General features: G+C 73.6%; 90 protein-coding genes and 3 pseudogenes. 26 read left to right on the plus strand and 67 right to left on the minus strand.

From position 1 onward, the window contains the following. Positions 1-166: 166 nt before the first annotated feature. The 3 genes from AC0B61_RS26885 to AC0B61_RS26895 all read right to left on the minus strand — a co-directional run bounded on the left by AC0B61_RS26885 (position 167) and on the right by AC0B61_RS26895 (position 2,082). Positions 167-970 carry a DUF3710 domain-containing protein gene (locus AC0B61_RS26885; RefSeq protein ID WP_471743423.1) on the minus strand — a complete coding sequence of 268 codons (804 nt, stop codon included), beginning with the start codon at positions 968-970 and terminating at the stop codon, positions 167-169. Between the two features lie 69 nt (positions 971-1,039). Next, positions 1,040-1,507 (minus strand): dUTP diphosphatase, encoded by a 468-nt coding sequence (dut, locus tag AC0B61_RS26890; RefSeq protein ID WP_030239204.1) that lies wholly within the window; start codon positions 1,505-1,507, stop codon positions 1,040-1,042. Next, positions 1,504-2,082, minus strand: a complete 579-nt coding sequence (locus AC0B61_RS26895) for a PaaI family thioesterase (protein ID WP_471743591.1) — start codon at positions 2,080-2,082, stop codon at positions 1,504-1,506. The genes dut and AC0B61_RS26895 overlap by 4 nt, the downstream gene beginning before the upstream one ends. Before the next feature lie 136 nt (positions 2,083-2,218). Between AC0B61_RS26895 and AC0B61_RS26900 the strand changes: the two genes are divergently transcribed. Then, a complete protein-coding gene (locus tag AC0B61_RS26900; RefSeq protein WP_471743425.1) occupies positions 2,219-2,668 on the plus strand; it encodes a DUF3093 domain-containing protein in 450 nt (149 codons plus the stop codon). Positions 2,669-2,938: 270 nt separating this feature from the next. On the opposite strand, the gene AC0B61_RS26905 is transcribed toward AC0B61_RS26900, so the two are convergent. From AC0B61_RS26905 to AC0B61_RS26920, 4 genes are all read right to left on the minus strand, one after another. After that, on the minus strand, positions 2,939-3,238 hold the full coding sequence (locus AC0B61_RS26905; protein WP_030057692.1) for a DUF4193 domain-containing protein: 300 nt from the start codon (positions 3,236-3,238) through the stop codon (positions 2,939-2,941). A gap of 473 nt (positions 3,239-3,711) precedes the next feature. Continuing rightward, positions 3,712-4,695 carry an acyl-ACP desaturase gene (locus tag AC0B61_RS26910; protein ID WP_471743427.1) on the minus strand — a complete coding sequence of 328 codons (984 nt, stop codon included), beginning with the start codon at positions 4,693-4,695 and terminating at the stop codon, positions 3,712-3,714. Positions 4,696-4,922: 227 nt separating this feature from the next. Then, positions 4,923-6,230 carry a sensor histidine kinase gene (locus AC0B61_RS26915; RefSeq protein ID WP_471743429.1) on the minus strand — a complete coding sequence of 436 codons (1,308 nt, stop codon included), beginning with the start codon at positions 6,228-6,230 and terminating at the stop codon, positions 4,923-4,925. 100 nt (positions 6,231-6,330) lie between these two features. Continuing rightward, positions 6,331-6,984 carry a response regulator transcription factor gene (locus tag AC0B61_RS26920; protein ID WP_359913230.1) on the minus strand — a complete coding sequence of 218 codons (654 nt, stop codon included), beginning with the start codon at positions 6,982-6,984 and terminating at the stop codon, positions 6,331-6,333. 444 nt (positions 6,985-7,428) lie between these two features. Between AC0B61_RS26920 and AC0B61_RS26925 the strand changes: the two genes are divergently transcribed. Next, positions 7,429-7,614 carry a hypothetical protein gene (locus AC0B61_RS26925; protein WP_030057688.1) on the plus strand — a complete coding sequence of 62 codons (186 nt, stop codon included), beginning with the start codon at positions 7,429-7,431 and terminating at the stop codon, positions 7,612-7,614. Positions 7,615-7,782: 168 nt separating this feature from the next. On the opposite strand, the gene AC0B61_RS26930 is transcribed toward AC0B61_RS26925, so the two are convergent. Continuing rightward, a complete protein-coding gene (locus AC0B61_RS26930) occupies positions 7,783-8,601 on the minus strand; it encodes an inositol monophosphatase family protein (protein WP_471743431.1) in 819 nt (272 codons plus the stop codon). A gap of 19 nt (positions 8,602-8,620) precedes the next feature. After that, positions 8,621-9,763 (minus strand): ferrochelatase, encoded by a 1,143-nt coding sequence (locus AC0B61_RS26935; protein ID WP_471743433.1) that lies wholly within the window; start codon positions 9,761-9,763, stop codon positions 8,621-8,623. 140 nt (positions 9,764-9,903) lie between these two features. Between AC0B61_RS26935 and AC0B61_RS26940 the strand changes: the two genes are divergently transcribed. Continuing rightward, a complete protein-coding gene (locus AC0B61_RS26940) occupies positions 9,904-11,172 on the plus strand; it encodes an MFS transporter (RefSeq protein ID WP_471743435.1) in 1,269 nt (422 codons plus the stop codon). Between the two features lie 102 nt (positions 11,173-11,274). Continuing rightward, on the plus strand, positions 11,275-12,597 hold the full coding sequence (locus tag AC0B61_RS26945; RefSeq protein WP_471743437.1) for a D-arabinono-1,4-lactone oxidase: 1,323 nt from the start codon (positions 11,275-11,277) through the stop codon (positions 12,595-12,597). A 16-nt stretch (positions 12,598-12,613) separates the two neighbouring features. Here AC0B61_RS26945 and AC0B61_RS26950 read toward each other — a convergent pair whose 3' ends face one another. Next, entirely contained in the window at positions 12,614-13,480 is an 867-nt protein-coding gene (locus AC0B61_RS26950; RefSeq protein ID WP_471743439.1) for a hypothetical protein, read from the minus strand. Between the two features lie 518 nt (positions 13,481-13,998). On the opposite strand from AC0B61_RS26950, the gene sepH reads away from it, so the two are divergent. Then, positions 13,999-15,075, plus strand: a complete 1,077-nt coding sequence (gene sepH, locus AC0B61_RS26955; protein ID WP_471743441.1) for a septation protein SepH — start codon at positions 13,999-14,001, stop codon at positions 15,073-15,075. A 109-nt stretch (positions 15,076-15,184) separates the two neighbouring features. Here the strand turns inward: sepH and AC0B61_RS26960 are convergent, their stop codons facing one another. Beyond that, positions 15,185-16,060, minus strand: coding sequence for a sulfurtransferase (locus tag AC0B61_RS26960; RefSeq protein ID WP_471743442.1), 876 nt, complete (start codon positions 16,058-16,060; stop codon positions 15,185-15,187). A gap of 165 nt (positions 16,061-16,225) precedes the next feature. Here AC0B61_RS26960 and AC0B61_RS26965 point away from each other — a divergent pair, with 165 nt between their 5' ends. Then, the gene (locus AC0B61_RS26965; RefSeq protein ID WP_471743593.1) at positions 16,226-16,969 is read left to right on the plus strand and encodes a VOC family protein; all 744 of its coding nucleotides are present in this window, start codon (positions 16,226-16,228) and stop codon (positions 16,967-16,969) included. A 22-nt stretch (positions 16,970-16,991) separates the two neighbouring features. Here AC0B61_RS26965 and AC0B61_RS26970 read toward each other — a convergent pair whose 3' ends face one another. The 4 genes from AC0B61_RS26970 to AC0B61_RS26985 form a co-directional block, all read right to left on the minus strand. Then, complete coding sequence (locus AC0B61_RS26970) at positions 16,992-17,648, minus strand: thymidine kinase (RefSeq protein ID WP_471743444.1); 657 nt, start codon at positions 17,646-17,648, stop codon at positions 16,992-16,994. Between the two features lie 61 nt (positions 17,649-17,709). After that, entirely contained in the window at positions 17,710-18,897 is a 1,188-nt protein-coding gene (locus AC0B61_RS26975; RefSeq protein WP_471743446.1) for an alkaline phosphatase family protein, read from the minus strand. Between the two features lie 31 nt (positions 18,898-18,928). Then, positions 18,929-19,525 carry a DUF5998 family protein gene (locus AC0B61_RS26980; protein WP_471743447.1) on the minus strand — a complete coding sequence of 199 codons (597 nt, stop codon included), beginning with the start codon at positions 19,523-19,525 and terminating at the stop codon, positions 18,929-18,931. Between the two features lie 91 nt (positions 19,526-19,616). Further along, positions 19,617-22,484: a bifunctional acetate--CoA ligase family protein/GNAT family N-acetyltransferase gene (locus AC0B61_RS26985; protein ID WP_471743449.1), complete on the minus strand. Its 2,868-nt coding sequence runs from the start codon at positions 22,482-22,484 to the stop codon at positions 19,617-19,619. Positions 22,485-22,715: 231 nt separating this feature from the next. Between AC0B61_RS26985 and AC0B61_RS26990 the strand changes: the two genes are divergently transcribed. After that, positions 22,716-22,997, plus strand: coding sequence for an HPr family phosphocarrier protein (locus tag AC0B61_RS26990; RefSeq protein WP_471743451.1), 282 nt, complete (start codon positions 22,716-22,718; stop codon positions 22,995-22,997). A gap of 117 nt (positions 22,998-23,114) precedes the next feature. Here AC0B61_RS26990 and AC0B61_RS26995 read toward each other — a convergent pair whose 3' ends face one another. The 3 genes from AC0B61_RS26995 to AC0B61_RS27005 form a co-directional block, all read right to left on the minus strand. Further along, positions 23,115-24,308, minus strand: coding sequence for an RtcB family protein (locus AC0B61_RS26995; RefSeq protein WP_471743453.1), 1,194 nt, complete (start codon positions 24,306-24,308; stop codon positions 23,115-23,117). Positions 24,309-24,624: 316 nt separating this feature from the next. Next, on the minus strand, positions 24,625-25,989 hold the full coding sequence (locus AC0B61_RS27000) for a M16 family metallopeptidase (RefSeq protein WP_471743595.1): 1,365 nt from the start codon (positions 25,987-25,989) through the stop codon (positions 24,625-24,627). 20 nt (positions 25,990-26,009) lie between these two features. After that, positions 26,010-27,392: a M16 family metallopeptidase gene (locus AC0B61_RS27005; protein ID WP_471743454.1), complete on the minus strand. Its 1,383-nt coding sequence runs from the start codon at positions 27,390-27,392 to the stop codon at positions 26,010-26,012. 275 nt (positions 27,393-27,667) lie between these two features. Here AC0B61_RS27005 and AC0B61_RS27010 point away from each other — a divergent pair, with 275 nt between their 5' ends. Both AC0B61_RS27010 and AC0B61_RS27015 read left to right on the plus strand, forming a co-directional pair. After that, positions 27,668-30,118 (plus strand): DNA gyrase/topoisomerase IV subunit A, encoded by a 2,451-nt coding sequence (locus tag AC0B61_RS27010; protein WP_471743456.1) that lies wholly within the window; start codon positions 27,668-27,670, stop codon positions 30,116-30,118. Positions 30,119-30,292: 174 nt separating this feature from the next. Further along, positions 30,293-31,195 carry a sucrase ferredoxin gene (locus AC0B61_RS27015; RefSeq protein ID WP_471743457.1) on the plus strand — a complete coding sequence of 301 codons (903 nt, stop codon included), beginning with the start codon at positions 30,293-30,295 and terminating at the stop codon, positions 31,193-31,195. A gap of 84 nt (positions 31,196-31,279) precedes the next feature. On the opposite strand, the gene AC0B61_RS27020 is transcribed toward AC0B61_RS27015, so the two are convergent. The 3 genes from AC0B61_RS27020 to AC0B61_RS27030 form a co-directional block, all read right to left on the minus strand. Then, positions 31,280-32,356: an ABC transporter substrate-binding protein gene (locus AC0B61_RS27020; RefSeq protein WP_471743459.1), complete on the minus strand. Its 1,077-nt coding sequence runs from the start codon at positions 32,354-32,356 to the stop codon at positions 31,280-31,282. A 145-nt stretch (positions 32,357-32,501) separates the two neighbouring features. After that, positions 32,502-33,371, minus strand: a complete 870-nt coding sequence (locus AC0B61_RS27025) for an ABC transporter permease (RefSeq protein WP_471743461.1) — start codon at positions 33,369-33,371, stop codon at positions 32,502-32,504. Further along, complete coding sequence (locus AC0B61_RS27030) at positions 33,361-34,185, minus strand: ABC transporter ATP-binding protein (RefSeq protein ID WP_471743463.1); 825 nt, start codon at positions 34,183-34,185, stop codon at positions 33,361-33,363. Before AC0B61_RS27030 ends, AC0B61_RS27025 begins: the two co-directional genes overlap by 11 nt. Before the next feature lie 355 nt (positions 34,186-34,540). Between AC0B61_RS27030 and AC0B61_RS27035 the strand changes: the two genes are divergently transcribed. Both AC0B61_RS27035 and AC0B61_RS27040 read left to right on the plus strand, forming a co-directional pair. Then, positions 34,541-36,136 (plus strand): ATP-binding protein, encoded by a 1,596-nt coding sequence (locus AC0B61_RS27035; protein ID WP_471743465.1) that lies wholly within the window; start codon positions 34,541-34,543, stop codon positions 36,134-36,136. Beyond that, positions 36,136-36,822: a response regulator gene (locus AC0B61_RS27040; protein WP_030239273.1), complete on the plus strand. Its 687-nt coding sequence runs from the start codon at positions 36,136-36,138 to the stop codon at positions 36,820-36,822. The genes AC0B61_RS27035 and AC0B61_RS27040 overlap by 1 nt, the downstream gene beginning before the upstream one ends. Before the next feature lie 192 nt (positions 36,823-37,014). On the opposite strand, the gene AC0B61_RS27045 is transcribed toward AC0B61_RS27040, so the two are convergent. From AC0B61_RS27045 to AC0B61_RS27070, 6 genes and pseudogenes are all read right to left on the minus strand, one after another. Then, positions 37,015-38,832 carry a solute symporter family protein gene (locus AC0B61_RS27045; protein ID WP_471743597.1) on the minus strand — a complete coding sequence of 606 codons (1,818 nt, stop codon included), beginning with the start codon at positions 38,830-38,832 and terminating at the stop codon, positions 37,015-37,017. A gap of 5 nt (positions 38,833-38,837) precedes the next feature. Then, entirely contained in the window at positions 38,838-39,434 is a 597-nt protein-coding gene (locus tag AC0B61_RS27050; protein WP_471743466.1) for a DUF485 domain-containing protein, read from the minus strand. 126 nt (positions 39,435-39,560) lie between these two features. Continuing rightward, a pseudogene (locus tag AC0B61_RS27055) lies at positions 39,561-40,254 on the minus strand (response regulator). After that, a pseudogene (locus AC0B61_RS27060) lies at positions 40,251-41,437 on the minus strand (sensor histidine kinase). The pseudogenes AC0B61_RS27055 and AC0B61_RS27060 overlap by 4 nt, the downstream one beginning before the upstream one ends. Before the next feature lie 45 nt (positions 41,438-41,482). After that, the gene (locus AC0B61_RS27065) at positions 41,483-41,968 is read right to left on the minus strand and encodes a DUF1453 domain-containing protein (RefSeq protein ID WP_471743468.1); all 486 of its coding nucleotides are present in this window, start codon (positions 41,966-41,968) and stop codon (positions 41,483-41,485) included. 156 nt (positions 41,969-42,124) lie between these two features. After that, the gene (locus AC0B61_RS27070) at positions 42,125-44,236 is read right to left on the minus strand and encodes a DNA gyrase/topoisomerase IV subunit B (protein ID WP_471743470.1); all 2,112 of its coding nucleotides are present in this window, start codon (positions 44,234-44,236) and stop codon (positions 42,125-42,127) included. A 540-nt stretch (positions 44,237-44,776) separates the two neighbouring features. On the opposite strand from AC0B61_RS27070, the gene AC0B61_RS27075 reads away from it, so the two are divergent. Then, positions 44,777-45,010: a DUF7455 domain-containing protein gene (locus tag AC0B61_RS27075; RefSeq protein WP_030239293.1), complete on the plus strand. Its 234-nt coding sequence runs from the start codon at positions 44,777-44,779 to the stop codon at positions 45,008-45,010. A 226-nt stretch (positions 45,011-45,236) separates the two neighbouring features. On the opposite strand, the gene AC0B61_RS27080 is transcribed toward AC0B61_RS27075, so the two are convergent. The 8 genes from AC0B61_RS27080 to AC0B61_RS27115 all read right to left on the minus strand — a co-directional run bounded on the left by AC0B61_RS27080 (position 45,237) and on the right by AC0B61_RS27115 (position 55,878). Continuing rightward, positions 45,237-46,037, minus strand: coding sequence for a S1 family peptidase (locus tag AC0B61_RS27080; protein WP_471743599.1), 801 nt, complete (start codon positions 46,035-46,037; stop codon positions 45,237-45,239). A 294-nt stretch (positions 46,038-46,331) separates the two neighbouring features. Next, positions 46,332-47,975 carry an RNA polymerase sigma factor gene (locus tag AC0B61_RS27085; protein WP_471743472.1) on the minus strand — a complete coding sequence of 548 codons (1,644 nt, stop codon included), beginning with the start codon at positions 47,973-47,975 and terminating at the stop codon, positions 46,332-46,334. 492 nt (positions 47,976-48,467) lie between these two features. After that, the gene (locus AC0B61_RS27090) at positions 48,468-49,400 is read right to left on the minus strand and encodes a FadR/GntR family transcriptional regulator (protein WP_471743474.1); all 933 of its coding nucleotides are present in this window, start codon (positions 49,398-49,400) and stop codon (positions 48,468-48,470) included. 139 nt (positions 49,401-49,539) lie between these two features. Beyond that, complete coding sequence (locus tag AC0B61_RS27095; RefSeq protein ID WP_471743475.1) at positions 49,540-50,442, minus strand: hypothetical protein; 903 nt, start codon at positions 50,440-50,442, stop codon at positions 49,540-49,542. 3 nt (positions 50,443-50,445) lie between these two features. Then, on the minus strand, positions 50,446-52,074 hold the full coding sequence (locus AC0B61_RS27100) for an ATP-binding cassette domain-containing protein (protein ID WP_471743476.1): 1,629 nt from the start codon (positions 52,072-52,074) through the stop codon (positions 50,446-50,448). Positions 52,075-52,367: 293 nt separating this feature from the next. Then, the gene (locus AC0B61_RS27105) at positions 52,368-52,646 is read right to left on the minus strand and encodes a hypothetical protein (protein WP_471743478.1); all 279 of its coding nucleotides are present in this window, start codon (positions 52,644-52,646) and stop codon (positions 52,368-52,370) included. 155 nt (positions 52,647-52,801) lie between these two features. Further along, positions 52,802-53,560, minus strand: coding sequence for an NUDIX hydrolase (locus AC0B61_RS27110; RefSeq protein ID WP_471743480.1), 759 nt, complete (start codon positions 53,558-53,560; stop codon positions 52,802-52,804). A gap of 206 nt (positions 53,561-53,766) precedes the next feature. After that, a complete protein-coding gene (locus AC0B61_RS27115) occupies positions 53,767-55,878 on the minus strand; it encodes an amylo-alpha-1,6-glucosidase (RefSeq protein ID WP_471743601.1) in 2,112 nt (703 codons plus the stop codon). Between the two features lie 744 nt (positions 55,879-56,622). On the opposite strand from AC0B61_RS27115, the gene AC0B61_RS27120 reads away from it, so the two are divergent. Then, the gene (locus tag AC0B61_RS27120) at positions 56,623-57,936 is read left to right on the plus strand and encodes an alpha/beta fold hydrolase (RefSeq protein WP_471743482.1); all 1,314 of its coding nucleotides are present in this window, start codon (positions 56,623-56,625) and stop codon (positions 57,934-57,936) included. A 28-nt stretch (positions 57,937-57,964) separates the two neighbouring features. Here AC0B61_RS27120 and AC0B61_RS27125 read toward each other — a convergent pair whose 3' ends face one another. Beyond that, positions 57,965-59,497, minus strand: a complete 1,533-nt coding sequence (locus tag AC0B61_RS27125; RefSeq protein ID WP_471743484.1) for a DUF4192 domain-containing protein — start codon at positions 59,495-59,497, stop codon at positions 57,965-57,967. Positions 59,498-59,726: 229 nt separating this feature from the next. Between AC0B61_RS27125 and AC0B61_RS27130 the strand changes: the two genes are divergently transcribed. Together AC0B61_RS27130 and AC0B61_RS27135 are read left to right on the plus strand one after the other, a co-directional pair. After that, positions 59,727-61,922 (plus strand): RecQ family ATP-dependent DNA helicase, encoded by a 2,196-nt coding sequence (locus tag AC0B61_RS27130; RefSeq protein WP_471743486.1) that lies wholly within the window; start codon positions 59,727-59,729, stop codon positions 61,920-61,922. Between the two features lie 379 nt (positions 61,923-62,301). Further along, positions 62,302-62,859: pseudogene (locus tag AC0B61_RS27135) on the plus strand (hypothetical protein); the annotation flags it as partial. A gap of 448 nt (positions 62,860-63,307) precedes the next feature. Here the strand turns inward: AC0B61_RS27135 and AC0B61_RS27140 are convergent. From AC0B61_RS27140 to AC0B61_RS27150, 3 genes are all read right to left on the minus strand, one after another. Continuing rightward, complete coding sequence (locus AC0B61_RS27140; RefSeq protein ID WP_471743488.1) at positions 63,308-63,988, minus strand: hypothetical protein; 681 nt, start codon at positions 63,986-63,988, stop codon at positions 63,308-63,310. A 101-nt stretch (positions 63,989-64,089) separates the two neighbouring features. Then, positions 64,090-64,788, minus strand: coding sequence for a ribonuclease HII (locus tag AC0B61_RS27145; protein WP_471743490.1), 699 nt, complete (start codon positions 64,786-64,788; stop codon positions 64,090-64,092). A 158-nt stretch (positions 64,789-64,946) separates the two neighbouring features. Continuing rightward, entirely contained in the window at positions 64,947-65,573 is a 627-nt protein-coding gene (locus tag AC0B61_RS27150) for a TetR/AcrR family transcriptional regulator (RefSeq protein ID WP_471743492.1), read from the minus strand. A 446-nt stretch (positions 65,574-66,019) separates the two neighbouring features. On the opposite strand from AC0B61_RS27150, the gene AC0B61_RS27155 reads away from it, so the two are divergent. Continuing rightward, complete coding sequence (locus tag AC0B61_RS27155; RefSeq protein WP_471743493.1) at positions 66,020-67,570, plus strand: MFS transporter; 1,551 nt, start codon at positions 66,020-66,022, stop codon at positions 67,568-67,570. A 166-nt stretch (positions 67,571-67,736) separates the two neighbouring features. Here the strand turns inward: AC0B61_RS27155 and AC0B61_RS27160 are convergent, their stop codons facing one another. The 14 genes from AC0B61_RS27160 to nrdR form a co-directional block, all read right to left on the minus strand. Further along, positions 67,737-69,470, minus strand: a complete 1,734-nt coding sequence (locus AC0B61_RS27160) for a DUF4153 domain-containing protein (protein WP_471743495.1) — start codon at positions 69,468-69,470, stop codon at positions 67,737-67,739. Positions 69,471-69,624: 154 nt separating this feature from the next. After that, complete coding sequence (locus tag AC0B61_RS27165; RefSeq protein WP_471743497.1) at positions 69,625-70,692, minus strand: carbohydrate ABC transporter permease; 1,068 nt, start codon at positions 70,690-70,692, stop codon at positions 69,625-69,627. After that, positions 70,689-71,726: a carbohydrate ABC transporter permease gene (locus AC0B61_RS27170; protein WP_471743499.1), complete on the minus strand. Its 1,038-nt coding sequence runs from the start codon at positions 71,724-71,726 to the stop codon at positions 70,689-70,691. Before AC0B61_RS27170 ends, AC0B61_RS27165 begins: the two co-directional genes overlap by 4 nt. A 112-nt stretch (positions 71,727-71,838) precedes the next feature. Beyond that, positions 71,839-73,221, minus strand: coding sequence for an ABC transporter substrate-binding protein (locus AC0B61_RS27175; RefSeq protein WP_471743500.1), 1,383 nt, complete (start codon positions 73,219-73,221; stop codon positions 71,839-71,841). A gap of 319 nt (positions 73,222-73,540) precedes the next feature. Then, positions 73,541-74,815 (minus strand): cytochrome P450 family protein, encoded by a 1,275-nt coding sequence (locus tag AC0B61_RS27180; RefSeq protein WP_471743502.1) that lies wholly within the window; start codon positions 74,813-74,815, stop codon positions 73,541-73,543. A 35-nt stretch (positions 74,816-74,850) separates the two neighbouring features. Further along, complete coding sequence (locus tag AC0B61_RS27185) at positions 74,851-76,095, minus strand: cytochrome P450 (RefSeq protein WP_471743504.1); 1,245 nt, start codon at positions 76,093-76,095, stop codon at positions 74,851-74,853. Next, positions 76,092-76,799, minus strand: coding sequence for a GTP-binding protein (locus AC0B61_RS27190; RefSeq protein ID WP_471743506.1), 708 nt, complete (start codon positions 76,797-76,799; stop codon positions 76,092-76,094). The genes AC0B61_RS27185 and AC0B61_RS27190 overlap by 4 nt, the downstream gene beginning before the upstream one ends. Beyond that, entirely contained in the window at positions 76,780-77,148 is a 369-nt protein-coding gene (locus tag AC0B61_RS27195; RefSeq protein WP_471743508.1) for a DUF742 domain-containing protein, read from the minus strand. Before AC0B61_RS27195 ends, AC0B61_RS27190 begins: the two co-directional genes overlap by 20 nt. Continuing rightward, a complete protein-coding gene (locus AC0B61_RS27200; protein ID WP_471743510.1) occupies positions 77,145-77,597 on the minus strand; it encodes a roadblock/LC7 domain-containing protein in 453 nt (150 codons plus the stop codon). The genes AC0B61_RS27195 and AC0B61_RS27200 overlap by 4 nt, the downstream gene beginning before the upstream one ends. Continuing rightward, positions 77,594-79,411, minus strand: coding sequence for a sensor histidine kinase (locus tag AC0B61_RS27205; protein ID WP_471743511.1), 1,818 nt, complete (start codon positions 79,409-79,411; stop codon positions 77,594-77,596). The genes AC0B61_RS27200 and AC0B61_RS27205 overlap by 4 nt, the downstream gene beginning before the upstream one ends. Before the next feature lie 335 nt (positions 79,412-79,746). Further along, positions 79,747-80,319, minus strand: a complete 573-nt coding sequence (locus tag AC0B61_RS27210; RefSeq protein ID WP_471743513.1) for a Clp protease N-terminal domain-containing protein — start codon at positions 80,317-80,319, stop codon at positions 79,747-79,749. 3 nt (positions 80,320-80,322) lie between these two features. Then, entirely contained in the window at positions 80,323-80,559 is a 237-nt protein-coding gene (locus tag AC0B61_RS27215) for an RNA polymerase subunit sigma-70 (protein ID WP_471743515.1), read from the minus strand. Positions 80,560-80,733: 174 nt separating this feature from the next. Further along, entirely contained in the window at positions 80,734-83,643 is a 2,910-nt protein-coding gene (locus tag AC0B61_RS27220; RefSeq protein ID WP_471743517.1) for a vitamin B12-dependent ribonucleotide reductase, read from the minus strand. Between the two features lie 209 nt (positions 83,644-83,852). Beyond that, positions 83,853-84,353, minus strand: a complete 501-nt coding sequence (nrdR, locus tag AC0B61_RS27225; RefSeq protein ID WP_471743519.1) for a transcriptional regulator NrdR — start codon at positions 84,351-84,353, stop codon at positions 83,853-83,855. A 529-nt stretch (positions 84,354-84,882) separates the two neighbouring features. Between nrdR and lexA the strand changes: the two genes are divergently transcribed. Next, positions 84,883-85,578, plus strand: a complete 696-nt coding sequence (gene lexA / locus AC0B61_RS27230) for a transcriptional repressor LexA (protein WP_471743603.1) — start codon at positions 84,883-84,885, stop codon at positions 85,576-85,578. A gap of 172 nt (positions 85,579-85,750) precedes the next feature. Here lexA and AC0B61_RS27235 read toward each other — a convergent pair whose 3' ends face one another. The 5 genes from AC0B61_RS27235 to AC0B61_RS27255 all read right to left on the minus strand — a co-directional run bounded on the left by AC0B61_RS27235 (position 85,751) and on the right by AC0B61_RS27255 (position 93,628). Continuing rightward, on the minus strand, positions 85,751-87,874 hold the full coding sequence (locus tag AC0B61_RS27235; protein WP_471743521.1) for an ATP-dependent DNA helicase: 2,124 nt from the start codon (positions 87,872-87,874) through the stop codon (positions 85,751-85,753). A 12-nt stretch (positions 87,875-87,886) separates the two neighbouring features. Continuing rightward, on the minus strand, positions 87,887-89,710 hold the full coding sequence (locus AC0B61_RS27240) for an IucA/IucC family protein (protein ID WP_471743523.1): 1,824 nt from the start codon (positions 89,708-89,710) through the stop codon (positions 87,887-87,889). Further along, positions 89,688-91,097: a lysine N(6)-hydroxylase/L-ornithine N(5)-oxygenase family protein gene (locus AC0B61_RS27245; protein WP_471743525.1), complete on the minus strand. Its 1,410-nt coding sequence runs from the start codon at positions 91,095-91,097 to the stop codon at positions 89,688-89,690. The genes AC0B61_RS27240 and AC0B61_RS27245 overlap by 23 nt, the downstream gene beginning before the upstream one ends. A gap of 105 nt (positions 91,098-91,202) precedes the next feature. Then, positions 91,203-91,922, minus strand: coding sequence for a GNAT family N-acetyltransferase (locus tag AC0B61_RS27250; protein ID WP_471743605.1), 720 nt, complete (start codon positions 91,920-91,922; stop codon positions 91,203-91,205). After that, complete coding sequence (locus AC0B61_RS27255) at positions 91,814-93,628, minus strand: IucA/IucC family protein (protein WP_471743526.1); 1,815 nt, start codon at positions 93,626-93,628, stop codon at positions 91,814-91,816. The genes AC0B61_RS27250 and AC0B61_RS27255 overlap by 109 nt, the downstream gene beginning before the upstream one ends. Before the next feature lie 445 nt (positions 93,629-94,073). On the opposite strand from AC0B61_RS27255, the gene AC0B61_RS27260 reads away from it, so the two are divergent. Then, positions 94,074-95,309: a trypsin-like serine peptidase gene (locus AC0B61_RS27260; protein ID WP_471743528.1), complete on the plus strand. Its 1,236-nt coding sequence runs from the start codon at positions 94,074-94,076 to the stop codon at positions 95,307-95,309. Positions 95,310-95,445: 136 nt separating this feature from the next. After that, positions 95,446-96,570 carry a trypsin-like serine peptidase gene (locus AC0B61_RS27265; protein WP_471743530.1) on the plus strand — a complete coding sequence of 375 codons (1,125 nt, stop codon included), beginning with the start codon at positions 95,446-95,448 and terminating at the stop codon, positions 96,568-96,570. A gap of 117 nt (positions 96,571-96,687) precedes the next feature. Here the strand turns inward: AC0B61_RS27265 and hflX are convergent, their stop codons facing one another. The 5 genes from hflX to miaA all read right to left on the minus strand — a co-directional run bounded on the left by hflX (position 96,688) and on the right by miaA (position 103,499). Beyond that, on the minus strand, positions 96,688-98,193 hold the full coding sequence (gene hflX / locus AC0B61_RS27270; RefSeq protein WP_471743532.1) for a GTPase HflX: 1,506 nt from the start codon (positions 98,191-98,193) through the stop codon (positions 96,688-96,690). Positions 98,194-98,508: 315 nt separating this feature from the next. Next, positions 98,509-100,692, minus strand: coding sequence for a RelA/SpoT family protein (locus tag AC0B61_RS27275; protein WP_471743534.1), 2,184 nt, complete (start codon positions 100,690-100,692; stop codon positions 98,509-98,511). Positions 100,693-100,857: 165 nt separating this feature from the next. Beyond that, positions 100,858-101,778, minus strand: coding sequence for a diaminopimelate epimerase (dapF, locus tag AC0B61_RS27280; RefSeq protein ID WP_471743535.1), 921 nt, complete (start codon positions 101,776-101,778; stop codon positions 100,858-100,860). A gap of 21 nt (positions 101,779-101,799) precedes the next feature. Next, on the minus strand, positions 101,800-102,312 hold the full coding sequence (locus AC0B61_RS27285) for a hypothetical protein (protein WP_471743537.1): 513 nt from the start codon (positions 102,310-102,312) through the stop codon (positions 101,800-101,802). A 227-nt stretch (positions 102,313-102,539) separates the two neighbouring features. Then, entirely contained in the window at positions 102,540-103,499 is a 960-nt protein-coding gene (gene miaA, locus AC0B61_RS27290) for a tRNA (adenosine(37)-N6)-dimethylallyltransferase MiaA (protein ID WP_471743538.1), read from the minus strand. Positions 103,500-103,694: 195 nt separating this feature from the next. On the opposite strand from miaA, the gene AC0B61_RS27295 reads away from it, so the two are divergent. Continuing rightward, complete coding sequence (locus tag AC0B61_RS27295) at positions 103,695-103,958, plus strand: antitoxin (RefSeq protein WP_471743540.1); 264 nt, start codon at positions 103,695-103,697, stop codon at positions 103,956-103,958. Positions 103,959-104,026: 68 nt separating this feature from the next. Here the strand turns inward: AC0B61_RS27295 and AC0B61_RS27300 are convergent, their stop codons facing one another. Further along, positions 104,027-104,725: a class III extradiol ring-cleavage dioxygenase family protein gene (locus AC0B61_RS27300; RefSeq protein ID WP_471743542.1), complete on the minus strand. Its 699-nt coding sequence runs from the start codon at positions 104,723-104,725 to the stop codon at positions 104,027-104,029. Positions 104,726-104,803: 78 nt separating this feature from the next. Further along, positions 104,804-106,342, minus strand: coding sequence for a tRNA (N6-isopentenyl adenosine(37)-C2)-methylthiotransferase MiaB (miaB, locus tag AC0B61_RS27305; RefSeq protein ID WP_471743543.1), 1,539 nt, complete (start codon positions 106,340-106,342; stop codon positions 104,804-104,806). A 95-nt stretch (positions 106,343-106,437) separates the two neighbouring features. Between miaB and AC0B61_RS27310 the strand changes: the two genes are divergently transcribed. After that, positions 106,438-107,457 (plus strand): TAXI family TRAP transporter solute-binding subunit, encoded by a 1,020-nt coding sequence (locus AC0B61_RS27310; protein ID WP_471743545.1) that lies wholly within the window; start codon positions 106,438-106,440, stop codon positions 107,455-107,457. A 75-nt stretch (positions 107,458-107,532) separates the two neighbouring features. Here AC0B61_RS27310 and AC0B61_RS27315 read toward each other — a convergent pair whose 3' ends face one another. Next, positions 107,533-108,957, minus strand: coding sequence for a sensor histidine kinase (locus AC0B61_RS27315; protein ID WP_471743547.1), 1,425 nt, complete (start codon positions 108,955-108,957; stop codon positions 107,533-107,535). Between the two features lie 6 nt (positions 108,958-108,963). Further along, complete coding sequence (locus AC0B61_RS27320) at positions 108,964-109,722, minus strand: response regulator transcription factor (protein ID WP_471743549.1); 759 nt, start codon at positions 109,720-109,722, stop codon at positions 108,964-108,966. Positions 109,723-110,122: 400 nt separating this feature from the next. Here AC0B61_RS27320 and AC0B61_RS27325 point away from each other — a divergent pair, with 400 nt between their 5' ends. The 5 genes from AC0B61_RS27325 to AC0B61_RS27345 all read left to right on the plus strand — a co-directional run bounded on the left by AC0B61_RS27325 (position 110,123) and on the right by AC0B61_RS27345 (position 115,334). Continuing rightward, entirely contained in the window at positions 110,123-110,896 is a 774-nt protein-coding gene (locus AC0B61_RS27325; RefSeq protein ID WP_471743551.1) for an amino acid ABC transporter ATP-binding protein, read from the plus strand. A 118-nt stretch (positions 110,897-111,014) separates the two neighbouring features. Next, positions 111,015-111,914, plus strand: coding sequence for a glutamate ABC transporter substrate-binding protein (locus tag AC0B61_RS27330; RefSeq protein WP_471743553.1), 900 nt, complete (start codon positions 111,015-111,017; stop codon positions 111,912-111,914). A 50-nt stretch (positions 111,915-111,964) separates the two neighbouring features. Further along, positions 111,965-112,615 (plus strand): amino acid ABC transporter permease, encoded by a 651-nt coding sequence (locus AC0B61_RS27335; protein ID WP_471743555.1) that lies wholly within the window; start codon positions 111,965-111,967, stop codon positions 112,613-112,615. Then, positions 112,612-113,472: an amino acid ABC transporter permease gene (locus AC0B61_RS27340; protein ID WP_471743557.1), complete on the plus strand. Its 861-nt coding sequence runs from the start codon at positions 112,612-112,614 to the stop codon at positions 113,470-113,472. Before AC0B61_RS27335 ends, AC0B61_RS27340 begins: the two co-directional genes overlap by 4 nt. 122 nt (positions 113,473-113,594) lie before the next feature. Further along, complete coding sequence (locus tag AC0B61_RS27345; protein WP_471743559.1) at positions 113,595-115,334, plus strand: FAD-dependent monooxygenase; 1,740 nt, start codon at positions 113,595-113,597, stop codon at positions 115,332-115,334. Positions 115,335-115,343: the final 9 nt, after the last annotated feature.

A 115,343-nucleotide genomic window follows, 5' to 3' on the forward strand; every position in this document is an offset into this window, starting at 1 on the left:
TCATTCATCGGATTTGCTTTCCGCTTTGCCGCCCCGGTCTCCCGCGGCGACTCCGGAACTGTACGGGGACGGGCCCGCCACATGCAAATCGCCCCCACCCGGGCTTCCGGGCGAGGGCGATCAGGGCCGACCAGCGCTGGTCGACGCCGCATCAGGCAGGGGTCGCTCAGCGGACCTCGGTGATCTCCGGGCCGCGCGCGAACGGGTCGATCGAGGCGCCGCCGAAGCGGTTGTCGCCCTCGCCGGCGTTGGCGGCTGCCCCGCCACCGTCGGCCACCATCTGGGCGTCCTCGGGGAGCTTCAGCACGATCGGGTCGCGCGGGGCCATCGGGGAGTCGCCGCGCACGACGACCGTCTGGCGGAAGACCTGCTCCAGGATCCCGGCCATCTCCGGCTGCACCGCCGCCTGGCCCGAGATCACACCGCGCAGGAACCAGCGCGGGCCGTCGCAGCCGACGAACCGCACCAGCTGGACACCCTGGGTGCCGTCCGGCAGCTGCACCGGGACCTGGGCGCGGAGGTGCCAGCCGAGCGGGCCCTCCTCCTCGTCGATGAGGCCGCCCTGCGCGGTGATGCCGTTGGCGATCTCCTCGCGGACCTCGCCCCAGATGCCCTCCGACTTCGGCGCCGCGAAGGCCTGGAGCTGGATGGCGCTGTTGCCGAGCACGAGGGTCGCGGCCACGATCGCGTCACCGGCGACCTCGACGCGCAGCTCCATGCCCTCGACGCCGGGGACCAGCAGACCCCCGAGGTCGACCCGTCCCTCCTCGGGGTTCTCCAGCTCGGAGTGGTCCCACGGACCGTCCGGCCGCGGGGCCGGCGGCAGGCCGACCTTGTCGGCCGGGTCCAGCTCGGTCACGTTCTCGCTCTCGGCGGAACCTTCGACGTCATCGGCCGTCTCGTCGGCGCTGATGGCGTCGTCGGCGAGCTGCTCGACAGCGTCCTCGCTCTTCTGGCGACGACGGAACACGGTCACTGTCCTTCCCGGTCCAAGACCGATGCGAATACCTGCTCGGCTTCCTGCGAGGCCGCGGGCATGCTAGACCGCGGCGTGGCCGCCGGTCGACCCGAACCCACCCTCGGCACGTGCCGACCCAGGCAGCTCCTCCACCTCGTGGAAGCGGGCCTTCTCGACCTGCTGGATCACCAGCTGGGCGATTCGGTCCCCTCGGCGGAAGCTGACCCCCTCGCGCGGGTCCAGATTGACGACGATCACCTTGATCTCTCCACGGTACCCGGCATCGACCGTCCCCGGGGCGTTCACGAGAGCAACTCCGCAACGAGCAGCCAGCCCGGACCGGGGGTGGACGAAGGCCGCGTAGCCGTCCGGGAGGGCGACGGCGATGCCGGTGGGCAGCACGGCCCGCTCGCCGGGTGCCAACTCGGCGTCCACGGTGGTGCGCAGATCGGCGCCGGCGTCCCCGGGCTGCGCGTAGGCGGGCAGCGGCAGCTCGGGGTCGATGCGCTTGATCAGGACGTCCAACTGCGGGCGGGGGGTGTCGCTCAAGGGTTCACCTCAAAGGCTCGTGCGCGCTTCATCAGATCCGGGTCGTCGAGGACCTTCCCGATGTCCTCGGGACGACCGTGCGTGGTGAAGTGTTCCAGCTTCACCTGGATGAAGAGCGCCTGAGCGCGTACGGCGACCGGCCCGTCCGGGCCGCCGATCCGCGCTTCGGCGGCGCTGTAGATCTTGCGGCCGTGCACGCCGGTGACCCAGGCGCGCAGGTGCAGCACCGAGTCGACGGGCACCGGGCAGAGGAAGTCGGTCTCCAGCCGGCCGGTCACGGCGGGGGCGTGCAGCAGCCAGTTGAGCGTGCCGAGGGTCTCGTCCATGGCGGTGGTCAGCACGCCGCCGTGGGCGAGGCCGGGGCCGCCCTGGTGGACGTCCCGGACGGTGAACTCGGCCGTCACGTCGAGGCCTTCGCCGGCGACCGCGTCGATCCGCAGGCCGCCGGGGTGCTGCGGGCCGCAGCCGAAGCAGTGCTCGTAGTGCGAGCCGAGCCGGGTGCCGGGGGCCGGCGCCTCGGGGGCGCGCGGCGGCAGGACGGCGTCCGGCGGCGGGGTGGTCGGGGTCGGCGGCATCGGGGGCGCCGGCCGGTCGGTGGGGGTGCGGGGGGCTGTCGTACCGGTCACGGCGCCCCACCCTACCCAGGGGTAGGTAGGCCGCCCGCGGGGGTGGCGTCCCGGGTCGGGCGTCAGGGCGCCCACAATGGGGGGCATGTACGACGAACGCCTCACGGTGCCGCGCTCCTGGTGGCTGCTCCCGGTCGCAGTGGGTCTCACGCTCGCGCTCATCCTGATCCGGGTCAGCGGCCCGGCCGCGCTGGTCGGTCTGGTGGTCGGCATCGCCGCCGGCGCGGTCGGGATCAGCAGCTACGGTTCGGCCCGGATCCGGGTGGTCCAGGGTTCGCTGGTGGCCGGTCCGGCCCGGATCCCGGTGGACGCGCTCGGTGCCGCGCAGGCGCTGAGCCCGGCCGAGGCGGCGGCCTGGCGCGGCCCGAAGGCCGATCCCCGCGCCTTCATGCTGCTGCGTAGCTACGTCCCGACGGCGCTGCGGATCGAGGTGACCGACCCGGCCGACCCGACGCCGTACCTCTACCTGTCGACCCGCTCGCCGATGAAGCTGGCGGAGGCGCTGGAGGAGGCCCGGCGCGGCGCCCGCGCCTGACGCGCCCCGGGCCGCGGAGGGCCCGGGCGGACGCGAGGACGAGGTCCGGAAAGAGGACCAGGTCCGGAAAACGGAGAGGGACGGTTCCGCTGTTGCGGGACCGTCCCTACGACTTCGTGCTGGCCGACACGTCGGCCGACTCCGTCCTACCGGGGCCGTCCCTCCGGACGGCTCCCGGAACTGCCGTCCGGCCCCGCTGCCCGGGGCCGGAAGGAGCGGTGTGCCGGTCCCGCGGGAGCCGCGGGCACCGGGTCCTGTCCGCCGCGGTGCTCAGGCGCCGCAGTCCCGGCAGATCGGGTTGCCGTTCTTCTCGCTGTAGAGCTGGCTGCGGTGGTGGACCAGGAAGCAGCTCATGCAGGTGAACTCATCGGCCTGCTTCGGCAGCACCCGAACGGCGAGCTCCTCGTTCGAGAGGTCGGCGCCGGGGAGCTCCATGCCCTCGGCGGCGTCGAACTCGTCGACGTCGACGGAGCCGCCGCCCTTGTCGTTCCGCCGAGCCTTGAGCTCCTCGATGCTGTCTTCGTTGAGCTCGTCGTCGGTCTTGCGTGGGGTGTCGTAGTCGGTTGCCATTTTTCGCTCTCCCCCTCCGGGTTTGTGCGGTGTGTGCGGTATCTCCAGCGCACGTAACGCATGGGGGGTCGGTCTTGTGCCCGACCCGAGGCGGAGATTTTGCCTTACTTCAAGCCTTGTTACTCAATCGACACTCAGCCGGGGCTCCATCGGGGTGATCCCGGTGGCTGTCGAAGGCCTCACGCTGGGCCATCTCCGGCCCTCGTCAGGCCCGCCGAACCGACCACGCACGGTGAGCAAGGGCGGCGCGGGTCGCCGCCGATTCCCTTGCCCACCAGGGATGCCGACCGCTCCGACCGGTCCGCCCGGGGGCGAAATCCGGTCACGGACGGCGATCGACACCTCCGACCGGGTGATCACTCTCCGAGGTTGCCCGACACCGTGGAGCGACACGGTGTGAGCTTGGTCACGTTCAGAATCTTCCGGGGCAAACTACGGAAAATCCACCCACTCCGACCGCCTGTCCGCCGACCCTACTCGGCGTTGCGTCGGGCCGCCCGGCGGGCCGCGAGGGCGGCCTGGCGCTCCTCGAACTTCCGCGCCTGCGAGTCCAGGCCGTCCAGGAAGACGCCGAGCTCGTTCTGCGCCATCAGCCCCTCCGGGCCGAGCCCGCCGATCTCCATCACCTTGAGCTTGCGCAGCACCGGCTGCAGCACGTCGTCGTGGTGGATGCGCAGGTTGTACACCCCGCCGATGGCGATCTGCGCGGCGGCGCGCTCGAAGCCGGGGATCCCGTGGCCGGGCATGCGGAAGTCGGTGACGACGTCGGCGATGGCGCGCATGGCCTGGTCGGGCGCGATCTCCAGGGCGGCCTTCAGCAGGTTCCGGTAGAAGACCATGTGCAGGTTCTCGTCGTTGGCGATCTTCGCCAGCAGCTGCTCGCACAGCGGCTCGCCCGCGGACTTGCCGGTGTTGCGGTGCGAGATGCGGGTGGCCAGCTCCTGGAAGGCCACGTACGCGACCGAGTGCAGCATGCTGTGCGCGTTGTCGGACTCGAAGCCCTCCGACATGTGGCTCATCCGGGCCCGCTCCAGCTCCACCGGGTCGACGGCCCGGGTGGCCAGCAGGTAGTCCCGAATGGCTATGCCGTGCCGCCCCTCCTCGGCCGTCCAGCGGTGCACCCAGGTGCCCCAGGCGCCCTCACGGCCGAACATGCTGGCGATCTCGTGGTGGTAGCTGGGGAGGTTGTCCTCGGTCAGCAGGTTCACGACCAGCGAGACCCGGCCCAGCGAGGTCACCTGCGACTGCTCGACCGACCAGGCCTCGCCGCCCAGCAGGCCGTCGAAGTCGCGGCCCTGGCTCCACGGGATGTACTCGTGCGGCATCCACTCCTTGGCGACGGCCAGGTGGCGGTTGAGCTCCTTCTCCACGACCTCCTCGAGGGCGAGGATCAGCCGTGTGTCGGTCCAGCCGCTCGATCCGAGCGAGGTGCTGCTCTGCACAGGGGCGATGGTCATGGTCTTGCTCCCGGGGTACGGCACGCGCGGGGGACGGGCGCGTTGGGCGGGCACACGTCGTACGGACCCCGTCGGCGAACGCTCCGACGGACTCACCTACGGTTGCGTAGGTTACGACACCGTAAGTTGCCCGGGGCGGAAAAGACAAGCCGCCCCCGCCAGGCCTTATGTCTTCTTGACAGGCCCGCCGGAGGCGGCTGGGAACGGTCGCCCACGGAACGGCGCGGTCAGCCCTGGGGCGAGGGGATGCGGACCCGCATGGTGAGGCCCCCGCCGGCCCGCGGGGTGGCCTCGACCGTGCCGCCGTGGGCGCGCACCACCGAGCGGACGATGGACAGCCCGAGACCGACCCCCTTGTCGCTGCGGGTGCGGTCGGCCCCCTTGACCCGGCGGAACGGCTCGAAGATGTGCTCCAGCTCGTAGCCGGGCACCACCGGGCCGGTGTTGGAGACCACCAGCTCGCCGCCGCCCGGGACCGCGGCGGTGGCCAGCTCCACCCAGCCGCCGGGAGTGTTGTACCGGACGGCGTTCTGCAGCAGGTTGAGCGCGAGCCGCTCCAGCAGCACACCGTTGCCCGCGACCACGGCCGGATCGAGCTTCGAGCGCAGCTCGACCTCGCGCTTGTCCGCCTCGGCCCGGGTCTGCTCCAGCGCCCGGGTGGCCACCTCGGACATCTCCACCGGGCGGCGGTCGGTCAGTTCGTTCTCGCTGCGGGCGAGCAGCAGCAGGCCCTCGACCAGCTGCTCGCTGCGCTCGTTGGTCGCCAGCAGGGTCCGGCCCAGCTGTTGCAGGTCGGCCGAGGCGGCCGGGTCGGAGAGCTGGACCTCCAGCAGCGTGCGGTTGATCGCCAGCGGGGTGCGCAGTTCGTGCGAGGCGTTGGCGACGAAGCGGCGCTGGGAGTCGAAGGAGCGGTCCAACCGGTCCAGCATGTCGTCGAAGGTGTCGGCGAGCTCCTTGAGCTCGTCGTCCGGCCCGTCCAGCTCGATCCGCCGGTGCAGGTCGGAGGAGGCCACGTCGCGGGCGGTGCGGGTGATCCGGCCGAGCGGGCGCAGCACCCGGCCCGCCATCGCGTAGCCGGCCGCGAAGGCGATCACGGCGAGGCAGACCAGCATGGTGAGCGACTTGCGCAGCAGGGTGTTGAGCGCGGAGTCGGAGCGCGCCAGGTAGTCGGCGGCCTGCAGGTCGTTGAACTGCGCGCTGTCCATCGCGGTACTGGTGCCGTTGGGGCCGCTGACCTGGACGAAGTTGCCGTTGAAGTTGAACTTGCGCGGCTGCAGGTACGAGACGGCGTCCTGGAAGAACACGTACATGAGCAGCAGCAGCACCACGCCGGCCATCAGGAACATCCCGCCGTAGAGCAGGGTGAGCCGCATCCGGATGGTGGGGCGGAAGGGCAGCCAGGCGAGTACGCCGTCACCGGGGACGTACCGTCCGCCCCGGTGGGCGCGCGGCGGGTGCAGGGGCTTGGGCGGTACGGCGCGCGGGCCGCCGGCGGGCGCGCCGGAGGGCCCGCCGGCCGGGGGCGGGGTGGTCATGATCGTCCTCTCGGGGCGTCCGCCGGGGCGGGCGCGGGGTGGTGGAATCCCGGGGTCGGGCCCCTCGTGCAGGGGGGATCCGCGGGGCGGATCCCGGTGGTCAGATCCGGTAGCCGGAGCCCGGTACGGTGACGATCACCGGCGGGTCGCCGAGCTTGCGGCGCAGTGTCATGACGGTGACGCGCACGACGTTGGTGAACGGGTCGGTGTGCTCGTCCCAGGCCTTCTCCAGGAGCTGCTCGGCGGAGACGACGGCGCCGCCGGCCCGCATCAGCACTTCCAGGACGGCGAACTCCTTGGGCGCGAGCTGGACGGTGCGGCCGTCGCGGATCACCTCGCGCCGGCCGGGGTCGACCGAGATGCCGGCCCGCTCCAGGACCGGAGGCAGCGGGACGGTCGCCCGACGGCCCAGCGCCCTTACCCGGGCGACGAGTTCGCTGAAGGCGAACGGCTTCGGCAGGTAGTCGTCCGCGCCGATCTCCAGGCCCTCGACCCGGTCGCTGATGTCGCCGGAAGCGGTCAGCATGATCACCCTGGTCGCCAGGCCCTGCTCGACCACCTTGCGGCAGACGTCGTCGCCGTGGACCAGCGGGAGGTCGCGGTCCAGGACCACGACGTCGTAGTCGTTGACCGCGATGCGCTGGAGCGCGGCCTCCCCGTCGTACACCACGTCGACGGCCATCGCCTCGCGGCGCAGGCCGGTCGCGACGGCCTCGGCAAGCAGCTGCTCGTCCTCGACGACGAGAACCCGCACGGTCGTTGTCCCTTCTCCAGGCCGGCCCCGGAAAGCGGACGCACGGCTCCGACGGTGCCCCCATCCTGCCTGGTCCTGCGGTAAAGCAGCGATAAGCTGCCCCACGGGCAGGGGGCCCGGACCCGTGACGGCGACCGTTCGCACCGGGAACACTCCGCTTGGACTGTGACACGGGCAACTTTCTTCCGCCGGGAGGTTTCCCGGCCTTCCCCGCGGGGAGGACAGCTGCACACCCGCGATCCGGCTATTGGTCGATCGCACCCACCCGCCGTGCGTTCATCCGCGCCGGCCCTGGGGTTCGGGACATCACCGGGAGCGGCCGAAGGCCGTCTCCGCGCCTGACCGGAGAGCCACCACCTGCCGGCCGGGGCGCTTTCACCGGCTGGACCACCTCGGGGCGGAGAGCGCACGACCGTGCACGTCCGACACAGTAAGGGGGCCCGTATGGACGCCTTCAAGGCCGGAATCCTGCAGCGCATAGCCAACGCGGAGCAGGATCTGCACCGCGCGATCGAGGCCGGGGACGAGTTCCTCGCCGAGGTGGAGCAGTCCGAACTGGACGACCTCCGCCGACTCGCCGCCGAGCACGGCGTCGACACGGTGCTGGAGCGCCACCGCACCGCCGCCTGACCCGTTCGGGACTTCCGACCCGTCGCCGGGACTCCGGCACCAGCGGCCCTGCGGGGGCCGTGCGAGACCCCAGGCCCTGGCATCCCCCGTATGCCAGGGCTCTTCGCATGCCCGGGGCCGGACGACTCCGGGCCTGCGGTCGTTCGCGGCCGGGCGGCCGCAGCGCCGTCAGTCCGCCCAGGCGCGCAACGCGGTCAGGCGTTCCTGCAGCGGCTCGTAGACGCCCGGGGCGGCGGCCACGGTGAGCTCGCCGTCCGGGCCGTGCCCGGGGCGGCCGCCGACCAGGGCGCCGGCCTCGGCGGCGATCAGGCAGCCGGCCGCGCGGTCCCAGGGGGCGAGGCCGCGCTCGTAGTAGCCGTCCAGCCGCCCGGCGGCGACGTCGCACAGGTCCACCGCGGCCGCCCCGCCCCGGCGGATGTCCCGCACCTCGGGCATCAGCGCCAGCAGCACCGCTGCCTGCCGCACCCGCACCGGCTGGACGTAGTTGAAGCCGGTGGCGATCAGTGCCTGGCCCCACGGCGGGGCGGGGCGGGCCGTGAGCGGCCGGCCGTTCAGCCGGGCGCCGCGGCCCAGGACGGCGTGGAACAGCTCGTCCCGGGCCGGGGCGTACACCACGCCGACGACCGCCCGGCCGTCCAGCTCGGCGGCCACGCTGACCGCCCAGGACGGCAGGCCGTACAGGTAGTTGACCGTGCCGTCGAGCGGATCCACCACCCAGCGCACCCCGCTGGTGCCGGGCCGCTCGGCGCCCTCCTCGCCGAGGTAGCCGTCCGTCGGGTGGCGGTCGGTGATCAGTTCCAGGACGAGCTTCTCGGAGGCCAGGTCCATCTCGGTGACCACGTCGACCGGGCTGCTCTTGGTGCCGGCGACGCCGAGGTCGGCGGGGCGGCCGTCGCGCAGCAGGGCGCCGGCCTGCCGGGCCGCGTCCAGGGCGACGTCCAGCAGGTCGTCGAGGAGCCCGTCGTCGGGCTGGGCGGGGGTGGGCACTGGTCTCTTCTCCTGGGGTTCAGCGCTCGGCGGCGGCCGGGCGCGGGGCGCGCGGGTTGGGGCAGCAGGCCACCGCGCACACGTCGTGGCTGGGGCCGAGCGTGCCGAGGGCGCAGCGGGTCACGCGCTCGCCGCGCTCGGTGGCGGCGCGTTCCAGGACCAGTTCTCGCACGGCGGCGGTGAACCGGGGGTCGGCGCCGACGGTGGCGGCACGGGCCACCGGCAGGCCGAGTTCGGCGGCCTTGGCGACGGCTTCGGTGTCGAGGTCGTACTTGACCTCCATGTGGTCGGAGACGAAGCCGATCGGGACCATCACCACGGCGGGCGCGCCCTCGGCGTGCCGGGCCTCCAGGTGGTCGCAGATGTCGGGTTCCAGCCACGGGGTGTGCGGGGCGCCGCTGCGGCTCTGGAACACCAGCTCCCAGGGCCGGTCGGCGACCCCGGTGCGCTCGGCGACGGCCGCGACGATCAGCCGGGCCACGTCCAGGTGCTGGGCGACGTAGGCGCCGCCCGGGGTGCCGCGGGCCGGGTCGTCCGGGGCGCCGGAGGCCTCGGCCATGGTGTCCGGGATGGAGTGGGTGGTGAACGCCAGCCGGGCGCCGGCCCGGACGGCCTCGGGCAGTTCGGCCAGTGCGGCGAGGGTGGCGTCGACCATCGGCTCGACGAAGCCGGGGTGGTTGTAGAAGTGCCGCAGCTTGTCGACCCGCAGGGCGGGGCCGCCCTCCGCGGCCAGGGCCGCCAGCGCGTCGGCGAGGTTCTCCCGGTACTGGCGGCAGCCCGAGTAGCCGGCGTAGGCGCTGGTGGCGAGCACGGCGATCCGGCGGTGGCCGTCGGCGGCCATCTCCCGCAAGGTGTCGACCAGGTAGGGCGCCCAGTTCCGGTTGCCCCAGTACACCGGCAGGTCCAGCCCGTGGTCGGCGAAGTCCTTGCGCAGCGCGGCGAGCAGTTCGCGGTTCTGCTCGTTGATCGGGCTTACCCCGCCGAACAGGAAGTAGTGCCTGCCCACTTCCTTCAGCCGCTCCTTGGGGATGCCGCGGCCGCGGGTGACGTTCTCCAGGAACGGGACGACGTCCTCGGGGCCCTCGGGCCCGCCGAAGGACAGGAGCAGCAGGGCGTCGTACGGGGCGGCGCCGGAGGGGGAGGGTTTGCGCGCGTCGGACATGGCACCGATCCTGCCACTGAGGGGTCGCGCACCGCCGCCGGGGCCGCGTCGGTGTCCGGAAAATAGCGTTTGCCAACCTACGTAAGCTGTGATGAGCAGCTTTGTTCCTTACCCCCCAACCTCCCCCGTCCGGAGCTCCCGTGCTGTCCAGCTACCGCCGGATATTCGCCTCCCCCGGCACTCTGGCCTTCTCCTCCACCGGCTTCGTCTCCCGCCTGCCGATCTCCATGACCGGTATCGGCATCGTGACGATGCTCTCCCAGCTGAGAGGCTCGTACGGTGTCGCGGGCCTGGTCTCGGCGACCCTGGCGGTCTCCGCCGCCGTCCTGGGCCCGCAGGTCTCCCGACTGGTGGACCGGCACGGGCAGCGCCGGATCATCGTCCCCGCCATGGCGCTCACCATCGCCGCCGTCGTCGGCCTGTTGCTCTGCGCCCGGCTGAAGGCCCCGGACTGGACGCTGTTCGTCTTCGCGGCGGGCATGGGCGTCATGCCGAGCACCGGCGCGATGGTCCGCGCCCGCTGGGCCCACCTCTACCGCGACGACTCCCCCAGGCTGCACACCGCCTACTCCTTCGAGGCCGTCGTCGACGAGGTCTGCTTCATCGTCGGCCCGATCCTCTCCATCGGCCTGGCCACCTCGGTCTTCCCCGAGGCCGGCGTCCTGCTCGCCGGGATCTTCCTCGCCGTCGGTGTGCTGCTGTTCGCCGCGCAGCGCTCCACCGAGCCGCCGATCCACCCGGCCGCCCGGCAGCAGGGCCGCTCGGTCATCCTCAACCGCGGCCTGCAGGTACTGATCCTGACCTTCGTGGCCACGGGTGCGATCTTCGGCTCGGTCGAGGTCGTCACGGTCGCCTTCTCCGAGGCCCAGGGCCACAAGTCGATCTCCAGCGTGGTCCTCGCCCTGTGGGCGCTCGGCTCCTGCCTGGCCGGCGTGGTCTACGGCGCGCTCAAGCTCACCGGCTCCCTGGCCACCCGCTTCTTCCTCGGCGTGGTGTTCATGGCCGTCAGCATGGTGCCGCTGCTGCTGGTCGCCCACGCGGTGCGCGGCATCGGCGGCCTGGTCGCGGTCGGCGGCGCGCTGCTGGTCGCCGGCATCGCCATCTCGCCCACCCTGATCTCCGCGATGGCCCTGGTCGAACGGCTCGTCCCGGCCGCCCAGCTGACCGAGGGCATGACCTGGACGACCACCGGCCTCGCCCTCGGCGTCGCGGTCGGCTCCTCCGCCGGCGGTTGGGTGGTCGACGCCTCCGGGGCCGCGGCCGGGTACTGGGTGCCGCTGGCCGCCGGCGTCCTCGGCGTGGTCGCCGCCCTCGCCGGGCTGCGCCGCCTGCACGCCGGACTCGCCTCCGAACAGCCCGCCGGGGAAGCCGCCGCAGGGGCCGGCCAGGCCGTAGACGTCGACCGGTGAACTGACTAATCTCGCCCTACCCGCGGCCCTACCCGCGGGTAGGGCGGCCGCGCCGCCCCGTCCCGCGCCGACCAGTTCGGCCCCGGAGCAGGAGGCAGCGCAATGCCGCAGGCCAGTACCGCGACCCGCACCCGGTGGACCAACTGGGCCGGCAACCAGAGCGCCCGGCCGGCCCGGGCCACCGCCCCCGGCACCGCGGAGGAGCTGGCCAAGGAGATCCTGCGCGCCGCCGAACAGGGCCGCACCGTCAAGGCCGTCGGCTCCGGCCACTCCTTCACCGCGATCGCCTCCCCCGGCGACGGCGTCCAGATCCGCCCGCACGCGCTCACCGCCGTCCGTGAGATCGACCGCGCGGCCGGCACCGTCACCGTCGAGTCCGGCCTCCCGCTGCACCGGCTCAACCGGGTCCTCGCCGCCGAGGGCCTCTCCCTCACCAACATGGGCGACATCGAGGTCCAGACCGTCGCCGGCGCCACCAGCACCGGCACCCACGGCACCGGCCGCGACTCCGGCTCGCTCGCCGCCCAGATCCGCGCCCTGGAGATCGTCCTCGCCGACGGCACCGTCCGGCGCTGCTCCCCCACCGAGGACGCCCGGCTCTTCCAGGGCGCCCGGCTCGGCCTCGGCGCCCTCGGCGTGATCACCGCACTCACCTTCGGCGTCGAACCGGCCTTCCTGCTCACCGCCCACGAGCAGCCGATGGCCTTCGACGAGGTGCTGGAGCGGCTGGACGACCTCACCGCCGTCAACGAGCACTTCGAGTTCTACTGGTTCCCGCACACCGACCGCTGCGCCACCAAGCGCAACAACCGCAGCCAGGGGCCGGCCGCCCCGCTGCCCCGGTTCAAGGAGTGGCTGGAGGACGACTTCCTCTCCAACACAGTCTGGGAGGGCGCCTGCCGGGTCGGCCGGCGCTTCCCCGGCTCCATCCCGTCGATCGCCGCGCTGGCCAGCCGCGCCTGGTCCGACCGCAGTTACACCGACACCGCGTACAAGGTGTTCACCAGCCCGCGCAAGGTCCGCTTCGTGGAGATGGAGTACGCGGTGCCCTGCGCCGCCGTCGCCGAGGTGCTGCGCGAACTGAAGGCCCTGATCGAGCGCTCCGACTGGAAGATCGGCTTCCCGGTCGAGGTGCGCTTCGCCCCCGCCGACGACCTCTGGCTCTCCACCGCCGCCGGCCGGGACAGCGCCTACATCGCCGTCCACCTCTACCGGGGCACCGCCGACCAGGGCTACTTCACCGGTGTCGAACGGCTGATGACCGCCCATCAGGGCCGCCCGCACTGGGGCAAGCTGCACACCCGCGACGCCGAGTACCTGGCCGGCGTCTACCCGCGCTTCGGCGACTTCACCGCACTGCGCGACGAGGTCGACCCGCAGCGCGTCTTCGGCAACGACTACCTGCGCCGGGTGCTCGGCGCCTAGGCCTGACTGCCCCGGTCTAACTGCCAGGGGCCTGGTGGGCGGGAGTCTCCGCGGGCGGCGGAGCCACCGTCGGCCGCGGAGACTCGTTCCCCGGGACGGGCTGTTGCGGCGTGGCCCCACCGGTGGGCGTCCCGCCGCCCGCCGACGGGGAGGCACCGGCGGACGGGGTCGCGCCCGGGCTCGGGCTCGCCGAGGGTGAGGCCGTCCCCGCGCCGGTGCTCGGTGCGGCGGCGGGCTCCCGGCTCGGCCGTGTCGTCGCCGGGGCCGAGCCCGGGGCGCCGCCGGACGGCGTGGCCTCCGGACCGCGCCCGCCGCCCGGCCCCTGCCGCTCCGGCGGGGCGTCCTGCGGCTGGGAGGACCTGGGCGCCACCGAACCGCCGAAGGAGGTGCCGTTGCCGGACTCGCCCTTGACCGTCGCCGACACCGGCTGCCCGGTGGCCAGTTCGAACGCCACGATCGGCGTCATCGCCAGCACGAACACCAGCCCGGACACGACCGCGTAGCCCTTCCACGTCCACCGCCGGCGCGCCCGCACCACCTGCGGCTCGTTCCACTCCGCGGTGGCCACCGGCGACGGCGCCGGCCGCCCGGGCTCCGCCGGCACCTGGCGCAGCGCGTTCGCGCTCTGAACCGGCCCCCGGTCCACCGCCTCGCGCAGCTGCTCGCCGGTCCGCCTGAAGAGGTGCTGGAACACCGCGCCCCCGGTGGTGGCCCCGATGCTCACCACGGCGGCGCCCATGATCGTTCCGTACACGCCCAGTTCGGAGGCCAGCACCGCGCCCACCACGGTGGCCAGCGCACTCGCCGCGACCTGAGCCATGCTCAGATCGATCCGCCTGCGCTCCTCCTTGCCACCCTCCCCGACGGGGCTCCGCTCCGACATCGCCATCCCTCGGTCCGTACGACTCTTCCTCGAACAAGTCACTCCATCTTGCCCAAAGAAGGACACAAGGGACGAAAATGCGGTTCTGCGGGCCCGGATTGTGTGAAGATGATCACCGTCCATCCGGTGGCGGTCCGCCGCCAGGGGCGGGTGCTCTTGAGATTCCCGTGAATCGCGGGAGACTTGAGCGGCGAGCCGCCCCGCTGGATGCCACTAATGGAGTACTGTTCGTAAAGCCTGAGCCCTGGGTCGACTTGTCGACTACGCCGACACCCGGCAGCTTGACGAGGAGCCACGGAACAGGCACGCACGGCGACGCCCGTCCCGGACCGTCGCGAACACTCCGCGTGCGAGGACGGCCGGGACACCCAGGCGCGACGTCGACCGATGGCGTGGCAAAAAGGCAACCGTGCCACAGCGGCGTGACCGGGCGTAATCCCGACACGCCGGGGAACTCAGCAAGGTTGTGGCCAGTCGCGAGTGGGCAGGCCACACTCAGTACGGGAGCAGCGACGCAGGTGACGTCGGCAGGCACCACCCGGGAGGTAACCGTGCCCGAACTGCGGGTTGTGGCCGTCAGCAACGACGGCACACGGCTGGTGCTCAAGGCTGCCGACAGCACGGAGTACACCCTCCCCATCGACGAGCGGCTGCGCGCCGCCATCCGCGGGGACCGGCCGCGCCTCGGCCAGATCGAGATCGAGGTCGAGAGCCACCTCCGCCCCCGGGACATCCAGGCCCGGATACGAGCCGGTGCCTCCGCCGAGGAGGTCGCCCAGGCCGCCGGGATCTCCGTCGACCGCGTCCGCCGCTTCGAGGGCCCGGTCCTCGCCGAGCGCGCCTTCATGGCCGAGCGCGCCCGCAAGACCGCCATCCGCCGCAACGGCGAGTCCCCCGGCCCGCAGCTCGGCGAGGCCGTCGCAGAGCGGCTCGCACTGCGCGGCGCCGAGAAGGACACCGAACGCTGGGACTCCTGGCGCCGCGACGACGGCACCTGGGAGGTCATCCTCGCCTACCGGGCCGACGGCGAGGGCCGCAGCGCCTCCTGGACCTACGACCCGCCCCGGCGCCTGGTCCAGCCCAACGACGACGAGGCCCGCGCACTGATCGGCGAGAACGTCGAGCGCGAGGAGGAGTCCGTCTTCCCGTTCATCCCGCGGATCGCCCGGCTCCCCCAGGACCGGCCGCCCCGCCCGATGATCGACCGGCCCTCCGCCGACCGCATCATGTCGGCCCGCGAGGTGCGCGAGTCGCGGGAGGCCACCGCCGAGTCCCGGGACTCGCTGACCAGCCTGCTCGACGTGGTCCCCGCCTTCCGCGGCGACCTCGCCGTCGGCGGCCCCGCCCCGATCGAGCCGGTGCCCGCCGAGGTCGCCGAGGAGACCGAGGAGCCGGCCGCGGCCGCCCCGGCGGTCGGCGCGGGCTCCGCCTACGCCGACATCCTGATGCCGCGCGCCGTCGCCCCGCACCGCGAGCGCCTGGTCGGCACCACCGACCGGCAGGCCGAGGCCGACGGCGTCCGGCCCGGGCGCCGGGCCACCGTGCCCAGCTGGGACGAGATCGTCTTCGGCAGCCGGCGCAAGAAGCAGGAATAGCAGCAGGACAGGCAGCACCAGTCGACAACGACGCCGGAAGGGGCGGGAGGCCGAGCCTCCCGCCCCTTCCGGCGTTTCCGGTCGGCGTTTCCGGTCGGTGTTCCCAGGCTCAGCCCGGCTGCTCGGTGACCGCCACCGGGCGGCTCACATCGCTCGACCACTCGCTCCACGACCCCGGGTACAGCGTGGCCGTCAGGCCCGCCACTTCCAGCGCCAGGATCTGGTGCGCCGCCGTCACCCCCGAACCGCAGTACACCGCCGTCTCCCGCTCCTCCGCGCCCAGCTCCCGGAACCTGGCCGCCAGTTCGGCGGCCGGACGGAACCGCCCGTCCGGGCCCACGTTCCCCGCCGTCGGCGCCGACACCGCACCCGGGACGTGCCCGGCCCGCGGATCCACCGGCTCCGTCTCGCCCCGGTACCGCTCCCCCGACCTGGCGTCCAGCAGCAGGCCGCTGCGCGCCCAGGCCGCGGCACCGTCCGCGTCCACCGTCGGCAACTGCCTCGGCGCGGGCTTGAAGTCACCCTCCGCCGGCTCCGGCAGCTCCGTCGTCACCGGCAGTCCGGCCGCCCGCCAGGCCGCGAAGCCGCCGTCCAGCACCCGGACCTCCCGGTGCCCCGCCCAGCGCAGCAGCCACCAGGCCCGCGCCGCCGCCATCGAGGCCGCAGCGTCGTACACCACGACCGGGCGCTCCCCGCTCACCCCGAAGCGGCGCATCGCCGCGCCGAACTCCTCCGGATCCGGCAGCGGATGGCGCCCGCCCCGGCCGGGGGCGCCGGGCGGGGCGGCGAGGTCCCGGTCCAGCTCGACGAAGTGCGCACCGGGCAGGTGCCCGGCCCGGTACTCCTCGGCCGCCGTCGGGCCGCCCGGCACCGCGTTGACCAACTGGTAGCGCACGTCCAACAGCACCGGCGGGCGCGCGGAGGCGAGCGCCTCCCGCAGCCCGGCCGCGGAGATCAGCGGAGAACCGTCGTCATAGGTCGTCATGGCGGCCATTGTCGCGCAGCCCGACCGACCCGCCGCTCTTTGTGCGGACTTTGCCGGACTTTCCGCGCGGCCCGAGGGTTGGGCGCCCGCCAGAGTGGAAGCATCACCCTCGCGCCGAGGATTCCCGTGCGCCAACCACCCACGAGGAGGCCCGCATTGCCCGCGGTGGAACTCCGACTGGCCCAGGGCACGCCCTGCTGGGTCAGCCTGCTGACCGACGACCTGCCCGGCGCCCGCGCCTTCTACGGCGAACTGCTCGACTGGACGTACGCCCCCGGCCCCGGCCAACTCGGCGACTACGTCCGGGCCGAGCTCGTCGGGGAGCCGGTCGCCGGCCTCGGCGTCTCCACCACCACCGGCTTCCCGGTGCAGTGGACCACCTACTTCGCCGTGGACGACGCCGACCGCACCGCCCAACTGGTCCGCGAGTGCGGCGGCACCGTCGCCGTCGGCCCGCTGCAGGCCGAGCGCGCCGGGCGGATGGCGATCGCCTCCGACGTCTCCGGCGCCGTGTTCGGCCTCTGGCAGGGCGAGGAACACCTCGGCCGGGAGGCCGGCGGCGAACCCGGCGCACCGGCCTGGGCCGAACTGCTCACCCCCGACACCGACGGCGCCGCCGCCTTCTACGCCACCGTGCTCGACCGCCCGGTCCGGCCCGGGGCGGGCGAGAGCGCACTTCTCGTGCACGGCCGCCCGGTCGCCGGCATCCGGCACCGCGCCGACCTGCGCGGCCACCCACCGCGCTGGCGCACCCACTTCGCCGTCCGCGACGCGGCCCTGACCGCCCGTCACGCGGTCGATCTCGGCGGCCGGATCCTGGTCGAGCCGCACGACACCGCCCGGGGCCGCGCCGCCCGGCTGGCCGACCCGCAGGGCGGCCACTTCTCCGTGCTGGAAACGGCAGCCTAGGCCCTGCCTTCCCAGGGTCCGCCTAGGCCTGCTGCTCCTCGAAGGGCAGCACGTCCGGGGAGAGCACCGAGGCGCGGGCCGTCGCGGCGGTCAGCCGGCGGCGGTGGTGGCGGCGGCACAGCACCTCGTAGCCGACCTCGTCCTCGTTCACCGAGATGTCGCCGATCACCACCTGGGCGCCCTCGACCACCATGACCCCGCCGACCGTCCGGGCGTTGTGCGTCGCCCGCGCGCCGCACCAGCACAGCGCCTCGACCTGCAGCACCTCCACCCGGTCGGCCAGCTCGATCAGCCGTTGCGATCCCGGGAACAGCCGGGTGCGGAAGTCGGTGGTGATGCCGAAGGTGTAGACGTCGATGCCCAACTCGTCCACCACCCGGGCCAGCTGGTCGACCTGCCCGGCGGAGAAGAACTGCGCCTCGTCGCAGATCAGGTAGTCCACCCGGCCGCCCGCCGAGAGCCGGTGCACCACGTGCACGTGGAAGTCGAAGTCGTCCGTCACCTCCACCGCCTCGGCCTGCAGGCCCAGCCGACTGGAGATCGTCGCGGCGCCCGCCCGGTCGTTGCGGGTGAGAATGACGCCCTGCCGGCCGCGCGCGGAGTGGTTGTGGTCCATCTGCAGCGCCAGCGTCGACTTGCCGCAGTCCATCGTGCCCGAGAAGAACACCAGTTCAGCCATGGGTGGAGCAAGGGCCTTTCGCATCAGGGGAGTTCGGGCACAGAAGAGTCAACGGAGCGGCTCAGCCGCGGACTTCGAGCAGCGGCACGAACTGCTCGACCGGGGTCATCGAACCGTGCAGGCCGATCATCGCGGACTCGCCGGGCTCGTTGCGCGAGGCGACGATCGCGATGTCGTCCCGCGCCGCGGCGACCACGTCGCCGATCCGGCCGTACACCCGCTCGTCCACCACCGGGCCGAACCAGCCCGCCGCGATCGCCTGGTCCCGGGTGGCGACCCACATCCGGTCGCCCAGCACCTCGCTCCAGACCGTGTGCACGTCGGCCGCGGCTCCCGGCACCGCGTACACGTGCCGGGCCCGGCCCTCGCCGCCGAGCAGGGCCACCCCGGCGCCCAGCTCCCAGTCCTCGTCGAAGTCGATCCGGTCCTCCGGCGCGATGTCGATCATGCCGTGGTCGGCCGTCACGTACATCGCCGAGCGCGGCGGCAGCTGCTGGGCCAAACGCCGGGCCAGCCGGTCCACCGCGTCCAGCGTCATCCGCCACTCGTCGGAGTCCACCCCGAAGCGGTGGCCCGCGCCGTCCAGCTCGCTGACGTAGGTGTACACCAGCGCCCGGTCGTGCTCCGCCAGCCAGGACGCGGCGAGGTCCATCCGCTCCTCGCCGGTCGTACGGCCCAGGAAGGTGCCGCCCGACAGCGCCACCCTGGTGAGCGGCGTCTGGGCGAACAGCGGGGAGGAGACCTGCGCGGTCGCCACCCCGGCGGCGTGCGTCCGCTCGAAGACCGTCGGGTACGGCTGCCAGGCGTGCGGCTCGGTCGGCGGCTGCCAGCGCAGCTGGTTCATCAGGTAGCCGGCGCCCGGCACCGCCACCGTGTACCCGGCCAGGCCGTGCAGGCCCGGCGGCGTCCCGGTGCCGACCGAGGCCAGCGAGGTCGCCGTGGTGGACGGGAAGCCCGCCGTCAGCGGACGGCCGCTGCCGCCCAGCGAACTCCCGGCGAGCGAGGACAGGAACGGCGCGTACTCGGGATGGCGCAGCAGCAGCTCCCAGCCGAGGCCGTCCACCAGGAACACCACCACCCGGTCCGCCGGGGCGATCGGCAGCGTCGCGGTGAAGCCGGGCACGCCGAGGCCCGCCGCCACCGAGGGCAGCAGGTCGCACAGCGAGCCGCTGCCGTAGGAGGGCGCGGGAGCCGCGGCCGGGTCAAGGATCTCGAAGGCGTCGTAGCCGTCGGCAGGTGCGAAGGACATGGAACCGGATTCGTAGCGTTCGGTGCGGCGATCAGACCCGCGGGCCGTTGTTGATCGTCGCGTCGGACAGCGCCCGGGCGAACACCAGCGCCTGGGCCACCGTCTCCGGCCCGTCGCCGGCCTCGCTCACCCGCAGCGAGAGGTCGTCGGCCGTCGCCGAGCCGGTGTAGCCGTGGTCCGCGTCGCAGTTCGGGTCCGAGCAGCCGGCCGGCTCCAGGTCGAGCCGCTGCACCGCGCCCCAGCCGATCGTCAGCACGACCTCGCGCGGCAGCGTCCCGGGGGTGTACGTCTCCGGGTTGGCGACCATCCGGCTCACCACGACCGAGCCGATCCGGTCCAGCCGGACGCTCTCCGTCGAGGTCGTCGCGTACGGCACCGCCGGGCTGCCCTCGGCGCCCGACTGCTCGTCGGTGTGGCTCACCACGAACCGGGTCGGGGTCAGCACCAGCACCGTCACGTGCCGGCGGACCTCGTTGGCGTCGAAGGTCGTCTCCTGGTGCACCAGGTAGGAGCCGATCGGCTCCGGGCCCACCGCGGACTCGACCGCCTCGGACACCAGGGCCGGGTAGTAGCCGCTGCGCTCGATCGCCGAGCGCAGGTCCTGAGTGGTGGTACCGGTCTTCGCCATATCTCCATCCTGGCATGGTCCGCCGACGAAGCGGGCGGCACGGCGCCGAGCTTCGGACAGCAGCGCCCGGGCAGGGCGCAACCAAGGAAGGTTACAGCGTGCTCATCGCGCGCGGGCCCAGATCGCTGCGGACGGGCAGGGGCGCGACCCGCACCCGCGCCCCCAGGATCGCCAGCCCGTGCGGGGCCACGACCACGGGTTCGAGATCCACCGAGGCGATCTCCGGAACGTCGTGCACCAACTGCGACACCCTGAGCAGCAGCTCCTCCAGGGCGCCGGTGTCCACCGCCTCGGCCCCGCGCCAGCCGAACAGCAGCGGCGCGGCCCGTACTTCCCGGATCAGCCCGGCGACGTCCTGGTCGGTGGCCGGGACCAGCCGGTGCGCCGTGTCGCCCAGGAGTTCGGCCGGTGCGCCGGCCAGACCGAAGGACAGGATCGCGCCGACCGCCGGGTCCACTGTGGCGCCGATCACGGTGTCCACGCCGCGCGGTGCCATCCGCTGCACCACCAGCTCGGCCTGCTCGGCGCCGCCGAGCAGCGCGTCCAGCTCGCGGTGGGCGCGGCGCAGGCCCGCCTCGCCGGTCAGGTCCAGCCGGACGCTGCCCAGGTCGGGGCGGTGCCGCAGGTGCGGGGCGGTCGCCTTCAGGGCCACCGGGTAGCCGAGCGAGGCCGCAGCCGCCACGGCCGTCTCCTCGTCCGGGGCCGGGAGCGTCGGGGAGACGTCGATGCCGTAGCGGGCCAGCAGTTCACGGGCCCCCGCGTCGGGCAGGGTGATCCGGGCGCCGGCCGGCTGGGTGCGCGTCGAGAGCGAACGGCGCAGGGCGCCCCGGTCGAAGGTGGTGCTGGGCGACGGGCGGGGCGCGGCCCGGGCGCTCAGCGCCGCCGCGACCAGGGTGCGGGCGCCGGGCTCGTCGATCCGGTCCAGCTCGGGGACGCGCGCCGTCTCCTCCGCCTCGGCCGTCCGGCGGCGCCACTGCGCGTAGTGCACGGCATGGGCGAGGGCGTGCACGGCCCGCTCGGGCGCCGCGTACGCGGGGATCGCGCCGGGGCGCAGCCGGGCCGGCAGGTCGGTCAGCGCCAGGTGGGCGAGCAGCAGCGGCTTGCCCACCTCCTTGGCGCGCCGGCCCGCTTCGAGCAGGCCGGCGGCGATCTCCGGGTCGTCCGAGCCCATCGCGGGGTCGTCGTCGCCGGTCAGCCGGCCGCCCATGAAGGCGTGCGCGGAGGTGCCGATCGGCGGGATCGCGACGGCGATCACCGCGTCCACGGCCGGGTCGGCGAGGGCCACGTCGAGCGCGATCCGGAAGTTCTCGCCGGTCGCGGCGGTGGTGAGGTCGACGGGCGTGCGCGGACGCAGGCCGGCGCCCAGCAGGGCGTCGTAGGTGAGCAGGCCGAGCGAGTCGGAGTTGCCGACCACCGCGACCCGGTCCCCCGGCGGCAGCGGCTGCAGGGCCAGCAGCTCGCCGGTGTCGTACAGCTCGGTGATGGTCGCGACCCTGATGACGCCCGCCTGTTCGAACAGCGCGTCCACCGTCGCGTCGCGCAGAGCGGTGGCGGTGGCCGGGACGGCGTGCCCGGGCGGGAGGCTGCCGGTGTGCCGGGCACCCTTGACCACCACGACCGGCTTGGCGGCGGCCAGGCGGCGGGCGATCCGGGTGAACTTGCGCGGATTGCCGAAGGACTCCAGGTACAGCAGCACCACCCTGGTGGCCTCGTCCTCGGCCCAGTACTGCAGGAAGTCGTTGCCCGAGACGTCGGCGCGGTTGCCCACCGAGGCGAACGAGGAGACGCCGAGGCCGCGCCGGTGGGCGGCCTCCAGCAGGGCCACGCCGATCGCGCCGGACTGGCAGAAGATGCCGAAGCCGCCGCGGCCGGGCAGGCGCGGCGCGAGCGAGGCGTTCAGCGGCCGCTCGGGATCGGTGTTGATCAGGCCGAAGGCGTTCGGGCCGACCACCCGCATCCCGGCCGCGCGGGCCTGGCCGACCAGCGCGCGCTGGCGGTCCCGGCCCTCCGGACCGGTCTCCGCGTAACCGGCGGTCACCACGACCAGGCCCTGCACGCCGTGGGCACCGCACTCGGCGACGGCGGCCGGGACGGCGCCCTCGGGCACGGCGATCACCGCGAGGTCCACCGGCCCGGGAATGTCCAGAATCGAACGGTGAACCGGGACGCCGTCCAGCTCGGTGCCGGGCGGGGCGTTGCGGTTCACCGCGTGGACGGGGTACTCGGCGGGGGCGCTGCCCAGCAGGTCGCGCAGGATCGCCCGGCCGACCGTCTGCGGGTTGCGGGAGACCCCGACCACCGCCACCGAGCGCGGGGTGAGCAGCCGCTGCACCGAACGCGCCTCGGCGCGGTGCTCGCGGGCCCGCATCACGGCGAGCGAGCGGTCGGTCTGTTCGAGGTCGAACTCCAGGTGCACCACGCCGTCGGCGAAGCTGCGGTGCTGGGTGTAGCCGGCGTCGGTGAAGACCTTCACCATCTTCCGGTTCTCCGGCAGCACCTCCGCCTGGAACCGGCGGATGCCGCGCTCCTGCGCCACCGCGGCGATGTGCTCCAGCAGCGCCGACGCGACCCCGCGGCCCTGGTGGGCGTCCTGCACCAGGAAGGCCACCTCGGCGTCCGTCCCGGTCTCGGAGGGGCGGCCCTCGGCGTCGATCCGGTCGTAGCGGACGGTGGCGATGAAGTGGTCCCGGATGACCACCGCGAGGCCGACCCGGTTGACGAAGTCGTGGTGGGTGAAGCGGCGGACGTCCCGGTCGGAGAGCCGGGGGTAGGGGGCGAAGAAGCGGAAGTACTTGGACTGGTCCGAGACCTGCTCGTAGAACTCCACGAGGCGCCCGGCGTCGGCGGGCGTGATCGGCCGGATCCGGGCCGTACCGCCGTCGCGCAGCAGGATGTCCGCCTCCCAGTGCTGCGGGTAGTCCGGGTGCTGCTCGGGGTCGGCTGCCGCGGGGTCGTCCACATTCGTCAGGTTATCCGGCGGCGAGCCGAATGGCGCCGGGTGCGTGCTCGCGGCAGGGTGGACGGGGCCTCCGGCCGGGGGGGTTTATGCCCCGAAAAGAAACAATCACAAGTCCTGAACGCGGCGGCTCGCAGGGGCCGCCCACATGCGACACTGGTCTAGACAACATGGCCGCTTCCCCCGCTCCCCCGAGCACGGCCGTGATCCAGCTTCACCGGAAAGGCACGTCTCATGGCTGAGCGCCGCGTCACCATCGGTTGGGCCGAGGGCCTGCACGCCCGTCCCGCCTCCGTCTTCGTCCGGGCCGTCACGGCCACCGGCGTGCCGATCACCATCGCCAAGCCCGGCGGCAACCCCGTCAACGCCGCCTCCATGCTCGGCCTCCTCGGCCTCGGCGCCCAGGGCGGCGACGAGGTCGTCCTGGCCTCCGACGCCGAGAACGCCGACGACGCCCTCGACCGCCTCGCCAAGCTCGTCCAGGAAGGCCTCGACGAGCTCCCGGCCGCGGCCTGAGGCCACGCAACCGCCCGATCGGGGTGCCGCCGGATTCCGATGGCACCCCGATCTGCTGTCGCGGGCCCTACCGGTCTGGGCCGCCCAGGCCCGGTCCGGCCCGCCCCACCCTGGCCATCAGCCCTTGACGCAGACGACCTGCTTGAGGTGCGCGACCACCTCTACCAGGTCCTTCTGCTGCTCGATGACCTTCTCGATGTTCTTGTAGGCGCCCGGGATCTCGTCCACCACACCACTGTCCTTGCGGCACTCCACGCCCTTGGTCTGATCGGCCAGGTCCCGCGTGGTGAACCGCTTCTTGGCGGCGTTGCGGCTCATCTTGCGACCGGCGCCGTGCGAGGCGGAGTTGAACGACGCCTCGCTGCCCAGGCCGCGGACGATGTACGAACCCGTCCCCATGGAGCCGGGGATGATCCCGAGGTCGCCGGAGCCGGCCCGGATCGCGCCCTTGCGCGTCACCAGCAGGTCGACGCCGTCGTACCGCTCCTCCGCCACGTAGTTGTGGTGGCAGCTGATGACCTCGTCGAAGGTGACCTCCGCCTTGGCGAACTCGCCCCGGACGACGTCCTGGAAGAGCGCCATCATGACCGCGCGGTTGCGCTTCGCGTACTCCTGGGCCCAGAAGAGGTCCTGGCGGTAGGCCGCCATCTCCGGGGTCTTCGCGAGGAAGACTGCCAGGTCCCGGTCGATCAGGCCCTGGTTGTGCCGCAGCGAGCGGGCGACGCCCATGTGGTGCTCGGCCAGCTCCTTGCCGATGTTGCGGGATCCGGAGTGCAGCATCAGCCATACCGAACCGGACGCATCCACACATACTTCACAAAAGTGATTTCCCGATCCGAGCGTTCCCATCTGCTGCATGGCCCGCTCGCGGCGCCACTTGACGTCCTCCGCGATGTCGTCGAAGCGCTGCCAGAAGTCGTCCCAGCCCGCGGCCCGGAAGCCGTGCAGCTTGCTCGGGTCGACCGGGTCGGTGTGGAGGCCGCGGCCGACCGGGATGGCCTGCTCGATCTTGGAGCGGAGGCGGGAGAGGTCGTCGGGGAGGTCCTTGGCGAACAGCGACGTCTTCACCGCGCTCATTCCGCAGCCGATGTCGACGCCGACCGCCGCCGGGCAGACGGCGCCCTTCATGGCGATCACGGACCCGACGGTCGCGCCCTTGCCCAGGTGGACGTCGGGCATCACGGCGAGGCCGTGCAGCCAGGGCAGGGAGCTGATGTTGCGCAGCTGGTCGAGGGCCTGGCTCTCGACCGTCGCCGGGTCGGTCCACATCCGGATCGGGACCCGGACGCCGGGGACTTCGGTGTACGTCATGGGTGAACGACCTCCAGGGGTCGGGTGGTTCAAGGGAGTTGGGGTGCCGCGCGAAGGAGTCCCGGCGTGGCTCGGGGAAGTTCTGGGGTGGTGGGGCTCAGGCGCCCGGGGCACAGAGGGAGGACGGCCTTGGGGAGCGTCGTCGGATGGCTCGCTCGACCCGCATGGTGACCGCCTCCCTTCGCTCGTCAGAGTTCGTACGTGTGTGCCGGGGGATATCTATCCACGGAACGGAACCGGCCTGCAAGGGATTTACAACGCGTCCGGCCCGGTGGAGCAGGTGCTCCACCGGGCCGGACGGCGACGACCGGGGCCGTCAGCTGATGACGGTGACCTCGCCGACGCCGAGCGCCCGCACGTCGTCCGCGATCACGGCGGCGTCGCCGACCAGCACGGTGACCAGGCGGTCCGGCGGGAAGGCCGCGACGACCGCCTCGGTGGCGGCGGCGGTGGGCAGTTCGGCGAGCTGCCGGTAGACCTCGGCCTGGTAGTCGTCCGCCAGGTACTGCTCGACCTGGTCGGCCAGGGTGCCGGCGACCGAGCCCGCGGTCTCGTACTTCAGCGGGGCGACGCCGACCAGGAACTGCACGGCCTCGTCGCGCTCGGCGTCGGTGAGGCCCTCGGCGGCGAGGGTGCGCAGGATGGTCCAGGTGTCGGCGAGCGCCGGGGCGGTGGAGGCGGTGTCCACCGAGCCGCTGATGGCGAGCAGCGAGCGCCCGCTGCCGTCGGCGGAGGAGCGCAGCGGCTGGGCGAAGGCGCGGACGCCGTAGGTGTAGCCCTTCTCCTCGCGCAGGACGCGGTCCAGGCGGGAGGTGAGGGTGCCGCCGAGGCAGTAGGTGCCGAGGGTCTGGGCGGCCCAGACCGGGTCGTGGCGGTCGGGGCCGATCCGGCCGATGAGCAGCTGGGTCTGGACGGAGCCGGGGCGGTCCACGATGACGACGCGGCCGTGGTCGTCGCCGACGACCGGGGCGTGGACGGAGGGTTCGGCGGCCGGGCCGGCCCAGCTGCCGAGGGTGCTCTCCAGGAGGGCGGGCAGGTCGACGCCGGTGAGGTCGCCGACCACGACGACGGTGCTGGTCGCGGGGCGCACGTGGGCCTCGTAGAAGGCCTTGACGGCGGCGCGGTCGATCGACTTGACGGTGTCGGCGGTGCCGGCGCGGGGCCGGGAGAGCCGGTCGGCGGCGTCGAAGAGCTCGGCGTAGAGGGCCTTGGCGGCGCGCCGGGCCGGGTTGGCCTGCTCGTGGACGATCTCGTCCAGCCGGTTGGCGACCAGGCGCTCGATCTCGGCCTCGGGGAGGGCGGGGGCGCGCAGGGCGTCGGCGAGCAGGGAGAGGCCGCGCTGGAGCCGGGACGCGGGGACCTCCAGGGAGACCCGGATGCACGGGTGGTCGGCGTGGGCGTCCAGGGTGGCGCCCGCGCGTTCGAGCTCGCCGGCGAACTCCTCGGCGCTGAGGGTGTCGGTGCCCTCGTTGAGGGCGCGGGCGAGGATCGCGGCGATGCCGTCGAGGCCCTCCGGCTCGGCGGCGAGCGGGGCGTCGAGGAGGACCTCGACGGCGACGAGCTGCTGGCCGGGCCGGTGGCAGTGCAGGACGGTGATGCCGTTGCCGAGAGCGGCCCGCTCGGGCGCGGGGAACGCCCACGGGCTGGGGGTGCCGGGCTGGGGCTGGGGGTGGAAGGTCATGGCGGGGACGTAGTCGGTGCTCATACGGCGGCACCCTCCTCTTCGGAAGCGGCGTCGGAAGCGGCGTCGGTCTCGGCGGCGGTGGCGTCACTGTCGGCGTCGCCCTCGGCGGCGCCGGTCGGCTCGTAGACGAGGACGGCCCGGTTGTCGGGGTGGAGCAGGGCCTTGGCGACGGCCTGGACCTCCTCGGCGGTGACGTCGAGGACCTTGGGGAGGGCGTCGTTGAGCAGCTTGGGGTCGCCGAACAGGACGGCGTAGCGGCAGAGTTCGTCGGCGCGGCCGGCGACGGTGGTGAGCCGGTCGAGCCACTCGCGCTCGATCTGCGCCTGGGCGCGTTCGAGTTCCTCGGGGGTGGGGCCTTCGGCGGCGAAGCGGGCGAGCTCCTCGTCGACGGCGGCGTCGATCTGCGCGATGGTGGCGTCGCCGGAGGTCTTGACGTCGAGCCAGCCGAGGCTGGGGGCGCCGGCCAGGCGCAGCAGGCCGAAGCCGGCGGCGACGGCGGTGCGGTCGCGGCGCACCAGCCGGTTGTAGAGGCGGCTGGACTCGCCGCTGCCGAGGATGGTGAGGGCGAGGTCGGCGGCGTCGGCCTCGCGGGTGCCGTCGTGCGGGAGGCGGTAGGCGGCCGTCAGGGCGCGGGAGGGGACGTCCTCGTGGACCTCCTCGCGGATCTCGCGGCCGATGGTGTCGGGCAGTTCGCCGGAGCGCGGGGGCTGCTTGCCGTCGTGCGCGGGGATGGAGCCGAAGTACTTCTCGACCCAGGCGACGGTCTGCTCGGGGTCGATGTCGCCGACGACGGACAGGACCGCGTTGTTGGGCGCGTAGTACGTGCGGAAGAACGTGCGGGCGTCTTCCAGGGTGGCCGCGTCGAGGTCGGCCATGGAGCCGATCGGCGTGTGGTGGTACGGGTGGCCGTCGGGGTAGGAGAGCGCGGTGAGCTTCTCGAAGGAGGTGCCGTACGGGACGTTGTCGTAGCGCTGGCGGCGCTCGTTCTTGACGACGTCGCGCTGGTTCTCCATGGACGTCTCGTCGAGGGCGGCGAGCAGCGAGCCCATCCGGTCGGCCTCCAGCCAGAGGGCGAGCTCCAGCTGGTGGGCGGGCATGGTCTCGAAGTAGTTGGTGCGCTCGAAGCTGGTGGTGCCGTTGAGCGAGCCGCCGGCGCCCTGGACCAGCTCGAAGTGGCCGTTGTTGGAGACGTTGGCGGAGCCCTGGAACATCAGGTGCTCGAAGAGGTGGGCGAGGCCGGTGCGGCCCTTCACCTCGTGGCGGGAGCCCACGTCGTACCAGAGGCAGACGGCGGCGACCGGGGTCAGGTGGTCCTCGGAGAGGACGACGCGCAGGCCGTTGGCCAGGCGGTGCTCGGTGATGGCGATGCCTCGGCTGGAGGCGGGGGCCGGGTTGGCCATGCGCTCGGGTCCTTCCCGTCGTCGATGTCGGGGGTTCGTGTGGCGTCCCCCATTGTGGTGCAACGCACGGGGGCCGTGTTCGTGTCCGCGCGGACGGGGTCGTTCGCCAGGGGCGGAAGAGGGCCGCTGACCGGGAGTGTCGGCGCGAGGGTCCACAATGGGGGCGCCGTGCCCTGTCCGCCGCACTCGGTTGACGGGTCCGGCGGCAGGGCGGCAGTGAGCGACCGACGCCCGACCGAGACACAGCCAGCGACACGTAAGGGAGCCCCGCCGCGATGGCCCGCCGCAGTTCGCAGACCCCGCCGCCCGGAGACTTCGAGGAGCGGATCCTCGACGTCGACGTCGTGGACGAGATGCAGGGCTCCTTCCTGGAGTACGCCTACTCGGTGATCTACTCGCGTGCGCTGCCCGACGCGCGGGACGGTCTGAAGCCGGTGCACCGCCGGATCCTCTACCAGGCCAACGAGATGGGCCTGCGCCCGGAGCGCGGCCACGTGAAGTGCGCGCGCCTGGTGGGCGAGGTGATGGGCCGGCTGCACCCGCACGGCGACGCCTCGATCTACGACTCCGTGGTGCGCATGGCGCAGCCGTTCTCGATGCGGCTGCCGCTGATCGACGGGCACGGCAACTTCGGTTCGCTGGGCAACGACGACCCGCCGGCGGCGATGCGCTACACCGAGTCGCGGTTGACGGCCGCGTCGATGGCGATGGTGGAGTCGATCCACGAGGACACCGTCGACTTCGGCCCGAACTACGACGGCAGCGAGCAGGAGCCGCTGGCGCTGCCCGCCGCGTTCCCCAACCTGCTGGTGAACGGCGCGACGGGCATCGCGGTGGGCATGGCGACGAACATGCCGCCGCACAACCTGTCCGAAGTGGTGGCTGCGGCCCGGCACCTGATCAAGCACCCGACCGCGGACCTGGACACGCTGATGCGGTTCGTGCCCGGCCCGGACCTGCCGACCGGCGGCCGGATCGTGGGCCTGTCGGGCATCCGGGACGCGTACGAGTCGGGCCGCGGCACGTTCAGGATCCGGGCGACGACGACGGTGGAGGCGGTGACGGCCCGCCGCAAGGGCATCGTGGTCACCGAGCTGCCGTACAACGTCGGCCCGGAGAAGGTCATCGCGAAGATCAAGGACCTGGTCAACGCGAAGAAGCTGCAGGGCATCGCGGACGTCAAGGACCTGACCGACCGCGAGCACGGCCTGCGGCTGGTGATCGAGGTCAAGAACGGCTTCGTGCCGGAGGCCCTGCTGGAGCAGCTCTACAAGCTGACGCCGATGGAGGAGACCTTCGGCATCAACAACGTGGCGCTGGTGGACGGGCAGCCGCTGACGCTGGGCCTGAAGGAGCTGCTGGAGGTCTACGTCGACCACCGCTTCACCGTGGTGCGCCGGCGCAGCGACTTCCGCCGCCGCAAGCGGGAGGAGCGGCTGCACCTGGTCGAGGGCCTGCTGGTGGCGCTGGTCGACATCGACGAGGTCATCGCGATCATCCGGTCGAGCGACAACGCCCAGCAGGCGAAGGAGCGCCTGATGGAGCGCTTCTCGCTGTCGCAGACGCAGACCGCGTACATCCTGGACACGCCGCTGCGCCGGCTGACCCGGTTCGACCGGGTGGAGCTGGAGCAGGAGAAGGAGAAGCTCACCGCGGAGATCGCGGAGCTGACCGAGATCCTGGAGTCGGACACCCGGCTGCGCAGCGTGGTCTCGTCCGAACTCGGCGCGGTGGCCAAGCAGTTCGGGACGGAGCGGCGCACCGTCCTGCTGGAGGCGGGGGCGGCTCCGTCGGCGTCTCTGGCGGTGCCGCTGGAGGTGGCGGACGACCCGTGCCGGGTGCTGCTGTCCTCGACGGGGCTGCTGGCGCGGACGGCGGACGGCGAGCCGTTCGAGCTGTCGGAGAAGCGCTCGAAGCACGACGTGATCGTGTCGTCCGTGCACGCGACGGCCCGGGCGGACGTGGGAGTGGTGACGTCCGCGGGCCGGGTGCTGCGGCTACCGGTGATCGACCTGCCGGCGCTGCCGCCGACGCCGTCGCCGACCCTGGCGGGCGGGGCCGCGGTGGGCGAGTTCCTGCGCGTGGAGGCCGGGGAGCGGGTGCTGGCGCTGACCACGCTGGACGAGTCCTCGCCGGGGCTGGCGCTGGGCACCGCGCAGGGCGTCGTCAAGCGGGTGGTGCCGGAGTGGCCGGCGAACAAGGACGAGTTCGAGGTGATCGCCCTCAAGGAGGGTGACGAACTGGTGGGCGCGGTCGAACTGCGCACCGGCGAGGAGGACTTGGTCTTCATCGCCTCGGACGCGCAGCTGCTGCGCTACCCGGCGGGCCAGGTGCGCCCGCAGGGCCGCCCGGCGGGCGGCATGGCGGGCATCAAGCTGTCGGACGGCGCCCGGGTGCTGTCCTTCGCCGCGGTGGACCCGGCCACGGACGCCGTGATCGTCACGGTGGCCACGGCCTCGGACACGCTGACCGGCGGCGAGCAGACGACCTGGAAGGTCACCCCGTTCGAGCAGTACCCGCGCAAGGGCCGCGCCACCGGCGGCGTCCGCTGCCAGCGCTTCCTGCGCGGCGAGGACGGCCTGGCATTCGCCTGGGCGGGGGCCGCCCCGGCGCGCGCCGCCACGGCCAAGGGCGCCCCGGTCGACCTCCCCGACCGCGACCCGCGCCGCGACGGCTCGGGTACCCCGGTCACCACCCCGATCGCGGTGGTCGCCGGGCCGGCGTGACGGTTCGCGCCCGGCGGAGGGGTACCGGCAGCAGCCGGTGCCCCTCCGCTTCGTCGTGGCCGCCGACGCGCTTCTTCGTGGTCGCCGCGCCGGCGCTTCTTCCTGGCCGCGCCGTGGACGGCCGGGCCCGGGACGGCTGCGTCCGGATGATCGAGTGAGGGTAGCCTTGCCAGGGTGAGCACCTGTGCGACCGTGTCGCGTGAACTTTCGGAGCCGCTGGCCGCGACGGCGGCGGTGGCGACCACCTGGCTGCTGGTGGAGCAGAACGGTCCGTGGGGCGCGAAGGCGCTGGGTGAGAGCCACCTGGATCCGGCGGTGGGGCGGGCACTGGAGGCGGCCGCGGCGGGGACGGGCGTGCGGGTGGCGTTGATCCGGCGCCCGGGCCGGCACGCGGACTGCCTGCCGACGGCGCGGCGCGAGGTGATCGTCGCGCACACCGTGCCGGGCCGCGGCTGGGTGCGCCGGGCGTGGTCGGCGGACCCCGCGGAGCTGCTGGGGCTGGACTTCGCGGCACTCGGCGCGGGCGACCACACGGGCTTCGGGGCGGAGCACGTCGGCGGCCCGCTGGCGCTGGTGTGCACCAACGGGCGACGGGACCGCTGCTGCGCGCTGCTGGGCCGTCCGCTCGCGGCGGAGCTGGTCGCGGCCGGGCACAGCGAGGTCTGGGAGGTGACCCACCTGGGCGGGCACCGCTTCTCCCCGACGATGCTGGTGCTGCCGTACGGCTACGCGTACGGGCGGTTGACGCCGGAGACGGCGAAGGAGGTGCTGGCGGCGACGGCGGCCGGGCACATGGTGCCGGAGTGGTCGCGGGGCTGCTCGGGCTGGGACCGTCCGGGCCAGGCCGCCGAGCACGCGGTGCGGCTGGCCATCGGGGAGACCGGGGCGGACGCGCTGACGCTCACGCAGCGCCCGGACGGCGCGGGCCGCTGGCTGGTCGCGGTGCTGCACCGGGACGGCCGGGCCTGGGAGGTGGACGTGATCGAGTCGGTGAGCGTGCCGCCGCGTCCGGAAAGCTGCGGCAAGGCGGCGGGGACGCCGTCGCGGATGGACGTGCTGTCCGTACGGGGGGTGTGAACGCGGCGGGCCCGCGCCCGTGGGGGTGTGAACGCGGCGGGCCCGCGCCCGTGGGGGTGAGCGCGGGACCGCGGCGGCCGGGGGTCAGCCGGTGGCCTTGCCGACGAACTCCGTGGTGTACGTCCTGGACAGGTCGACCGTCCCCTCCTTTCCCTTGACGTCGGGGTGGAACGCCGCGAGCACCGAGAGCACCGTCTTCGGCCCGTCGGCCGGCATCACGCCGTCCGTGGTGAACATCGGCAGCGTCGCCTTGATCGCCGCCGCGTACTGGTCGGCGCCGCCCTGCGCGTAGTCGGCGGGCATCTTCGCGGCGATCTCCTCGGGGGTGTGGGAGGACATCCACTTGAGGGTCTTCACGAAGGCGTTGGCGAGCTTCTGGGTGGTGTCCTTGTTCTTCTCGACCCAGTCGATGTTCATGTACAGCGAGGACGACGGGTACAGGCCGCCGAGGGCCTGGCGCGAGCCCTCGGGGGTGCGCATGTCGTAGAGGATCTTGCCGAGGCCCTTGTCCAGGATGTTGGCGACGGTCGGGTCGGTGGTCATCCCGGCGTCGATGCTGCCCTGTTGGAGCGCGGCGATGAAGGTCTGGCCGGCGCCGACCGCGATCGGGCTGAACTCGCTGACGGCGGTGCCGTTCTTGACGGCGAGGTACTTGGTGAGGAAGTCGGTCGAGGAGCCGAGGCTGGTGACGCCCAGCTTCCTGCCCTTGAAGTCGGCGCCGGACCTGACGGCGTCGGCCTGCTTGGCGGAGACCACCTCGACCTCGCCGGGCGCCTGGGCGAACTGCACCACGGACTCGACGTTCTTGCCCTTGGCCTGCAGGTCGATGGTGTGGTCGTAGAAGCCGACGGCGCCCTGGACGTCCCCCGCGAGGAGCGCGGTGGTGGCGTTGACGCCGGCGGGTTCGGTCATCAGCTCGACGTTGACGCCGGCCTCGGCGAAGTAGCCGAGCCGCTGGGTGAGCATCGCGGGCAGGTAGATGACCTTGTCCAGGCCACCGACCATGATCTTGACCTTGGGCCCGTCGACCTGCTGCCCGGCCGGGGCGGCGACCGCGCCGTGGCCGGCGGTGGCGGCGTCGTTGGCGCAGGCGGTGAGCGGGAGGAGCAGGACGGCGGCGAGGGCGGTCGCGGCGGCTCTGCCGGTGGGGTGGGGGCGCATGGGTGGGGGTGCCTCTCTCTTCTGACCGGCGGGGAGTCAGCGGGCAGGGGACGTCAGCGGGGCGGGGGAAGTCAGCGGGCAGGGGACGTCAGCGGGGCGGGGGAAGTCAGCTGGTCAGGCGGCTCAGCAGGCCGGGTCTGTGGAGTCAGCGGCCGTCGCCCGCGTCGGCGGGCTTCCAGCGGAACAGCTTGTTCTCGGCGAAGGTCAGCAGCCCCTCGGTGAGCAGCGCGACGACGGCGAGGATGGTCATGGCGGCGTACACGCCGGCCGCGTTGAAGGTGCCCTGGGCGGCCGCGACGAGCAGGCCGAGGCCCTTGGTGGCGCCGATGTACTCGCCGACGATGGCGCCGATCAGCGCGAAGCCGAAGCTGACGTGCAGGCTGGTGAAGATCCAGGTGGTGGCGGCGGGGATGACCACCTGGAGGGTGACCTTGCGGTTGTCGGCGCCCAGGATGCGGGCGTTGGCGACGAGGTTGCGGTCCACCTCGCGGGCGCCCTGGAAGGCGTTGAAGAACACCGGGAAGAACACCAGCACCACGGCGGAGGCGACCTTGGAGGCCGGGCCGAGGCCGAACCAGATCAGGAAGATCGGCGCGAGGACGATGCGCGGGATCGCGTTGAGCACCTTGATGTACGGCCCGAACACGTCGGCGAGGAAGCGGATCCGGCCGAGCGCGATGCCCAGCAGCACACCGCCGATGACGCCGATCACCCAGCCGCTGAGGGCTTCGTAGAGGGTGTAGGCGATCTGTTCGCCGAGCGAGCCCTGCGCGGTGCCGTGGGTGGTCCACTGCCAGATCTGGTCCCAGATCCTCGACGGCTGCGAGAAGTTGAACGGATCGATGACGTCCGTACGGGCGCAGACCTCCCAGAGTCCGAGGAAGCCGGCCAGGACCGCGACCCGGGCCGCGTAGACGGTCAACTTCCGGTTGCGGGCGGCCCGTTCGCGGGCCTCGGTTCTCGTCGTGACGACCGGGGGCTTCCCGGCGACGGCGGACGCGGTCTCAAGCGGCACGACCCGCTCCTCTCTCCCGGGTGATGCGCACCTCTTCGCCGAGCGAGGCCCAGATCTCGCGGTACAGCTCGACGAACCTCGGCTCCAGCCGGACGGCCTCCACGGTGCGCGGTCGTGGCAGGTCGACGGTGAAGACCTCCTTGACCGTGGCCGGTCCGGCGGTCATGACGACGACCCGGTCGGCGAGCGCGATGGCCTCGTCCAGGTCGTGGGTGACGAAGACGACCGACGCCGCGTTGCTGGCGGAACTCGTACCGGCCCACAGCTCCAGCAGCTGGTCCGACATGAGGGCGCGGGTCTGGACGTCCAGCGCCGAGAACGGTTCGTCCATCAGCAGGATCGCCGGGTCGTTGACGAAGGTCTGGGCGAGCGCGACGCGCTTGCGCATGCCGCCGGACAGCTGGTGCGGGTAGCGGTCCTCGAAGGCGGCGAGGCCGACCCGGCCCAGCCAGTCCCGGGCCCGTTCCCTGGCCTCGGCGGCGGGCACCCCGCGGAAGCGGGGGCCGGCCATGACGTTGGACAGGACCGTCCGCCAGGGGAAGACGGCGTCCTGCTGGAACACGAACCCGACCTTGGGGTCGATCCCGCTGACGGGCTCGCCGTACACCCGGACCTCGCCCTCGGTGGGCTCCTCCAGGCCGCTGACCAGGGTCAGCGTGGTGGACTTGCCGCAGCCGGTGGGCCCGACGACGGCGACGAACTCGCCTTGGGCGACGGTCAGATCGAGATCGCGGACGGCGGTGTGCAGGGCCCCGGAGGGCGTGCGGAACCGCTTGGTCGCGCCGGACAGCTCGATCGCCGGGGTTTTGCTCATCCGATCCTCCCGGGTCTGTGCTTGCCCCGGAACGGTAGGAGCCGGCCGGGCCCCGGCGGGAGCCTTCTCGGCGTAGTGCGGCTTCTCCGCATTGAGGGGTGTTCTGCTCGTTTTGCTTCCGCTACAACTGCGGGGGCACGGCTGACAGAAACACGCCGGAAACGTAAGGTGTCCCGACCCCCGGCGGAGGACGGGCCCCTGGCGGAGGTCGGAACCCCTGGCGGAGGACGGAGCCCCTGGCGGAGGACAAGGCCCCACCTCGGAACAAGTCCCCGCTTTGGAACAAGCCCCCCACCCGGGGCGGCCCGCCCCCCGCCCCCGCAGAACCGCCCGAAGCCGCCGAGAGGAGGCCCGGATGAAGCTCCCCCATTGGCCCCGCCGGGTCTTCGCCCAGCTGCTGCTGAGCCAGACCGTCGTCACCGTCGGTGTCACCGCCGTGACCGCCGGGCTGTTCCTGGCCCCGGTCAGCAGCGAACTGGACCACGACGCCATGCAGCGGGCCCTGTCGATCGCCCAGGCCACCGCCACCGACGAGACGATCGCCCGGGCCGCCGACACCCGCGACGTGGTGGCCGCGCAGCGCAACGCCGAGCAGATCCGCCTGGCCACCGGCGCCAGCTTCGTCGTGGTCACCGACCGGGACGGGATCCGGCTCTCGCACACCGACCCGGGCCGGATCGGCCACCGGGTCAGCACCGACCCTGAGCCGGCGCTGGGCGGCCGCAGCGTCACCGCGATCCAGGAGGGCACCCTGGGCCGCACCGCGCGCGGCAAGGTGCCGCTGCGGATGGCCGACGGCCGGATCGTCGGCGAGGTGTCGGTGGGCATCAGCGACGACTCGATCCGCCGCCGGCTGCTGAAGATGCTCACCGGAATCCTGCTGTGCGCGGGCGCGGGCCTGGCCGCCGGGACGATCGCCACCCTGGCCCTGGCCCGTCGGCTCAAGCGCCGCACCCACAACATCGCGCTGGCCGACATCTCCGCGCTGCTGGTGGAGCGGGAAGCGATGCTGCACGGCATCCGCGAGGGCATGGTGGCACTGGACGAACGCGGCCGGATCCGGCTGGCCAACGACGAGGCGGTCCGGCTGCTCGGCCTGCCCGAGGACTGCACCGGCCGCCCGATCGGCGCGGTGCTGCCACCGGGCCGGCTGGCCGAAGTGCTGGCCGGACGGATCGCCGGCGCCGACCTGCCGGCCGTCCGGGACGACCGGGTGCTGGTGGTGAACCGGATGGCCACCGCCGAAGGCGGCGCCGTGGTGACCCTGCGCGACCGCACCGAGCTGGAGTCGCTGGTCCGCGAGCTGGACACCACCCGCAGCCTGACCGAGGCGCTGCGGGCCCAGGACCACGAGCACGCCAACCGGATGCACACCCTGCTGGGCCTGCTGGAGCTGGGCCGGCACGAGCAGGCGGTGGCGTTCATCTCGGAGCAGTCCGGCTCGCACGCCGTGGTCGCCGCGCGGATCGCCGAGCAGGTGCAGGATCCGCACGTCGCGGCGCTGCTGGCGGGCAAGTCGGCGGTGGCGGGCGAGCGCGGCGTCCGGCTGGCGCTGTCCCCGGCGGCGCATCTGCCGGATGCGGTGGTGGACGCCCGGGCGCTGGTGACGGTGCTGGGCAATCTGATCGACAACGCGGTGGACGCGTTGACGCCGGGTGGGGGCGGCCGGGTGGAGGTGAGCCTGGCGGCGGCCGGCTCCACCCTGCTGCTGCAGGTCGCGGACAGCGGCCCGGGCGTGCCGGAGGACCTGCGCGAGCAGGTCTTCGAGGAGGGGTGGACCAGCAAGGACGCACCCGCGCATCGTCCGCGCGGGCTGGGGCTGGCGATGGTGCGGCGGCTGGTCGAGCGGACCGGCGGCCGGATCGGGCTCGACACCGGGCCGCTCGGCGGCGCCCGGTTCACCGTCGAGCTGCCCGAGGCCCTGCTCACCGACCGGCTCGTGGAGGCCTGATGATCGACGTACTCGTGGTGGACGACGACTTCCGGGTCGCGGACGTGCACGCCGCGTACGTGGCCAAGGTGCCGGGCTTCCGGGTCACCGGCACCGCGCACTCGGCCGGGGAGGCCCTGGCCGCGCTGGAGCGCCGCCCGGTGGACCTGCTGCTCCTCGACCACCACCTGCCGGACGAGACCGGCCTGGCCCTGGTGCGCCGGCTGCGGGACCGCCAGGTGGCCTGCGACGTGATGATGGTGACGGCCGCCCGGGACGTGTCGACGGTCCACGCCGCCATGCAGCACGGCGCGTTGCAGTACCTGGTCAAGCCGTTCACCTTCGCCGGGCTGCGCGAGAAGCTGGTGGCGTACGCGCAGCTGCGGCACGCGCTGGCCGCTCCGGCCCGGGAGGCCGGCCAGGACGAGGTTGACCGGCTGTTCGCGACCCTGCGCCTCGCCGCCGCCCCAGCCGGCCCGCTGCCCAAGGGCCACTCGGCGCCGACCACCGACCTGGTGATGGGCGTCCTGCGGCGGGCCGGCCGGCCGCTGTCCGCCCAGGAGGTCGCCGACGCCACCGGGCTGAGCCGCTCCACCGCGCAGCGCTACCTCAAGCAGCTGGAGCGAGACAGCCGGCTGCGGCTGACCCTCCGGTACGGCGACACCGGCCGCCCGGAACACCGCTACGGCCTGGCGGCCCGGGCGTAGCCGCTCAGGGTCCGGGCGTAGCCGCTCAGGGTCCGGGCGTAGCCGCTCAGGGTCCGGGCGTAGCCCCCAGGCCCGGGCGTAGCCGCTCAGGGTCCGGGCGTAGCCCCCAGGCCCGGGCGTAGCTTCCAGGGCCCGGACATGGGGGAACCCCGGCGGCCCCAGGCCCGCCGGGGTTCCCCGGGGCGCGGCGGCTCAGGCCGCGCCCGCACCGGTGAGGGCACGTACCTCCAGCTCGGCGAACCGGTCCGCGTCGGCGGGCTCGCGCGAGGTCACCGTCCCGATCCAGCCCGCCAGGAAGCCGAGCGGGATGGAGACGATGCCGGGGTTCTCCAGCGGGAACCAGTGGAAATCGACGCCGGGGAACAGCGCCGACTTGGAGCCGGAGACCACCGGCGAGAAGACCACCAGCACGATCGCCGGGACCAGTCCGCCGTACACCGACCAGACCGCGCCGCGGACGGTGAACCGCGACCAGAACAGGCTGTACAGCAGCACCGGCAGGTTCGAGGAGGCGGCGACGGCGAAGGCCAGGCCGACCAGGAAGGCGACGTTCAGCTGCTGGGCGAAGAGGCTGATCACGATCGCCGCCGCGCCGATCCCGCCGGCGGCGAGCCGGGCGACGACGACCTCCTGCTGCTCGCCGGCCCCGGGCGCGGGCTCCTCCGCCGACCGGGAGGCCGGAACGGCCTCGCCCCGGCGCCGCCGCAGCCGACCGCCCGGCGCCCGGTGGCCCCGGCCGAGCCGCCCCGGCTTCCGCGGCCGGTCGCGCCACGCGCCGGCCCAGATGTCGTGGGCGAAGGCCGCCGAGGAGGCCAGGGTCAGCCCGGCCACCACGGCGAGGATGGTGGCGAAGGCGATCGCCGAGATCAGCGCGAACAGCACCACCCCGCCGGTGCTGCCGTTGCCGCCGCCGAGTACCAGGGCGAGCAGCGGGACGGCGGTGTTCCCGGCCGGGTTGGCGTGCCGGACCTCGGCCGAGCCGACCAGTGCGGTGGCGCCGAGGCCGAGCGCGATGGCCATCAGGTAGAAGCCGCCGACCAGGCCGATCGCCCACATCGTGGAGCGGCGGGCGGCCCGCGCGGTGGGCACCGTGTAGAAGCGGGACAGGATGTGCGGCAGGCCGGCGGTGCCGAGCACCAGCGCGAGGCCGAGGCTGAAGAAGTCCAGCCGGCTGGTGAAGCTGCCGCCGTACTTGAGCCCGGGCTCCAGGTAGCGGTGCCCGGCGCCGCTGTGCTGGGCGGCCTGGCGCATCAGTTCGCCGAGGTCGCCGTGGAAGCGGACCACCAGCAGCACGGTGAGCAGCACCGAACCGGCGGTCAGCAGGAAGGCCTTGACGATCTGGATCCAGGTGGTGGCCCGCATCCCGCCGATCGTCACGTAGACGACCATCAGGGCCCCGACCGCGATGATCGTCCAGGTACGGGCGTGCGGGCTGTCGGTGCCCAGCAGCAGGGCGACCAGCGAGCCGGCGCCGACCATCTGGGCGACCAGGTAGAGCAGGGTGACGACGACGCTGGCGCCGCCGGCCGCGGCGCGCACCTTGCGGCGGCGCAGCCGCAGCGCCAGCACGTCGGCGAGGGTGTACCGGCCGGCGTTGCGGACGAGTTCGGCGACCAGCATCAGCACCACCAGCCAGGCGACCAGGAAGCCGATGCTGTAGAGCACGCCGTCGTACCCGTACAGGGCGATCAGCCCGGCGACGCCGAGGAAGGAGGCCGCGGAGAGGTAGTCGCCGGAGAGCGCGAAGCCGTTCTGCAGCGGGGTGAAGTCGCGGCCGCCGGCGTAGAAGTCCTCGACGGCGCTGCCCCGGCGGCCGACCCAGAGGGTGATGCCCAGGGTGACCAGGACGACGACGGCGAACAGCACGATCGCGAGCGAGTGGTGGTCGCCGGTGGGGGCGACGGGGGGCGGGGTCGCGGTCGTCACCGTCACTGCCTTCGTCGCCGTCTTCGTCGCCGCTGTCGCCGCCGTCATCGCTGTCACCGCGTCGGACATCAGGGTGGTCATCATGGCCGTCACCGCAGCTGGTCCTGGGTGTCCCAGCGCAGGCCCAGGGCAGCGCGGTCGCGCTGGGTCCGGGCGTTGCGGGCGTAGAGCCAGGTGAGCACGAAGGTGGAGGCGAACTGGAGCAGGCCCAGCAGCCAGGCCACGTTGAGCGGCCCGGCCACCGGGGTGCGCATCAGACCGGGCGCGGCGGCCTGCGCGGCCACGTACGTCAGGTACCAGCCGAGGAAGACGCCGGCGACCGGGAAGACGAACGACCGGTAGCTGCGGCGGATGTCCTGGAAGGCCGCGCTGGCCTGGACGGCCCGGTAGACCTCGGTGCTGTCGACGGGCGTCGGGGCGGGTGTGGCGGCCCGGGCCACGGGGGCGGCCTGGACGGCGGCCTCGGGCGGGGCCGCCGCGGTCGCCGACTCGTCCGTAGTGGCGGGAGCCGTACTGGTGCTAGCCGTACGGGCGGGAACGGCGGGAGCGGGCTGCGCCGGCACCGCCGTTCGGCGGGGCGGGGGCGAGGGCTCGGGCGGGGCGTCGGCGGGGGCGGCGGCAGCCGGAGCGGCCCACCAGTCGAAACGCTGCCCCTGCCCGGGACTGCTCGTCTGCTGCTGTGGCACTGCTGCTCCTGCGACGGCCGGACGTTCTGTCCCGCACCATGATGGAGGCCGCCGGACCGCGCCCTCGACCATCGCCTGCACCTTCACTCGATGAGGTGATCGATCATCCGACAGACGCTCATCGGACTACTGCTGCGTACCGGTGATCCCGTGTCGGAACGCGTAGGCGACCGCCTGCGCCCGGTCCCGCACCGCGGTCTTGGCGAACAGGTTGTTGATGTGGGTCTTCACGGTGGTGACTGACGAACAGCCGCCGGGCGATCTCGGTGTTGGAGAGGCCCTCGGCGATCAGCCCGAGCACCTCGGCCTCCCGGACGGTCAGCCCGTCGGGCAGCTCCCCCGGCCGGGCGGAGGTCCGCCCGGCCGGGGGCGCGGACTGGCCCGGTGGCTCCGACAGCCGCTCCAGCAGCCGGAGTTGGACCTGCGGGGAGAGCCCGGCCGCACCCGCGCGCACGTCCGCGATGGCCCGGGCGATCTCCTCGGCGCCGGCGTCCTTGGTGAGGTAGCCGCGCGCCCCGGCCCGTAGCGCCGGGAACAGCGAGTCGTCGTCGGCGTAGGTGGTCAGCACCACGACCTCGGTCTCCGGGTGCGCCGCCCGGATCCGCCGGGTCGCCTCGACGCCGTCGCAGCGCGGCATCCGCAGATCCATCAGCACCACGTCCGGGTGGTGCCGCTCCACCAGGGTGACGGCCTCCTCCCCGTCCCCGGCCGCGCCGACCACCTCGATACCGGGCAGCAGCCCCAGCAGCATCACGATTCCCTCGCGCACCACCGTCTGGTCGTCCGCCACCAGCACCCTGGTGACCGCCCCCGCCGTCATGCCGGCACCCGCAGCAGCACGCGCCACCCTCCGTCCTCCGGGCCCGCCAGCAGCGTGCCGCCGAGCAGTTCAGCGCGTTCGCGCATCCCCAGCAGACCGTACCCGCTGCCGCTCGCCGCCAGCTCCCCCGGCGCCGGCCCCGGCGCCGACTCACCCGCGGACCGGCCGCGCGGCGCCCGGGTGCTGCGCACCTCCAGCTCCACCACCCCGTCGAGGTAGCGCAGTTCGACGGAGCAGCGGCCGCCGGGCGCGTGCTTGCGGACGTTGGTCAGCGCCTCCTGCGCGGTGCGCCGCACCGCGAGGCCGGCCTCCGCGGCGAGCGGCCGGGGCGTGCCGGTGACGGCGAGGGCGGCCCGCTCCCGACCGGTCAGCTCGACCAGGAAGTCCCCGACCGGGGTGAACTCGCCGCGCAGCGCGGACAGGGCCTGCCGGGTCTCGGCCAGCCCGTCCTGGGCCATCCGCCGGGCCGCGACCACCCGTTGGCGGATCTGCTCGCGGTCGGTGTCGCCCTCCAGCATCAGCCGGGCCGCCTCCAGGTGGACGAGTTGCGCGGAGAGGCTGTGGGCGAGCACGTCGTGGATCTCCCGGGCGATCCTGGCCCGTTCGGCGAGCGCCGCGCTCTCCGCCTCGGCGGCGCGGGCGGCCCGCTCCTGTTCGAGCAGCCGGCGGGCGGTACCGCGCGCCTCCAGGTCCAGCCGCAGCAGGTAGCCGAGCAGGCCGATCCCGCCGACAGTGGCGACGACACTGAACCAACTCGCCCAGCTGGCCGCCGCGTACGAGCCCAGGGCGGCCACCCCGGCGATCAGCGCGGGCGCGGGCGGCAGCCGTACCAGGGCGATCACCGCCACCCCGCACCAGAGGGTGTCGGCGAGCAGCGCGGCCTGCCCCGGTCGGCCAGCCACGCGGCGCCGACCACCCCGGCGGTCAGCACGGCCGCGGGCACCGGGCGCTGTTCCCGGGTGGCCCTGAGGAATCCGGCGCAGAGACCGGTGGCCGCGGCCAGCCCGGCCACCGCCGCCGCCAGCGCCCAGCCGGTGTACCTGCCGCCGGAGAACGTCCCCCAGCAGACGGTGGTCAGCAGGACGATCCGGCCGAGCACCGTGAGGATCCGCCGCGGCCGGCTCTCGGCCTCGCGGTCCAGCCCCTCCCGGGACGGCCAGCGGGTCCAGTACCACCCGGCCACGGGTGCCTCCTCGGTGTCGAGCAGCCCTGAGCAGCCCTGGTCGGTTCAGCGCGGTACGGCGGTCCGCTCCGCGGGCTCCAGCATCCGGGCCCTCCAGTTCACCACGAGCGAGCGGACCAGCAGCATGACCGCCATGCCGAGCATCAGCGCGCTGCCCGCCTGGTGGACGTGCAGGGCCGCGCCGAGCCCGTACAGGCCGAGCCGGATGGCGATCATTCCGCCCCAGGCGGCCATCGTGGCCGTGGTGCCCTTGGCGAGGACGGTGCCGTCGGCGTCCCGCCAGAGCCGGACGGTCCAGCCCCACACGGAGCCCATGGCGAGCACCGTGACCAGCCCGGCGGCCAGCAGGGCGACCGAGACCGCGGTGTGCCGGTGGTCGATGATCTGCGGGTCGCGCAGCGCGAGCACGCCCAGGATCAGCGGCAGCAGCCAGAAGCGGCGCTCGGAGTCCAGGCGCTGGACGCGCATCTGGCGCTGGAGCACCAGGACCACCACCGCGACGATCACGAGGAAGTTGGCGAGGGCACTCATGGGAGTTTCTCCGTCCCGACGGAAGGGCTTCTGCTGACCTCTCCGACGCTACGGACCGGGCCGTTCCCGCTGATCGGAGCCGGGGTGGACCTCGGGTGGGACGGGAACGCGCGGGCCCTCCACCCGTGGGTGGAGGGCCCGCGCGGACGGGGCGCGTCAGGCGTCGATGCGCGAGCGGTCCAGGGTGGCCGCCGAGTCCACGATGAACTCCTTGCGCGGGGCGACGTCGTTGCCCATCAGCAGGTCGAAGACCTTCTCGGCCTGCTCCAGGTCGCCCAGGTTGATCCGGCGCAGCGTGCGGTGGCGCGGGTCCATGGTGGTCTCGGCCAGCTGGTCGGCGTCCATCTCGCCCAGGCCCTTGTAACGCTGCACCGGGTCCTTCCAGCGCAGGCCCTTGCGCTGGAACTCCAGCACGGTGGAGCGCAGTTCGGCGTCGGAGTAGGTGTAGTGGTACTTCTCCTGGCCGCGCTTGGGGTTGGTGAGCTCGATCCGGTGCAGCGGCGGCACGGCGGCGAAGACCCGGCCCTGCTCGACCATCGGCCGCATGTAGCGGTGGAAGAGGGTCAGCAGCAGGGTGCGGATGTGCGAGCCGTCGACGTCGGCGTCGGCCATGAAGATGACGCGGCCGTAGCGGGCCTGGTCGATGTCGAATGTGCGGCCCGAGCCGGCCCCTATCACCTGGATGATCGCGGCGCATTCGGCGTTCTTGAGCATGTCGCTCACCGAGGCCTTCTGCACGTTGAGGATCTTGCCGCGGATCGGCAGCAGCGCCTGGAACTCGGAGTTGCGGGCGAGTTTGGCGGTGCCGAGCGCCGAGTCGCCCTCGACGATGAACAGTTCGCTGCGGTCGACGTCGTCGCTGCGGCAGTCGGCCAGCTTGGCGGGCAGCGAGCTGGTCTCCAGCGCGGTCTTGCGGCGCTGGGCCTCCTTGTGCTGGCGGGCGGCGACCCGGGTGCGGGCGGCCGCGACGACCTTCTCCAGCACGGACCGGGCCTGGAGCTTCTGGTCCTTCTTGGCCGAGGTGAGGAAGGCCTTGAGCTCCTTGGCGACGACGGCGGCGACGATCCGGTTGGCCGCGGAGGTGCCGAGCACCTCCTTGGTCTGGCCCTCGAACTGCGGCTCGGCGAGCCGGACGGTGACCACCGCGGTGAGGCCCTCGGTGGCGTCGTCCTTGGTGATGTCGTCCTCGGCGACGCGCAGCAGTTTGCCCGCGCGCAGCGCCTCGTTGACGGTCTTGGCCAGCGAGCGCTCGAAGCCGGTGACGTGGGTGCCGCCCTTGGGGGTGGCGATGATGTTGACGAAGGAGCGCAGGGTGGTGTCGTAACCGGTGCCCCAGCGCAGCGCGATGTCCACGCCGAGGGTGCGAGTGACCTCCGTGGGGGTCATGTGGCCGAGGTCGTCCAGGACGGGCACGGTCTCCTTGAAGGTGCCCTCGCCGCGCAGCCGCAGCACGTCGCAGACCGGCTTGTCGGGGGCCAGGAACTCGCAGAACTCGGCGACGCCGCCGTCGTAGTGGAAGACCGACTCCTCGATCTTGTCGCTCTCGGTGAGCCGTTCGTCACGCACGACGATGGTCAGGCCGGGGACGAGGAAGGCGGTCTGCCGGGCGCGGTTGTGCAGCGTCTCCAGGGAGAGCTTGGCGTCCTTGAGGAAGATCTGCCGGTCGGCCCAGTAGCGGATCCGGGTGCCGGTACGGGTCTTCGGCACCTTCCGGGTCCTGGTCAGGCCGTTGGCGGGTTCGAAGGCCGCGTCCGGGCTGGTCTCGGCGAAGGTGCCGGGGGTGCCGCGGCGGAAGCTGATCGCATGGGTGTGGCCGGAGCGGTCGACCTCGACGTCCAGCCGGGCGGAGAGCGCGTTGACGACCGAGGCGCCGACGCCGTGCAGACCGCCGGAGGCCGCGTAGGAGCCGCCGCCGAACTTGCCGCCGGCGTGCAGCTTGGTCATCACGACCTCCACGCCGGACAGCCCGGTCTTGGGCTCGACGTCGACCGGGATGCCGCGGCCGTTGTCTCGGACCTCGACCGAGGAGTCCGGGTGCAGCACGACCTCGATGCGGTCGCCGTAGCCGCCCAGCGCCTCGTCGACCGAGTTGTCGATGATCTCCCAGAGGCAGTGCATCAGGCCGCGGCTGTCGGTGGAGCCGATGTACATGCCGGGGCGCTTGCGGACCGCCTCCAGCCCCTCCAGGACGAGCAGGTGCCGCGCGGTGTAGTTGGAACCGTCGTCGCCGGCCAGCAGCGCGGACGGCACGGTCGTTTCGGCACTCACGCGGCACTCTCCTCGGTGAAGTTCTTGTCTCATCGGTCACATCCGGACGGATCCGGACCAAACGCCAGTGCAGCACGTCGCACCGACATCCGTCGCTCCGCGTGCTCGCACCCCTCCTGCGGGTGCGCAGCACGACGGCCCGGGCCCGCGCAGCTTGTACGCGCTGCGCGAACAAGCACCGCACCCGGGTCTGGGCCGCGAGGGCGCCATCTCCTGCCGGTAGCACCGGTCCTGGCGGATCGTGGGGCCCGGCGCAGGCTCCGGAACTGCCGTTATGCAGGCTACCGGGGCCCGGGACGGGGCTTATGCTCCAACCCGGGAGAGGATTATGCTACGCGGACCTCGCACCCGATCCCGATCGGACGTTCGAGCGACGGGCGGATCCCGGGATATCGGTACGCATGAACCACCGAGCCCCGGGGCACGTCCTCATCAACACAGCAGAATCCTCAGAGAAGAAAAGCCACGAGCGGGAACGTTTTCGGCCTGGTTGGATGTTGACCCTGGTACGACAGCTCGTCGAGCTAGAGAAGAGGCGACGTGACTACTGTTCTGACACCTGCGAGCCCGCTGACCGCGGCTGACCGCTGCGACCGCTGCGGCGCCCAGGCCTACCTGCGCGTCGTACTCGCCAGCGGCGGAGAGCTGCTCTTCTGCGCCCACCACGGCCGGAAGTTCGAGCCCGAGCTCAAGAAGATCGCCGTCGAGATACAGGACGAGAGCGGCCGTCTCGGCGCCACCACGGCCGCTACGGCCACCGACGACGACCGCTGACCGCGGGCGTCGCCACCAGCAGCCAGCGTCGAGCTGTGTCCGGCCGCACACCTAACGCGACCGGTGAGCCGGGCGACCGACCCCCTCGGGGGCGGTCGCCCGGCTCTGCTGTTCTCCGAGCTGTTCGCGGAACGGCTCTCCGGCGTTCGCGTTCACCGGCGTCCGCCTGGGCGATGCGGCCCGACGCGACGTCAGAACGTAACCGCTCCCTCACGCGCCGCGACGCTCACAGCACCGAGCGCACCGCGTCCGCGACCGAGGACACCCGCGTGTAGACGCCCGGGTGGCCCGCCTCGGCACAGCCCGTCCCCCAGGACACCAGGCCGACCAGCCGACCGCCGACGATCAGCGGACCGCCGCTGTCGCCCTGGCAGGCGTCCTTGCCTCCCTTCTCCTCGCCCGCGCAGACCATGCCCCGGGCATCGAACTTGCCGTCCCGCCCACCCGGGTAGGCGTGCGCACAGGTCTCGTCCGGGACGATCGGCACCTCCACCCCCCGCAGCACGGGCGAGTAGTCTCCCCGCCCGGTGCTGTCGCCCCAGCCGAACACCTGGGCCCTGGTGTCAGCGGTGTACGGCGCGGTCTCGCCCTGGCCGACCAGCTCGACGACCGGCCGGGAGCCCTGGGGCTCGGTGAGGGTGAGCACCGCGACGTCGTTCATGTTGGCGGCGAAGGAGTAGTCGGGGTGGATCCAGACCGACTGCACCGTCACCTCCTGACCGGCCGTACCGCGCAGGTCGTCCCGGCCGACGATCACCTTGAGGCCCGGCCGGTCCACCCGGCCCTTGGCCTCGTCGTAGAAGCAGTGCGCGGCCGTCATCACCTTGGTCGGGCTGACCAGCGCGCCCCCGCAGAACTGGCCGGAGCGGCCGGCGCCGAACTGCTGGCGGCTGGCCAGCGCCACGACCCACGGGTGGTCGGTCGTGCTCTCGGCATTGCCACCGACCACCCGGCGCTGTGCCTCGGCCGGCGCCGCCGTCCCGAGGGCGACCAGCGGGACGGGGACGGCGGCGAGCAGCGCCAGCAGGGCGGCGCGGCATCGGCCGTGGCCCGCCCGGGCGGCGGCCGGGTCCGCCCGGGGCGTGGCGGGGGTCGACAGGTCAGTGCGGTCCGGCTCGGTCGGCACCGTGACTCCAGAAGGCTCGGCAGCAGGCAACCGGCACAGCGTAGGTGACCAGCTACAGTGCGCGACCACTTACCGACACGCCGCCACCCGGACGAGCGACAACCACCACCCGGACGCTGACGCGCCGGAGCCCGGACAGCCGTGAAGGCCCGGAGCCGTACGGCTCCGGGCCTTCACGTGGAGTACTGCTGCCGATCAGTCCAGGTAGTCGCGCAGCACCTGGGAGCGCGACGGGTGGCGCAGCTTCGACATGGTCTTCGACTCGATCTGGCGGATGCGCTCGCGGGTGACCCCGTACACCTTGCCGATCTCGTCGAGCGTCTTCGGCTGGCCGTCGGTCAGGCCGAAGCGCATCGAGACCACGCCGGCCTCTCGCTCGGACAGGGTGTCCAGCACCGAGTGCAGTTGTTCCTGGAGCAGGGTGAAGGAGACCGCGTCGGCCGGGACGACCGCCTCGGAGTCCTCGATCAGGTCACCGAACTCGCTGTCGCCGTCCTCGCCCAGCGGGGTGTGCAGCGAGATCGGCTCACGGCCGTACTTCTGGACCTCGATGACCTTCTCGGGGGTCATGTCGAGTTCCTTGGCCAGCTCCTCCGGGGTGGGCTCGCGGCCCAGGTCCTGGAGCATCTGGCGCTGGACGCGGGCCAGCTTGTTGATGACCTCGACCATGTGCACCGGGATGCGGATGGTGCGGGCCTGGTCGGCCATGGCGCGGGTGATCGCCTGGCGGATCCACCAGGTGGCGTAGGTGGAGAACTTGTAGCCCTTGGTGTAGTCGAACTTCTCGACCGCACGGATCAGACCCAGGTTGCCCTCCTGGATCAGGTCCAGGAAGAGCATGCCGCGACCGGTGTAGCGCTTGGCCAGCGAGACCACCAGGCGGAGGTTGGCCTCCAGCAGGTGGTTCTTGGCCCGGCGGCCGTCCTCGGCGATGATCTCCAGCTCGCGCTTGAGCTTGGGGGCGAGCTTGTCGGCGGCCGAGAGCTTGTCCTCGGCGAACAGGCCGGCCTCGATGCGCTTGGCGAGCTCGACCTCCTGCTCGGCGTTGAGCAGCGGGACCTTGCCGATCTGCTTCAGGTAGTCCTTGACCGGGTCGGCGGTGGCACCGGCGACGGCGACCTGCTGGGCCGGCGCGTCGTCCTCGTCGTCGTCGGAGAGGACGAAGCCCTCCGACTCCTCCTCCGGGCCGTCGCCCTCGGCCTTGTCCGCCGGCGCAGCCGCCTCTTCGAGCAGCTCCTCCTCGCCGAGCAGCTCCTCGTCGCCCTTGCCGCCCTTGGTGGCGGCGGTCTTCTTGGCGGCGGTCTTCTTGGCCGGCGCGGCGGTCTTCTTGGCCGCGGCCTTCTTGGCCGGCGCGGCCTTCTTCGCCGGAGCCGCCTTCACACCGGCGACTGCGACGGATGCCGCTTCAACGGTGATCTCGGCGGAGACGGTGGGGGCCGGGGCCGCGGCGGCGGCCGCGACGGCCGGAGCCGCGACGGGGGCGCCGGGCGCGATCCGCACGGGCGGCTTGGTCGGGGCCGACGGGGCGGCCGGAGTCCGGGTGGTGACAGCCTTGGTGGCGGTGCGCTTGGTGGGGCTCTTGGCAGCAACGCTCTTGCGCTTGGCGCCGGCCGGTTCGGCCGCGCTGACCATGAGGTCCACCCCTTCCTCAATCAGCACCTGGTTGAGGCTGCGCATGACGTTCTTCCACTTGGTGACCGGGATCTGGTCCGCCTCGAACGCCTGGCGCACGTCGTCACCGGCGATCTGCCCCTGGGCCTTGCCCCGCTCGATGAGCGCCAGCAGAGCCGCGGACTCGGCGATCTCGGGGGGAAGCGAACGGGATGTGCTGGCCGACACGAACAACCTCTCGGACGATGAGTGGACTCGAACCCGTACCGGCCGCCCGAGCGGGCGGGGAAGGAAATCGCGCGTCAGGCGCGCGGTGTCGATTCCGACCGACTCGGGCTTGAGGACTGGGTTTGCAGGACGGCAGCAGCGCCGCGGACCAACACAGCATTCTGACATGTTGGAGTATTCCGGAGCTGCTCCCGCTCAGGAGACATCGCTGCTACTCGTCAAGTGTTACGCATGGCCTTCGTGTCGCGGGTCACACCACTTGGCGCCCGCGGCCACCGGGCCGACTTCCATCATCGCGCACTCGCACCGAAACGTTTTTGTCATGGCGCGGGCGGGCTCCGCGGGGCTGGGCCCCCGGATCCTCCGACGCGCCGCGCGCATGTAGGCGGCGCGCATGCAAAGGCCCCCCGACTGCGTCGCGCGGTGCGGCCGGGGGGGCCTGGTGGAGCGGACCGCCGGGGTCCGGTGCCTCCACTCGTCGGGACAGCCCGTTCAGTGCTCCCGGGGCGCGGGGACGGACGGCTCGATCTCGGGGTGGACGGTGAGCAGCGCCCGCACCGCGACCTCGGCCGCCGCCCCGTCGCCGGCGCCCAGCGCGTCCACCAGCCGGGCGTGCAGGCCGACCGAGGACTCGGACGGGCGCTCGCAGGAGATCGCCGGGCCGCCGGAGACCTGCAGCGCGCAGGCGACGATCGCGGACAGGTGCTCCAGCATCCGGTTGCCGGCCATCTGCAGGATCAGGCCGTGCAGCTCGGCGTCGGCCCGAGTGTAGGTGGACAGGTCGGCCTGGGCGGCGGCGTGGCCCATGATCTCGACCAGCTCGACCAGCCGCTGCTGGACGTCCTCGCGGCCGTGGCCGGCGGCGAGCCGCGCGGCCAGCGGGTCGATCGACCAGCGGAGCTCGAACAGCTCCCGGCGCTGCTCGTCCCGCTGCGGGCCGAAGGCGCGCCACTCGATGATGTCCGGGTCCAGCAGGTTCCAGTCACTGACCGGACGGACCCGGGTGCCGACGTTCGGCCGGGCGCTGACCAGGCCCTTGGCCTCCAGCACGCGCAGCGACTCGCGGACGACGGTCCGGGACACCTCGAACCGCTGGCCGATCTCCTCCGGGACCAGCGGGCGGTCGGCACCGAGATCGCCGGAGACGATCATCTGGCCGAGCTGCTGGACGAGCTGGCCGTGCAGACCACGGCCACGGCTGCTGGTGGTCTTGCGGCCGACCCGGGAGATCTCGGACTCGGCGCCCTCCCAGCGGGGCGCCGGCGGGGCCGGCCGGTCGGCGTACGAGAAGCGGTCCAGGTCGCCGGAGCCGTGGATGGGCCCTTCGGCAGAACGGGCGGGGGTCATGGTGGGGTGCGCAAGGGTACTCACGCCTCCTTTGTCGGCGATCGGCAGGCGTGGCTTGAGAATTCTCGTGAAAAGCACACGAAAGGGTGATCGCCCGTGACTGGATAATTGACTTCTTATCAGGAAGAACCGCTCATTACGGTCACTGCTGGTCGATCTTGGTAGTTCAGGGCGGCCGGTGCCCCGGAGCGAGCCCTCCGAGGCCCGACGGCACGCCCTACAGCGCCCGGCGGCGGACCTGGACGAGCAGTGCGACGAGCAGCAGCGCGGCCGCGGGGGCCGCGATCGCCGCGAGCAGCGCCGGATCCGTCAGCGCCGCGCTCCCGGACGCCCCGCTCGCACCGCCGTACACCCAGCCGTAGGCCCACTCGATGCCGGACTGGAACGGCAGCAGCTCGGCCGCGCGGGCCGGCCACGGCCGGCCGGTGTGACGCAGCAGCAACGCGACACCGGACTCCAGCAGCGGCGGCAGCGCGCACAGCAGCAGCACCCCGGCGGCGGCACTGCGGGTCAGCGACGCCGTCAGCACCCCCGTCCAGGCGGCCACGACCGTCAGCAGGACGAACGCCAGCAGCGCGGCCGGCACCCCGTGCCCGGCCACCAGCGCCAGCGGGGCGAAGGCGACCGGCAGGTCGGACAGCCCGGACAAGCCGGCGCCGGTCAGCGCCTCGGACACCCGCGCCGACAGCCCCGCGGGCTCCGCCCAAGCCCCCACCGTCACCCCGCCCGGCAACGCGAGATGCACGGCCACCGTGTCGAACAGCAGCGTGGCCAACGCCAGCAGCGCCGCCACGGGGCCGACCACCAGCAGCTTGGCCAACAGCAGCCGCACCCGGCGCGGGTACGACACCAGCGAGGCCGGCAACCCCGGGTGCCGCACCTCGTGCCCGTAGGACAGCGCGCCCAGCACGCCGGCTCCGAGCGCCGCGAACGGCAGCGGGATCAGCGGGACGGCGGCCGTCAGCAGCCGCACGCCTTCCGGGGCGGACAGCGGACCGTCCGGGGCCTGGCTCGCCAGGACCGCGGCCACGACGGTGTCGCCGAGCAGCACGGCGGCGATCAGCAGCCAGGTGGAACGCAGGCCGCGCAGACGGCGCAGTTCGTAGGCCAGGACACGCACGATTCACTCGCTCCGGTGGTCGTCGGGGGTGGCGGGCGCCGAGGCAGCGGTCGCGCCCGAGGTGAGACGGCGCAGGCGGACGGTGTCGTCGGCCAGCAGCTCGGTGTGCTCCCGGCGGGCCGGAGTCCTGGCCCGGGCGGACTCCTCGGGCGGGCGGGGGTCGTCGCGGAAGAGCCGCTCGACGGTGACGGTGGGGGCCTGCCCGGTCCGGCCGGCTCGCTCGGCGGATCCGGTGGTGGGCTCGGTTCGCCTGCCCTGCTCGGCCGGCCTGCCTTCCTCGGTTCGCCGTCCTTGCTCGGCCGGCCGTGGGGCTGGGGTGCCGAGGACCGGGAGGGCGGCGGCGACCACGGCGACGGGCAGCGCGCGGGCGGGCAGGGACACGTCGCCCCGGCGCCGCGGAGCCCGGCGCTGACGGGTGGTGACGGCCTCGCTGTCGGCCTCGGGGGCGGACCCGGAAGGGGGCTCGGAGGTCCGCTCGGCGGCGGGCGTGGCCTCGGGCTCGGTGACGGGCTCGGCGGCAGGCGCTGCGGCAGGCGCAGGAACGAGCGCGGTGGCAGGTGCAGGGACGAGCGCGGCGGCGGCCTTGGCGGCGGAGGCTGCCGCCCGGGTGGTGGCGGCTTCGGCCGGGGCGGGCAGTTGGACGGCCCCGGGGGCTCGCTCCACCGCGGGCTCGGGGCCCGGTTCGGTCTCGGGCGCCGGGCGGACCTTGAGGTGGCCGGAGCGGCCCGAGCCGACCGGCAGGACGGCCCGGGGCGCCGGCTGCTCGACCACCCGGTCGGCCAGCTCGTGCAGCAGGATCCCGTGTCGGTAGGCGAGTTCGCCGATCTCGGTGCGGTCGATGCCGGCCACCGCGAGGCCCACGCTGCCGTCCCGGCGGACCTCGGCGCCCTGCCTGACCAGCAGATCCGCCAACCGCGCCATCTGCGGCCCCCGGACGGCCACTTCGGGGCTCAGCCTGGTCCGGCGGAACTCCGCGACCGGCTGGTCGGCCACCAGGCGGCCGCGGTCCAGGGTGACGACCCGGTCCGCGAGCTGCGAGGCCTCCTGCGCCGTGCGGGTGGTGACCAGGACCGTGCCGCCGGCGACGGCGAAGGACCGCAGGAAGGCGTGGAACCACTCGACGTTGCGCGGCGACAGCCCTTCGGTCGGCGCGTCCAGCAGCAGCGTGCCGGGGTCGCCGAGCAGGGCCGCGGCCAGCGCCAGGCGGCGGTGCATGCCGGGCGAGAAGGTGCGCAGCCGCTGCCCGGCGACGGTGGCCAGCCGGGTCTGCTCCAGCAGTTCGTCGGCCCGCCCGGCCGGGACGCCGACGGCCGCCGCGAGCATCCGCAGGTGGCTTTGCGCCCGGTGCCCAGGGTGCCCGGCGACGGCGGCCGTACCGTCGCCCGGGCCGGGCAGCAGCACACCGACCTCGCGTTCGGGGCGGCGGAGCCGGCGGTAGGGGCGGCCGTCGAAGAGCGTGACGCCCTGGCCGCGTTCGAGTCCGATCATCAAGCGCAGCGCGGTGGACTTGCCCGCGCCCTCGGCGCCGAGCAGCGCGGTCACCATGCCGGGCCGGGCGTCGAAGGTCAGATCCAGGACCGCGGGCGGGAAACCCTTGCGGTAGGTCTTGGTCAGTCCGGTGATCTGGATCATCGCTGGCTGCTCCCATGCCGTCGGCCGACCTGCTCGGCGCGGAGCGGCCTCTGAGGCGCCGGCGTGCGCCCGCACGACTCCGCGCCAGCACATTAGGGGGCGGCGACGGCTATTCCGGGCATTGCGGGAACGGCGCGGGGCCGCCTACCGCCCGCCTCACCCGATCAGGGGAAAATCCGATGCTGCGGTTCACGGGCCCGCCGTCGCAGAGTCACGGGGCATGGAGACATTGGGAGACATGGAGGTGGAAACGTGGCGGCGTGGGCAGGAGCCAGGCCGGTTCCCGGCCGCCGCTACCGGGTCGGCCAAGGCAGCGGCGGGAGCTTCTCGCCGCCGCAGACCGCCCGGAACTCGTCGACGGCGGCCTGGCCCTCGACGGCGATCTGGCCCAGTTGCTCGCGCTCGGCGGCCAGCCTCTCCTGCGCGGCGGCGATCGACTCGGGCGCGGCCTGCGCGGCCTGCAGGTCGGCCAGCTCCGTCTCCGTGAGGGTGGTGGTCGCGTCGAGGCTCTTGTAGTCGGCGGCCAGCCCCTCGATGAGGAATCGCTGGTGCGCGCAGTCCTTGAGGGCCATCGCGGGGCTCCTGGGGTCGGGGAGTCCTTCGGCCCGGCGGCCGAGGCAATCACCGACACTCTGCGCCGGTGCCCCCGTGGCCGCAGCCAGGCCGGGCCATTCGGCTCCCCGGGGACCGGCCGCCGAGCAGCGCAGCCGGGCCCGTTCGGCGGGGCTCAGGCCTCCGGACGGAGCATGGGCGGGTTGAGGTCGGTCGCGCCGCCGGCCGTGAACAGCTGTGCCGGACGGCCGCCCTGACGGGTCGTCGTGCCGCCGGAGGGCAGCAGGAAGCCGGGGGTGCCGGTGACCTTGCGGTGGAAGTTCCGCGGGTCCAGAGCCACGCCCCAGACCGCCTCGTAGACCCGGCGCAGCTCGCCGACGGTGAACTCGGTCGGGCAGAAGGCCGTGGCGAGGGAGGAGTACTCGATCTTGGAGCGGGCGCGCTCCACGCCGTCGGCGAGGATCAGCCCGTGGTCGAAGGCGAGCGGGACGCCGTCGACCGGGCTGTCGCCGAGGAGGTCACCGACCGGGGCCCAGCGGGCGCTGCTGGCGTCGCCGCCGGCCCGGGGCGTCGGCAGGTCGGGCGCGAGCACCAGGTAGGCGACGCTGACCACGCGCATCCGGGGGTCGCGCTGCGGGTGGCCGTAGGTGGCCAGCTGCTCCAGATGGGCGCCGGCCGCACCGGCGCCGATCGCGTCGTGGCCGGGGGCGGAGTGGGCGCGCAGGCCGGTCTCCTCGGCCAGCTCCCGGGAGGCGGCCTCGGCCAGGCCCTCGTCAGGGCGGACGAAGCCGCCGGGCAGCGCCCAGTACCCCTGGAACGGCGGCTCGCCCCGTCTGACCAGCAGGGCGCAGAGCGAGTGATCGCGCACCGTCAGCACCACCAGGTCAACCGTGACAGCGAACGGGGGGAAGGCCGACGGATCGTAACGCGACATGGCGACGATCATAGTCGTCTCTCTGACGATAAGCACAGGCCTGCGCGCGGGCCTGCGCACCGGTCGGTGGACTGGTCGGTGGGCTGGTCGGCGCACCGGCCGACTCGGGTGCACGCCCGGACGGTGGCCGGCCCGCCCGGCACCGTTCGCGCACGGGCGGGCGGGGACTCACCGGCGTGAAGTCGCCGCAGCGGTGCCACCGCCGGTCAGCGGGCGACGAGCTGCAGGCTCGCCGATGCCTCCTCGACCATCGCCACGCCGATCCGGCTGACCCGGACCGAGAAGGGCTCGCCCGCCACCCGCAGTCCGGTCAGCTCCAGCTCGCCGAGCGGCGCGGTGCTGGCCGGGCGGACCAGGACCCGACCGCCCGGGACGTCTGGGCGGACCCCGGCGAGGGCGAACACCGCGTGCGCGGCACCGGCCGCGGAAACCGCTGCCGGGCGGCAGGCGGCCGGGTGCGGCACGGGCGGGCTGCCGGGGATGCGCTGCTCCCCCGCATACATCTCCGGCAGCCGCCCCTCGAAGTGGGCGGCCGCGGCGAGCAAGCCCTCCAGCAGGGTGCCGGCCTCGTTCTCGTGGCCGGCCTCGGCCAGCCCGGCGACCGCCAGCGCGGTCTCGTGGACCCGCACCGCGCCGCCGCGGTGACCGAGGGGGTTGAACCGGGCGGACTTGGCGCTCAGGGTGCGCAGGCCCCAGCCGCTGTCCAGCTCGGGCGCGACCAGGCGCTGGGCGAACAGCCGGGTCTGCTCACGGTCCAGCAGGCTCTCGTGCCGGCTGCCGTCGGCGGCGAGCCCGGTGTCCAGCAGGTGCACCAGGGAGGAGGCGACGGCGGGCAGCGGCTGGCCGCCCGGGGCCAGCCCTGCGGCGGGGCGGCCGCCGGAGAGGTCGTCGATCCAGAACCGGTCACGGAAGCGCCCGCGCAGCCCGGCAGCCCAGCCCCGCCAGTCCTCGGCGCCCGGGCGGCCGAAGGCCTCCAGCAGCTCGGCGCCGTGCAGGGCGGCGCGGTGGGCCTGCGCCTGGACCTCCGCGCGGGCGGCGACCGGGTGGGCGGAGCGCTCCTCGACCGGGCGGCTCAGGTCGGTGACGAAGCCGTCGACCAGTCCCTCGCGCAGGGCGGCCAGGGCTCGCTCGGCAGCCGGGAGCAGCTCGGCCACCTCCGCCCGGGGCAGGCCCCAGCGCCAGGCCTCGGTCAGCACCGTGACGAACAGCAGGGTGGCCTCGGTCGCGGTGCAGGTGGGCGGCAGCTCCGGGCCGCCGTGCCGCAGGGCGCCGGGCAGCAGTCCCTCGGTGCGGCCCGGGGCGGGGGCGAGCTGCTGACGGCGGGCCAGCGCCCGGAGGGTGCCGGCGGCCAGCCGGGTACCCAGCGGCAGGGTCAGCCGGGCGGCCCAGAGCGCGTCGGCCGGTGCGAGGCCGAAGCGCCAGGGCGCGCCGGAGGCCGGGTAGAGGTCGGTCGGGCGGTCCGGGTCGGCGAACAGCAGCCCGCCGAGGGCGTCCAGGGAGCGGGAGACCAGCGGGGCGGCCCGGGAGTCGTCGCTGCGGACCTCCGGCTCGGACCACGGCAGCGGGACACCGGTGCCGCGCCCGCCCGGCGGGCGGGGGCCGGTGGCTGCGCTCTCCAGTTCGGTGCGCAGCTCGACGGACCAACGGGCGCCGGGCTGGACCTCCAGGTCCCAGCGGAGCACCCCCGCGCCGGCCAGGACGGCGTGCGGGGAGGGTTTGGCGCTGACCACCGCACTGTGCACGGGGCCCGTCCAGCGCAGCCCGGCGGACTGCACCTGGCCCGGCAGGTCGGGCGAGCGGTGTCCGGTGGCGATCTCGGCGACCGGTCCGAGGTCAGTGCCGAGGGCGATTTCCAGCGGCAGCCTGGCGGGCCGCGGGCCGGTGTTGCGCACGACGACGGTCTCCACGCCGTCCGCGTGGCGCAGCCGCTCGACGGTGAGCGCCGGATCCGGGTCGAGGTCGCCGGGGAGGCGGACGGCGCCGAGGAAGCGGGCCTCGGCGGTGCTGGTCAGGGTGCCGTGGAGCGGGAGCGGCTCCATGCCGCCCAGCCGCAGCTCCATCCGGGCGAGCGCCCGGACGCCGTTGCGGTAGAAGCCGTGCAGGCCGTGGCCGCGCAGCTGGCCGTCGGGGCCGGAGGCGGCCATCGCCGGGGCGTTGACGCAGATCACCGCGTGGTGGACGGCGGGGGGCTGCGGGCGCGGCGGGGCCGTGGGGCGGCCCGCGCCGACGGGCCCCGGGGGCGCGACCTGGTCGGGACGGCCGACCGGTCTCGGCGCGCCGACCACGCTCTCGGCCGGCATGGCCTGTGGTGGCCTCATGGCGGTCACCGGACTCTCCTCCCCTCGGCGGTCCGGTGGCCGGGTCAGGCCGGTGGGCCGCGAGCATGCTCGATGGCGTGCTGTTGGTGCCGGGCCGGCGGGGTTTCCCGTCGGCGGGTGTGCCGTGTCTGGCCGTACCCGTGGGTGGGTCGTGCCATGCGGTGCTCGGTACCGGGCCGGTACCGGCGCGCCGCGCCTTCGTGCCGGGGCCGCCACCGCGCCTGGGCCACCGTCAGGTCCGGCACCCCGGACCGTCGGTGACGCCTGCCCGTGGCCAGGGGCCACCGGGCCGCCGGCCCGACCGGTCCTTCGGCGGTGACCGCCGGCGGCGCCCGGGGCGGCCGGGCGCCGTGCCACCGGGCGGGCCCCGTCCGTGCGCGGACCCCCGGGGTGAACGCCGCGCACTGCCGCCAGGTCACGCCCCGCCGCGGCCGGCGCTGGTCGGGCCCTGGTCCGCCGGGCGGCCGCGCCGCTTGCGCGGGAACATCGCCGGCACGTCCCAGGGGCGTGGCCGCGGGTCCGCCGCCGCCTGCGGACGGGGCTCAACCCGGGGGTTTCCGGGCCGCCGCCTGCGTGGGTTTCGGCCCGGTGCCGACCGGTCGCGGCCGCCTGGTCGGGTGGACGGGGGCGGTCGAACCGGCGCTCGACGGCGCCAGGATACGGTGCGGTGGTCGCGGCCCCCGCACCCGGTGACCCCGTGAACCGCGACGCCATCACTGTGACCAGCAGAGACCGAGGAGTTGCATGTCCACCGTCAGCCGGCTGCCCGGAATTGTCACGACCCATCACGTCTTCCAGGCCCCTCTCGACCACACCGCCCCGCAGGGCGAGCAGATCGAGGTGTACGCCCGCGAGGTCGTGGCGGCCGGCCGCGAGCGGGACGACCTGCCCTGGCTGGTCTTCCTCCAGGGTGGCCCCGGCGGCAAGGCCGCCCGTCCGCTCGGGCGGGACTCCTGGCTGGAGCGCGCCCTGGACGACTACCGGGTGCTCCTGCTCGACCAGCGCGGCACCGGGCGGTCCACTCCCGCGACCCGGCAGACCCTCGCCCGGCGCGGCGGCCCGCAGGAGCAGGCGGACTACCTGACCCACTTCCGCGCGGACTCGATCGTCCGGGACGCCGAGCTGATCCGCACCCGGCTGCTCGGCGCAGACCGCCGCTGGAGCGTGCTCGGCCAGAGCTTCGGCGGCTTCTGCACCCTCACCTACCTCTCCATCGCCCCCGAAGGCCTGACCGAGGCCTTCATCACCGGCGGTCTGGCCGGCCTCGGCAGCTCGGCCGACGACGTCTACCGCGCCGCCTACCCGCGCGTGGTCGGCAAGAACGAGGGCCACTACGCCCGGTTCCCGCAGGACGTCGAGGCGGTGCGGCGGATCGCAGCCCACCTCGCGGACTCCCCCGCGACCCTGCCGGACGGCGGGCTGCTCACCGTCGAGGCGTTCCAGGCCCTCGGGCTGCTGCTCGGCGGCGGCAACGGCTCCGGCGTCCTGCACTACCTGCTGGAGGAGGCCTGGGTGGAGGGCGCGGCCGGGCCCGAGCTCTCCGACACCTTCCTGGCCGGCGCCCAGGCCCAGCTCTCCTTCGCGGGCGGTCCGCTGTACGCGGTGCTCCACGAGTCGATCTACGGCCAGCGGTCGGTGGACCAGGGTGGCACCGCCTGGTCGGCTGAGCGGATCCGCGCGGAGTTCCCGCAGTTCGACGCCCGGGCCGCGCTGGCGTCCGACGCGCCGGTGCTGTTCACCGGGGAGATGATCTACCCCTGGATGTTCGACACCGACCCGGCGCTGCGCCCGCTGAAGGAGACCGCGGAACTGCTCGCCGCCCGCACCGACTGGCCCGACCTGTACGACCGGGCGCGGCTGGCCGCCAACAGCGTGCCGGTCGTGGCGGCGGTGTACCACGACGACATGTACGTCGACACCGCCGACTCGCTGGAGACCGCCCGCGCGGTGCGCGGCCTGCGGACCTGGATCACCAACGAGTGGGAGCACGACGGCCTGCGGTCGAGCGGCGGCAAGGTGCTGGACCGCCTGATCAGGATGGCGCACGGCGAGGCGTAGCGGCCGGCGGCCCGGTGCGGGGAGCGGTTCAGCGCGCACGGCGGCCGCTTTTCGCCGCCCGTCGGACGCCCCGGCAGCGGTGGAGTCCGCTTCCGGCGCGGGCGGCGGCGGACGCGCACGCCGCCGCGCGGCCGAGCCGAAGGCCCCGTGCGGACCGCTTCCCGGCCGCCGTGGTGCCTTCCTGAGCCGGGGCCCGACCCGGCGCCGGCAGCAGGGCGACCGCTCCGGGGCCGCTCGCGTGCGGCGCCGCCCCGCCGGGGCGCTCGGAGCCGCCCGGGCCCGGATCGATCGGCGCGGGGGCGGATGCCGGTGCTGGTGCTGCGGTCGCCCCCTTCCGGCGGCCGCCGCGGCGGCGCCGTCGTGCTCCGGAGCCCCGGCCGGGCGGCTCGCCCGTCACCGCTGCCACCGGGGCGGCGGGTGCCGGATCGGCGCTGTCGGCGGGCGGCGGCGGTTCGTCGGCCGGGGCCGGCACGGGCACCCGCTCCTCGCGCCGCCGTCGCTGGGCCTCGACGGCGGCGAGCAGCGCCCCGGGCGTCATGCCGTCGTTCAGCGATTCGTAGAGCAGCTCGGCCAGCAGGTAGTCCGGGGCCAGCCGCAGCGCGTGGCCCAGTACGACGCGGGCCGTCGCGGTGTCCCCGGCGACCCAGGAGGCCCAGGCGAGCAAGGTGAGGGGGGCCACCGCGCAGCCCTCGTAGGGCGGCACGGCGTGCCGGGCGAGGTGCCGCCAGAGCCGCTCGGCGGGAGCCAGCTCGGCGGGGCGGACGAACTCGACGCCGCGATCCCGGACGGTCCGGTCCCGCAGGGCGAACAGCAGCCGGGCCGTCCGGTCCGCGTCGAGCTCCCGGGCGCCGGCCGCGAACTCGACGACGGCCTGGTCGAGCAGGGCGATGCCCTGCTCCCTGGAGAGAGCCTCCGCGCCCGCCTCGGCCCGGGCCAGCGCCTCGCGCCGGTCGGCGTCCTGCGGCGGGCCGACCGGGGACAGGCCACCGATGATCGCCTTCCGGCTGCCGCGCGGCACCAGGCCGGCGACCGTCGCCGCGGCGGCCGCGGGGCCCGGACCGCGGCGCACCGGATTGCCCGCCGGATCGCAGCAGCCGTCGCCGCGGCAGAGGAAGGACCACCAGCGGCCGTCCGAGACGCACAGCGACTCCTTGACCGCGACGCCCCGCCTCCCGAAGGCCGCCCGGAGGCCGTCCGCCAGCGGCCGCAGCCCGTCCACCACCGGCGGGGCGTGTGCCGTGGCGGGATCCTGGCAGAGGTAGAGCAGCACCTGGAGCGGCCGGGGGCCGCGCCGTTCGGAGAGGGCGACCAGCAGGGCGGCCGCCTCCTCCGCGGCGGCCGGCCACTGCTCGGGCGAGGCCGGGAGGTCCGCCCGGATCACCCCGCCCTGGTGCAGTTCGGGGCCCTGGAGGCCGACCGCGACGATGCTGTCGTCGGGGTAGAACCCCAGGAGGTAGGGCAGCAGCTCGGCCATGTCGGCCGGACCGCGCATGACGACCGGCCGGTGTTCGGAGGCCGGGCCGAGGGACAGAGTGACGTGTTCGTTGTTCATCGCGTTCATGGCCGCAAGACTGCGCGCAATCCGCGAGCGATGCGGGAATCACGTCTTTTTCTGTGGATAACTCCGGCCCCGAATTTCCCTTCACTCATTCGGCGCACGTGACACTCCCTCGCACGAGTGGATTTTGACTGCCGTTCAGCGGATCAGCGGATGAAATACACCTCACCTTCCCCTGGTCCGGCTCCCCGGCATTCGCCGCTTGTCGGCGGCACGGGGTTACATGGACGCCATGCAGCAGCCCGACACCCACACCACCGCCACCGCCGACCGCGCCGAGGTCCGAGCGCGGGCCGAGGCCGTCCTGCGCGAGCTCGCCGGCCCCGGCGCCACCCTGCGCGAGGACCAGTGGACCGCCATCGAAGCCCTCGTGGTCGACCACCGCCGCGCCCTGGTCGTCCAGCGCACCGGCTGGGGGAAGTCCGCGGTCTACTTCATCGCCACCGCCCTGCTCCGGGCCCGCGGCGCCGGGCCGACGGTGATCGTCTCGCCACTGCTCGCCCTCATGCGCAACCAGGTGGAGTCGGCGGCCCGGGCCGGGATCCACGCCCGCACCATCAACTCGGCCAACACCGACGAGTGGGACGGGATCCAGGCCGAGGTCGCCGCCGGGAAGGTCGACGTCCTGCTGGTCAGCCCCGAGCGGCTGAACAACCCCGACTTCCGCGACCACGTGCTGCCCAAGCTCGCCGCCTCCACCGGCCTGCTGGTGGTCGACGAGGCGCACTGCATCTCGGACTGGGGGCACGACTTCCGCCCCGACTACCGCCGGCTGCGCACCATGCTCGCGGAGCTGTCGCCCGGCGTGCCGGTGCTGGCCACCACCGCCACCGCCAACGCCCGGGTCACCGCGGACGTCGCCGAGCAGCTCGGCACCGGCGCCGCCGACGAGCACGCCCTGGTCCTGCGCGGGCCGCTCGACCGGGAGAGCCTCACCCTGGGCGTGCTGGCCCTGCCCGACCCGGCGCACCGGCTCGCCTGGCTGGCCGACCACCTCGACCGGCTCCCCGGCTCGGGCATCGTCTACACCCTGACGGTGGCCGCGGCCGAGGAGGTGACGGCCTTCCTGCGCGAGCGCGGCTTCCCGGTGGCCTCCTACTCCGGCCGCACCGAGGACGCCGAGCGCCGCACCGCCGAGGCCGACCTGCTGGCCAACCGGGTCAAGGCGCTGGTGGCCACCTCCGCGCTCGGCATGGGCTTCGACAAGCCCGACCTCGGCTTCGTGGTGCACCTGGGCTCCCCCGGCTCGCCGATCGCCTACTACCAGCAGGTCGGCCGGGCCGGGCGCGGTGTGGACCGGGCCGAGGTGCTGCTGCTGCCCGGGCGCGAGGACGAGGCGATCTGGCGCTACTTCGCCTCGCTGGCCTTCCCGCCGGAGGAGCAGGTGCGCCGCACCATCGACGCGCTCGCCGAGGCCGGCCGCCCGCTCTCCACCGCCGCCCTGGAGCCCCGGGTGGACCTGCGCCGGGCCCGGCTGGAGACCATGCTCAAGGTGCTCGACGTGGACGGCGCCGTCCGCCGGGTCAAGGGCGGCTGGACGGCCACCGGGCAGAGCTGGGAGTACGACACCGCCCGCTACGCGAAGGTCGCCGCCTCCCGGGAGGCGGAGCAGCGCGCGATGCGCGATTATGCGGCGGCCACCGGCTGCCGGATGGAGTTCCTGCGCCGGCAGCTGGACGACGAGCAGGCGGCGCCGTGCGGGCGGTGCGACAACTGCGCGGGCCCGATGCACACCCCGGACATCAGCGACGGGACGCTGGCGGCGGCCCGGGCCGCGCTCGGCCGACCGGGCGTGAGCTTCGAGCCGCGCCGGCTCTGGCCGACCGGGATGGACGCGCTCGGGGTGCCGCTCAAGGGCCGCATTCCGGCGGGCGAGCAGGCCGAGACCGGCCGGGCGCTCGGCCGGCTGTCCGACATCGGCTGGGGCAACCGGCTGCGCACCCTGCTCGCCGAGCAGGCACCGGACGTGCCGGTGCCCGGCGAGGCGGTGGACGCGCTGGTGGCGGTGCTCGCCGACTGGGCCCGCGGGCCGGGCGGCTGGGCCGGGCCCGCGACGGCGGAGGGCACCAGGCTGGAGCGGCCGGTCGGCGTGGTGGCCATGGCCTCTTCGGGCCGCCCCCAGCTGGTCGGCAGCCTCGGCGCCCGGATCGCCGAGATCGGGCGGCTGCCCCTGCTCGGCCGGATCGAGTACGCCGGCGGGCTGCCGCCGCACGGGGCCCGCAGTAACAGCGCCCAGCGGCTCCATTCGCTGGCCGGGGCACTGATCCTGCCGCCGGAGGTGGAACAGGCGGTCGCGGCCGCCGGCGGGCCGGTGCTGCTGGTGGACGACCTCGTCGACTCGGGCTGGACGGTCACCGTGGCCGCCCGGCTGCTGCGCCGGGCCGGAGCGAGCGCGGTGCTGCCGCTGGTGCTGGCCGTGCAGGGGTGACGGGGCGGCGGAAGGCCGTCGAAGGGCCGACGACCTTCACTCGAATGGCCTAACAGAAAGGATCGAGCGAAGCGATATCGATCACACCGGTCAACCGGCCGGCGAAAACCGGCTGGAGAAAGGGCGGCCACCAGGCCGACGACGGTTCACCTCGCCCCTCGGGCGTTGTGGATCAAGGCCCGGCGGCACCCGGACGACGATCAAGCGAGGGAGGAACATATCCGGCAGAACATGGACTATCGGATGGCGCTCATCGTTTCATCATTGCCGCTCCGCCCTCCATGCCCCGAGAATTGGGAGGTACCCGAAACTCGGTCCACCGGACTCGCCCTTCGGCGTACCCAGGCACCCGCCTCCCCGCGGGCCAGGAAGGAGGATCGTGATCAACGGTATCGACCGAGGTCAACATCCCCTCTCCGGAGGTTCGGGGCCCAGACGGGTGCTCGACCTGGAGACCTGGACCGCCTCGGGGATCCCGTTGCTGCGCGACCCCCGCGAGTTCGTCCTGGAGCTGCACCAGCGCCACCTGCCCCAGCCCGGCACGGTCGTGATCGCCGTCCTGGACGCCCTCCACCACCTGGCGGCGTCGGCCTCCTTCATCCCGTGGCCGCACGACACCGACGGCTGGCAGCACCGGAACGCCCTGCTGGCGCACCTGCGCCGGATCATCCCGCACGACCTGCGGCTGCCCGAGCCGACCCGTACGGCCGTCCTCCTGCGCTGCCGCGACGGCGCGCCCGGCTGGACCGAACAGGACGGCGCCTGGATGTGGGCGCTGCGGGACGCGGCCGCCCTGCACGGGCTGCGCTGCGGCCCGTACATCGGGCTCACCCCGGCGGGGTGGCAGATCCTCGGGGACGGACGCAGCGGACGCAACCCACACGCGGGGTCGTGGACGGACGGGCCGGTGCACACCGTGACGGAGCTGCCGCCACGCTCGGCGCTCGACGCCCCGCGCCGCCAGCGCACCCGCCGGCAGGCGGCCGATCCGGCCGAGCAGGCCCAACCGGCCGAGTTGGCCCAGCAGGCGCAGCAAGCCCACCAGCAAGTCGAGCAGGACGAGGTGGCACCGCGCTCCCCGCAGTCCGGGCCGCCGTGGATCCCGGCGCGGATCGCGCCGGCCGAGCCGACCCGCCGTACCGGCACGCGCTGAACCGCCGGGCACACGGCGCCGAACGATGCGGGACCGAAGGGGCCCGCCGACGCAAGGCCCCGCCGAGACGAGGCCTCCGCGGACCGGCTGCGGACCGCCGCCGGGGGCCGGGCGCGGCGGGCCGGGCGCGTGCCGGGCGCGTGCGGGCGAGGACGGACTCCGGGCCCGGCACCGTACGGCACCGAGCCCGGGACGGGACGGGACGAAACAAGACTGGACGGGACGGAGGTGGTCAGGCCCTGACCGGGCGTCCGGGTGCGGCGCCGGCCGCCGCCGTGGGAGCCGGGCCGGCGTCGCCGCAGACCACGAGCAGCGCGGTCGCGTGACCGAGCGCCTTGGTGTAGGCCTCGGCGGCTCGGGCGGCCGGTCCGCCGTTGACCACGAGGACGACCGCCTCGCGGCGGACCGGGCGGGCGAGCGCGGCGTCGGCGTAGAACACGTCGCCGCCCTCGGCGAGTTGCGCCCAGTAGCGCTGTTCGCCGAAGGACAGCTCGTGCTGCTGCCAGGGGTGCGCCCCGCCGACCGTCAGCACCAGGATCTCGCCCGGGTCGCGCCCGGAGTCGAGCAGCTGGTCGACCGCGTCGTCGGCGCGCTCGAGCGCCTGGGCGGGGGTGGCGGCGATCCGCCGGACCTCCACCTGCGGCGCGGCAGCGGCCGGGCGGCGTGGCGCCGGACCGGGCTTGGGGATCTGCGGCGGCGGACCGGGACGGGCGGCGCGCGGCGGGGCCGGGCGCGGAGGCGCCGGGCGGGGGCCGGGCACCGGAGCCGGGGCGGCGACGGTGGTGGGTACGGTGGCGGGCGCGCCGTTGGTGGCAGGCGCGCGGAGGGCTTGTGCGTCCGACTCGCGGGGGATTGGAACGCCGGGGCCCGGGAGGCTCTCGTGAATCTCCGACTCCTCGGGGAAGACAGGCATACCCGGATATCTATCAAATGCCGATCGAACGCGCACGGGCGCCCCACCCCTTGGGCGTCGGGCACCCACCGCGCCCACCCGGGGCAATTCCAGACGGACCGTCAGAAACCGAGCATCAGCTGTTCGTCGGCGGAGCCCCGGGCCTCGACCGCGTCCTCCCGGACGCGCTTGAGGTGGCGCCACTTCGGCAGTGCGTCCATGTACGCCCAGGAGACCCGGTGGTGCTCGGTGGGGCCGCGTTCCTCCAGCGCGGCGCGGTGCACGGGGGACGGGTAGCCGGCATTGTCGGCGAAGCCGTACTCCGGGCAGCCCTCGCCCAGTTCGGCCATCAGGCCGTCGCGGTGGACCTTGGCGAGCACCGAGGCGGCGGAGACGCAGATGCAGGACTGGTCGCCCTTGATCACCGTGCGCACCCGCCAGGGTCCGCCGAGGTAGTCGTGCTTGCCGTCCAGGATCACCGCGTCGGGTTCGACGGGCAGCGCCTCCAGTGCGCGGACGGCGGCCAGCCGCAGCGCCGCCGTCATGCCGAGCTCGTCGCACTCCTGCGGCGAGGCCTGGCCGACGGCGTACGCGGTGACCCAGTCGGCGAGGACCGGGGCGAGCGTGCGGCGGCGCAGTTCGGTCAGCAGCTTGGAGTCGGTCAGCCCTTCCGGCGCCTTGCGCAGGCCGGTGACGGCCGCGCCCACGGCGACCGGCCCGGCCCAGGCGCCGCGTCCGACCTCGTCCAGTCCGACGACGATCCTGGCGCCGGCCCGGCGGAGCGAGCGTTCGACGGAGTGCGTCGGCGGGACGATGGGCATGGCGGCTTCCGTTCAACTGGACAGCCTCCAGCCTAAGCCCGCCTCGCGATTGCCGAACCCGCCCGCACGACCGCCGAGCCCGAGCCCGAGCCCGATCCCGAGGCTGCCCGACTCCGCCTCCGCCCCGCGCTTGAATAGCACCGTCCCCGCCGTGACGCTCAGGGGCGGATCATCGGCTGCAGGACCTCGTCCACCAGCCTGGTGGCGAAGTCCGGCCCCAGGTCCTGGAATCCGCGGATCTTGGCCTGGAAGAGCAGCATCGCCGGGATGACGTCGGCGACGAGCGCGGTGGCCGCGCCGGGCCGGACGTCGCCGCGGTCGGCGCCGCGGCGGAGGATCGCCAGGATGGTCGCCGTGGTCGGCTCGATGACCCGGTCGTTGATGAAGCCCTTGAAGACCTCGGCCCGCTCCTGGTCGATCTCGGCCATCAGCGCGTGGAGGGCGGTGCCGACCCGGGAGGCCACCGCCGCCGTGAACTCCTCGATGAGCTGCAGGAGTTCGTCGCGGGCGGACCCGAGGTCCGGGGTGTCGTAAGGGCGTGGAAGAGTGGCGTCCAGGGCGTCGATGACGAGTTCGTCCTTGGATGCCCAGCGCCGGTAGAGCGCGGCCTTTCCGGTCCGTGCCGCTCCGGCGACCCCTTCCATGGTCAGCCGCGCGTATCCGCCGGAGGTGAGCTGGTCGAGCGCGGCCTCGAAGATCGCGTCCTCCAGTTCCTTGCCCCGCCGTCGTCCGGGCCGCGCCAACGCCTGGTGGGCGGCCCGCACCGGGCAGACGGCCGGCGTCACGCGCGTGGCCTCCGAGGCGGCCGGGACACCGAAGGCACCGGGGGAACCCGGCTGCCCCGCGGGCGGGGACGGCACCTCCGCCGCCTCTTCCACCGCTACTCCCACCGTCTCCGCCGCCGCCCGCTCCGCCATCGGCTCCGACGACCGCTCCGACGACCGCTCCACCATCGGCTCCGACGCCCGCTCCGACGACCGTCCCGCCGACCTGCCCGAAGACCTGCCCGACGACCGACCGGACCGGTCCGCCACCAGGCGCCGCACCAACCGCTCCATCGCCACCACCCTTAAGGAACGCTTGCGTTCACAATCAAGCCCAGGATATCGTCCCGGTTAGTGAACGATCCCGTTCCTTCCCGGCCCGCGCAAGCCCGCGCAGCGCCACAGCTGGATTCCGACGGTCCGCCGGGTCCACAGCACCGAGCACATAGCCAGCAGGGGGCACATTCGTGGCTATCTCCGACACGCTCAGCAAGAACTCACCACCGCAGGCCGGAAAGGGCCGGGGCAAGGGCATCACCCTGACCGTCATCGCGGCCACCCAGCTCATGGTGGTGCTCGACGCGACGATCGTGAACATCGCGTTGCCGCACATCAAGGACGCCCTGAACTTCTCGACCACCGACCTGTCGTGGGTCATCAACGCCTACACGCTGACCTTCGGCGGCCTGCTGCTGCTCGGCGGTCGCGCGGGCGACATCCTCGGCCGCCGACGGGTGTTCATCTTCGGCACCCTGCTGTTCGGCCTGGCCTCGCTGCTCGGCGGCTTCGCCCAGGACAGCGGCCTGCTGCTGGCCTCCCGAGCGCTCCAGGGCATCGGTGGCGCGATCTGCTCCCCGACGGCCTTCGCCCTGATCGCCACCAACTTCGAGGAGGGGCCGGAACGCAACAAGGCGTTCGGCGTCTTCTCGGCGGTGGCCGGCTCGGGCGCCGCGATCGGCCTGCTGGCCGGCGGCCTGCTCACCGAGTACCTGAACTGGCGCTGGGTGTTCTTCGTCAACGTGCCGATCGCGATCCTGATCGCGATCGCCGCGCCGCGCTACATCGCCGAGTCCGAGCGCCACCCGGGCCGTTTCGACCTGCCCGGCGCACTCGCCTCGACGCTCGGCCTGGTGGGCCTGGTGTACGGGTTCATCCGGGCCGCCTCGGACGGCTGGTCCGACAGCGTCACGCTCGGCTCCTTCGCGGCCGGCGCGATCCTGCTCGCCGCGTTCTTCGTCATCGAGAAGCGCACCGACCAGCCGATCACCCCGCTGCACCTGTTCGCCAACCGCAACCGCACCGGCGGCCTGGTGATGATGCTCTGCCTGGCCGCGGCCATGTTCGGCATCTTCTTCTACGTGGTGCTGTTCGTGCAGGGCCCGCTCGGCTACAGCCCGCTGAAGGCCGGCGTGTCCTTCCTGCCGATCAGCGTCGCGATCATCATCGCCGCGCAGATCGCCTCCACCTTCCAGGCCAAGTACGGTCCGAAGCCCTTCATGGCGGGCGGCGCGCTGCTGGTCACCATCGGCCTCACCTGGCTGACCCAGATGAGCGCGGACAGCGGCTACCTGGACGGGGTGCTCGGCCCCACGGTGGTGTTCGGCTTCGGCATGGGCCTGATCTTCGTCCCGGTGATGCTGCTCGCCGTCGCGGGCGTCCCGGGCGAGGAGACCGGCGCCGCCTCCGGCCTGCTGAACTCGATGCAGCAGATCGGCGGTTCGCTCGGCCTCTCGATCCTCACCACCGTCTTCGCGCACTACGCCACGGCCGAGGCCACCGCGCAGACGCCGGGATTCCTGAAGAGCGCGACGCCGGAGCAGCTGGCCTACCTCCAGCAGCACCACGAGTTCCCGCCGGGGACGGACGCCGCCAACACCGTCCTCACCCAGGGCATCTCGCACGGCTTCATCGTGGGCGCCGCACTCGCGGCGGCCGCCCTGCTGGTCTCGATCTTCGTGATCAAGGCCAAGGCAGGCGACCTGCCGAGCGGCGACTCCGCCGCCGTCGCGATGCACTGACGCCGGAACGACACCCAGGGCCGGCCGGGAGCACCACGCTCCCGGCCGGCCCTGCCGTTGGTCGGACACCCCGCCCGGGGCCGACTCCCCAAGGCGGGCCGAGCGCCAACCCCCGTCCGGCAGCGCCAACCCCCGTCCGTCAGCGCCGAACACCGCTCCGGCCGAGCTACCAGGCCTCGTACGCCAATCCCGCCCGGTCACAGGCCGTACGGCCGGTCTCCGCCGAGTCCTGCGGCGGCCGCTCCGCCAGGATCTGCCGGGCCCGGGCCACCGAGGCGCCGGTCGCGTACCAGGGCTTGGCGTCCCCGCCCAGGTCCTGCCGGACCAGCTGCAGCGCACAACTCCGCTGCGGCTCGGGCAGCCTGGCCAGGGCGGGCACCGCGTCCGCCGAGAGCGTGCGGACGTTGCGCAGGTCGATCGCGGCGCCGTGCGGGTCGGTCCGCAGCGCCTGCTCGTACCGGTGGACGTTCTGCTCGGCGACGATCGCGTCCGGGCCCATCAGCCCGTACACCGCGACGGTGAGCATCCCGCTGAGGAGGACGACGCGCGGCAGCCAGCCGGTGCGGCGGGTCAGCCCGGCGGCGATCAGCAGCACGAAGACGACACCCAGCCAGACCTCGACCACGAGCACCCAGAGCCGTAGCCGGGTGAGCCCGGACGCGTCGACGTAGAACCACATCCGGCCGAGCGCCGAGGCGACCACGGCCAGCGCGAGCACGCAGAGCAGGCCGAGCAGGATCCGCGCCACCCGGCGGTCGGTCACGGTGGTGCGCGGCGCCCAGCGCTTGGCGACCGCCACCACGACCAAGGTCAGCACGGTGATCACGCTCAGCTGCCAGAAGCCCTGCCGGGCGTACGCCGAGCGGCTCATCCCGGTGCTGCTCAGCACGGCGTCCGCGCCGCCGAGGACCACCACCGCCTGGAGCGCCGCGAAGACGCCGAACATCAGGTTGAGCGCGACCAGCGGCAGCGCCCACTCCAGCCGGCGGCGTTCCCGGCCCGGCCGGACCACCGTGCGGTCCCAGCGGCGAGGGCCGGCCGCGATGTGCGCGAATCCCAGGGCGGTCAGCGCCCCGAGTACGAACAGCACGGCGCGCACCGGGAGCTGGTCGAGGTCGAGGCTGGGGCTGAGGCTGCCCAGCAGGTCCGCCATGGCGGCGTCGGCGCTGGCGAACAGCAGGCCGAAGACGGTCAGGAGGGCGGCGGCGACCGCGAGCGCCTTGAGCACCGGCACCACCCGGCCGCGACCGGGCAGCGGCCGCCCCGCCAGGCCGTCCCGGACCCAGGCCACGGCAGGCACCGGCTGCCAGAGCAGGCCGGGCAGGGCGAGCAGCACGCCCGGCCAGCTGCGGCCGCCGTGCAGGGCCAGCGAGGCCAGGCCCAGCGCGCAGCCGGCGGAGAGGACGGCGGGCCACCCGGCGTCCCACCGGGCCGGAACGACGAGCAGCGCGAGGGCGAGCAGGCTCCAGGCGGCCGTCCAGGGCCGGATCCGGCGGCCCGCCGCACGGGCGGCGACGCCGGCCGCGACGGCGGTGGCGGCGCCGCACAGCAGCAGGTTGGCGCCCACGCCGTCGTAGAGCAGCCAGGCCGTCAGCAGGCCGGCGAGCAGGGCGAGCAGGAGGACTCGGGGCGTGGCTGCCGCCCGGCGCTCGGGGTCGCTGGGGCGCAGCCAGCCGGGGACCGTCGGCGCGGGCCGGCGGGGCGGCGTCCGGTGCGGGCCGGCGGTGCCGTGCGGGCCGGCCGTCCGGCTCCGGCCGGCGTCCCGGTACGGGGCGTACGGGTCGTCCGGGTCGTAGTCGGCCGTGCCTGGCGCACCGTGCGAGCCCTGCGAGCCCTGCGAGCCCTGCGAGCCCTGCGGCCCCTGCGAGCCAGCCGGGGCAGGCGTGGACAGACCGGGCATGAGTCCCCCTCAGTGGTCGGTGGGCATGCGGAGGCCGCCGTGGCGGCAGTCCGCCGACGGGCGCGCTCGGCACCCCCGTCGTTGCCGACTGTAGACCATTCTGAACGGGTTCAAAAGTTCGTTCTGAACGTGTTCAGAACGCGCTCACCTCGGATCAGCCCTTCACCGACCCGGCCAGCAGCCCCCGGACGAAGTACCGCTGCAGGCTGAAGAAGACGATCAGCGGCACGATGATCGACAGGAACGCCCCCGCCGTCAGCAGCTCCCAGCGCCCGCCGAGCGAGCCGGACAGCTGCGCCAGCCGCACCGTCATCGGCGCCACCTCGGGAGTGCCGCCCGCGAAGGTCAGCGCGACCAGCAGGTCGTTCCAGACCCACAGGAACTGGAAGATCGCGAACGAGGCCAGCGCCGGGGCGCTCAGCGGCAGCACGATCGAGCGGAAGATCTTGAAGTGCGAGGCGCCGTCCACCACCGCCGCCTCCATCAGGTCCCGCGGCAGCTGGGCGATGAAGTTGTGCAGCAGGAACACCGCGAGCGGCATCGCGAACATGGTGTGCGCCAGCCACACCGGCGCGTAGCTGCCCTTCAGGTCCACCGCCGGGACCAGCGTCAACGGGCCCAGGTGCGCTCCGGAGGCGAACAGCCGCAGCAGCGGGATCAGCGCCATCTGGAGCGGCACCACCTGCAGCGCGAACACCGTGAAGAACACCGCGTCGCTCCCCCGGAACCGCACCCAGGCCAGCGCGTAGGCCGCCATCGCCGCGAGCACCAGCGGGAAGACGGTCGCCGGGATGCTGATCGCCAGCGAGTTCACCAGGAACGGCAGCAGGCCGGTGGAGGCGCCGGAGCCGCCCTCGAACAGCACCGCGTGGTAGTTGCCGAGGCCGAAGTCCGGGTGGAGGAGGGCGTTCCACCAACCGCTGGACGTCACGTCCTGCTTGGGCCGCAGCGAGGTCACCAGCAGGCCCAGCGTCGGGACCGTCCAGAGCACCGTCACCGCGATCACGAACACCGAGGACAACGGGCTGCTGAAGGCCTTGCGGACCGGGTTGCCGGGGCCGCCGGGACTGCCGGGACCACCAGCCAGCCGGGCGGATGCCTTCGGGACGGACGCCGCCGGCGCTGACGCCTCCGGCGCGGACCCCTTCGGGTCGGAGGACTTCGGGTCGGAGGACTTCGGGTCGGAGGACTTCGGGTCGGAGGACTTCCGCTGCGCGCTCACCGCACCTCACGCTCCTTCCGCAGCTGCAGGATGTTGTAGGCCACCAGCGGCAGCACCGCGAGGAAGAGGATCACCGCGAGGGCGCTGCCCCGTCCCGAGTTGAACTGCACGAAGGACTGCGAGTACATCTCGTTGGCCAGCACCTGGGTGCCGAAGTTGCCACCGGTCATGGTGCGGACGATGTCGAAGGCCTTCAGCGTGATGATCATGACGGTGGTCAGCACCACCATCACCGTGGTGCGGATCATCGGCACGGTGACGTACCAGAACAGCCGCAGCCCGTTCGCGCCGTCCAGCCGGGCCGCCTCGACGACCTCGTCCGGGATCGCCTTGATCGCCGCCGACAGCACCACCATGGCGAAGCCGGTCTGCACCCAGACCATCACCGCCATCAGCAGGAACGTGTTCAGCGGCTGGGAGAGCAACCAGTTCGGCGGGTCGTCCCAGCCCACCGCGACGGCGAGTTGGCTGAGCAGGCCGATCTGCGGCTGCCCCGGCCCGCGCGACTCGTAGACGAACTTGAAGATGATCGAGGCGCCGACCAGCGAGATCGCCATCGGCATGAAGATCAGCGACTTGTACACCGACTGGCCGCGCATCCGGTCCACCAGCAGGGCGAGCGCCAGGCCCAGCCCGGTCGCGACCAGTGGCGCGACCACCAGCCACAGCAGGGTGTTGAGCAGCACCTTCTGGACCGAGTCGGTGCTGAGGGCCCAGCCGAAGTTCTCGCCGCCGACGAACCGGCTGCCGTCGTCGTTCTGCAGGCTCAGGTAGACCGTGCGGACCAGCGGCACCACCAGGCCGACGGCCAGCAGCAGCACCGCCGGGCCGAGGAAGACCGCGACCGCGAGCGGCCGGGCCAGGCGGCCCCGGGCCCGGCCGGCGATCAGGAAGACCACCAGCAGGATGCCGAGGAAGCCCGCGACGGCCCCGAAGGTGTTGCCGAACTTGACCGCCGCGTCGCCCCAGGAGCCGACCGCCAGTCTCTCGGTGGCCGACGCGGCGGCGGATGACGGGAATCCGGTTACGGACATGACCGTGCGTCCCTTCGGGTGCGGTGGGAAGGGGGCGGGCGGTGCGGGTGGGTGGCCCCGCACCGCCCTCGACAGGTGGTCCTGTGACACTCCGGAGCGGCCGGAGCGTCGGCTACTGCGGCCAGGCAGCGTCGATGTCGGCGGCGGTCTTCTGGATCGACTGCCCTTCGGCGAACCACGCGGTCAGCGACTTCCACTCCTGCCCGGCGCCGATCGCGGCCGGCATCAGGTCGGAGCCGTCGAAGCGGAAGGTGGCCGCCGGGTCGGTCAGCGCCTCGGCCGAGAGCTTGTCGATCGGGTCGGTGTACAGGCTCTTGTCGACGCCCTGGTTGGCCGAGACCCAGCCGCTCGCGGTCTTCACCCGGCTACTCGCCCAGTCGGAGCTGGACAGGTAGTTCTGCACCGCCTGCACCTCGGGCCGGTCGGAGAAGGCGGCCAGGAACTCGCCGCCGCCCTCGACCGGGTTGGCGACGGACGGGTTGACCGCCGGCAGGTGGAAGGCGAACACGTCCCCGTCCGGGCCGACCTTGGTGCCCTTGGGCCACTGCGCCTCGTAGAAGGAGGCCTGCTGCAGCATCAGGCACTTGCCGCTCAGGACGGGTGTGCCCGCGTCCTGGAAGGTGGTGGTGGCGATCGACTTCACGTCGCCGAAGCCCGCGTTGACCCAGGCCGGGTTCTGCATCCAGTCGGCGATCGTCTTCATCGCCGTGGTGATCTTCGGGTCGGAGAACTTCACCTGGTGGCCGACCCACTGGTCGTACACCTCGCCGCCGTAGGTGCCCAGCACCACCTCCTCCAGCCAGTCGGTGGCCGGCCAGCCGGTGGCCGTGCCGGAGGCGATGCCGCCGCACCAGGGCTTGGGGCCGCCGGCCTTGGCGATCCGGTCGCTGAGCGCCATCAGGTCAGCCCAGGTCTTGGGTGCCTCGTAGCCGGCCGCCTTGAAGGCCTTCGGCGAGTACCAGACCAGCGACTTCATGTTGGCGCTCATCGGCGCGGCGTAGAAGGTGCCGTTGACCGAGCCGTAGGTCTTCCAGACCGGGCTCCACTTGTCCTGGTTGGCGACGGTCTGGGCGGGGGGCTTCACCACCTTGCCGCTCTTGACCATCTGCGCCAGCAGGCCCGGCTGCGGGACGATCGCGAAGTCCGGGGCGTTGCCGCCGGCCACCCGGACCGGCAGCTGGGACTCGAAGTCGTTCGACCCCTCGTAGCTGATCTTGATCCCGGTGCACTTGCCGAACTCGGCCCAGGACTTCTCCAGGTTGTCCGACTCCGGGCTCAGGATGGAGGCGAACATCGTCACGGTCGTGCCCGAATGTCCGGCGTACGGCTGGTACTTGGCGCAGTCGCCGGACAGCGACTGGGTCGCGCCGCCGCCACCCGAACCGCCGGAGCTGTTGGAGCAGGCCGCGGTCAGCGCCAGTGCCGCCAGCAGGGCGGGTACGGCGACCAGTCGGCGGCGGGAACGCGGTTGCGGCGCGGTCGGGTTGGGGGTCAATGCGGTCTCCTCGCCAGGGCGTGCTGTCGACGGTGGCTGAACGAGATTGCGCTGTACCGGAGATGGGTCAAGGGGGTGGGGCTGCAGGGTGGGCCTACGGGGAGCACGGACGGGGGCCCGGACTGATCGAAGACGTTAACGCAGCAGCCGGTCCCCGCCAAGGTCCACGTTCGACCTTCACCAGCCGGTGTCCGGACCGTGACCCGCCACCAGCCGTTTTCCGGACGGCCGCCACCACAAGTCGAAGGCCGCGCCCGGGAACCCGGACGGGGCCGACGGCACGACGGCGGGTCAGAAACGCCGAGCCAGAGGCGCCGGTTCAGAACAGCCGGATCGGCAGCTCCAGCAGGCTGTTCACCACCAGCGACGGGCTCGGCCGCAGCTCGGCGTCCGGCACCGCGAGCGCCAGCTCCGGGAACCGCGCGAACAGCGCCGGCAGCGCGACCCCCGCCTCCAGCCGGGCCAGCGGCGAGCCCGGGCAGACGTGCGGGCCGTGGCCGAAGGACAGGTGCCGGGTCGGATCCCGGGTGATGTCGAACAGCTCCGCCGTCACCCCGTGCTGCAGCGGATCCCGGCCGATCGCGTTGTACGAGACCAGCACCGGCTCGCCGGCCGGGATCACCACCTCGCCGACCGGGACGTCCGCGGTGGTGAAACGGAACAGGAAGTTGCTGGTCGGCGGCGTCCAGCGGAGCGATTCCTCCACCACCGCGTCCCAGGGCACCTGCCCGGAGCGGGCCAGCTCCAGCTGGTCCGGGTGCGCCAGCAGCGCCCGCACCGCGTTGCCGATCAGGTTCACCGTGGTCTCGTGGCCGGCCGCGATGATCACCCGCAGGGTCGCCGCCGCCTCCGCGTCCGTCAGCGCCCCGCCCTCGGTGTCGGCCGCCAGCAGTGCGCTCGCCAGGTCTTCCCCAGGCGCCGAACGGCGTTGCGACACCAGGTCGTTGACGAAGGCGTTCAGCCCGGCGACGGTCGCCTGGATGCCCGCCGGGTCCGGCTTGATGCCGAAGAACCGCTCGTACAGGTCCCGCAGCACGCCATGGTCCGACTCGGGCACGCCCAGCAGGGAGCAGATCACCGTCATCGGCAGCGGGAAGGCGAAGGCCGCCTTCAGGTCCACCACCGGTTCCCCCGCCGCCAGGGCGTCCAGCAGCGCGCGGGTGGTCTCCTCGACGCGCGGCCGCATCAGCTCCACCCGCCGGGGGGTGAAGGCCTGCGCGACCAGTGCCCGCAGCCGGCGGTGTTCGGCGCCGTCCGTGGTCACCATGCTCGGGCCGGGCACCGCCAGGCCGATCAGCGGCCAGGTCTTCGGCACCTCGCCGCGCTGGTAGGCCGCCCAGTGCGCGGCGTCCTTCACCAGCCGGCCGTCCGTCAGCAGTTCGCGCGCGGCCGCGTGCCGGGTCACCGCCCAGGCGGCGACCCCGCCGGGCAGCTCGACCGGCACCGCCGGGCCGGCGGCCCGCAGCAGGGCTCCCTCGGCCGCGCTGTCGCGGGCCAGCGGGTCGAGGACGATCGGTGCCCCGGTCGAGGCCGCGGCTGATGTCGGGGCCGGAGCTGGAGCTGGAGCCGGTGCTGGGGCCGAAGCGGCGCTCATCGGCAACCCTCCTTCGGCCGACGGGCGTTGACGGGTCACGCCGCCTGCCCCGGGGTGAACGAGACCGGCAGCGCCACCAGCCCGCGCACCCAGGCCGACGGCCGCCACACCAGCGCGTGCTCGGCCACCGCCAGCCGCAGGTCCGGCAGCCGGTCCAGCAGCACCTCGATCGCGGTGGTGGCGATCACCTCCGCCGCCTCCTGGGCCGGGAACGGGCAGCCGTGCTCGCCGTACGAGTAGCTCAGGTGCGCCCGGTTGCCCTCGGCCGGCCGGCCGTCGGGCTGCCGGACCGACGGGTCCGCGTTGGCCCCGGCGAAGCCCAGCAGCAGCAGGTCGCCCGCACCGATCCGCTGACCGCCCAGCTGGGTGTCCCGCACCGCCCAGCGCCCGGCGAAGATCTGCGTCGGGGTGTCCTCCCACAGCGCCTCGTTCAGCGCCTGGCTGATGCTGCGCCGGCCCCCGGCCAGCGAGGCGGCGAACCGCTCGTCGGTGAGCATCAGCCGCAGCGCGTTGGAGATCCAGTACGAGCAGGGCTGGTGGCCAGCGATCAGCAGCACCCGCAGGTCGCGCATCACCTCGTCGTGGGTCAGCCCGGCCGGGTGTGCCAGCATCCGGGAGGCCACGTCGGCACCGGGGCGCTCGGCCTTCTCCTCGACGAGGGCGAGCATCAGCTCCAGCAGCCGCTGTGCCCCGGCCGGCGCGTCCGGGCCGCCGTCCAGCATGGCCAGCAGTGCCGCGATCAGCTGCGGCGCCTGCTCCTCGTCCAGCCCGAGCACCCGGCACAGCACCAGCAGCGGCATCCGGTTCGCGAACTCGGCGACCAGGTCGGCCTCGCCGCGCCCGGCGAACTCGTCGATCAGCCGGTCGGCGATCTCCTCCGCGTGCTTGCGCAGCTCGTAGGGGTCGATTCCGGCCAGGGAGTCGGTGACCGCACGCGAGCGCCGGACGTGCTCCTCACCCTCGGCGTACAGGACCGACGGGACGGGCGCCATCATCGGCCTCAGCGGCCAGTCCTCGGGCAGCGTCTCCCAGGCGTGCCAGCGGCTGGAGTCGCGGCCGAACAGCTGCGGCTGTCCGGTCACCAGCTGCAGCTCGCGGTAGCCGATGACCAGCCAGGCGCGCACGCCGCCGGCCAGCTCGACCGGGGCGACCGGGCCGTGTGCGGCGCGCAGCTCGCGGTAGAGCTGGGCCGGATCGGTCTGGAAGCGCGGCCCGTACAGCGGCGTGGCGGCGGCGTGCGCCGGGCAGCCCGGCGGCGGGGTGGCGGCGGGCTCGGTCACGGGGTGCTCTCCTCGTACATCGACGGTGCGGGGGCAGCCATTTCGGCCTCGGCCAGGGCGGTCAGATGGTGGACCAGGTCGATCAGCACCCGCTTGCCGGACTCGCGGTCGCGCGCGTCGCAGTCCACCAGCGGCACCCCGGCCGACAGGTCCAGCGCCTCGCGGACCTGCTCCAGGCTGTGGGTCGGCTCGCCGAAGTTGTTGCGGGCCACGATGAACGGGGTGCCGTGGTGCTCCAGCCGGTCGATCGCGTACCAGGACTCCTCCAGCCGCCGGGTGTCCACCAGGACGACCGCGCCGAGAGCGCCGCTGAACAGGCGGTCCCAGAGGAACCAGAAACGTTCCTGCCCGGGCGCGCCGAACAGGTACAGCACCTGGCGCTCGGAGAGGGTGATCCGGCCGAAGTCGAAGGCGACCGTGGTGGAGCGCTTGCCCCAGGCACCGGCCGGGTCGATGCCCTCCCCCGCCCGGGTCATCACCTCCTCGGTGTTCAGCGGACGGATCTCGCTGACCGAACCGACCAGCGTGGTCTTGCCGACCCCGAAGCCGCCGACCACGACGATCTTCAGCGCGTTGTCGGCCGTCGCCCGCAGCGGGGTGCGCCCGACGGCGGGCCCGACGTCGGAACCGTTCGCGACCGGATCAGAGCCGTTCACGGCCGGGCCGGCGCCGTTCGCGGCCGGATCAGAGCCGTTGGAGGCCATGCAGCACCTGCTTCAGCGTGTCGAGGTCGGGCAGCCGGGCCTTGTTCGGCGCGAACCGGGGATGGCGGGCGGTGACCGCCCCGGACTCCAGCAGGTCACCGAGCAGGATCTTCACCACCGAGACGGGCAGCGCCAGCTCCGCCGCCACCTCCACCACGGCGGTCGGGGCCTCGCACATCCGCAGGATCCGGGCGTGCTCCGACTGCATCCCCGACGCCGGCCGCCGCTCGGCGACGATCAGGGTGACCAGGTCGAAGGCGTTCTCCGGGGCGCGGCTACGACCCCGGGTGATGGTGTAGAGGCGGTCCGGGTCGTCGTCGCGGCCCGGCAGCACCGGCCCGGCGGTCATGCCCGGGCGCTCTCTCGCGGCGCGGTGCCCACCTCGTCCGGATCGGCCTGCGCGCTGCGGGCCGGCGCGCTGAGGTGGACGCCGATCTGCTCGATCAGGCCGTGCATGTTGTGGCCGACCACGCCGACGTCCGCCTCCTCGTCCGTGACCACCGCCAGGTGCGCTCCCTCGCCGGCCGCCACGATGCACAGGATGCCGCCGTGGAACTCGGTCATCGACTGCCGGACGCCGCCGCTGCCGTCGCCGAACTCGATCGAGGCGCCGTGCGCCAGGCTCTGCAGGCCGGAGGCGATCGCGGCCAGCTGATCGGCCTGGTCGGTGCTCAGCCCGGCGGTGTGGCAGAGCTTGAGGCCGTCGGCGGAGAGCACCAGCGCGTGCCGGGCGCCGGGGGTTGCCGCCAGCAGGTTTTCCAACAGCCAGTCGAGGTCACGGTCGGTGGCGCTGCTCATCGGGAGTCCTTCTCGGTGACGGGGGAAGCGTCGGGCGTGGTGTCTGTACCGGTGCCTGTGTCTGTACGGGAGCCTGTGTCTGTGCCGGTGCCCATGCCGGTGTCCGTGGTCGGCGTCCCGGTGGCGCGCTGCGCGACCTCCAGGGGACGGGCGGCGGCCCGTCGGAACGCGCCGAACCGGGCGGCCGCCACCGCCGCGTCGGCGCGTACGGGCTTCGCCGCCGGGGCCGTCGCCGGGGCGGTGGTGGCCATCGTCTGGCCGCGACGGCGCTGCGGCAGGCCGCTGTCGGTCATCGGCGCGGACGCGGGCGGCAGCTGAGCGGGAACGGCGGGAACAGCGGGAACCGGCCGCGCGGGAGCCGGGCGCGCGGGAGCCGGGCGCGCGGGAGCCGGGCGCGCGGGAGCCGGGCGCGCGGGAGCCGGGCGCGCGGGGGCGAGCGCGGGGCGTACGGGCTCCGCGACCGGCGCCTGCGTCAGGACGGGCGCCGTCGCGGGCTCCGGAGCCGGATGCGAGAGCAGCTGCTGCGGGATCAGCATCACCACCCCCGTACCGCCGCGCGCCGACGGCCGGAAGGAGATCTGCAGCCCGTGCTTGCGCGCCAGCGAGCCGACCACCGCGAGCCCCAGCCGGGTGCCGGCGGAGAGCGTGGTGAGGTCGAGCGGCTCGGCGCAGACGGCCCGTTCGGCCCGGCGCAGCCAGCTGTCGCTCAGGCCGAGGCCGCTGTCCTCGACGGTGACCGCCAGCCCGGCGGACACCTCCTCGACGTAGACGTGCACCTCGGCCGGCGGGGCGGAGAAGTTGGTGGCGTTGTCGAGCAGTTCGGCCAGCGCGTGCATGACGCCCTCGGCGGCGTACCCGGCGACGGCGGCGGTGCTGGCGTTGTGCAGCCGCACCCGCTGGTAGGCGCCGATCCGGCCGAGCGCGCCGCGCAGCACCGACTCCACCGCGATCGGCTTGGCCCAGCGGCGGCCCGAGCGGGCGCCGGTGAGCACCGCGATGCTGTCGGCCATCCGGCCCGCCTGGGCGGTCGCGTGGTCCAGGCGCAGCAGGTCGCCGAGGACCTCCTCGTCGTGCCGGTGCTGCATCTCGCGCAACTCGGCGTGCATGCTCGTGGCCAGCGCCTGCACGCGCCCGGCGGCGGTCGCGCAGACCGCGAGCGCGGCGGCCCGCAGCCGCTCGCCCCGGCCGATCTCCTCGCCGACGGCGCGCAGCAGCGCGTACTGGGGGTGCTTGCGGTGCGCGGCCAGCGCGCTGTCCACGGCCGCGCCGGCGCGCAGCTTCTTCACCACCTCGGGCAGGACGCCGTCGGCGATCCGGTCCAGTTCGGCGCGCTCGGCCTCGGCCCGTGCCCGGGCCGCCTCCGCCTCGGCCCGCTCGGCGTCCAGTTCGGCTCGGACCCGGGTCAGCTCGGCGTGCCCGGCGGTGACATCCGTCTCGGCCCGGGCCTGCTGCCGGCGGGCGGCGTCCCGCTCGCTCAGCGCGGCGGTGGCGCGTTCTTCGGCGGCTGTCGCGGCCTGCCGCGCGGAGGCGGCGGCGGCCAGCGCCGTCGTGGTCTCCCGGTGCTGCGCGGCCAGTTCCTCGGCGAGGGTGCGGGAGCGCTCGGCGCCGATCGCCGCGAGGCCGACGGCGATCAGCCAGAGCACCGCGACGGCGCCCACCGCGAGCGCGGTGAGCGGCTGGTGCGCGCCCAGTGCCCGGGTGATGCCGACGGGTGCGGCGGCCAGCGCCAGCAGGACGGCGGCCGCCGTCAGGGCGGCGGTGCGCGACGCGGGCCGTCGGCGCGGCCGCCCGTCGGGGCTGGTGGCTTCTCTCATCGGTGCGGTCCTCGGCAACGTCGGCGGGCGGCGGCGGCACGGCGGGCGGCGGGTCGGCGACGGCCGGGACCGTCGACAACCGGTCGGGGCGCATACGAGACCGCCCGGCGACGTCAGGGAACGTCTCCGGGCAGCTGATCGGTTCACCCTTTCGGCCGATCATATCGATTCAGACATTGCCCTCAAGCGGACAATTGACGGCCAATCTCCTTGCTTCACGCCGCACACACCGATTGGCGACGCAACCGCCGCACCGTCCGGGGCCGGCGTCCGGGGCCGTTGTCCGGGGCCGGCGTCCGGGGCCGGCGTCCGGGGCCGGCGTCCGGGGCCGGCGATCAGGCCAGCGCCCCCTCGACCGCCTGCCGCACGGCCTTCAGGTCCAGCCCGTGGTCGGTGACCACCCGCACGCCGAGCCCCTCCCCCTCGCGGATCACCCCGAGCAGCAGGTGCCCCACGGCGATGTGACCGGACTTCAGCCGCAGCGACTCGCGCAGTGACAGCTCCAGCGCCTTCCTGGCCCGGGAGGTGAAGGGCACGCGGCCGCCCTGCCCGGCCTGCCCGCCGGAGCGGAACCAGCCGCGGCCCTTGGGCTCCTCCTCGGGCGGCGCGTCCAGCGCCCCCTTGCCGAACGCCGACTCGACCGCCTCCCGCACAGCGTCCAGGTCGACTCCGATCGCGGCCAGCGCCTGGGCGTCGTCGCCCCGCCCGTGCAGCCGGAGGACCGCCTGCCGGGCCGCCGCATGGTCCAGGCCCAGCCCGATCAGGACGCCGGCGGCCGGATCATCCGGCTGGGCCAGGATCGCCAGCAGCAGGTGTTCCGTCCCGATGTGGCCGTGCCGCAGGTCCCTGGCCTCCTGCTGGGCCGTGACCACCACGTGCCGTGCCTGGTGGTCGAAACGCTCGAACATGGTTCAGCCTCCATCCTGGTCCTTGCCGGGCCCCCGTCGGGCGTACTTCTTGTGCACCGCCTGCCTGGTCACTCCGAGGCAGACCGCGATGTCCTGCCACGACCAGCCCCGCGACCGGGCGCTGCCCACCTGCAGGGCCTCCAGGCGGTCCGCCAGGTCGCGCAGCGCGCGGACCGCCCGGAGCCCCACCGCGGGGTCACGACTGCTCGCCGCGGCCGCGAGTTCTCCGCTCTCGCTCATGGTGTCAACTCTGGTTGACATTCGGACGAATGTCAACCCTGGTTGACACCACCTTGGCGGCCGAACCGCGCGCGGCCCTCGGCCGCCCGCCCCGGAACGCGAAAAGCGGGGCGAGGACCGTGAAGTCCTCGCCCCGCTTCAGGAGTTCACCTCATGAGGCGAACACCGGGATCGTCAGCTGCAGCCGCTGGTGGAGCCGCAGCCCTCGCAGAGGTAGCAGCTGCCGGCGCGGCGCATCTTGGTGCCGCAGGAGAAGCAGAGCGGCGCGTCGGCGTTGAGGCCGAGCTGGATCTCCATCAGCTCCGTGGAGTTGTGGGCCTGCTTCGGAGCCGGCTTGGGCGCCTCGACGGCCGGAGTCGCGGCCGGGGCCGGCTTGGCGGCCGCCGGGGCCACCGGGGCCGACTGGGCCAGGGCCTCGGTGTCGAGCTCCTCGGCCTCCAGCGGCTCGTACGAGCCGGTGTCCAGGTGGCGCTGGCGCTCGTCGACGGAGTGGATGCCGAGCGCCGAGCGGGTCTCGAACGGCAGGAAGTCCAGCGCCAGGCGGCGGAAGATGTAGTCGACGATCGACTGCGCCATCCGCACGTCCGGGTCGTCTGTCAGGCCGGCCGGCTCGAAGCGCATGTTGGTGAACTTCGAGACGTAGGTCTCCAGCGGCACGCCGTACTGCAGGCCGACGGAGACGGCGATCGAGAAGGCGTCCATCATGCCCGCGAGGGTCGAGCCCTGCTTGGACATCTTCAGGAAGACCTCGCCGAGGCCGTCGTCCGGGTAGGAGTTGGCGGTCATGTAGCCCTCGGCGCCACCGACCGTGAAGGAGGTGGTGATGCCCGGACGGCCCTTGGGCAGGCGCTTGCGGACCGGGCGGTACTCGACGACCTTCTCGACCACGGCGGCCGGGGCCTCCGCGGCCTTGGTCTCGGATTCCTTCTTCTTGGCCGAGAGCGGCTGGCCGACCTTCGAGTTCTCGCGGTAGATGGCGAGCGCCTTGACGCCCATCTTCCACGCCTCGAAGTAGATCTCCTCGACGTCCTCGACGGTCGCGGCGGCGGGCATGTTCACCGTCTTGGAGATGGCGCCGGAGATCCACGGCTGGATCGCCGACATCATCCGCACGTGCCCCATCGGCGAGATGGAGCGCTCGCCCATCGCGCAGTCGAACACCTCGTAGTGCGCGGACTTCAGGCCCGGCGCGTCCACCACGTTGCCGTGCTCGGCGATGTGGGCGACGATCGCCTCGATCTGCTCGTCCTGGTAGCCGAGGCGCTCGAGGGCGCGCGGGACGGTGCCGTTGACGATCTGCATCGAGCCGCCGCCGACGAGCTTCTTGAACTTGACCAGGGCCAGGTCGGGCTCGACGCCGGTGGTGTCGCAGTCCATCATCAGGCCGATGGTGCCGGTCGGAGCGAGGACCGAGGCCTGGGCGTTGCGGAAACCGTTCTGCGCGCCGACGCGCAGGACGTCCTGCCAGGTCTTGTTGGCCGCCAGCCAGACCGGGGCGTCCAGTTCGTCCAGCGACACGGCGTCGAGCGAGGCGTCCGCGTGCTGCTTCATGACGCGCTGGTGGGCGGCCGCGTTGCGGGCGTAGCCCTCGTACGGGCCGACGACGCCGGCGAGTTCGGCGCCGCGGCGGTAGGCGGTGCCGGTCATCAGCGAGGTGATGGCGCCGGCCAGGGCGCGGCCGCCCTCGCTGTCGTAGGCGTGGCCGGTGGCCATCAGCAGGGCGCCGAGGTTGGCGTAGCCGATGCCGAGCTGGCGGTAGGCGCGGGTGGTCTCGCCGATCTTCTCGGTGGGGAAGTCGGCGAAGCAGATGGAGATGTCCATCGCGGTGATGACCAGCTCGACGACCTTGGCGAAGCGCTCGGCGTCGAACACGTCGCTGCCGTCGGACGCGGTGTCGTCGCTCAGGAACTTCATCAGGTTGAGCGAGGCGAGGTTGCAGCTGGAGTTGTCCAGGTGCATGTACTCGGAGCAGGGGTTGGACGCGTTGATGCGGCCGGACTCCGGGCAGGTGTGCCAGTGGTTGATGGTGGAGTCGTACTGGATGCCGGGATCGGCGCAGGCCCAGGCGGCCTCGGCCATCTTGCGGAACAGCTTCTTGGCGTCGACGGTCTCGATGACCTCGCCGGTCATCCGGGCGCGCAGGCCGAATTCGGTGCCGTTCTCGACGGCGGTCATGAATTCGTCGTTCACGCGGACCGAGTTGTTGGCGTTCTGGTACTGGACGGAGGCGATGTCGTCCCCGCCGAGGTCCATGTCGAAGCCCGCGTCGCGCAGGGCGCGGATCTTCTCCTCCTCCTTCACCTTGGTCTCGATGAAGGCCTCGACGTCGGGGTGGTCGACGTCGAGGACGACCATCTTGGCCGCGCGGCGGGTGGCGCCACCGGACTTGATGGTGCCGGCCGAGGCGTCGGCGCCGCGCATGAAGGAGACCGGGCCGGAGGCGTTGCCGCCGGAGGAGAGCAGTTCCTTGGAGGAGCGGATCCGGGAGAGGTTGAGGCCGGCGCCGGAGCCGCCCTTGAAGATCATGCCCTCTTCCTTGTACCAGTCGAGGATCGACTCCATGGAGTCGTCGACGGACAGGATGAAGCAGGCGCTGACCTGCTGGGGCTGCTTGGTGCCGACGTTGAACCAGACCGGCGAGTTGAAGCTGAACACCTGGTGGAGGAGGGCGTAGGTCAGCTCGTGCTCGAAGACGTCGGCATCGTCCGTGGTGGCGAAGTAGCCGTGCTTCTCGCCGGCGGCGCGGTAGGTGAGCACCACGCGGTCGATGATCTGCTTGAGGCTCCACTCGCGCTGCGGGGTGCCGACGGCGCCGCGGAAGTACTTGGACGTGACGATGTTGACGGCGTTGACCGACCAGAAGTCGGGGAACTCGACGCCGCGCTGCTCGAAGTTGACCGACCCGTCACGCCAGTTGGTCATGACGACGTCACGCCGCTCCCAGCGGACCGCGTCGTACGGGTGCACGCCAGGAGTGGTGTGGATGCGTTCCATCCGCAGGCCGCCCTTGGGGGCCTTGGCGCCCTTGCCCGTGGCCTTGTCGGACTTCGACCCGCGTGCGGAACCGCTCGTGGTGTCTGTCACTTCTCGCTCCTCCTCCTGGGCAAACGCCCGAAGTGCCCGGAAAAGTCCGGGCACCGCTGGTTCGTTCTTCCGGTGTGCGGGCAGGCGGGGACGCTGCCTGCTTACGCACGGTTTGTAGTGTTCTGCGCCCCGTTTCCGGGCACGCCGGGGCCCCGTGGGGCCGATGTGGTGCGGCTGGGCCCGCTCGGGGGCCGGTACGCCGGCGCCTCCTAGGGGGCGGCGGCGGAGACGGACACGCAGGCGTCGTCCGTCTCGGGGGTGCGGGGCCGTTCCACGCGGAGTTCCGCGATGGCGGCCTCGAAGTCTTCCAGTCCGTCGTACGCCTGGTACACGCTGGCGAACCGCAGGTAGGCGACCACGTCGAGTTCCTTGAGCGGGCCGAGTATGGCCAGCCCGACGTCGTGGGTGGTCAGCTCGGCGTTCCCGCTGGCGCGCACGCACTCCTCGACCCGCTGGCCGAGCTGGGCCAGCGCGTCCTCGGTGACCGGGCGGCCCTGGCAGGCCTTGCGGACGCCGGTGATGACCTTCTGCCGGGAGAACGGCTCGGTGACGCCGCTGCGCTTGACGACCATCAGCGCCGCCGTCTCCACCGTGGTGAAGCGGCGACCGCAGTCCGGGCACTGCCGACGACGGCGGATACAGCTGCCGTCCTCGGTGGTCCGGCTGTCGACAACGCGGCTGTCGGAGTGCCGGCAGAAGGGGCAGTGCACCTCGGGATCCCTCCCTGGCAGAACGTTCGGACGTGTTGAGTCTATGCGATGCGCCCCCGGCCTCGGCAAGCTGATCATGCGGCGCGACCACTAGTACTGGGCACGGAGAGGACTGTAGCCACTACATGTAGGCCTCCGGGGGAAGCGACACCCCTGGCGTGTCGGCGCCGATTAGACTGCCTGAGTCGAGTTCGAATCGAACGTTTACTCGATGTACAACAAAGCCTTGATCGAGTCAGCCAACTCCCGAATAATTCACTCGAACGTGTGTTTGGCGCAACCTTTCGATAGGAGGGGCGTTGGGCTGGAAAAGGGGAGAGGACAGCCGTCGAGAGGGGCCGCCGTGAACACGATCGAAAGCAACACCATCCCGGTGCAGGAACACTCCCAGTTCAAGGTGGGGCAGCGCACCAACAATCAGCAGGGTGTGGACATCAGCATGGACCGTAGCGAAGACCGCCGCCTGGCCGGCACGGCCCTTTCCGGCTCGAACCGCGTGCCCGACCAGCCGATCGAACACTCTTCCGCGATGGACGACGCCCACGCCTCACCCACCCGGGCGATGCCCGGCCGCCCCCCCGGCATCCGCACCGACGAGGCCGGCCTCACCGAGCGCCAGCGCCGGGTGATCGAGGTCATCCGGGATTCCGTCCAGCGCCGGGGGTACCCGCCGTCCATGCGCGAGATCGGCCAGGCCGTCGGCCTGTCCAGCACCTCCTCGGTCGCCCACCAGCTGATGGCCCTGGAGCGCAAGGGCTTCCTGCGCCGCGACCCGCACCGCCCGCGCGCCTACGAGGTCCGCGGCGTCGAGGTGGCCCGTCCCAACACCGCCGAGACGGCCGGCCGCCCGTCCACCTCCTACGTGCCGCTGGTGGGCCGGATCGCCGCCGGCGGGCCGATCCTGGCCGAGCAGACGGTCGAGGACGTCTTCCCGCTGCCCCGCCAACTGGTCGGCGAGGGCGAGCTGTTCGCGCTCACCGTGCGCGGCGACTCGATGATCGAGGCGGCCATCTGCGACGGCGACTGGGTCACCGTGCGCCGCCAGCCGGTCGCCGAGAACGGCGACATCGTGGCCGCGATGATCGACGGCGAGGCCACCGTCAAGCGCCTCAAGCGCGAGGACGGCCGGATCTGGCTGATGCCGCACAACCCGGCGTACGAGCCGATCAACGGCGACAACGCGACCATCCTGGGCAAGGTCGTCGCGGTCCTGCGCCGCCTCTGAGCCTCCCGTCGGCCCCGGCATGCCCGGGGCGGGCCCACGGCACCGGGAAGGGGCTCCACCGCGCGTGCGGGGAGCCCCTTCGGCGTCCGCCGGGCCGGGCGGGGCGCAGGGCGCTCCAGCAGCCCCAGCGCCCGCGGCCCGAGCCCCCCGCAGCCCCACTCCAGCCCCGACCTCAGCCCCGCTTCACCACCGGCCGCACCGGCGCGGCCGCGTCGTCGATCGCCGCCAGCGAGCGCCGTACCTGATTGCGGTCCGTGGTGTACCAGAACCCGGGCATCGAGGAGCGGAAGAAGCTCCCGTACCGCTTGGTCTCCACCCGCGGGTCCAGCACCGCCACCACGCCCCGGTCCTCCGCCGCGCGCACCAGCCGGCCCGCGCCCTGTGCCATCAGCAGCGCCGCGTGCGTCGCCGCGACGGCCATGAAGCCGTTGCCGCCACGCTGTTCGACGTCCTTCTGGCGGGCGCTCATCAGCGGGTCGTCCGGCCGCGGGAACGGGATCCGGTCCATCACGACCAGCTGGCAGGCCGAGCCCGGCACGTCCACGCCCTGCCAGAGCGAGAGCGTGCCGAACAGGCAGGTCGTCGCGTCCGAGGCGAACTCGCGGATCAACTCGCCCAGGGTGTCCTCGCCCTGGAGCAGGATCCGGTGGTCCAGCCGCCCGCGCATGGCCTCGGCGGCCGTCTGGGCGCCGCGCATCGAGGAGAACAGGCCCAGTGTCCGCCCGCCGGCCGCGCCGATCAGCTCGGCCAACTCGTCCAGCATGTCCGGCCGTTCGGGATCGCGCCCGGGGTCGGCCAGGTGCTTGGCGACGTACAGGATGCCCTGCTTGGGGTACTTGAACGGCGAGCCGACGTCGATTCCACGCCAGTGCGGCACGGCGTCCTCGCCGAAGCCGGCCTCGGGGTTGTCCCCCGCCGTACGGACGTCGGGCAGCCGCGTCTCGGAGGGCAGGCCGACGGAGGCGGCGACGCCGTTGAAGTCCCCGCCGAGCTTGAGGGTGGCCGAGGTGAGGACGACCGAGCGCTCCTTGTACAGCCCCTCGCGCAGCAGCCCGGACACGCTCAGCGGGGCGACCCGCAGCGAGGCGGTGCCCAGCCCGAAGCGGTCGTTGCGCTCGATCCAGACGACGTCGTACTCGGAGTCCTGCAGCAGCCGGTCGGCGGTCTCGTGCAGCGTCTCGGCCGAGGCCATCGCCTGCTTGCGGACGGCGTCCTCGTCGCTGAGCGCCTTGTCCCTGGTCTCGCCCAGCGAGGTGATCACCTGGCGGGCGGCGTCCCGGATCGCGGTGACCGCGTACGCCAGGTACTCCGGCAGTTCCTCGACCCGGCCGGGCTGGGCGGTCTCCATCAGGCCGTGGAAGTTCTCCGCGGCGGCCTGCAGGGCGTCGACGGCCTTCTCGTTGGCGAGCCGGGCGGCCCGCTTCACCGCCCGGTTGACCGCGCCGACGGTCAGCTCGGCGGTGGCCGCGCCGGTGACCCGGTTGACCAGTTCGTGCGCCTCGTCCACGATCAGCAGCCCGTGCTCGGGCAGCACCGGCGCGCCGTCGATCGCGTCGATGGCGAGCATCGCGTGGTTGGTGACCACGACGTCCGCCAGTTTGGCCCGCTCGCGCGCCTTCTCGGCGAAGCACTCCTGCCCGTACGCGCAGCGGGTGGCGCCGAGGCATTCCTTGGAGGTGACCGCGAGCTGGGCCCAGGCCTTGTCGGAGACGCCGGGGCTCAGGTCGTCGCGGTCGCCGGTCTCGGTCTCGTCGGCCCATTCGCGCAGCCGCAGCACGTCCTGCCCGAGCTTGCCGGTGGGCCCACCGAGCGCGTCCACCGGGTCGAACAGGCCCTCGCCCTCCTCGCTCGGAGTGCCCTCGTTGGCCCGGTGCAGGCACAGGTAGTTGGAGCGGCCCTTGAGCATCGCGAACAGCGGGCGGCGGCGCAGCACCGGGTGCAGCGCCTCGACGGTGCGCGGCAAGTCCCGTTCCACCAGCTGGCGTTGCAGCGCCAGGGTGGCGGTGGCGACCACCACGCGGTCCCCGTGGGCGAGCGCGGGCACCAGGTAGGCCAGGGACTTGCCGGTGCCGGTGCCGGCCTGGACGAGCAGGTGCTCGCCGTGGTCGACGGCGTCGGCGACGGCCTCGGCCATCCGGGCCTGGCCGGGGCGTTCGACGCCGCCGACGGCCGTCACCGCGGCGTGCAGCAGCTCGGGGATCCGTGAGCGCGGGACGGCGACGGTCTCGTCGGCCTCGTCGCCGAGGTCCGCCGCCCGCTGGGATTCGGAGTCGTGGGATTCGGAGTCGTTCGTCATGACCCTCCCAGCCTACGGGGCGGGGGTGACAATCCGGTCCCGTCGTGCGGGCAGCCGCACGTCCACGGCCACCAGAGCGTTCGGCACGGTCCCGAACCGGGCGGCGTGCGGGCGGTGCGGGCGGTCCTGGTAGCCGTCGAGGAGCAGCCGGTTGCGGTTGAGGCAGAGCCGGTCGATCCGGGGCCGGAACAGGTCGAACAGCTCGAAGCGCTCCCGCAGCTCGGGGAAGCGGGCCTGGTGGCGCAGGATCTCGGCGCGCAGCAGCGCCCAGAACTCGGCCTCGGGCAGTCCGGTCTGCGCCTCCAGCAGCGGCGCGAGGTAGCGGAAGACGCCGATGAACAGCCCGGAGTGGATGAACTGGCAGAGCCCCTGCGGGGGCTCCCGCAGCAGCACGTCGGCCACCTCGGCGGGCAGGTCGCTCAGCTCGGGGAGGTCCTGCGCGCTGAGGTTGACGTCGTCCACGAAGTCCTTGACCGCGAGCCGGGCCGGGGTGTCCCGTTCGTCGAAGACGACGATGGCGTTCTCGCCGTGCGGGGAGAAGACCAGCCCGTACCGGTAGAGGAAGTGCAGCAGCGGCGGCAGCATCGCGGCGAACAGCCGGCCGGTCCACTCGGCCGGGGTGAGGCCGGAGCGGGCGATCAGCTCGGCGGCGAGCGCCCGCCCGTCGGAGCCGGTCTGCAGCAGGGCGGCCAGGGTGCGGGCGCGTTCGCCGGCGTCCAGGGCGGGGCCGAGCGGCTCGCGCCAGATCGCGCCCAGCAGTTCCTTGTACTGGTACGGCGCCTCGGGCATCTCCCCGTACAGGGGGTGGTCGACGGTGACGGAGGCGATCTCGCCGAGCAGGATCACCCGGCACTCGTCGCGCAGGAACGGGTCGGCGTCGCGCAGCCCGTGCAGCCAGGCGGTGACGGCGGGCGCGGCGAGGGTGCGTTCGGTGGGCAGGCCGCGCCAGACCAGGGTGTTGAGGATCGACAGCGGCAGTTTGACCGTGCAGCGCTCGGGGTGGGCGGTGTTGAAGAAGGAGCGGATGGACTGCTGGGGGAGCCGTGGGTCGCCGTCCGAGGGCAGCGGGACGATCTCGCCGGAGGCGATCCAGGGCGCGAACAGCGGCAGGATCGTCTCGTCCCACTGCCAGGGGTGGACGGGCAGCAGCAGGTAGTCGTCGGCGTCCGGGCCGAGCGCGGCGCGCAGCGCGTCGACGTCGTCCAGCTCGCGGGCGTACAGCTGCTCGGGCCGCTCCAGGCCGGGCACGCCGCGGTACTCGGCGAGCCGGCGGTGGACGGCGATCCAGGGCAGCGGGCGCGGGCTGCGGGCCTCCGGGGCCCAGCGGGCGGCGTCGCCGGCGGAGAAGCCGATCCGGCCCTTGTTGGGGACGATCCAGGGGTGGCCGCCCTGCCGGCCCTCAAGTGCGGGGTGGTCGAGGTCGGCGAGTTCGGCGGCGGTGAGTGCGGTGGCGAGCTGGCGGGCGTCGGCGGTCAGGGTGGCGGAGAGTTCGCGGATCAGGTGGGCGGTGGTCTCGCCGCGCATCCCGAGCGCCTGCCGGGCGTACGGGAGGAAGCGCAGCGGGTCCAGGCCGTCCGGCTCGGAGCAGCGGATGGACTCCGGGTCGACCTGCCAGCCGTCGTAGGCGCCGCGCCGGGCGGTGAAGCGGTAGTCGAGGCCGGGCAGCGGGAGCAGGTACTCGCCGGGTGCGGCTCCGGGGAGGGGTTTGAGCAGCTGCTCGTAGGCGAACTCGCCGAGCATCTTGGCCAGCAGGGCGCGGCCGGCCCGCTGCCAGTGCCCGGCGGTGAGGTGCGGGGGCAAGTGGAGGGGCGGTTCAGCGGCCGACGGTTGCGGCACGGGTCAGCTCCTGGGGGCGGGGGAGGACGGGGGTCTGTTCGAAGGGCGCGGGGGCGGGCGGCGGGGCGAAGCCGGTCCAGGCGGTGCGGCTGGGCAGCCGGTGGACGGTCCGGCCGGTGACGGCGTTGAGGATCACGGCGGCCCGGTGGGCGCCGAGCCCGAGGTCGGGCGTGCCGACGCCGTGGGTGTGCAGTTCGGCGTTCTGGACGTAGAGGCCCCCGCTGAGCCCCGGCCGGGTGGCGACCCGGTGGTCGAGGTCGACGCGGTAGCGCCCGGCGTCGTCCCAGTCGATCAGGTGGGCGAGGGGTTCCAGCGCGGCCGGACGGGCGGCGCGGTAGCCGGTGGCGAGCACCACGGCGTCGGTGCGCAGCACGTGTTCGGCGCCGGAGTCGGTGTGCCGGCAGCGCAGTTCGAGGCCGCCGCACGGTCCGGGCCGGGCGTCGGTGACGGCGGTGCCGGGGGTGATCTCGACCGGGGCGGTGTCGATCGGGCGGCCGATGGTGCGCTCGTAGAGGTGGTCGTGGATCTCGGCGAGGGTCTCGGCGCTGGCGGCCTTGTGCAGTTGCCACTGGGCGTCGACCAGGGTGTCCCGGACGGGCCCGGGCAGGCTGTGGAAGTAGCGGGTGTAGTCGGGGGTGAAGTGCTCCAGGCCGAGCTTGGAGTACTCCATGGGCGCGAGGGCGCGGGTGCGGGTGAGCCAGCGCAGCCGGACGCCGTCGTCCCCGTGCTGCCGGAGCAGGTCGAGGAAGACCTCGGCGCCGGACTGGCCGCTGCCGACCACGGTGATGTCGCGGGCGCCGGCCAGGCCGGCGCGGCGGTCGAGGTAGTCGGCGGAGTGGAAGGCGCGCGGGTGGCCCGCCAGGGGGGCGAACGCCTCGGGCAGCACGGGCCGGGTACCGACGCCGAGGGCGAGGTTGCGCGCCCGGACGACGGAACGCCGCCCGGTCGCGGTGTCGGTCAGTTCGGCGCGGTAGCAGGGGCCGTCCTCCGGTGTCGCGGCCCAGTGCAGGGCGGTGACCTCGGTGCCGAAGCGGCAGTTGGCCAGCCGCTCGGCGGCCCAGCGGCAGTAGTGGTCGTACTCGCGGCGCGGCAGTTGGAAGCGCTCGGCGAAGTAGAACGGGAACAGCCGGTCCTGGTCGCGCAGGTAGTTGAGGAAGGACCACGGGTTGGTCGGGTCCACCAGGGAGACCAGGTCGGCGAGGAACGGCACCTGCATCCGGGCTCCGTCCACCAGCATCCCGTGGTGCCAGCGGAACTCCGGGCGCTGATCGCAGAAGAGCGTGCGCAGGCCGGGGACGGGCTCGGCGAGCGCGGCGAGCGAGAGGTTGAACGGGCCGATGCCGACGCCGAGCAGGTCGTACGGCGGCGGGGAGGCTGGGGTGTCCACGGGGTGTCCTAGGCGGGGTCGGGGTCGGGGCCGGGGCCGGGCGCTCTCGGGCCAGGCGAGTCGGGCCAGGGGCCGGGCAGGTCGGGCTAGGCAGGGCAGGTCGGGCTAGGCAGGGCCGGGGCCAGGCGCGGTCGGAACCAGCCGCGGTCGTGGCCGGGTCGGCGGCAGGGCCCGGGTGCGCACCATCAGGGCGGCGCGCTTGTCGGGCAGGTCGAGTTCGCCGGCCGTCCGGAATCCGGCCCGTTCGAAGGCCCGGACCGAGCGCCGGTTGCGGACGTCCGGTTCGGCGACCACCCGTTCGCAGCGCGGGCGGCGGCGCAGGATCCGCTCCGCGAGGGCGGCCAGCAGGACGGCGCCCAGCCCCTGGCCGCGGCTGGCGGCGGGGCCGAGCAGCAGGTGGACGCCGGTGTCGTGCGGGCGGGCGGGGTAGTGCGCGGCCAGCGGGTCGAGGTCGGCGCGGTACACCTCCCAGTAGCTCATCGGTTCGCCGTCGAGCAGGCCGAGGCACGGGACGCTGCGGCCGTCGCCGTCCAGTTGGGCCCGCAGGTGCCCTGCGGTGCGTTCCGGCGGTCCGGCGAGCTCCCAGAAGGCGGCGACCTCGGGGTCGTTCATCCACCGGGCGAGCAGGTCCAGGTCGGCGGGCAGCCGGACCGGGCTGAGCTCGAACTCGCCGGCCGGGGTGGGGATCGCGCCCCACCCGGGCAGGTCGTCCTGCATCAGGCACCCGCCACCGGGTTGGGGATGTCCACGTACACGGACTGGGTGGCGACCGGGCCGACCAGCTCGTCCAGGCCGTTGATCCGGGTGAGCAGGTTGGCCTTGCAGGGCAGCGTGGGCGCGTCCAGCAGCAGCGCGGGCAGCGCCGAGCCGGTGGCGGCGGCGGCCGGTCCGGCCAGGAAGCGGCGCAGTGCCGCCAACAGCACCGCCTCGTCGGCCAGTTGCTGGGAGCCGAAGGCGCCGATCAGGCCGAGGACGTGGTTGATGCCGAGGTAGTAGGCGAAGTGGTGGTCGATCACCGGGTCGGGCAGGAAGGTGTCGCTGTCGGCGCCGAGCCCGGGCAGCCGGGCGGTGAGCCGGGCGGCGGCGCTCTCCCGGTAGTAGTAGCCCTGGTTGTCGCGGTAGCGGCCGCCGTTCGGCCAGCCTTCGGCGTCCAGCAGGACCAGGCTGTTCTGCTGGTGCGCCTCCAGGGCGATGCCGGCCCGGCCGTCCAGCCAGAGGATGGGCAGCACGACGGCGTCCAGGTAGCGCAGGAACCATTCGGCGGCCACCGTCGACAGCGGCCGGCCGCAGCGCGCGGCGAGCGCCCGCAGGGTGTCGCCGAGCCGGGAGGGCACGGTGTCGCCGGTGCCGAGCGGCTGTTCGGCGACCAGTCCGGCGACGCACAGCGCGCGCTCGGCGGGGGCGAAGGGCTGGGCGCGCAGCACGGTGTCGAATCCGCCCGGGTCGCCGAGCGCCGGGTGGTCGACGCCGATCCAGGCCGGGTCGCGGACGATGTCGAAGCCGGGGTGGGCGGCCCGCCACTCGGCGGCCAGCCCGCTCTCCAGCAGCCGGTGCATCTCCAGGCCGCGGTGCAGTTCCTTGCGCAGGTTCTCCCGGCGGGAGTTGGTGATCCGCAGGCCGAGCGAGAGCTTGAGCATCCACGGGGTGCCGGGCCGGTAGACGGTGCGCACCGAGGAGGTGGGGTGCCAGGGTTCGCCGGCCGGGCCGAGGTCGTGCAGCAGTCCGTCGGCGAGCAGGGCGGCGACGGCCGGGCGGTGGGCGAGTTCGCGGGCCTGCCAGGGGTGCAGCGGCAGGGCGGCGGTGCCGGGCGGCAGCGCGAGGGCGCCGCCGAGCAGGCCGGCGGTGAGCTGTTCGGCGCTCTCGGCGGCGGCGGAGCCCGCGGCGAGCAGTGCGCGGTCCACGGCGTACCAGTGGAGCGGGAAGGAGCCGTGCAGTTCGGGCGAGTAGGCGGCGCTCTGGGCCGGGCCGAGGCCGTCGCGGCTCTTCGGGGTGGGGTGCAGGGGGTGGCCGAGCAGCAGGGACTGCTCGGCGGCGAGGAAGCGGGAGCGCTCCGGGCCGCCGGGCGCGGCGGCGGTGCGGCGGTGGGCGAGGATCTCGGCGGTGCGGACGACCGAGTCGGCGACCCGGGCGGCGAGGTCGGCGACCTGCCCGGGGTCGGGCCGGTCGGCGGCCGCGGCGGCGAGCAGCGCGGCCGCGGTGACGGCGTCCACGGGGGCGGCGCACTCGTCCGCTGCGGCGGCGGTTCCGCCCGCCGTGAGGGTGGCGGGGCCGAAGCGGTGCCAGCCGCCGGGCGACCAGTAGCGGACGGCGGCGGTGAGCCGGGCGGCGCCGCCGAGGACGGCGATCCGCAGCCGCCCGTCCGGGCCGGGGCGGGCGCCGGTCTCCCGGGTCCAGCACCGCAACAGGGCTTCCAGCGCGGCCTGTTCGGCGGCGACGGCCGGGTCGGGGTGCAGCAGCGGGTCGGGCTCGGCGGCGGACCGCAGCACGGACAGCGGCGGCTCGGGCGGGGCTCCGGTGAGGGCGGTGCTCAAGGCTGCTCCTTGGGACGCGTGGGGGTGCCGACGCGCACGGGTGGAGGGGGAACCGGCGGGCGCTCGTGCCGTCGCGTCAGGTAAGGGTTACCTATCCCTGACGGGTGATCACAAGGACGGCTCACTCGTCCGAGTGAAGATCGGTGATTGTCCACCACCGCCGAGGGAGGCCCTGCTGTGCCAACGAGCCGAACGGGTCCGCGTCACGGATCGGTGACCTCCGGCCGGCGCCGGAACCCAGGGGGCGGGCACCGTCGTCCTCGTCGGCGATGGAAGACTCCGGGACGGTGCCCCGCCGTACCACGGACGGGCCGGACGCGGCTGGACCGGCCGGCCCCGGACCGACCGAGCAGACACCGCACAGGCGGAGACCGCCCGAGCAGACACCGCCCAGGCAGACACCACCCGAACAGACACCGCACCGAGCACAGGGGGAAGCGCACACATGCCAACGATCCACCGGTCAGCCCTGGCCGCCGCCGTGGTCGCCGGAACCCTGATCGCCGTGAGCGCCTGCGGGCCGGACGGCCCGGCTGGCGACGGGGCAGGCACCGCCGCGCCGCCGCCCTCCTCGGCCGGGGCGGCCGGCGGCACCGCCGGAGGCGGCCCGATCGGCGGCATCACCCTGCCGTCGGGCCTGCCGACCAGCCTGCTGGAGGGCCTGCCGAGGACCTGGGACGACCTGAAGAAGTGGAAGTTCGAGGACTGGGACACCTGGGCGTCCAAACACGTCTTCCACAACCCGGTGGTGAAGGACTTCTGGGATCCGGACAAGATGGGCGACTCCAAGCCCGCCGAACCGGCCCCGCCCACCGCCAAGCCCTCCCCGGCCACGGCCAAGCCCTCCCCCGCCGCCACCGGCCCCGGTCCCGGCCCCGCCGCCGACGACGGCGTGACGGACCCGGATCCGCCGGTGGTCAAGGCCCTGGCGGTGCCCCGCCCGTACACCGGGCAGCCCTCCGGCAAGGTGTTCTTCTCCGCCCAGGGCGGGCGCGGCAACTGCTCGGCGACGGTGATCACCGACCCGCAGCACCCGGGCCGGAGCAACCTGGTGTGGACGGCCGGCCACTGCGTGCACGAGGGCAAGGGCGGCAACTTCTACAAGGACCTGGTGTTCGTGCCCGCCTACAACAACTCGGGCGCCTCCAGCGGCGGCCGGAAGGCCCCGCTGTCCGAGCTGGCCCCGCTCGGCACGTGGTGGGCCGACCAGGTCACCGCCTCGCCGCAGTGGATGGTCGAGGGCGGCGGCACCGGCGACGCCGCCAACCAGTACGACTTCGCCGTCATGCGGGTGCGCAACCAGAACGACCCCGGCAAGTCCCTGGAGGAGACGGTCGGTTCGGCCGTCCCGGTGTGGTTCGACGCCCCGCGCGACAAGATCGCCGTGTCGGCCGTCGGCTACCCGCTCCTCAAGCCGTTCGACGGCCAGGAGCTGTACAAGTGCGACGGCGGCAAGCCGACCCGGCTCTCCTTCGACGCCAAGCGCCCCTCGATGCTCACCATCGGCTGCACCATGACCCAGGGCGCCAGCGGCGGCGGCTGGTTCGCCACCATGCCGGACGGGAGGACCGCCCTGGTCAGCAACACCTCGATCGGCACCCAGGAGCACACCTCGCTGAGCGGCCCGTACCTGGAGGCGGTCGCCAGGCAGGCCCTGGACTGGATCTCCAGGAAGCCGTAGCCACCGCAGGGAACGGGGGCCGGCGGCACGGCACACGCGCCACGACACAGCCGGCACGGACACACGCGCCACGGACACAGCCGCCGCAGGCGCACGCAGTACGGAACGACCAGCACAGCACGGGGGACGATGCAGCATGCCGAGAACCACCAGCCGGGGGCGCCGGGCCACGACACCCCGCGCCGCACTGCTCGCCGTCTTCGCCCTCGCCCTCGCCACGGCCGCCTGCGGCCCGGACGGCCCCGCCAGGCCCGCCGCCCCGCCCCCCGCCCTGCCCAGGTCCGCGCCCACCAGCCTGGGCGACCTGACGGGCTGGAAGCTGGAGGACTGGACGAGGTACGTCGCCGACAGCGGGTTCGCCAACGACGCGGCGCCCGGCGCCTGGACGGCCGCCCGGATGGACGCCGCCAAGCCCCGGCCCACCCCGGACTACTCCCTCGCCTCCCCCGCCGCCCCCGGGGTCGAGCGGGACGCCGCGCCCGCCGCCGTCCCGGCCAAACCGCAGCCGCACCCGTACGGCCAGGCTGCCGCCCTGGTGGGCCGGCTCTTCATGACCACGCCGCAGGGCGACGCGGCCTGCTCCGCCACCGTGGTCTCCGACCCGGTCAACCCCGGCCGCAGCAACCTCGTCTACACCGCCGCGCACTGCCTGCACGACGGCAAGGGCGGCGGCTGGCTGAAGAACCTGGTCTTCGTGCCCGGCTTCAACCGGGACGGCCAGGCCGCCCACGGCAAGCCGTACTCCGACCGGCAGGCCGCCCCGTACGGCCGGTGGACGGCGGTGCGGGCACTGGTGTCGCCGACCTGGCTGCAGGAGAGCGGCGTCGGCGCCCACAGCCAGTTCGACTACGGGATCGTCCGGGTGCGCGGCGAGGGCGACTCCGGCCCGTCGTTGGAGGAGGCGGTCGGCGGCTCGGTCCCGATCTGGTTCAACGCCCCGCGCGACCAGATCACCTCGGCCGCCGCGTACGGCTACCCGGCCGAGCGGCCCTTCGACGGCATGGAGCTCGACCACTGCGACTCGCCCGTCCCGCCCGGCCAGCTCTCCTTCGACCGGTCCCGCCCGCCGATGTACGTGATCGGCTGCACCATGACCGCCGGCTCCGGCGGCGGCGGCTGGTTCGTCACCAGGGACGGCAAGCCGAACCTGGTCAGCGTCGGCGCGCTCGGCGACCGCAACCCGGCCGGCTTCCAGGCCGGCCCCTCGCTGCAGGACCAGGCGAAGCAGGCCTTCGACTACTTCGCCAAGAACGTCAGGTGACCGCCGGAACGCACCCCCGGAACAAGCCCCCGGAACGCACCCTCCGAAAGGTCACCGGAGCATGCGCGGGCCCCCGGGACCGTGGACCGGTCCCGGGGGCCTGCGTACGCCTGCGCCTCAGCCCTGCAGGGCCACCGCGAAGTACTCCAGCTCGGCGGCCAGCTCGGCCGGCACCTTGGCGTGCAGCAGCGTGCCCTCGCCGTTGTGCTCGGCGGAGAGCAGTTCGCCCTCGGCGTGCACCCGGGAGACCAGCGCCCCCTGGGTGTACGGCACCAGCGCCCGCACCTCGACGGCCGGGCGCGGCAGCTCGTCGTCGATGAGCTGCAGCAGCTCGTCCATGCCCGCGCCGGTGCGGGCCGACACCACGATGGCGTGCGGCTCGCGGCGCAGCAGGCGCTGCAGGACGTGCGGGTCGGCGGCGTCCGCCTTGTTGATCACGACGATCTCCGGCACGTTCTGCGCGTCGACCGAGACGATGACCTCGCGGACGGCGGCCAGCTGCGTCTCCGGCTCGGGGTGCGAGCCGTCGACCACGTGCAGGATGAGGTCCGCGTCGGCGACCTCCTCCATGGTGGAGCGGAAGGCCTCGACCAGGTGGTGCGGCAGGTGCCGGACGAAGCCGACCGTGTCGGCGAGGGTGTAGACCCGCCCGCTCGGCGTCTGGGCCCGGCGCACGGTCGGGTCCAGGGTGGCGAACAGCGAGTTCTCCACCAGCACGCCCGCGCCGGTGAGCCGGTTGAGCAGGGAGGACTTGCCGGCGTTGGTGTACCCGGCGATCGCGACGGACGGCACCTGGTGGCGCTTGCGCTCCTGGCGCTTGGTGTCGCGGCCCTTCTTCATGTCGGCGATCTCCCGGCGGAGCTTCGCCATCTTCTCGCGGATCCGGCGCCGGTCGGTCTCGATCTTGGTCTCACCGGGGCCACGGGTGGCCATGCCGCCGCCGGACGAGCCGGCGCCGCCGCCGCCCATCTGCCGGGACAGCGACTGACCCCAGCCGCGCAGCCGCGGCAGCATGTACTGCATCTGCGCGAGCGAGACCTGCGCCTTGCCCTCCCGGGACTTGGCGTGCTGGGCGAAGATGTCCAGGATCAGGGCCGTCCGGTCGACGACCTTGACCTTGACCACGTCCTCCAGGTGGATCAGCTGGCCGGGGGTGAGCTCACCGTCGCAGACCACGGTGTCGGCGCCGGTCGAGGCGACGATGTCGCGCAGCTCCTTCGCCTTGCCGGAGCCGATGTAGGTGGCCGCGTCGGGCTTGTCGCGGCGCTGGATGAGGCCTTCCAGGACCTCGGAGCCGGCCGTCTCGGCGAGCGCGGCGAGCTCCGCCATGGAGTTCTCCGCCTCCTCCAGCGTGCCGTCCGTCCAGACGCCGACGAGCACCACGCGCTCCAGGCGGAGCTGGCGGTACTCGACCTCGGTGACGTCTTCGAGTTCGGTGGAGAGGCCGGCGACCCGGCGCAGGGCGGCTCGCTCGCTGCGGTCGTACTGGTCGCCGTCGTAGTGGTCACCGCGGTCCTCGTCGATGGCCGCGAGGTCCTCGTCCATGAGGGCTTCCGCCCGCAGGCCGTCGATGCGGCGCGGAGCGTCGGTCTGGTCGTCGCGGGTGTCGAACGTGGAGGTCATTCTGTCCTTTGGCTGCTGGTACGGGTGGGCCTTCGGGGACCGTTCGAGCGGTCCCCTGGGGAGTGTGCCCAGCTGCCGCCCCGGCTACCGTCCGGGCGGGGGTGAGCTGTCCCTCGGGTCCCCGTGCCACCGGGGCTCCTCTGCCCTGTGAACGCCGCGGACCGGCCGTGAATTCCCCACGATGGTCGCACGCCGGGTGCGGGCCGGTCATCCCCATTTCCCTAGGGCCACCGGGCCGGGGCCGCCGGCCGCACTGCCGGGCCCGCTCAGGCCCCGTAGGGCCGGACCCGCCCCCGGCCCGGCCGTACGGGCCGGCTAGCGCCCGTCCCCGGGGGCGTGCGGCCGGCTCACGTCGTACACCCCGGAGACCCGCAGCATCGCCCGCATCAGCCCGCGCAGCGCGCCCGGCTCGGGCAGCTCCACGGTGTAGGTGTGCCGGACCCGGGACTCCTGCGGCGGCTCGACCTCGGCCGCGACGATGCCGACGCCCTGGGCGGAGATCGCCGCGGTGAGGTCGGCGAGCAGCCGGGGGCGGTTGAGCGCCTCGGCCCGCAGGGTGGCCCGGTGCCCGCTCGCGGGGGCGTCCTGCGGCTGCCAGTGGACTTCCAGCGCGGGCCGTCCGTCCGCCCGCATCCGCTCCCCGGCCGGGCAGCCGGCGCGGTGCACGGCCACCGCGCCGCCGCGGATGGCGTAGCCGGTTACCTCGTCCGGCGGTACCGGCGTGCAGCAGCGTGCCAGCCGTACGGTCGCCCCGGGGCGTCCGGTCACGGTGACGGGGGCGGCCCGCTTCTCGGCGCTCGGGCGGCCGGGCGGGGCGGGTTGGGCACCCGCCGGGCCGGTGCGGACGGCCGGCGGCCGGGCCGGCGGGTCGGCCAGCCAGCGTTCGATGGCGAGCCGGGCGGCGGGGGTGCGGGCGTGTGCGAGCCACTCGGGGGCGGGGCCGGAGGGCTGTCCGCCGCCGGGCGGGAGGGTCTCGGTGAGCACGTCGATCAGGTCGCCGTCCTGCAGCACGGTGGAGAGCGCGCTGAGCCGGCCGTTGACCCGGACGCCGACGCATCGGTGGCCGGTCTCCTCGCCGAGCAGGTAGGCCGCGTCGACGCAGGTCGCGCCGGCCCTCAGCTGAAGCGTTTCGCCGTTCTCGGTCACCACGGTGATCTCGCGGTCGCCGGCCAGGTCGGCGGTGAGCGTGGACCAGAAGGCGTCCGGGTCGGGTGTCTCCTGCTGCCATTCCAGCAGCCGGCTCAGCCAGCCGGGCCGGGCCGGGTCGGTGCGGTCCAGTTCGTCGGTGTCCGGCGCGGCGGCGCCCGGGGACGGGTCGCCGAGGGCGACGACGCCGGTCTCGGCCACCTCGTGCATCCGCCGGGTGCGGACCAGCACCTCGACGACCGCGCCGCCGTCCAGCGCCACCGCGGTGTGCAGCGACTGGTAGAGGTTGAACTTGGGCGCGGCGACGAAGTCCTTGAACTCGCCGGGAAGCGGCGTCCAGCAGGTGTGCAGTTCACCGAGCACGGCGTAGCAGTCGGCGTTCTCCTCGACCACCACCAGCAGCCGCCCGAAGTCGGCCGGCCGCGGCGCCCGGGGCCCCCCGTCCGGCCCGGGGCCGCCGGACCGCTTGAGCAGCACCCGGTGCAGCGACACGCAGTGCCGGGGCCGTACGGTCACCTCGGCGGCCACCCCGGCCTCGGCCAGCTGGCGGGCCAGTTGCCGGGCGAAGGGCTCCAGCAGGGTGTCCGGCTCGGCCTCGTGACCGGCCGTGAGGGCGCGGGTGCGGGCGTACTCCTCGGGGTGCAGGGTGGCGAAGACGATGTCCTCCAGCTCCGCCTTGAGCACCTGGATGCCGAGCCGTTCGGCCAGCGGGATCAGCACGTCCCGGGTGACCTTGGCGATCCGCACCTGGCTGGCCGGCTTCATGTGCCGGATGGTGCGCATGTTGTGCAGCCGGTCGGCCAGTTTGATCACCATCACCCGGACGTCGTCCCCGGTGGCGACTAGCATCTTGCGGAAGGTCTCGGCCTCGGCGGCGGCGCCGAAGTCGACCTTCTCCAGTTTCGTCACCCCGTCGACCAGGTAGGCGACTTCGGGGCCGAACCCGGCACCCACCTGGTCGAGCGTCAACTCGGTGTCCTCGACGGTGTCGTGGAGCAGTGAGGCGACCAAGGTGGTGGTCCCGGCGCCGAGTTGGGCCAGGATCATGGTGACGGCCAGCGGGTGGGTGATGTACGGCTCGCCGCTCTTGCGCTTCTGGCCGCGGTGGCTGGCCTCGGCGAGCCGGTAGGCCCGGGCGAGCAGGCCGAGGTCGGCCTGCGGGTGGTGCAGGCGGTGGACCCGGACGAGCGGTTCCAGGGCGTCCGGCACGAGCGGTCGGCCGGTGGCCAGTAACGCCGCCCGCCCGGCCCGGCCGAGGGCGGCCCGGCCGAGCTCTCCGAGGGGCCTCCTGGCCCCTCCCTGCCGTACGGTCGTCGGCTGCCCCGTCAGGGACTGCCCGGCTTCGATGGTCATCGGCACCTCCGGCAACGGTCGCCGGGTGCTGCCCCTCCCCATGGGGTGACCCGGTGGTCCATGCTACCGAGCAGAGCACGTTCCGCGACGCCGTGGATCCCGTCCGCGACCGGTATCACCCGATCGGGGGGATTCGTCGCCGTACGAAATGGGCAAACGGGGCGGTCAGCTCCGGCTCAGCGATGCCCACCAGCGCTCGTCGAGCCGCCCTTCGGCCACGATCACCGCGGGCCCGGCCATCTCGACCCGGCCGTCCGGGTGCTCGGTGACGACCAGTCGGCCGCCCAGCACGTCCACGGTGTACGCGGCGGCCTCGCCGGTGACCGCCGGGTCGGCGCCGTCCCGGCGGATCGCGGCCACCGCGACGGCGCAGGCGCCGGTGCCGCAGGAGCGGGTCTCGCCCGAGCCGCGCTCGTGCACCCGCATCGCGACGTGCCGCGGCCCGCGGTCCACCACGAACTCGACGTTGACGCCCTCGGGGTAGACGCCCTCGGGGCTGGTGAGCGGCGCGGTCCGCAGCTCGCCGGCGTGGTCCAGGCTCTCCACGAAGGCCACCGCGTGCGGGTTGCCCATGTTGACGTTCAGCGCCGGCCAGCGGCGCTCGCCGACGGCGACCTCGACGCCGTCCGGGCCGGGCAGCCGGGCCCGGCCCATGTCGATGGTGACGTCGCCGGGCGTGCCGTCCCCGGCGGCCGGCGCGACGTACGCGGTGAGCACCCCGGAGCGGGTGGCGACCGCCATCCCGCCGGGCTCGGCCAGGCCGGCCTCGACCAGGAAGCGGGCGAAGACCCGCAGGCCGTTGCCGCACATCTCGGCGATGCTGCCGTCGGAGTTGCGGTAGTCCATGAACCACTCGGCGCGGTCGGCCATCCCCGCGGCGGCCGGGTCCGCGGCCGCGCGCACCACGCGCAGCAGCCCGTCCCCGCCGATGCCGGCCCGGCGGTCGCACAGCGCGGCGACGGCCCCGGGGCCGAGCTCCAGGGCCCCGTCCGGGTCCGGGAGGATGACGAAGTCGTTCTGGGTGCCGTGCCCCTTGAAGAAGGGGATGCCGCCCTGCGGGGAGGAGGGGGAAGAGGATGCGCTCACCCTCCCGATGGTACTGAGGGCCTACCGCAGGTAGGCGACCCGCCAGACGGCAAGCGCGCAGGCGGCCAGCGCGACCAGGGTGTAGACCACGATCGCCTTCCAGCCGGCCCGCTTCCCGGAGCCCCGGCGCGGCAGCCCCGGCCACTTGTAGCCGGCGTGCCGGGCGGCCATCGCGCCCCAGCCGACGGAGGCGGCGGTGAGCAGCAGCCCGAGCATGCCGACCATGGTGGCGCGGGCCCCGGCCGAGCCGAAGGCGAGCGGGAAGGCGAACATCAGCGAGCCGAGGGTGCCCAGCAGGGCGATCGGCAGGGTCTGCCACCAGCGCAGCCGGCGCCGCGGCCGGATCTCCCGCTCGTGCACGGCGCCGCTTGGCGGGGTGCGGGTGTCCAGGGCGGGCAGCGCGACCGGGTACGAGGTCGGCGCCTCCAGGCCGGTCAGCACCGGGAGGTCGCCCATCGTCGACTCGTCGAACTCCTCGGCCGGGGCGGTGACGCTCCCGCTCTGACCGGATTCGGGGCCGGTACCCGTCGACACGCGGCCTCCCCTGACAGTTCGACACGAGCGCACTCGCGGCCGGGCACGGCCGACCCGTTCGGCCGACCCCTATGGCATCGATGATGGCATGTCCAGAAGGGCGTTCAGGGCCTGACCGGGGTCGACGGGTGATCCGTGGCCATCACGTGATCGGGCCGTGACCGCCGGTTCGTCCTGCACGGTCACCTGCGCGCGCAGGTGCACCGCCGAATTGGCCGGAACCCGTTCTACGCGGCCGGAACCGCCTGACGCCCGATCAGTTCGAGGGACCGTTCCAGCAGCTCGACGGGGTCGGTGCCGGCCGGTCGGGACAGCCAGTGGATCCGGTCGTCCCGGCGGAACCACGACTCCTGACGGCGGGCGAACCGCTTGGTGGCCCGGACGGTCTCGGCCCGCGCCTCGTCCTCGGTGCACTCGCCGGCGAAGTGGTCGAGCACCTGCTGGTAGCCGAGCGCGCGAGAGGCGGTCCGCCCCTCGCGCAGCCCGGCCTTCTCCAGCTCCCGGACCTCCTCCGGCAGTCCGGCCTCCCACATCCGGTCGACCCGCACCGTGATCCGCTCGTCCAGCTCGGGGCGCGGCACGGCGACGCCGATCTGCACCGCCTCGTACACGGCGGTGTTGGTCGGCAGGTTGGCGGTGAACGGCTGCCCAGTGATCTCGATGACCTCCAGCGCGCGGACGATCCGCCGCCCGTTGCTCGCCAGGATCGCCTCGGCGGCCGCCGGGTCCAGCCCGGCCAGCCGCCGGTGCAGCGCGGACGGGCCGGCCTGCTCCAGTTCGGCCTCCAGCCGCGCCCGCACCGCCGGGTCGGTGCCGGGGAACTCCATCTCGTCGATCGCCGCCCGGACGTACAGCCCGGAGCCGCCGACCAGGACGGGCGTGCGACCGGCGGCCAGCAGCCGGTCGATCTCGGCCCGGGCCAGCCGCTGGTACTCGGCCACACTGGCGGCCTCGGTGACGTCCCAGACGTCCAGCAGGTGGTGCGGCACTCCGCCGCGCTCGGCCACGGTGAGCTTGGCGGTGCCGATGTCCATGCCCCGGTACAGCTGCATCGAGTCGGTGTTGATCACCTCGCCGTCGAGGCTGCGGGCGAGGGCGACGGCCAGGTCGGACTTGCCGGCGGCGGTCGCACCGACGACGCAGACCACACGGGGAGGGGCGACACGCGGGGTAAGGGAGCTGCTCACCGCTCCAGTCTCGCAAAACCGCCGCCGCATCGGAGACCGGGCTGCCGCCCGCCCGCCCCTGCGCGACGATATGACTGTCTCCGCAACCGCCTCCGGCCGCTTCCCCGGCCGGATCCCGGTCCGCGAACGCTTCACCGGCCCGGGACGTTGTACGGGCACGGGGCTGGACGGACGATAGGGAAGGGTGAGACCGCCATGGGTCTGATGGACAACCTCAAGGGCAAGGCCGAGGAACTCAAGGAGAAGGCCAGCGAACTGGCCGGCAAGCACAGCGACCAGATCGACACCATCGTCGACAAGGCCGGCGGCGCGATCGACAAGGCGACCAAGGGCAAGTACAGCGACCGGATCGAGCACGGCGCCGGCAAGGCCAAGCACGCGGTCGACGACTTCGCCCACAAGCCGAAGCCGGACGACGAGGGCCCGGCGGGCGGCAACGGCCCGACCCCGCATCCGTAGCCGTCCCCGAGCCGGATCCGGCGGTCCCCGGAGTCAGGTGCCGGCCGCCGGCAGCCCGGACTCAGGAGTCAGGACCAGGACGCCACGAAGTACCCGACCCCGTACGGCGCGTCCTGGTAGCCCAGCCGCCCGGCCAGGCCGGCGCCCGCCGCGGCGCCGGCCAGCACCTGCCAGGGCGCCCGACCCTCGGCCTTGAGCTCGGCGGCCAGGCCCGGGTCCAGCGCGGCGAGGGCGGGCAGGTCGGCCGCGCCCAGGGCGGCGGCCAGCGCCGCGTCGAAGCCGTCGGCCCGCTCGTCCAGGTAGCCGGGCGCCTTCACCGTGCGGCAGGCGCTGCCGTCGCCGAGCACCAGCAGGGCGACCCGGTCGGCGAGGCCGGCCAGGCCCTGGCCGAGGCCGAGCATCCGGTCGGCCGGGGCGTCGGCGGGCACGGCGCAGGCGTGTGTCGGCAGGGTCACGCCGGCGCGCTCCAGCAGCCAGGCGCCGACGGTCAGCGAGGGCGCCAGCTCCGGCCCGTCGACCCGGTCGCCGGGCAGCTTGACGACGAGCGGCACCCCGTAGCGCTGGAAGGAGCCGGCCCCGCCCTCGGTCCACACCTCGGCCTGCGGCCCGGTGCCGACCACCACGACCAGCTGCGGCCCGGCCGCGACCAGCGCCGCCAGCGCCTCGTCGCAGGCGGCGCGCAGCGCGTCCAGCTCGGCGGCGGCTCCGGCGGCGACCTCGGGGACGAGCAGCGGCGGACAGGGGCACACGGCGGCGGCTACCAGCATGTGGATCACTCTAGCCCGGAAGACGGGCGGCCCGGCCGGAGCCGAAGCTCCCGCCGGGCCGCCCGGAACGCGTGCGCGTCAGTCCCCGCAGCAGGCGCCGCCCGCAGGCGCGGTCAGCGGCAGAGCGGCCGGGGCGCCGACGGACGGCAGGCCCAGCATGACGCCGGTCGAGGCAGCGGCGGGCTTGGCCTGGCGCCGTTCCCAGGCGTCGCCGGCCCGGGTGCGGCGCACCGAGAGCGCCGGGCCCTCGGCGAGCAGGTGGTGCGGGGCGGCGTAGGTGATCTCGACGGTCACCATGTCGCCGGGGCGCACCGGCTCGTCCGGCTTGCCGCTGTGCTCGTCGTCCGACCCTCGAAGGCTCGGGTTGAAGTGCACCAGCCGGTTGTCGGGGGCGCGCCCGGAGAGACGCCGGGTCCGGTCGTCCTTCTTGCCCTCGCCCTCGGCTACCAGGACCTCCAGGGTCCGGCCGACCTGCTTCTTGTTCTCCTCCCAGGAGATCTCCTCCTGGAGGGCGATCAGCCGGTCGTAGCGGGCCTGGACGACCTCCTTCGGCACCTGGTCGGCCATCTCGGCCGCCGGGGTGCCGGGGCGCTTGGAGTACTGGAAGGTGAAGGCGTTGGTGAAGCGGGCCTCGCGGACGACGTGCATCGTCTCCTCGAAGTCCTCCTCGGTCTCGCCGGGGAAGCCCACGATGATGTCGGTGGAGATCGCCGCGTCCGGCATCGCCTCGCGGACCGACCTGATGATCCCGAGGAAGCGTTCCTGCCGGTAGGAGCGGCGCATCGCCTTGAGCACCCGGTCGGAGCCGGACTGCAGCGGCATGTGCAGCTGGTGCATCACGGCCGGGGTCTCGGCCATCGCGGCGATCACGTCGTCGGTGAAGTCGCGCGGGTGCGGCGAGGTGAAGCGGATCCGCTCCAGGCCGTCGACCTGGCCGGCGGCGCGCAGCAGCTTGGAGAAGGCCTCGCGGTCGCCCAGGTCGGAGCCGTAGGCGTTGACGTTCTGGCCGAGCAGGGTCACCTCGATGACGCCCTCGTCCACCAGCGCCTCGATCTCGGCGAGGACGTCGCCGGGGCGCCGGTCCTCCTCCTTGCCGCGCAGCGCGGGGACGATGCAGAAGGTGCAGGTGTTGTTGCAGCCGACCGAGATCGAGACCCAGGCGGCGTACGCGGAGTCGCGGCGGGTCGGCAGGGTGGAGGGGAAGGTCTCCAGCGACTCCAGGATCTCGACCTGGGCCTTCCGCTCGATCGCGGCCCGCTCCAGCAGCGCCGGCAGGTGCCCGATGTTGTGGGTGCCGAACACCACGTCGACCCAGGGGGCGCGCTTGACGATGCTGTCGCGGTCCTTCTGGGCCAGGCAGCCGCCGACGGCGATCTGCATGCCCCGGTGGCGGCTCTTGACCGGCGCCAGCTGGCCGAGGTTGCCGTACAGCTTGTTGTCGGCGTTCTCGCGCACCGCGCAGGTGTTGAACACCACCAGGTCCGGGTCGCCCTCGGGCCCGGCCTTGACGTAGCCCGCCTCCTCCAGCAGCCCGGACAGCCGCTCGGAGTCGTGGACGTTCATCTGACAGCCGTGCGTGACGACCTTGTAGCTCTTCAATCCGCTCTCACCGCTCACCAGACCAGGGTACGGGCAGCCGCGAAGCCCTTTTCCCGTGGCTTCCACGCGCCGTTCCCCTCCCGTTCGGCCGGAGCGCCTGGCAGTATCCCTGCATGGCCCCCACCACCCCGTCCCGTCTCGGCGCCGCCGTCCGCACCGCGGCCCGCAGCCCGCTGTGGCGGGCGGTGCTGGTGGTGGTGCTGCTGGTCGCCGGCCTGGGCGGCTGGTGGCTGTCGGCGGGCCGCTCGCCCGGGTACCCGCGCGGGGAGGTCCGCTTCGCCACCGGCGTGCAGCGCGGCGTCTACGACCGGTACGGGCAGCTGCTGCAGGCGCACGTCTCGGGCACGATGCCGGGCGTGCGGCTGGCCCTGGACAACTCCGAGGGCTCGATAGACAACCTCACCCGGGTGATCACCGGCCAGGACACCTTCGCGATCGCCACCGCCGACGCGGTCGCCGACTACCAGGGCCCCGGCAGGGGCAAGCTACGGGCGATCGCCCGGCTGTACGACGACTACCTGCAGCTCATCGTCCCGGCCTCCTCGCCGGTGCGCCGCACCGCCGACCTCAAGGGCCTGCGGGTCGGCGTCGGCCTGCCGCAGTCCGGGGTGAACCTGGTGACCAAGCGGCTGCTGGCGGCGGCCGGGCTGGACCCGGACCGCGACATCGTGCCGGTCTCGGCCGGCGTCGGCGACGGCGCCGACCAGCTGCGCGCGGGCAAGCTGGACGCCTTCTTCTGGTCCGGCGGCCTGCCCACCAGCGCGCTCACCGACCTCTCCGACCACATGAGGATCCGGGTCGTGCCGCTGGGCGACCTCTCCGAAGCCCTGCACAAGGCCGAGGGCGGCGGCACCGACGCCTACCGCGCGGCCACCATGCCCAAGGGCACCTACCCGAACGCCGAGCCCAAGGACGCCGTCGCGACGATGGCCGTGCCCAACCTGCTGATCACCCGGGACGACGCGGACCCGGGCCTGGTCGAGGGCATGACCCGCGCGGTGATCGACAGCCGCGACCAGATCGGCGCCCAGGTGCACGCCGCCCAGCTGGTCGACCTGCGCACCGCCGTCTACACCGACCCGCTCCCGCTGCACACGGGCGCGGCCCGCTACTACCGCTCGGTGAAGCCGTAGGGCTCGGTGGAGCCGTAGGGGCCGTCCCCGCCACTCCTCCGCCCGCGGCACCGCCGGTTCTGCCCCGCCTCGCTGTCAGCTCTCCGCACGCGGCACCGCCAGCGTCACCGCGAGGCCGGTCGGCCTGACCGGCGCGAAGCCGAGCGAGCCGCCGCCGGCCGCCAGCAGGGTGCGGGCGATGGACAGGCCCAGCCCGGAGCCGTCCACGTTCTGGTGCCGCGGGCTGCGCCAGAACCGGTCGCCGGCCCGGGACAGCTCGTCCTCGGCGAGGCCGGGCCCGGCGTCGACGACGGTCACCGCGACCTCGTCCCGGCGCACCGCGACCCGCAGCCGCACCTCGCTGCCGGCCGGGCTGAACTTGAGCGCGTTGTCCACCACGGCGTCCAGGGCCGAGCCGAAGCCGATCGGGTCGGCCATGCCGACGGCCAGCACCGGGCCGTCCCAGCGCAGCCGGATGCCGCGCTGCTCGGCGACCGGCCGCCAGGCGTCCACCCGGGCGAGGGTGAGCTGGGCGAGGTCGGTGCGCTCCGGCTCGGGGCGGGCGTGCTCGGCGGTGGCCAGTCCGAGCAGGTCGTCCAGCACCCGGGCCAGCCGGGTGCCCTCCTCCCGGACGCCGCTGAGCTCCTCCTCGTGCCCCTCGGGCAGCTCCAGGCCGAGCAGCTCGACCCGCAGCAGCAGCGCGGAGAGGGGGTTGCGCAGCTGGTGCGAGGCGTCCGCGACGAAGGCCTTCTGCTGGTCCATCGCGAGCACCACGTGGTCCGCCATCTCGTTGAACGAGCGTGCCAGCCGCTGCAGTTCGGGCGGTCCGCCGCCGGGGGCGACCCGGGCGGCCATCCGGCCGGTGGCTATGTCGTGGGTGGCCCGGTCCAGGGTGCGCACCGGGCGCAGCACCCACTCGGTCAGCCGGACGGCCAGCAGTACGGCGACGATCATCGCGGCGGCCTCGCCCGCGACGAGCACCAGCCACTTGTGCAGCACCCGGGTGCGCAGCGCCCCGGTGGGGGACTCGCTGAGCACCACCGCGACCACGTCGCCGTCGCGCACCACGGGGGCGGCGACGGTGATCGTCCGGTCCGGCGTCCACGGCCAGACCTGCGGCGGGTTGTGGCTGCGCCGCCCGTCCAGCGCCTCCTGGAAGGCCTGGGCGCCCCAGCCGCCGGTGGCCACCCGCCAGTCGGCGGGCGCGGCGGCGATCGGCAGGCCGTCGCGCTGGAAGATGCCCAGGCGCACGCCGTACAGGTCGTGGTAGCGGCGGACTTCCGCGTCGATCGCGTGCTGCCGGCTGAGGTCCCCGGGGGCGGGTTCCGGGTCGCCCTTGCGGGCGGAGTCGGCGGCGCCGGAGGTGGGCAGGTCCTGGGCGAAGCGGGCGGCGTCGTCGAGCCGGTCGACGACCACCCTGCTCTGCTCGGCGGCCGCGACCGCCGCCGCGAGCGGCAGCCCGAGGGCGGCCAGGACGCAGAGCATGAGGGCGATCAAGATGCCGAGCAGGCGGGTGCGCACGTGCGGTCAGTGCTCCGCGGGGGCGTTCGGGGCCGGGTCCGCCGCGGCGGGCGCCGGGCACTCGGGGATCAGGCGGTAGCCGACGCCGCGGACGGCCTCGACCAGGCCGGGCAGCGCGAGCTTGTTGCGCAGCGAGCCGATGTGCACCTCCAGGGTGCGCCCGTTGCCCTCCCAGCCGCTGCGCCAGACCTCGCTGAAGATCTGCTCGCGCCGGTAGACCACGCCCGGGCTCTGGGCGAGCAGGGCGAGCAGGTCGAACTCCTTGCGGGTGAGCGGCACGTCGCGGCCGTTCACGCTGACCCGGCGGCGTTCCCGGTCGATCAGGATGCCGCGGGACTCCAGCGGGCCGCGCTGCTGCGGTACGGCGTCGGGCGCGGGCGCGGGCGCCGAGGAGGGGGCGGCGCCGCGGCGGGCCACGGCGTGGATGCGGGCGAGCAGTTCGCCCATGTCGTACGGCTTGGTGACGTAGTCGTCGGCGCCGAGGTTGAGGCCGTGGATCCGGGAGCGGACGTCGGCGCGGGCGGTGACCATGATCACCGGCACGCCGCTGCCGGCCCTGATCCGGCTGCACACCTCGAAGCCGTCGCGGTCGGGCAGTCCGAGGTCGAGCAGCACCACCCGGTACGGCTCGTTGCCGTCCGGCACGAGGGCGTCCAGCGCCTCGTGCCCGCTGCGGGCGTGCCGGACCTGGAAGCCGTGCCGGCCCAGTACCGCGACCAGCGCGGCGGCCACGCGTTCGTCGTCCTCGACGAGCAGAAGTCGCATCCTGTTCTCCTCCTTCCCCCACGTGATCACTGGTGATCACTGATGATCACCGGCCCGAACGGTCTGGTCCCGTTCCTGCGCAGTATGGGCCAGTGTGCGGCCCGACGCCAGGCTGGACCGCGCACCGGGCTCGTGGGGGACGTTCGGCACCGGCGCGGATTCCCGCTGTGACATGCCCCGTCGGCGCCCATGCGAACAGCCCGCGCCCGTCGTGTGGCCGTTTCGTGATCCTCAAGTTCCGCTCAGATCGGCTGACGGCACCCGCTCACGGCTCCTATGGTCGGCCCACCGGGGGCTGCGGCTCCGCCGGTCGCGGCTCCCGGATTCGTACCACCATTGCTTGCCAAGGGAGTTGGGACTTCTCCGGTAGGCGCGATCCAACACAGAGGGAGCAGGCGCGATGACCGAGAGCCCCATCGAGGACTCCACCCCCGCAGCCGCCCCGCTGGTCGTGCTGGGCAACGTCAACAAGCACTACGGCGCGCTGCACGTGCTGCAGGACATCGACCTCAGGATCGCCCAGGGCGAGGTGGTCGTGGTGATCGGCCCCTCCGGCTCGGGCAAGTCCACGCTCTGCCGCACGATCAACCGGCTGGAGTCGATCGACTCCGGCACGATCACCATCGACGGCCGGCCGCTGCCCGCCGAGGGCAAGGAACTGGCCCGGCTGCGCGCCGAGGTCGGCATGGTGTTCCAGAGCTTCAACCTGTTCGCGCACAAGACCGTGCTGGAGAACGTGGTCATCGGCCAGGTGAAGGTGCGCAAGGTGCCCCGCCCGCAGGCCGAGAAGACCGCCCGCGAACTGCTGGAGCGCGTCGGGGTCGGCGCCCAGGCGAACAAGTACCCGGCCCAGCTCTCCGGCGGGCAGCAGCAGCGCGTGGCGATCGCCCGGGCGCTGGCGATGAAGCCCAAGGTGATGCTCTTCGACGAGCCCACCTCGGCGCTCGACCCGGAGATGGTCAACGAGGTGCTGGAGGTCATGCGCCAACTGGCCGCGGACGGCATGACGATGGTCGTGGTCACCCACGAGATGGGCTTCGCCCGCTCCGCCGCCAACCGCGTGCTGTTCATGGCCGACGGCAGGATCGTCGAGCAGAACACCCCCGACGCCTTCTTCACCGCGCCGCGTTCGGACCGCGCCAAGGACTTCCTCTCGAAGATCCTGCACCACTGACGCTTCGAGACCACGCGGGCCGTCTCCGGCAACGGTGCCGACCGGCCCTGCCCGTGCACGACTTCCAGACGCCAGAGCCCGGTTGACGCCGCGGCCCAGCCCCAGGAGAACAGCCCTCATGAGGACTTCCCGCACCCTCGCCGTCGTGCTCTGTGCCGTCGCGCTCACCGCCACCGCCGCCTGCGGCAAGGACGGCACCCCCGGCGCCGCCGCGACCTCCGGCAACGCCCCCAAGCTCCCGGCCTACACCGTCAAGGCCGACGCCAAGATCGACTCCTCGATCATCACCGAGGCCAGGAAGCGCGGCCAGCTGATCATCGGCGCCAAGGCCGACCAGCCGAACCTGGGCTGGGAGGACGTCGCCACCGGCGACCGCAGCGGCTTCGACATCGAGGTCGCCAAGATGATCGCCGCCGACCTCGGCTTCACCCCGCAGCAGATCAAGTGGCAGACCCTGGTCTCCTCGCAGCGCGAGCCGGCCATCGCCAAGGGCCAGATCGACTTCTACGTCGGCACCTACAGCATCAACGACGAGCGCAAGAAGTCCGTCTCCTTCGCCGGCCCGTACTACATCGCCGGCCAGGACCTGCTGGTGAAGCAGGACAACACCTCGATCACCGGCCCGGAGAGCGTGGGCGGCAAGAACGTCTGCACCGCCACCGGCTCGACCTCGATCAAGAACATCCAGCAGTACAACCCGAAGATCACGCAGTTCGACACCTACTCGGCCTGCGTCGAGAAGCTCATCTCCGGCGAGGTCGACGCCGTCACCACCGACGACGCCATCCTCAAGGGCTACGCCTCCAAGTACGCCGGCAAGCTCAAGGTCGTCGGCAAGCCCTTCACCAAGGAGAACTACGGCGTCGGCCTCAGCAAGGACGACTCCGTCCTGCGCAACGCCATCAGCGACGCCCTGAAGGCCCACGAGGACAACGGCGACTGGAAGAAGGCCTACGACGCCACCCTGGGCGCCTCCGGCTCCCCCGCGCCCGACGTCCCGGCCCTCGACCGCTACTGATCCGCCCGCCGCACGACACCCCTGAACGTTATTGAGAGGAGGGCCGCCGAATGGGGTTCCTGTTCGAGGACGACAACTTCGCGTTGTTCCGCGACGGCTTCCTGCAGACGATCGAGCTGAGCGCGCTCAGCGCTCTGCTCGCCCTGCTGCTGGGCACCCTGCTGGCGGCCTTCCGGGTCTCCCCGGTGCCGGTCCTGCGCGCCTTCGGCACCACCTGGGTGACGCTCTTCCGCAACACCCCGCTGACCCTGCTGTTCTTCGCCGTCACCTTCGGCCTGCCGCCGCTCGGCGTGCACTTCAGCCACCTGGTCTTCGCGGTGCTGGCGCTCGGCGCGTACACCGCCTCGTTCGTCTGCGAGGTGATCCGCTCCGGCATCAACACCGTGCCGCTCGGCCAGGCGGAGGCCGCCCGCAGCCTCGGCATGACCTTCGGCCAGACCCTCACCCTGGTCATCCTGCCGCAGGCCGCCCGCACCGTCCTGGCCCCGATGAGCAGCGTGTTCATCGCCCTGCCGAGGAACTCGGCGATCGCCGGCGCGTTCAGCGTCGCCGAGCTGTACAGCTCCCAGCAGACCTTCTCCGAGCGCGGCTACCCGATCTTCGCGATCTTCTTCTGGGTGGCCTGCGCCTACCTGCTGATCAGCGCGACGGTCGCCACGTTCTTCCGCTTCCTGGAATCCCGACTGGCGGTGGCCCGATGAGCGAGCGCACGAGCCTGTTCAAGCGCCCTGCGGCAGCCGGCGTCCTCTACGACACCCCCGGCCCGAAGGCCCGCGCCCGGTACCGGCTGTTCGGCGTCCTCTCCCTGCTCGGCGTCGCCGGACTGCTCTGGTACGTCTTCACCGCGCTCGCCGACAACGGCCAGTTCGACGCGCGGATGTGGGACGCGTTCCAGTACACCGCCGTCCAGCAGATGATCGTGGACGGCCTGGTCTCCACCCTCAAGGCCTTCGGCCTGGCGGCCGTGTTCTCGCTCGCGCTGGGCGCGCTGCTCGCCGCCGGCCAGCTCTCCGACCACCGGCCGGTCCGCTGGCTCTGCGCCGCCGTCGTCCAGTTCTTCCGGGCGATGCCGCTGCTGATCCTGATCGTCGCGCTCTACTACTCCTTCTTCGCCAAGAACCCGATGTGGGCGCTGGTGCTCGGCCTCACCCTCTACAACGGCGCGGTCCAGGCCGAGATCATCCGCAGCGGCGTCAACGCCGTCCCGCGCGGCCAGGGCGAGGCGGCGTACGCCCTGGGGATGCGCAAGACCCAGGTCATGTCCGGCATTCTGGTGCCGCAGGCCGTCCGCTCGATGCTCCCGTCGATGATCGGCCAGCTGGTCGTCACCCTCAAGGACACCTCGCTCGGCTACATCATCACCTACAACGAGCTGCTGTTCATGGGCAAGAAGATCGCCAGCCAGCCGATCAACGACGCCGGCTTCCCCTACATCCCCGTGGTGATCGTGATCGGCCCGATCTACATCGCCATGTGCCTGCTGCTGACCGCGCTCGCGCGATGGATCGAAGCACGCGGCCGTCGCGGCGCGAACCGGCGCACTTCAGCTGCTGCTTGACGGACACGCAGGCGAACTGTTGCATTGCTCTTCGTGACACCTCCCGGGAGCATCCACGCGGCATATGCGGCAGCGGTAACTGACGCCGGCCGATCGGCCGGCTCGTGCCCGGAGGTCCCCTCATGGACCCGGTGATCGTGGTCGGGGCCGGACCGGTCGGTCTGGCCCTGGCCCTCGCCCTCGCCCGGCACGAGGTGCCGACCATCGTCCTGGACGAGGGCTCCGGGCTCTGCCCCGAAGGCCCCCGCAGCCTCGTCCTCGGCGCCGACGCCACCGCCTTCCTGACCCGGATCGGATACCCGCAGGCCGTCTCGGACTCCGCCCTGTGGGAGTCCTTCGCCATCTGGCGGCGCCGCCAGGAAGTGCTGCGGATCGACCTCGCCGACTCACCCGCCTTCCACCTCCCCCAGCACCGCCTCCAGCGCGGCCTGCGCGACGCCCTGACCGGCACCCCGCTGATCAGGCTGGTCCCGCTCAGCCGGGTCGTCGAACTCGAACAGGACCGGGACGGCGTCAGCATCCGCACCACGGGCACCCAGGACGGCTCCACCACCTGGTGGCGCGGCAGCCACCTGGTCGGCTGCGACGGCGCCAGATCCGCCGTCCGCAAGCTCCTGAAGATCCGCTTCCCCGGCCGCCCCGCGGTCGACCGCAACGCCATCGCCACCGTCCGGGTCGACCTGCCCTTCGACGGCGCCCGGCTGCACCGCGAACCCCCGTGGCGCGGCGACCGCGAGGCCTCCGCCCGTCCGCTGCCGGACGGCGTCTGGCGGCTCGACTGGCGCCTGCCCCCCGGCCGCCCCGCCCCCACCGAGCCGGTCGACCCGCACGCCACCTGGCCCGGCATCGTCACCGGCGACACCCTGCTCACCCGGGTCACCGCCACCCTCACCGGCTGGTGCGGCGAACTGCCCCGCTTCGAACTGCTCGCCGCCGCCGACCACACCGCCCAGCAGCGCCTCGCCGCCCGGTTCCGGGTCGGCCGCTGCTTCCTGGCCGGCGACGCCGCCCACCTGCACGGCGCCCTCGGCATGCAGAACCTCGCGGACGGGCTGCGCGACGCCGACAACCTCGCCTGGCGGCTCGCCCTCGCCTGGCACCTCCACTCCGGCGGCCCGCAGCCCGGCGGCTCGCTGCTGGACGGCTACGAGGCCGAGCGGCGCGGCGCGGTCGGCGCCCGGCTGCGCGCCGTCGACCAGTCCATGCCGCTGCTGCGCCCACTGCGCGGCTGGCAGCAGACCCGGCGCTCGCTGCTCGTCGGCGGCTTCCGCAAGCACGCCCCGCTGCTCGCCGACGGCCAGCTCGGCACCGGCCGCTTCGGCGGCGCTCCCGCCTACCCGGCGGCACCCTCCGGCGTCCCCGGGCGGGTTCCGGTGCAGCGCGGCTCGCGCGGCGTCACCTCGCTCAGCGAGCTGCTGCCCGCCACCGCCCCCGGCGTGCTCGTCCCGGACCTGCCGGTGCTCGCCGCCGACGGCACCCCCGACCACCTGCACGCCCGCCTCGGCGCCACCTTCCTGCTGCTGCTGGTCGCACCCGGCACCGCCGTCTGGTCGTCCGAGCACTGGCTCGGCGCGGGCCTGATGCCCCGGCTCGCCGAGGTCGCGGCCGCCCTGCCGGTGCCCGCCGAGGTCCTGGTCACCGAGGACTACCCGGGCGCCGGCCCGCACACCGTCCTGCTGATCCGCCCCGACGGCCACCTCGTCGGCGTCACCCAGGGCGCCGCCGCCGAGGACCTCCTCGCCCTGGCCGACCGCGCCCGCGGCGGCCCGGCCACCCTCGACCCGGCCCCCGACCCCACCCCCGAGGCCGCAGCCGACCCCGCCGGCCGGCACGAGCCGCAGCAAGTCGACACCCCGAGCTAACGCCGCAGA

The organism is Kitasatospora sp. NPDC023385, assembly GCF_055664045.1.

What these genes read in the sequence shown, in the direction of transcription:
- AC0B61_RS27115 (WP_471743601.1), bottom strand. Translation starts at nt 55,878, where the DNA reads ATGAGGCCACCACAGGCCATGCCGGCCGAGAGCGTGGTCGGCGCGCCG.
- AC0B61_RS26935 (WP_471743433.1), bottom strand. Translation starts at nt 9,763, where the DNA reads ATGTCCGACGCGCGCAAACCCTCCCCCTCCGGCGCCGCCCCGTACGAC.
- AC0B61_RS27295 (WP_471743540.1), top strand. Translation starts at nt 103,695, where the DNA reads ATGGGTCTGATGGACAACCTCAAGGGCAAGGCCGAGGAACTCAAGGAG.
- AC0B61_RS26980 (WP_471743447.1), bottom strand. Translation starts at nt 19,525, where the DNA reads ATGGCGAAGACCGGTACCACCACTCAGGACCTGCGCTCGGCGATCGAG.
- AC0B61_RS26915 (WP_471743429.1), bottom strand. Translation starts at nt 6,230, where the DNA reads ATGACCACCCCGCCCCCGGCCGGCGGGCCCTCCGGCGCGCCCGCCGGC.
- AC0B61_RS27195 (WP_471743508.1), bottom strand. Translation starts at nt 77,148, where the DNA reads ATGACCGCCGGGCCGGTGCTGCCGGGCCGCGACGACGACCCGGACCGC.
- AC0B61_RS27300 (WP_471743542.1), bottom strand. Translation starts at nt 104,725, where the DNA reads ATGCTGGTAGCCGCCGCCGTGTGCCCCTGTCCGCCGCTGCTCGTCCCC.
- AC0B61_RS27120 (WP_471743482.1), top strand. Translation starts at nt 56,623, where the DNA reads ATGTCCACCGTCAGCCGGCTGCCCGGAATTGTCACGACCCATCACGTC.
- AC0B61_RS27010 (WP_471743456.1), top strand. Translation starts at nt 27,668, where the DNA reads ATGGCCCGCCGCAGTTCGCAGACCCCGCCGCCCGGAGACTTCGAGGAG.
- AC0B61_RS27340 (WP_471743557.1), top strand. Translation starts at nt 112,612, where the DNA reads ATGAGCGAGCGCACGAGCCTGTTCAAGCGCCCTGCGGCAGCCGGCGTC.
- AC0B61_RS26975 (WP_471743446.1), bottom strand. Translation starts at nt 18,897, where the DNA reads ATGTCCTTCGCACCTGCCGACGGCTACGACGCCTTCGAGATCCTTGAC.
- AC0B61_RS27130 (WP_471743486.1), top strand. Translation starts at nt 59,727, where the DNA reads ATGCAGCAGCCCGACACCCACACCACCGCCACCGCCGACCGCGCCGAG.
- AC0B61_RS27190 (WP_471743506.1), bottom strand. Translation starts at nt 76,799, where the DNA reads ATGGCCTCCAACGGCTCTGATCCGGCCGCGAACGGCGCCGGCCCGGCC.
- AC0B61_RS27020 (WP_471743459.1), bottom strand. Translation starts at nt 32,356, where the DNA reads ATGCGCCCCCACCCCACCGGCAGAGCCGCCGCGACCGCCCTCGCCGCC.
- AC0B61_RS27310 (WP_471743545.1), top strand. Translation starts at nt 106,438, where the DNA reads ATGGCCCCCACCACCCCGTCCCGTCTCGGCGCCGCCGTCCGCACCGCG.
- AC0B61_RS27235 (WP_471743521.1), bottom strand. Translation starts at nt 87,874, where the DNA reads ATGACGAACGACTCCGAATCCCACGACTCCGAATCCCAGCGGGCGGCG.
- AC0B61_RS27205 (WP_471743511.1), bottom strand. Translation starts at nt 79,411, where the DNA reads ATGAGAGAAGCCACCAGCCCCGACGGGCGGCCGCGCCGACGGCCCGCG.
- AC0B61_RS27065 (WP_471743468.1), bottom strand. Translation starts at nt 41,968, where the DNA reads ATGAGTGCCCTCGCCAACTTCCTCGTGATCGTCGCGGTGGTGGTCCTG.
- AC0B61_RS26990 (WP_471743451.1), top strand. Translation starts at nt 22,716, where the DNA reads ATGGCTGAGCGCCGCGTCACCATCGGTTGGGCCGAGGGCCTGCACGCC.
- AC0B61_RS27180 (WP_471743502.1), bottom strand. Translation starts at nt 74,815, where the DNA reads ATGAGCGCCGCTTCGGCCCCAGCACCGGCTCCAGCTCCAGCTCCGGCC.
- AC0B61_RS27110 (WP_471743480.1), bottom strand. Translation starts at nt 53,560, where the DNA reads ATGTCGCGTTACGATCCGTCGGCCTTCCCCCCGTTCGCTGTCACGGTT.
- AC0B61_RS27170 (WP_471743499.1), bottom strand. Translation starts at nt 71,726, where the DNA reads ATGTCCGTAACCGGATTCCCGTCATCCGCCGCCGCGTCGGCCACCGAG.
- AC0B61_RS27200 (WP_471743510.1), bottom strand. Translation starts at nt 77,597, where the DNA reads ATGAGCAGCGCCACCGACCGTGACCTCGACTGGCTGTTGGAAAACCTG.
- AC0B61_RS27105 (WP_471743478.1), bottom strand. Translation starts at nt 52,646, where the DNA reads ATGGCCCTCAAGGACTGCGCGCACCAGCGATTCCTCATCGAGGGGCTG.
- AC0B61_RS26925 (WP_030057688.1), top strand. Translation starts at nt 7,429, where the DNA reads ATGGACGCCTTCAAGGCCGGAATCCTGCAGCGCATAGCCAACGCGGAG.
- AC0B61_RS27325 (WP_471743551.1), top strand. Translation starts at nt 110,123, where the DNA reads ATGACCGAGAGCCCCATCGAGGACTCCACCCCCGCAGCCGCCCCGCTG.
- AC0B61_RS27215 (WP_471743515.1), bottom strand. Translation starts at nt 80,559, where the DNA reads ATGAGCGAGAGCGGAGAACTCGCGGCCGCGGCGAGCAGTCGTGACCCC.
- AC0B61_RS26905 (WP_030057692.1), bottom strand. Translation starts at nt 3,238, where the DNA reads ATGGCAACCGACTACGACACCCCACGCAAGACCGACGACGAGCTCAAC.
- AC0B61_RS27000 (WP_471743595.1), bottom strand. Translation starts at nt 25,989, where the DNA reads ATGACCTTCCACCCCCAGCCCCAGCCCGGCACCCCCAGCCCGTGGGCG.
- AC0B61_RS27160 (WP_471743495.1), bottom strand. Translation starts at nt 69,470, where the DNA reads ATGCCCGGTCTGTCCACGCCTGCCCCGGCTGGCTCGCAGGGGCCGCAG.
- AC0B61_RS27140 (WP_471743488.1), bottom strand. Translation starts at nt 63,988, where the DNA reads ATGCCTGTCTTCCCCGAGGAGTCGGAGATTCACGAGAGCCTCCCGGGC.
- AC0B61_RS26995 (WP_471743453.1), bottom strand. Translation starts at nt 24,308, where the DNA reads ATGACGTACACCGAAGTCCCCGGCGTCCGGGTCCCGATCCGGATGTGG.
- hflX (WP_471743532.1), bottom strand. Translation starts at nt 98,193, where the DNA reads ATGACCTCCACGTTCGACACCCGCGACGACCAGACCGACGCTCCGCGC.
- AC0B61_RS27045 (WP_471743597.1), bottom strand. Translation starts at nt 38,832, where the DNA reads ATGATGACCACCCTGATGTCCGACGCGGTGACAGCGATGACGGCGGCG.
- AC0B61_RS27275 (WP_471743534.1), bottom strand. Translation starts at nt 100,692, where the DNA reads ATGACCATCGAAGCCGGGCAGTCCCTGACGGGGCAGCCGACGACCGTA.
- AC0B61_RS27040 (WP_030239273.1), top strand. Translation starts at nt 36,136, where the DNA reads ATGATCGACGTACTCGTGGTGGACGACGACTTCCGGGTCGCGGACGTG.
- AC0B61_RS26970 (WP_471743444.1), bottom strand. Translation starts at nt 17,648, where the DNA reads ATGGCTGAACTGGTGTTCTTCTCGGGCACGATGGACTGCGGCAAGTCG.
- AC0B61_RS26900 (WP_471743425.1), top strand. Translation starts at nt 2,219, where the DNA reads ATGTACGACGAACGCCTCACGGTGCCGCGCTCCTGGTGGCTGCTCCCG.
- AC0B61_RS27145 (WP_471743490.1), bottom strand. Translation starts at nt 64,788, where the DNA reads ATGCCCATCGTCCCGCCGACGCACTCCGTCGAACGCTCGCTCCGCCGG.
- AC0B61_RS26950 (WP_471743439.1), bottom strand. Translation starts at nt 13,480, where the DNA reads ATGTCGGAGCGGAGCCCCGTCGGGGAGGGTGGCAAGGAGGAGCGCAGG.
- AC0B61_RS26895 (WP_471743591.1), bottom strand. Translation starts at nt 2,082, where the DNA reads ATGCCGCCGACCCCGACCACCCCGCCGCCGGACGCCGTCCTGCCGCCG.
- AC0B61_RS27210 (WP_471743513.1), bottom strand. Translation starts at nt 80,319, where the DNA reads ATGTTCGAGCGTTTCGACCACCAGGCACGGCACGTGGTGGTCACGGCC.
- AC0B61_RS27035 (WP_471743465.1), top strand. Translation starts at nt 34,541, where the DNA reads ATGAAGCTCCCCCATTGGCCCCGCCGGGTCTTCGCCCAGCTGCTGCTG.
- AC0B61_RS26945 (WP_471743437.1), top strand. Translation starts at nt 11,275, where the DNA reads ATGCCGCAGGCCAGTACCGCGACCCGCACCCGGTGGACCAACTGGGCC.
- AC0B61_RS27265 (WP_471743530.1), top strand. Translation starts at nt 95,446, where the DNA reads ATGCCGAGAACCACCAGCCGGGGGCGCCGGGCCACGACACCCCGCGCC.
- AC0B61_RS27330 (WP_471743553.1), top strand. Translation starts at nt 111,015, where the DNA reads ATGAGGACTTCCCGCACCCTCGCCGTCGTGCTCTGTGCCGTCGCGCTC.
- AC0B61_RS26910 (WP_471743427.1), bottom strand. Translation starts at nt 4,695, where the DNA reads ATGACCATCGCCCCTGTGCAGAGCAGCACCTCGCTCGGATCGAGCGGC.
- AC0B61_RS27320 (WP_471743549.1), bottom strand. Translation starts at nt 109,722, where the DNA reads ATGCGACTTCTGCTCGTCGAGGACGACGAACGCGTGGCCGCCGCGCTG.
- AC0B61_RS27100 (WP_471743476.1), bottom strand. Translation starts at nt 52,074, where the DNA reads ATGATCCAGATCACCGGACTGACCAAGACCTACCGCAAGGGTTTCCCG.
- AC0B61_RS27125 (WP_471743484.1), bottom strand. Translation starts at nt 59,497, where the DNA reads ATGAACGCGATGAACAACGAACACGTCACTCTGTCCCTCGGCCCGGCC.
- AC0B61_RS27260 (WP_471743528.1), top strand. Translation starts at nt 94,074, where the DNA reads ATGCCAACGATCCACCGGTCAGCCCTGGCCGCCGCCGTGGTCGCCGGA.
- lexA (WP_471743603.1), top strand. Translation starts at nt 84,883, where the DNA reads ATGGACGACGCCCACGCCTCACCCACCCGGGCGATGCCCGGCCGCCCC.
- AC0B61_RS26960 (WP_471743442.1), bottom strand. Translation starts at nt 16,060, where the DNA reads ATGACGACCTATGACGACGGTTCTCCGCTGATCTCCGCGGCCGGGCTG.
- AC0B61_RS27335 (WP_471743555.1), top strand. Translation starts at nt 111,965, where the DNA reads ATGGGGTTCCTGTTCGAGGACGACAACTTCGCGTTGTTCCGCGACGGC.
- AC0B61_RS27005 (WP_471743454.1), bottom strand. Translation starts at nt 27,392, where the DNA reads ATGGCCAACCCGGCCCCCGCCTCCAGCCGAGGCATCGCCATCACCGAG.
- AC0B61_RS27030 (WP_471743463.1), bottom strand. Translation starts at nt 34,185, where the DNA reads ATGAGCAAAACCCCGGCGATCGAGCTGTCCGGCGCGACCAAGCGGTTC.
- AC0B61_RS27345 (WP_471743559.1), top strand. Translation starts at nt 113,595, where the DNA reads ATGGACCCGGTGATCGTGGTCGGGGCCGGACCGGTCGGTCTGGCCCTG.